At 45.5% G+C, this 115,343-nt stretch carries 70 protein-coding genes, 4 tRNA genes and 6 pseudogenes (2 of these 80 running past the window's edge); 53 read left to right on the top strand and 27 right to left on the bottom strand.

Features of this window, described 5'->3' with window-relative positions; all coding sequences use genetic code 11:
• From flgC to flgL, 10 genes are all read left to right on the top strand, one after another.
• Window positions 1-183, top strand: partial view of a flagellar basal body rod protein FlgC gene (gene flgC / locus BDE27_RS08500; RefSeq protein ID WP_047770689.1) — the 3' portion only. Its footprint begins 222 nt before the window's first position; the window shows 183 of its 405 coding nt (coding positions 223-405); its start codon lies off the left edge, out of view; it ends in the stop codon at window positions 181-183.
• 13 nt (window positions 184-196) lie between these two features.
• The gene (locus BDE27_RS08495) at window positions 197-916 is read left to right on the top strand and encodes a flagellar hook assembly protein FlgD (protein WP_099131231.1); all 720 of its coding nucleotides are present in this window, start codon (window positions 197-199) and stop codon (window positions 914-916) included.
• Window positions 917-931: 15 nt separating this feature from the next.
• A complete protein-coding gene (gene flgE, locus BDE27_RS08490) occupies window positions 932-2,128 on the top strand; it encodes a flagellar hook protein FlgE (protein WP_099131230.1) in 1,197 nt (398 codons plus the stop codon).
• A 21-nt stretch (window positions 2,129-2,149) separates the two neighbouring features.
• Complete coding sequence (locus BDE27_RS08485; protein WP_099131229.1) at window positions 2,150-2,905, top strand: flagellar basal body rod protein FlgF; 756 nt, start codon at window positions 2,150-2,152, stop codon at window positions 2,903-2,905.
• 22 nt (window positions 2,906-2,927) lie between these two features.
• Window positions 2,928-3,710, top strand: a complete 783-nt coding sequence (gene flgG / locus BDE27_RS08480) for a flagellar basal-body rod protein FlgG (RefSeq protein WP_074024366.1) — start codon at window positions 2,928-2,930, stop codon at window positions 3,708-3,710.
• Window positions 3,711-3,778: 68 nt separating this feature from the next.
• A complete protein-coding gene (locus BDE27_RS08475; protein WP_099131228.1) occupies window positions 3,779-4,558 on the top strand; it encodes a flagellar basal body L-ring protein FlgH in 780 nt (259 codons plus the stop codon).
• A gap of 15 nt (window positions 4,559-4,573) precedes the next feature.
• Window positions 4,574-5,692, top strand: coding sequence for a flagellar basal body P-ring protein FlgI (locus BDE27_RS08470; protein WP_099131227.1), 1,119 nt, complete (start codon window positions 4,574-4,576; stop codon window positions 5,690-5,692).
• Window positions 5,692-6,687 (top strand): flagellar assembly peptidoglycan hydrolase FlgJ, encoded by a 996-nt coding sequence (gene flgJ, locus BDE27_RS08465; protein WP_099131226.1) that lies wholly within the window; start codon window positions 5,692-5,694, stop codon window positions 6,685-6,687. The genes BDE27_RS08470 and flgJ overlap by 1 nt, the downstream gene beginning before the upstream one ends.
• Window positions 6,688-6,788: 101 nt before the next feature.
• Window positions 6,789-8,426: a flagellar hook-associated protein FlgK gene (flgK, locus tag BDE27_RS08460; RefSeq protein WP_099131225.1), complete on the top strand. Its 1,638-nt coding sequence runs from the start codon at window positions 6,789-6,791 to the stop codon at window positions 8,424-8,426.
• 36 nt (window positions 8,427-8,462) lie between these two features.
• The gene (gene flgL, locus BDE27_RS08455) at window positions 8,463-9,425 is read left to right on the top strand and encodes a flagellar hook-associated protein FlgL (protein ID WP_099131224.1); all 963 of its coding nucleotides are present in this window, start codon (window positions 8,463-8,465) and stop codon (window positions 9,423-9,425) included.
• 149 nt (window positions 9,426-9,574) lie between these two features.
• Here flgL and BDE27_RS08450 read toward each other — a convergent pair whose 3' ends face one another.
• From BDE27_RS08450 to BDE27_RS08440, 3 genes are all read right to left on the bottom strand, one after another.
• Window positions 9,575-9,712 carry an IS1 family transposase gene (locus BDE27_RS08450; RefSeq protein WP_099131223.1) on the bottom strand — a complete coding sequence of 46 codons (138 nt, stop codon included), beginning with the start codon at window positions 9,710-9,712 and terminating at the stop codon, window positions 9,575-9,577.
• A gap of 24 nt (window positions 9,713-9,736) precedes the next feature.
• On the bottom strand, window positions 9,737-10,594 hold the full coding sequence (gene fghA, locus BDE27_RS08445; RefSeq protein ID WP_099131222.1) for an S-formylglutathione hydrolase: 858 nt from the start codon (window positions 10,592-10,594) through the stop codon (window positions 9,737-9,739).
• 100 nt (window positions 10,595-10,694) lie between these two features.
• The gene (locus BDE27_RS08440) at window positions 10,695-11,804 is read right to left on the bottom strand and encodes an S-(hydroxymethyl)glutathione dehydrogenase/class III alcohol dehydrogenase (protein WP_099131221.1); all 1,110 of its coding nucleotides are present in this window, start codon (window positions 11,802-11,804) and stop codon (window positions 10,695-10,697) included.
• Between the two features lie 598 nt (window positions 11,805-12,402).
• On the opposite strand from BDE27_RS08440, the gene sfnG reads away from it, so the two are divergent.
• Window positions 12,403-13,485: a dimethylsulfone monooxygenase SfnG gene (gene sfnG, locus BDE27_RS08435; RefSeq protein ID WP_099131220.1), complete on the top strand. Its 1,083-nt coding sequence runs from the start codon at window positions 12,403-12,405 to the stop codon at window positions 13,483-13,485.
• Window positions 13,486-13,643: 158 nt separating this feature from the next.
• Here sfnG and panP read toward each other — a convergent pair whose 3' ends face one another.
• From panP to BDE27_RS08400, 7 genes are all read right to left on the bottom strand, one after another.
• A complete protein-coding gene (gene panP, locus BDE27_RS08430) occupies window positions 13,644-15,317 on the bottom strand; it encodes a pyridoxal-dependent aspartate 1-decarboxylase PanP (protein ID WP_099131219.1) in 1,674 nt (557 codons plus the stop codon).
• A gap of 73 nt (window positions 15,318-15,390) precedes the next feature.
• Window positions 15,391-30,018, bottom strand: a complete 14,628-nt coding sequence (locus tag BDE27_RS08425; protein ID WP_120211339.1) for a non-ribosomal peptide synthetase — start codon at window positions 30,016-30,018, stop codon at window positions 15,391-15,393.
• On the bottom strand, window positions 30,015-36,710 hold the full coding sequence (locus tag BDE27_RS08420) for a non-ribosomal peptide synthetase (protein ID WP_244208732.1): 6,696 nt from the start codon (window positions 36,708-36,710) through the stop codon (window positions 30,015-30,017). Before BDE27_RS08420 ends, BDE27_RS08425 begins: the two co-directional genes overlap by 4 nt.
• On the bottom strand, window positions 36,710-59,482 hold the full coding sequence (locus BDE27_RS08415; RefSeq protein WP_120211338.1) for a non-ribosomal peptide synthetase: 22,773 nt from the start codon (window positions 59,480-59,482) through the stop codon (window positions 36,710-36,712). Before BDE27_RS08415 ends, BDE27_RS08420 begins: the two co-directional genes overlap by 1 nt.
• A 605-nt stretch (window positions 59,483-60,087) precedes the next feature.
• Window positions 60,088-60,303: a cold shock protein CspG gene (gene cspG / locus BDE27_RS08410; protein WP_099133603.1), complete on the bottom strand. Its 216-nt coding sequence runs from the start codon at window positions 60,301-60,303 to the stop codon at window positions 60,088-60,090.
• A gap of 281 nt (window positions 60,304-60,584) precedes the next feature.
• On the bottom strand, window positions 60,585-60,980 hold the full coding sequence (locus BDE27_RS08405; protein ID WP_099133601.1) for a structural protein: 396 nt from the start codon (window positions 60,978-60,980) through the stop codon (window positions 60,585-60,587).
• Complete coding sequence (locus tag BDE27_RS08400) at window positions 60,961-61,293, bottom strand: phage holin, lambda family (protein ID WP_099133599.1); 333 nt, start codon at window positions 61,291-61,293, stop codon at window positions 60,961-60,963. Before BDE27_RS08400 ends, BDE27_RS08405 begins: the two co-directional genes overlap by 20 nt.
• A 393-nt stretch (window positions 61,294-61,686) precedes the next feature.
• Between BDE27_RS08400 and adiA the strand changes: the two are divergent.
• The 5 genes and pseudogenes from adiA to BDE27_RS08375 all read left to right on the top strand — a co-directional run bounded on the left by adiA (window position 61,687) and on the right by BDE27_RS08375 (window position 67,382).
• Window positions 61,687-63,961 (top strand): annotated as a pseudogene (gene adiA, locus BDE27_RS08395) (arginine decarboxylase).
• A gap of 17 nt (window positions 63,962-63,978) precedes the next feature.
• Complete coding sequence (gene adiC, locus BDE27_RS08390; RefSeq protein WP_099133595.1) at window positions 63,979-65,322, top strand: arginine/agmatine antiporter; 1,344 nt, start codon at window positions 63,979-63,981, stop codon at window positions 65,320-65,322.
• Between the two features lie 349 nt (window positions 65,323-65,671).
• Window positions 65,672-66,118, top strand: coding sequence for a hypothetical protein (locus BDE27_RS08385; RefSeq protein ID WP_099133593.1), 447 nt, complete (start codon window positions 65,672-65,674; stop codon window positions 66,116-66,118).
• A gap of 305 nt (window positions 66,119-66,423) precedes the next feature.
• Window positions 66,424-66,852: a universal stress protein gene (locus BDE27_RS08380; protein ID WP_099133592.1), complete on the top strand. Its 429-nt coding sequence runs from the start codon at window positions 66,424-66,426 to the stop codon at window positions 66,850-66,852.
• Window positions 66,853-66,944: 92 nt separating this feature from the next.
• Window positions 66,945-67,382 (top strand): universal stress protein, encoded by a 438-nt coding sequence (locus BDE27_RS08375; RefSeq protein WP_099133590.1) that lies wholly within the window; start codon window positions 66,945-66,947, stop codon window positions 67,380-67,382.
• Window positions 67,383-67,481: 99 nt separating this feature from the next.
• On the opposite strand, the gene BDE27_RS08370 is transcribed toward BDE27_RS08375, so the two are convergent.
• A complete protein-coding gene (locus BDE27_RS08370; protein ID WP_099133588.1) occupies window positions 67,482-67,664 on the bottom strand; it encodes a hypothetical protein in 183 nt (60 codons plus the stop codon).
• 279 nt (window positions 67,665-67,943) lie between these two features.
• Here BDE27_RS08370 and BDE27_RS08365 point away from each other — a divergent pair, with 279 nt between their 5' ends.
• Both BDE27_RS08365 and phoH read left to right on the top strand, forming a co-directional pair.
• Entirely contained in the window at window positions 67,944-68,984 is a 1,041-nt protein-coding gene (locus tag BDE27_RS08365; protein WP_099133587.1) for an endonuclease, read from the top strand.
• A gap of 332 nt (window positions 68,985-69,316) precedes the next feature.
• Window positions 69,317-70,096, top strand: a complete 780-nt coding sequence (phoH, locus tag BDE27_RS08360) for a phosphate starvation-inducible protein PhoH (RefSeq protein ID WP_099133585.1) — start codon at window positions 69,317-69,319, stop codon at window positions 70,094-70,096.
• 104 nt (window positions 70,097-70,200) lie between these two features.
• Here the strand turns inward: phoH and BDE27_RS08355 are convergent, their stop codons facing one another.
• From BDE27_RS08355 to BDE27_RS08340, 4 genes and pseudogenes are all read right to left on the bottom strand, one after another.
• Complete coding sequence (locus BDE27_RS08355; protein WP_167450564.1) at window positions 70,201-70,359, bottom strand: DUF2474 domain-containing protein; 159 nt, start codon at window positions 70,357-70,359, stop codon at window positions 70,201-70,203.
• The gene (gene cydB, locus BDE27_RS08350; protein WP_099133582.1) at window positions 70,340-71,347 is read right to left on the bottom strand and encodes a cytochrome d ubiquinol oxidase subunit II; all 1,008 of its coding nucleotides are present in this window, start codon (window positions 71,345-71,347) and stop codon (window positions 70,340-70,342) included. The genes BDE27_RS08355 and cydB overlap by 20 nt, the downstream gene beginning before the upstream one ends.
• Window positions 71,337-72,686 (bottom strand): cytochrome ubiquinol oxidase subunit I, encoded by a 1,350-nt coding sequence (locus tag BDE27_RS08345; RefSeq protein WP_099133580.1) that lies wholly within the window; start codon window positions 72,684-72,686, stop codon window positions 71,337-71,339. The genes cydB and BDE27_RS08345 overlap by 11 nt, the downstream gene beginning before the upstream one ends.
• Before the next feature lie 144 nt (window positions 72,687-72,830).
• A pseudogene (locus BDE27_RS08340) lies at window positions 72,831-73,317 on the bottom strand (transposase); the annotation flags it as partial.
• Between the two features lie 169 nt (window positions 73,318-73,486).
• Between BDE27_RS08340 and BDE27_RS08335 the strand changes: the two are divergent.
• The 5 genes and pseudogenes from BDE27_RS08335 (at window position 73,487) to BDE27_RS08315 (ending at window position 76,864) form a co-directional block, all read left to right on the top strand.
• Window positions 73,487-73,912 carry a hypothetical protein gene (locus BDE27_RS08335; protein ID WP_099133578.1) on the top strand — a complete coding sequence of 142 codons (426 nt, stop codon included), beginning with the start codon at window positions 73,487-73,489 and terminating at the stop codon, window positions 73,910-73,912.
• Between the two features lie 131 nt (window positions 73,913-74,043).
• On the top strand, window positions 74,044-74,868 hold the full coding sequence (locus BDE27_RS08330; protein WP_099133576.1) for a hypothetical protein: 825 nt from the start codon (window positions 74,044-74,046) through the stop codon (window positions 74,866-74,868).
• Window positions 74,869-74,894: 26 nt separating this feature from the next.
• Complete coding sequence (locus BDE27_RS08325) at window positions 74,895-75,290, top strand: hypothetical protein (RefSeq protein WP_099133574.1); 396 nt, start codon at window positions 74,895-74,897, stop codon at window positions 75,288-75,290.
• A 259-nt stretch (window positions 75,291-75,549) separates the two neighbouring features.
• Window positions 75,550-75,654, top strand: a pseudogene (locus BDE27_RS20390) (IS200/IS605 family transposase); the annotation flags it as partial.
• Between the two features lie 368 nt (window positions 75,655-76,022).
• Window positions 76,023-76,864 (top strand): IS5 family transposase gene (locus tag BDE27_RS08315; protein ID WP_099133611.1). Its coding sequence is split into 2 segments (ribosomal slippage): window positions 76,023-76,365 and window positions 76,365-76,864, totalling 843 coding nucleotides; the frame shifts between segments, so codons are not numbered across the junction.
• A gap of 30 nt (window positions 76,865-76,894) precedes the next feature.
• On the opposite strand, the pseudogene BDE27_RS08310 reads toward BDE27_RS08315, so the two are convergent.
• The 4 genes and pseudogenes from BDE27_RS08310 to BDE27_RS08295 all read right to left on the bottom strand — a co-directional run bounded on the left by BDE27_RS08310 (window position 76,895) and on the right by BDE27_RS08295 (window position 79,574).
• A pseudogene (locus tag BDE27_RS08310) lies at window positions 76,895-78,033 on the bottom strand (ISAs1 family transposase).
• A 591-nt stretch (window positions 78,034-78,624) separates the two neighbouring features.
• Window positions 78,625-78,921 carry a NadS family protein gene (gene nadS / locus BDE27_RS08305; protein ID WP_099133572.1) on the bottom strand — a complete coding sequence of 99 codons (297 nt, stop codon included), beginning with the start codon at window positions 78,919-78,921 and terminating at the stop codon, window positions 78,625-78,627.
• 46 nt (window positions 78,922-78,967) lie between these two features.
• Window positions 78,968-79,321, bottom strand: a complete 354-nt coding sequence (locus tag BDE27_RS08300) for a type II toxin-antitoxin system RelE/ParE family toxin (RefSeq protein ID WP_187652033.1) — start codon at window positions 79,319-79,321, stop codon at window positions 78,968-78,970.
• Between the two features lie 177 nt (window positions 79,322-79,498).
• Window positions 79,499-79,574, bottom strand: a tRNA-Lys gene (locus BDE27_RS08295).
• A 233-nt stretch (window positions 79,575-79,807) separates the two neighbouring features.
• On the opposite strand from BDE27_RS08295, the gene cycA reads away from it, so the two are divergent.
• A complete protein-coding gene (cycA, locus tag BDE27_RS08290; protein ID WP_099133568.1) occupies window positions 79,808-81,214 on the top strand; it encodes a D-serine/D-alanine/glycine transporter in 1,407 nt (468 codons plus the stop codon).
• 56 nt (window positions 81,215-81,270) lie between these two features.
• Here cycA and BDE27_RS08285 read toward each other — a convergent pair whose 3' ends face one another.
• Window positions 81,271-81,654: a nuclear transport factor 2 family protein gene (locus tag BDE27_RS08285; RefSeq protein WP_099133566.1), complete on the bottom strand. Its 384-nt coding sequence runs from the start codon at window positions 81,652-81,654 to the stop codon at window positions 81,271-81,273.
• A gap of 141 nt (window positions 81,655-81,795) precedes the next feature.
• On the opposite strand from BDE27_RS08285, the gene BDE27_RS08280 reads away from it, so the two are divergent.
• A complete protein-coding gene (locus tag BDE27_RS08280) occupies window positions 81,796-82,299 on the top strand; it encodes a GNAT family N-acetyltransferase (protein ID WP_099133564.1) in 504 nt (167 codons plus the stop codon).
• 549 nt (window positions 82,300-82,848) lie between these two features.
• Here the strand turns inward: BDE27_RS08280 and BDE27_RS08275 are convergent.
• Window positions 82,849-83,841 carry a CgnE/CgnB domain-containing protein gene (locus BDE27_RS08275; RefSeq protein ID WP_099133562.1) on the bottom strand — a complete coding sequence of 331 codons (993 nt, stop codon included), beginning with the start codon at window positions 83,839-83,841 and terminating at the stop codon, window positions 82,849-82,851.
• Window positions 83,842-84,608: 767 nt separating this feature from the next.
• Window positions 84,609-85,520, bottom strand: coding sequence for a LysR family transcriptional regulator (locus BDE27_RS08270; protein ID WP_099133609.1), 912 nt, complete (start codon window positions 85,518-85,520; stop codon window positions 84,609-84,611).
• 119 nt (window positions 85,521-85,639) lie between these two features.
• Here BDE27_RS08270 and BDE27_RS08265 point away from each other — a divergent pair, with 119 nt between their 5' ends.
• From BDE27_RS08265 to BDE27_RS08215, 11 genes are all read left to right on the top strand, one after another.
• Window positions 85,640-86,563 (top strand): DMT family transporter, encoded by a 924-nt coding sequence (locus tag BDE27_RS08265; protein ID WP_244208729.1) that lies wholly within the window; start codon window positions 85,640-85,642, stop codon window positions 86,561-86,563.
• A 43-nt stretch (window positions 86,564-86,606) separates the two neighbouring features.
• Entirely contained in the window at window positions 86,607-86,978 is a 372-nt protein-coding gene (locus tag BDE27_RS08260) for a hypothetical protein (RefSeq protein ID WP_099133559.1), read from the top strand.
• 176 nt (window positions 86,979-87,154) lie between these two features.
• On the top strand, window positions 87,155-87,559 hold the full coding sequence (locus tag BDE27_RS08255) for a GFA family protein (RefSeq protein WP_338066714.1): 405 nt from the start codon (window positions 87,155-87,157) through the stop codon (window positions 87,557-87,559).
• Between the two features lie 341 nt (window positions 87,560-87,900).
• Window positions 87,901-88,560 (top strand): UvrY/SirA/GacA family response regulator transcription factor, encoded by a 660-nt coding sequence (gene uvrY, locus BDE27_RS08250; protein ID WP_099133557.1) that lies wholly within the window; start codon window positions 87,901-87,903, stop codon window positions 88,558-88,560.
• 23 nt (window positions 88,561-88,583) lie between these two features.
• Complete coding sequence (gene uvrC / locus BDE27_RS08245; RefSeq protein ID WP_099133555.1) at window positions 88,584-90,416, top strand: excinuclease ABC subunit UvrC; 1,833 nt, start codon at window positions 88,584-88,586, stop codon at window positions 90,414-90,416.
• A gap of 56 nt (window positions 90,417-90,472) precedes the next feature.
• Window positions 90,473-91,021, top strand: a complete 549-nt coding sequence (gene pgsA, locus BDE27_RS08240; RefSeq protein WP_099133554.1) for a CDP-diacylglycerol--glycerol-3-phosphate 3-phosphatidyltransferase — start codon at window positions 90,473-90,475, stop codon at window positions 91,019-91,021.
• A gap of 144 nt (window positions 91,022-91,165) precedes the next feature.
• Window positions 91,166-91,241, top strand: a tRNA-Gly gene (locus BDE27_RS08235).
• A 3-nt stretch (window positions 91,242-91,244) separates the two neighbouring features.
• A tRNA-Cys gene (locus tag BDE27_RS08230) sits at window positions 91,245-91,318 on the top strand.
• A 6-nt stretch (window positions 91,319-91,324) separates the two neighbouring features.
• Window positions 91,325-91,411: transfer RNA gene (locus tag BDE27_RS08225), tRNA-Leu, on the top strand.
• 165 nt (window positions 91,412-91,576) lie between these two features.
• Window positions 91,577-92,875 carry a tyrosine-type recombinase/integrase gene (locus BDE27_RS08220; RefSeq protein ID WP_120211337.1) on the top strand — a complete coding sequence of 433 codons (1,299 nt, stop codon included), beginning with the start codon at window positions 91,577-91,579 and terminating at the stop codon, window positions 92,873-92,875.
• A 546-nt stretch (window positions 92,876-93,421) separates the two neighbouring features.
• Complete coding sequence (locus tag BDE27_RS08215; RefSeq protein ID WP_099133550.1) at window positions 93,422-93,628, top strand: helix-turn-helix transcriptional regulator; 207 nt, start codon at window positions 93,422-93,424, stop codon at window positions 93,626-93,628.
• A 144-nt stretch (window positions 93,629-93,772) separates the two neighbouring features.
• On the opposite strand, the gene BDE27_RS19415 is transcribed toward BDE27_RS08215, so the two are convergent.
• Complete coding sequence (locus BDE27_RS19415; RefSeq protein ID WP_167366726.1) at window positions 93,773-93,946, bottom strand: hypothetical protein; 174 nt, start codon at window positions 93,944-93,946, stop codon at window positions 93,773-93,775.
• 133 nt (window positions 93,947-94,079) lie between these two features.
• On the opposite strand from BDE27_RS19415, the gene BDE27_RS08210 reads away from it, so the two are divergent.
• The 11 genes from BDE27_RS08210 to BDE27_RS08160 all read left to right on the top strand — a co-directional run bounded on the left by BDE27_RS08210 (window position 94,080) and on the right by BDE27_RS08160 (window position 110,386).
• Window positions 94,080-96,518, top strand: a complete 2,439-nt coding sequence (locus tag BDE27_RS08210) for a toprim domain-containing protein (protein WP_099133548.1) — start codon at window positions 94,080-94,082, stop codon at window positions 96,516-96,518.
• 689 nt (window positions 96,519-97,207) lie between these two features.
• A complete protein-coding gene (locus BDE27_RS08205) occupies window positions 97,208-97,822 on the top strand; it encodes a hypothetical protein (RefSeq protein WP_099133547.1) in 615 nt (204 codons plus the stop codon).
• 14 nt (window positions 97,823-97,836) lie between these two features.
• Window positions 97,837-98,673, top strand: coding sequence for a hypothetical protein (locus BDE27_RS08200; RefSeq protein ID WP_099133545.1), 837 nt, complete (start codon window positions 97,837-97,839; stop codon window positions 98,671-98,673).
• 143 nt (window positions 98,674-98,816) lie between these two features.
• Window positions 98,817-100,829 carry a type VI secretion system Vgr family protein gene (locus tag BDE27_RS08195; protein WP_244208728.1) on the top strand — a complete coding sequence of 671 codons (2,013 nt, stop codon included), beginning with the start codon at window positions 98,817-98,819 and terminating at the stop codon, window positions 100,827-100,829.
• On the top strand, window positions 100,826-101,635 hold the full coding sequence (locus tag BDE27_RS08190; protein ID WP_099133543.1) for a DUF4123 domain-containing protein: 810 nt from the start codon (window positions 100,826-100,828) through the stop codon (window positions 101,633-101,635). The genes BDE27_RS08195 and BDE27_RS08190 overlap by 4 nt, the downstream gene beginning before the upstream one ends.
• A 74-nt stretch (window positions 101,636-101,709) precedes the next feature.
• Window positions 101,710-101,979 (top strand): PAAR domain-containing protein, encoded by a 270-nt coding sequence (locus tag BDE27_RS08185; protein WP_099133542.1) that lies wholly within the window; start codon window positions 101,710-101,712, stop codon window positions 101,977-101,979.
• A gap of 833 nt (window positions 101,980-102,812) precedes the next feature.
• Window positions 102,813-103,688, top strand: a complete 876-nt coding sequence (locus tag BDE27_RS08180; protein ID WP_038216604.1) for an integrase domain-containing protein — start codon at window positions 102,813-102,815, stop codon at window positions 103,686-103,688.
• Window positions 103,689-103,937: 249 nt separating this feature from the next.
• Window positions 103,938-104,207, top strand: coding sequence for a helix-turn-helix domain-containing protein (locus tag BDE27_RS08175; RefSeq protein ID WP_038216601.1), 270 nt, complete (start codon window positions 103,938-103,940; stop codon window positions 104,205-104,207).
• A gap of 723 nt (window positions 104,208-104,930) precedes the next feature.
• On the top strand, window positions 104,931-105,851 hold the full coding sequence (locus BDE27_RS19900) for a hypothetical protein (RefSeq protein ID WP_244208727.1): 921 nt from the start codon (window positions 104,931-104,933) through the stop codon (window positions 105,849-105,851).
• Complete coding sequence (locus BDE27_RS08165; RefSeq protein WP_244208726.1) at window positions 105,784-108,579, top strand: AAA domain-containing protein; 2,796 nt, start codon at window positions 105,784-105,786, stop codon at window positions 108,577-108,579. The genes BDE27_RS19900 and BDE27_RS08165 overlap by 68 nt, the downstream gene beginning before the upstream one ends.
• Window positions 108,569-110,386, top strand: coding sequence for a phospholipase D-like domain-containing protein (locus BDE27_RS08160; protein WP_099133536.1), 1,818 nt, complete (start codon window positions 108,569-108,571; stop codon window positions 110,384-110,386). Before BDE27_RS08165 ends, BDE27_RS08160 begins: the two co-directional genes overlap by 11 nt.
• Window positions 110,387-110,820: 434 nt before the next feature.
• Here the strand turns inward: BDE27_RS08160 and BDE27_RS08155 are convergent, their stop codons facing one another.
• The 4 genes and pseudogenes from BDE27_RS08155 to BDE27_RS08140 all read right to left on the bottom strand — a co-directional run bounded on the left by BDE27_RS08155 (window position 110,821) and on the right by BDE27_RS08140 (window position 113,371).
• Window positions 110,821-111,015: a helix-turn-helix domain-containing protein gene (locus BDE27_RS08155; protein WP_051870618.1), complete on the bottom strand. Its 195-nt coding sequence runs from the start codon at window positions 111,013-111,015 to the stop codon at window positions 110,821-110,823.
• 86 nt (window positions 111,016-111,101) lie between these two features.
• Window positions 111,102-111,257: pseudogene (locus tag BDE27_RS19410) on the bottom strand (ISNCY family transposase); the annotation flags it as partial.
• Between the two features lie 476 nt (window positions 111,258-111,733).
• A pseudogene (locus tag BDE27_RS08145) lies at window positions 111,734-112,519 on the bottom strand (tyrosine-type recombinase/integrase); the annotation flags it as partial.
• Window positions 112,520-112,529: 10 nt separating this feature from the next.
• Window positions 112,530-113,371 (bottom strand): IS5 family transposase gene (locus BDE27_RS08140; protein WP_120211323.1). Its coding sequence is split into 2 segments (ribosomal slippage): window positions 112,530-113,029 and window positions 113,029-113,371, totalling 843 coding nucleotides; the frame shifts between segments, so codons are not numbered across the junction.
• Between the two features lie 101 nt (window positions 113,372-113,472).
• Between BDE27_RS08140 and BDE27_RS19405 the strand changes: the two genes are divergently transcribed.
• The 6 genes from BDE27_RS19405 to BDE27_RS08115 form a co-directional block, all read left to right on the top strand.
• Window positions 113,473-113,622: a hypothetical protein gene (locus tag BDE27_RS19405; protein WP_167450558.1), complete on the top strand. Its 150-nt coding sequence runs from the start codon at window positions 113,473-113,475 to the stop codon at window positions 113,620-113,622.
• A gap of 70 nt (window positions 113,623-113,692) precedes the next feature.
• Entirely contained in the window at window positions 113,693-113,971 is a 279-nt protein-coding gene (locus BDE27_RS08135) for a type II toxin-antitoxin system RelE/ParE family toxin (RefSeq protein ID WP_099134133.1), read from the top strand.
• The gene (locus BDE27_RS08130; protein WP_099134134.1) at window positions 113,971-114,258 is read left to right on the top strand and encodes a HigA family addiction module antitoxin; all 288 of its coding nucleotides are present in this window, start codon (window positions 113,971-113,973) and stop codon (window positions 114,256-114,258) included. The genes BDE27_RS08135 and BDE27_RS08130 overlap by 1 nt, the downstream gene beginning before the upstream one ends.
• 89 nt (window positions 114,259-114,347) lie before the next feature.
• Window positions 114,348-114,941 (top strand): DUF1367 family protein, encoded by a 594-nt coding sequence (locus BDE27_RS08125; protein WP_120211336.1) that lies wholly within the window; start codon window positions 114,348-114,350, stop codon window positions 114,939-114,941.
• Window positions 114,942-114,957: 16 nt separating this feature from the next.
• A complete protein-coding gene (locus BDE27_RS08120) occupies window positions 114,958-115,257 on the top strand; it encodes a Ref family recombination enhancement nuclease (RefSeq protein WP_099134138.1) in 300 nt (99 codons plus the stop codon).
• Window positions 115,245-115,343: the 5' portion of an antiterminator Q family protein gene (locus tag BDE27_RS08115; RefSeq protein WP_099134136.1), read on the top strand. The gene runs 417 nt beyond the window's last position; the window shows 99 of its 516 coding nt (coding positions 1-99); its start codon is at window positions 115,245-115,247; its stop codon lies off the right edge, out of view. Before BDE27_RS08120 ends, BDE27_RS08115 begins: the two co-directional genes overlap by 13 nt.

Here is a 115,343-nt window from a genome sequence, read left to right as displayed (position 1 = left end):
CGCCTCGAATACCAGCCGGGCCATCCGCTGGCCGATGAAAAAGGTTATGTACGTATGCCGAATGTGGATGTGGTCGGGGAAATGGTCAATACCATCTCGGCTTCCCGCAGCTATCAGGCGAACGTTGAAGTGCTTAATACCACCAAATCCATCATGTTGAAAACGCTGACACTGGGCCAGTAACAGGAATGTCGTTATGGGAATTACCACCTCAATTAATGAATCATTGGATAATTCAACAGTCGGTGAACTGGCTAAGTTGACCAATCAAAAACCACAAAATAGTGGTGATATCAAAGATAGCTTTTTGAATATATTGGTTGCTCAGCTTAAAAACCAAGATCCAACCAACCCAATGCAAAACAGTGAAGTGACTTCACAGATTGCGCAGATCAGTACTGTGGAAGGTATTGAGAAGCTCAATAAGACGCTGGGTTCCATTGTCGGGCAAATGGACAGTAACCACGCGATGCAAACGGTAGCACTGATTGGTCGAAGTGTTATGGTTCCTGGCAATGAGATTTTGGTTGGTTTCAACGGAGAAAAAAATATTGACGCAGCACCGTTGGGCTATGAACTGAACCGACCTGCCGATATCGTTAAAGTGACCATCAAAGATAAAAGTGGCGCAGTTGTTCGGGAGATGGAATTCAAGAAATTAGATCCCAACTCATCCGAATATTTGAGTGCTGGCGTACACAGCTTCTTATGGGATGGTAAAGACGCAGAAGGCAATATGCTGGAAGGAAAAGCTTATAACTTCACCGTTTCCGCAAGCCAACAGGATCAAGCGTTGATGATACATCCTCTGAGAGAGGCTAAGGTTAACGGCGTTGTGCGGCAAGAGAATAGCACTAAATTAGATTTAGGGCTGGCGGGAACGGTAAACATGGATCAAGTTCGTCAGATTCTTTAATTAAACGGAGGACATATGTCTTTTTCACAAGCGGTCAGTGGCTTGAATGCCGCAGCGAGTAACCTGGACGTTATTGGTAATAACATTGCAAACTCAGCGACATTTGGCTTTAAATCCAGCTCCGCTTCCTTTGCGGACGTTTTCAGCGGCTCAGAAGTGGGCTTGGGTGTTAAGGTTTCTGGCATGGTTCAGAACTTTAAAGACGGCTCAACCACTACAACTAACCGCCAATTGGATATGGCAATCACACAAGGCGGTTTTTTCCGTATGGAAGATTCCAACGGTAATATTTTCTATTCCCGTAACGGTCAGTTCAACCTGGATTCAGACCGTAACCTGATCAATATGCAGGGTATGAAACTGACGGGTTATCCGGCGGTGAACGGAGTCATTCAACAAGGTGGCGCAGTAGGACCGATTTCGATCCCAACGGCAATGATGGATGCGAAAGCAACGAGCAAAATTTCGTTGTCAGCTAACCTGAGCGCAACGGAGAAAGCCATTACAGAAAAATTAAATCCGGGCGAGAAAGATACGTTTAATTTCAGTACGCCCATGCAAATTTTCGATAGCTTGGGTAGCCAGCACGATCTTAATGTGTTTTTTGTTAAAACAGAAAATAATAAATGGAAAGTTTATGCCCAGGATACTTCTGTAACAGGTTCTGAAGCTCAAGAATTGGGTGAGTTGTCATTCAATACAAGTGGACAAATGGCCGCGATTGATCCATTCACATTTACAATGCCAGCACTGAATGGTTCCGCTCTCGCGGAAATCACCATCGATTTAAATGGAAGTAAGCAGCAGAGCCTTGCACAAAGTTCCAGCAACAATCCAAAGCAAGATGGTTATGCCGCAGGTTATTTCACCAAGTACCGTGTAGATAATGACGGTAAAATCTACGGCACTTATTCCAACGATCAAAATCAGGTATTGGGTCAGGTGGTACTGGCAAACTTTGCCAACCCTGAAGGTCTGGCTGCACAGGGCGATAATATTTGGGCAGAATCCGGAGCATCAGGTAGCCCGGTTGTGGGACTTGCAGGTTCAGGTAACTTCGGTAAGTTGATCAGCGGTGCGCTGGAAGCTTCTAACGTAGATATGAGCCAAGAGCTGGTCAATATGATCGTCGCCCAGCGTAACTATCAATCCAACGCTCAGACCATCAAAACGCAGGACCAAATTCTGCAAACACTGGTCAGCATGCGTTAATAAGCTCAGGCGGATAGCTTTATGGATCACGTCATTTATACCGCTATGGGAGCTGCGCGCCAAACGCTGGAGCACCAAGCTGTCACAGCCAACAATCTGGCCAATGCGTCAACGCCGGGCTTTAAAGCCCAACTTGCTGCACTGCGTGCTGTACCCATTGAAGGTGAAACCTTGCCGACACGCTCGCTGGTTGTTGCTTCTACCCCTGGCATGGATAGCCGTCAGGGACCCATGAATTATACCTCCCGTCCGTTAGATGTGGCGGTCGGACAAGGTGGCTATTTAGCTGTTCAGCTTGAAGATGGGACGGAAGCCTATACCCGCAACGGTAATATCCAAATTTCGCCTGAAGGGCAACTGATGGTACAGGGGCGCATGTTGATGGGCGAAAACGGGCCGATTGATGTTCCGCCGCAAGCTGAATTGACCATTGCGACAGATGGTGCCATTTCTGCCTTAATTGCCAGCGATCCGCCCACGTTGTTGGGCCAGATTGGCAAGCTGAAAATCGTTAAACCGGAAGCTAATCAAGTGGTACGTGGCGATGATGGTTTGTTCCATTTAACGTCACAGGCGCGGGAACAGCAGGGCAATGAATTGGCGGCCAGTACAGAAGTGAAACTTATGCCAGGTGTCTTGGAAGGCAGCAATGTTAATCCAGTGGAAAGCATGGTGAACATGATCGCCAACGCGCGTCGTTTTGAGATGCAAATGAAAGTCATACACAGTTCCGATGAAAATGCACAGCGGGCTAACCAAATTCTCGCTATGAGCTAAATCGGATACAGGGGATAAATTCATGATCCGATCTTTATGGATTGCCAAGACTGGGCTGGATGCTCAGCAAACCAATATGGATGTTATTTCTAACAACTTGGCAAATGTCAGCACCAACGGTTTCAAACGCCAGCGTGCGGTGTTTGAAGATTTGCTCTATCAAACCGAACGTCAGCCAGGTGCGATGTCGTCTGAACAGACTACCCTGCCATCAGGTTTGCAGATTGGTACGGGCGCACGACCGGTAGCCACTGAGCGGCTGCACAGCCAGGGTAACCTGGCGAAAACCAATAGCAGCCAGGATGTGGCAATTAAAGGACAGGGCTTTTTCCAAGTCCAGATGCCTGATGGCACCATTGGCTATACCCGTGATGGTTCATTTCAGAAAGATCAGAATGGTCAGCTGGTTACTGTGGGTGGTTTTCAGATAGTACCTGCCATCATCATTCCAGATAATGCCACTAAGCTCAACATTGCCAGTGATGGTACTGTTAGTGTAAACGTGCAAGGGCAAAATGCGCCTCAGCAGATTGGGCAACTGACATTGACCACGTTTATCAATGAAAGTGGACTGGAAAGCATCGGTGAGAATTTGTATCTGGAAACCAACAGTTCTGGCGTACCAGTAGAGAATGCACCGGGCATCAATGGCGCTGGCGTGCTCTATCAAGGCTTTGTCGAAACGTCTAACGTCAATGTGGCGGAAGAGTTGGTCACTATGATTCAGGTGCAGCGAGCCTATGAAATCAACAGCAAGGCAGTATCGACTTCTGATCAAATGCTGCAAAAGCTGACACAGTTATAACCTAATCATTAAATGGTGGGGGAATACGTTCTTCCACTATTTCTACGATAAACTTAAGAGCATAGAAGATGGATACAATGCCCGTTGCCGAAAGCCATGCTAAAAACCATGTAGCTTATGGCTCCACTGGTTTACGGAGAAACCAGAGAAATAAGTGGCGTATCAGCATATCTGTGGCGGTACTCGCATTGTCGGCACTGACATTAGGGGGCTGTGCTTATATGCCGCACAAGCCACTGGTGGAAGGGCAAACAACCGCAAAACCCGCCGAAACGCCTGCTCCAACGCCAAATGGTTCTATTTTTCAAACTGTCCAACCGGTCTATTACGGCTATCAGCCACTGTTTGAAGACCGCCGTCCACGCAATATTGGTGATACGCTAACGATTATTTTGCAGGAGAACGTCAGTGCGAGCAAAAACTCTTCAGCCAATGCGAGTCGCAATGGAAAAACCAGTTTTGCGGCGGCTTTGACGCCTCGTTTTTTACAGGGATTGATGGGGGGTGGAAAAACCGATCTGGGCATGGAAGGCAATAATGAATTTGGTGGCAAAGGTGGTGCGAATGCCAACAATACCTTCAGGGGCACCATTACTGTGACTGTGGATAAACTGCTGGCCAATGGCAACCTACATGTAGTGGGGGAAAAACAGATCGCTATTAATCAGGGTACGGAGTTTATTCGTTTCTCTGGTGTTGTTAACCCGCGCACGATCACGGGCAATAATACGGTGAGTTCCAATCAAGTTGCTGATGCCCGTATTGAGTATGTTGGTGATGGTTATATCAACGAAGCGCAGCATATGGGTTGGTTACAACGTTTCTTTATAAATATCTCGCCGTTTTAAAAGAGGATGGTTAGGATGAAAAAATTAGTCGCCAGCCTTTTTACGTTTTTGTTGGTGCTGTCCGGTACGTTCACTTCTGCCAGTGTTTTTGCCGAACGTATTCGTGATTTGACGACGATTGAAGGAGTCAGGGATAACGCGCTGATTGGTTATGGTTTGGTCGTTGGGCTGGATGGAACGGGTGACCAAACCATGCAGACGCCTTTTACTACCCAAAGCCTGAGCAATATGTTGTCACAGCTAGGGATCACCGTACCCGCCGGTACAAATATGCAGCTTAAAAATGTCGCTGCCGTGATGGTGACAGCAAAACTGCCCCCGTTTGCGCGTACAGGGCAGAACATTGATGTTGTCGTTTCCTCGCTGGGTAATGCCAAGAGTTTGCGTGGCGGTACATTGCTGATGACGCCGTTAAAAGGGGTGGATAACCAGGTCTATGCTTTGGCTCAGGGCAATATTCTTGTGGGTGGTGCCGGTGCGAGTGCCGGTGGTAACAGTATCAAAGTCAACCAACTTGCCGGTGGCCGGATTTCCAATGGTGCGGTGATTGAACGTGAGTTGCCAACACAGTTCGGCCAGAAAGGCACGCTGAATCTGCAACTGAATGATGATGATTTTGGGCTGGCTCAGAAAATCAGTGATGCGATCAACCGATTGAAAGGAACGGGAACGGCGACACCGTTGGATTCCCGCACGGTGCAGTTGCGTTTACCGATTGAGAACAGCGAACAGGTGAAGTTTCTGGCTCAGGTACAGAATTTGCCTATCCGCGTGGATGCCGGTGATGCCAAAGTGATTTTCAACTCCCGAACAGGTTCCGTGGTGATGAACCGTAATGTTACCTTGGACAGTTGTGCGATTGCTCATGGTAGTTTGTCTGTGACCGTTGAACGTCAGATCGTGGTCAATCAGCCCAATACGCCATTGGCGGGAGGCAGTACCGTCGTGACCCGTAATACGGGGGTTGGCATTCAGGAGCAGGGGGGCGCATTGCAGCAACTTAGTGCCAGTGCAAATCTGACACAAGTTGTGCGTGCGTTGAATGCGTTGGGTGCAACGCCAACCGATTTAATGTCGATCTTGCAGGCAATGGAGAGCGCAGGTTGTCTGCGGGCGAAATTGGAGATTATCTGATGAATGATTTTCTGACGATGTCCAATGCAGCTTACGATGTTAACTCATTGCATTCACTGAAAGCTAAATTGTCACAGGAACCACAACAAGGGCTACGGCAAGTAGCCCAACAATTAGAAGGCGTCTTCGTTCAGATGATGCTGAAAAGTATGCGTTCCTCGTTGCCGCAGGATGGCATTTTAAGCAGTGAGCAGACGCATTTTTATACTTCGCTGTACGATCAGCAAATTGCCCAGGATCTTTCCCAAAAGGGGTTAGGATTTGCGGACATGATCGTTAAGCAATTCTCTAATGCGAATAATAATGTACCTGATGAATTAGCCAACACTGTGCCGATGCCGCTGGATAATGAAATCCTGCAAACATTACCGAAGCAGGCATTGGAACAATTTATGCGTCGGGCTATACCGGCTCCTGACTATCTGTCTAAAAACCCATCTTCGGCGAATGGTTCACCTCAATACAGTTCAGCCCCACCAAAATCATTGCCGATGCACAGCGCCAGCTTTGTTTCCATGCTTTCCTTACCAGCTCAGTTGGCAAGCCAGCAAAGTGGTATTCCTCATTTATTGATTATTGCTCAGGCAGCGCTGGAATCCGGCTGGGGGCAGCGAGAAATTCTGACAGCGGAAGGTAAGCCAAGTCATAATTTGTTTGGTATCAAAGCGGGAAAATACTGGAAAGGGCCCGTCACCAATATTATGACGACGGAATACATTGATGGTGAGCCGAAGAAAATGCAGGACAGCTTCCGCGTCTATAGCTCTTATACGGAAGCGATAACGGATTACGTCAATTTACTGACAGAAAACCCCCGTTACACCAAGGTTGCACAATCAACAACGGCAGAGCAGGGAGCGTATTCCTTACAAGAGGCCGGATATGCCACCGATCCAGGTTATGCACAAAAATTAGTGTCATTGATCCAGCAGTTAAAAAATACCGGCAATCAAATGGCAAAAGCCTATGCCTATGATTTTGATAACTTGTTTTAAGGGAATCAATTCGCTCAAGAATCAGGGTATTTTGCCGATAACTGTAGCAGTGAATTACCTCCCACGATGGAGGCATAACGAAAACGTAAAAGGATCTACACATGTCCAATAGTCTTATCAATACTGCCATGAGTGGTATTAATGCTGCGCAAGTGGCAATGAGTGTGGTGAGTAATAACATTACTAACTCTAAAGTCGAGGGATATCACCGACAGATCACGGTAATGTCGCAGAATAATGGCAACATGTCACCAGTTGGCTTTATTGGCAATGGTGTGAATGTCAATTCCATTGATCGACAATATAATGAGTTTGTCAACGAGCAATATAATGCTGCAAAAACCAAATATGCTGAATTAATTACATACAATAATCAGGCTTCTCAAGTTGAGAATCTGCTGGCAGATAATACAACCAGCCTTTCCAGTTCTATGGAAGACTTTTTTAAGAGCCTGAGCACGCTTGAAAATAACGCGGAAGACCATGCGGCAAGAACCACAGTACGAGGTAAAGCTGAAGGTTTGGTTAACCGGTTTAAAGAAACGGATCAACATCTCCGTAAGATGGACAGCGGTATCAATACCCAAATTGAGAAGAATGTCAAAGAAATTAATAAGTACGCGGAAGAAATTGCCTTTCTGAATAATGAAATTTCTCGTATGCGTGGCGTAGGAACAGGTGAACCTCTGGCTTTACTGGATAAACGCGATGATACGCTTAATAAATTAAATCAACTTATTGAAGTAGATATGGTTCAGCAAGACGGTGGTGTTTACAACGTCTCATTTGGCGGTGGCCCCTCATTGGTATTGGGCAGCAAATCCTATCGGCTGGAAGCGATTCCATCCAGTGCAGATAGCGGCCGTATTACCCTAGGCTATAACAATGGTATAAGTACGAAAGAAATTGATGAGCGTTTTATCTCACAAGGGACGTTGGGTGGTGCATTGCGTGTGCGTAGTGAAGTGATAGACCCAACCCGCAATCAATTAAACCAATTGGGATTAGTGATGGCGGATCAATTCAATCAAGTCCAGCGTGGTGGTTTCGATCTGGACGGTAAACCAGGTATCGATTTCTTCAACCTTGCGCAGCCAGAAACCATTGCTAACAGCAATAACAAAGGTTCGGCTGAAATTAAAGTGGAATACGCCGATACCACTAAAGTAAAAGACAGTGACTATACGATTAAGTACCAAGGCGGGGATTGGAAAGTACAGCGTGTTACCGACAAGGAAATGATCTCTGTAACTAAAAATGGTAAGACGCTGGAATTTGACGGTTTGAAAGTCGCAATCAATGCGACTAATCCACAGGATAATGATCGGTACACACTGAAAACAGTCGGTAGCGTAATAGCTACACTTGAAGTCAATATTAAAACCCCCTCCCAGCTGGCAACGGCAGGTGCTAAAGGTTCTGGTCAAAGTGATAACAACAATGCGAAGAAATTCACTCTCCTACAAGAACAAAAGCTGGTTGATGGTAAAAATACCTTGACTGATGCTTATGCTTCACTGGTCAGTACCGTGGGTAGTAAAGCTAATAGTTCTCAACGTAGTTTCGAAGCCCAGAAGATCCAAGTAGAGGTGCTTTACAGCCGCCGCGAGTCTATTTCTGGCGTCAACCTAGATGAAGAATACGGTGAACTGCAACGTTTGCAACAATACTATTTGTCAAATGCTCGTGTTATCCAGACCGCTTCGACGCTGTTTAATGCCATTTTGGATATTCGTTAATCACTAAGTGGCGAAAGAAAAAAAGGAACTGATATTGTGCGCGTAAGTACGAATCTTTTATACAGCCAAAAAATGAATGGAGTTTTTGGCTCCCAGGCTAAATGGATGCAATATGGTGAACAGTTATCCAGCGGGAAACGTGTTATCAAACCATCTGATGATCCGTTGGCTGCTTCACAGAGTATTATGGTTGCTCAATCTGAGGCGAAGAATCAGCAATTTGTGGCAGCTCGTATCTTTGCCAAGAACACGATGTCAACCCAATTGAGCACTATCGATGGTGTTGTATCGGTGACACATAATGTTTTGGAAACATTAGTCGCGGCGGCGAGTGCAGAGAGCGATCATGATCGTGAGTCTTATGCCCAACAATTAGACGGGCTTAAACAGCAATTGCTGAACCTTGGGAATAAAACCGATGGCAATGGCCGCTATATTTTTGCTGGTTATAAGACAGACGTTCCACCTTTTGAAGCGGATGGCAGTGGAAAAGTTCACTACAAAGGTGGATATGAGGCTATAAGCCAAAGGGTGGATGACAATCGTTCCATGGTTATCGCCCATACAGGGGAAAAAGTCTTTTTATCGGCAACGTCCAACCCGATTAAAGAACCTGATGGCAGTGCCAGTGAATCAGATATTTTTGCTTCTATTGATTTTGCGATCGAGGCGCTTAAAAGGCCATTCACGGATGCCAGCGAAACAGAAAGAGAGGAATCACTGGAGTTAATTAACAAGGCTAACCGAGGGGTACGTAATAGCTTGAACAACTTATCCTCGGCGCAAGCCGTGCTAGGGTTACAGCTTCAGGAAATGGACCAACTGGATGCGTTAGCCAGTGAACGCAGCATAGCCAATAAAGTTCGTATGGGGGAATTAGTCGATGCGGATTTGATCTCCACCATTTCCAGCTATTATCAGGAACATGCTGCATTACAGGCTTCCTATAAAGCTTTTTCTGATTTAAAAGGTATGTCTTTGTTTGAGATGTATCGTTAATTAAGGTTGGTATATTTCCAACCTTTCAGGTTGCAGTTTTATTTTCTTATCCCAGTAACATAGCCCTTGCCTTTTCCATTAAATTAGGAAAAACAAGGGTTTATTTAGGTTGTACTTCCAAATAGTTAGATCCCTATAAAACATGATACTCAGAGATGCGGTTCCCGTTGCCAAGAATGACGGCAGGACTGGCAAAGATAACGTTGATGACCAGAGCGAGAGCGCCCATTACGGTGGATCCCTTTAACTGCACAACAAGATGGACAGGTCACATCAATCTTTGCCATCTGAATGTTCTCCAAATAGACAGACTATACATGAGTCAATAAATTGATGTCATGACCTTGCATTGCTTTGGCATGATAAGTGATATGATCTTCAATAAAGCTGGCAATAAAGTAATAGCTGTGATCATATTCAGGCCGAAGATTGATAGTCACTGGATAACCGGCTTCATCGCAAATATCTTGCAATAAATGAGGGCGTAACTGTTCATCCAAAAAGTCATCATTGAGACCCTGGTCAATCAAAATAGGAAGCTGTTCTTTCGCATTCCTGATCAGTTCTACAGTGTCATATTGTTTCCAATCTGATGTATCTTCGCCAAGGTAGGCTGAAAATGCTTTTATTCCCCACGGAACCTGGCTAGGAGCCACAATAGGTGAGAATGCCGAAACACTGCAATAACGTTCTGGATTCTTCAATGCAACAATCATTGCACCATGGCCTCCCATTGAGTGTCCACTGATTGCTCGTATATTAGTGACCGCAAAGTGTGTTTCAATCAAATTGGGGAGTTCTGAAACAACATAATCATACATACGATAGTGTGAAGCCCAAGGGTGTTTTGATGCATTGAGATAAAAGCCAGCACCTTTTCCAAGATCGTAGGCGGGATCGTCAGCGACATCATCACCCCGTGGGCTGGTATCTGGAGCCACAATAACGATACCCTGTTCAGCCGCATAACGTTGAGCGCCTGATTTTGTGATGAAATTTTGCTCAGTGCAGGTCAAGCCAGAGAGCCAGTAAAGGACGGGTAATCTTCTTGCTTTAATTTGAGGAGGCAAGAAAATGGCAAAACGCATCTGGCAACCCAAAGCCTTTGATTCATGTTGATAGATATCCTGCCATCCACCAAAACAGGCGTGATGTTCGATTCTTTCCATTACTTCCTCTCTAAAGTCATTTGTTGCAGTGATTATTTTATTACTTGTCAGATACCGTGTTGGCTTGCAACACGGTTTTCTGTCTACGATCCAAACTTAATCAGTAGTAAATAACTGTTCGGATCGATTTACCGTCATGCATCAGATCGAAAGCCTCATTAATGGATTCCAGAGGCATCGTATGGCTAACGAAAGGTGCAAGTTCGATTTCACCTTTCATGGCTTTTTCCACCATTCCCGGCAACTGGCTGCGTCCTTTTACACCACCGAAAGCTGTGCCTTTCCATGTACGCCCGGTAATAAGTTGGAATGGCCGGGTGGAAATCTCTTGTCCAGCGCCAGCTACACCAATGATGACTGATTGCCCCCATCCCCGGTGCGCGCTTTCCAGAGCGGCACGCATGACATTGACATTACCGATACATTCGAAAGTATGATCAACACCCCACTTGGTTATCTCCAGAATGACCTGTTGGATAGGTTTGTCGTAGTCATTGGGATTGAGGCAATCAGTGGCACCAAATTGTCTGGCAAGTTCAAATTTAGTTGGATTGGTATCAATGGCAATAATGCGCCCGGCCTTTGCCTGACGAGCACCCTGGACAACGGCCAGACCAATCCCACCCAATCCGAAAACGGCAACAGAATCTCCCGGCTGCACTTTGGCTGTATTGTGTACGGCACCGATACCAGTAGTGACACCACAGCCCAATAGGCAAACTTGTTCATGGTTTGCGGTTGGATTTATTTTTGCCACTGATACTTCAGCAACAACAGTGTATTCACTGAATGTGGAACACCCCATGTAATGATAGATAGGTTGTCCATTGTAAGAAAAGCGTGTTGTGCCATCTGGCATGAGGCCCTTACCTTGCGTTTCACGGACTGCGATACAAAGGTTAGTTTTTCCAGACTGACAGAACTCACATTTGCCACATTCCGCCGCATATAATGGAATAACATGGTCACCTGGTTTTACACTTGTGACACCGTCACCTACTTCGACAACGACACCGGCTCCTTCATGCCCCAGAATAACAGGAAATATTCCTTCAGGATCGCTACCTGAAAGGGTAAAGGCATCCGTATGGCAGACACCTGTATGGCTGATTTTTATCATTACTTCACCTCTTTTTGGTGGAGCAACGTCAATTTCGATAATTTCGAGTGGTTTGTTTGGCCCAAAGGCAACGGCAGCACGTGATTTCATATAATCCCTCTTTGATTTTTGCACAGAATATTTTAATACTTCTATTTGTCTGGATATTATCCTTATAGTTTGATTTTATTTTTGAATTATGACCAATCAATCAATAAAAAATATTTATACGCATCAATATCACCATCATTATGCAATATTGCCGGATCCTAGAATTAATTCAATCTTAATAAGATTAGATAATCTGTGTATTTTTTCACAAATAAAATCGAAGTTATCATATGGATTTTTATCAAATATTTTTTGTTCTTGGTATTTGGTTAAGTGAATATATGTTAAGTGAACAATTTTCATTTTTTACTCCCTTTGGTGAAAAATGAACAGTAAGGATATTTTTCTAATCTTATTTTTTATATTTATAGAAAATTTATAAAAGACCCTATAAGAGTTGTCAATTGACTTTAAACTGAGAAATGGTGTCTTTTGTAAATTATTTAAAATAAAATAATAAATAATGGATTTTATTGAGACCTGTCAATAATATGTCTCATCGATTAACTAATTTTATATTGTGCTATAAAAATCATTGAAGATGATAAACGTCCTTACCGGGTAGCTATATATTCTGATTTCAAATCATGGAGGTTTAATGGCTGAATTCAATTCTCAACCCATTAAATTTGCTTATTGGGTGCCAAATGTTTCAGGTGGATTGGTTATAAGTAAAATCCAGCAACGTACCAATTGGGATCATACTTATAATCGCAGTCTGGCTCAAATCGCCGAAAATGTAGGTTTTGACTATGCATTGACCCAAATTAGATTTACTGCTGGATATGGTGCTGAAAACCAACATGAATCGATGACCTTTTCGCAAGATCTGCTTTCCGTAACAAATAAATTGAAAATCATTGCAGCCCTTTTACCTGGGCCTTGGAAACCGGTGTTGGCTGCTAAGCAGATAGCAACAATCAGTCAGCTTTATGGTGCCCGTATTGCGGTTAATATTGTTAGTGGTTGGTTTCGCGGTGAATTTAAAGCGATTGGTGAACCGTGGTTGGATCATGAAGAACGTTATTTACGTTCTGAAGAATTTATCCATTGTTTGAAAGGGATCTGGTCGCAACCCGCTTTCAGTTTTTCTGGTGATTTTTATCGTTTTCATGATTATGTTTTAAACCCCAAGCCACAGACACCATTACCGGAAATTTTTCAAGGAGGGAGTTCCAGAGCTGCCAGAGACATGGCCGCCCGCGTTTCTGATTGGTATTTTACTAATGGCGGCAGTGTGGAATATATTCACAAACAAATCGAAGATATCAGAGCTAAAGCGTTATTGAATCATCATCAGGTAAAAATAGGCGTTAATGGTTTTGCTATTGCCCGTGATGATGAGAAAGAGGCTCGCGCAGTATTACAGGATATTTTAGATAATAGTGATTTTGAAGCGGTGAAAAGTTTCCATCATGAAGTCCAAAATGCGGGAAATGCATCACCGGAAAAAGAAGGGAACTGGGCAAAATCAACTTTCGAAGATCTTGTACAGTATAATGACGGCTTTAAAACCAACCTTATTGGTACACCATTACAAATAGCCCAACGAATTATTGAATATAAAAAGGTCGGTGTAAACCTGATGTTGCTTGGATTTTTGCATATGCAGGAAGAGCTAGAGTATTTTGGTAGAAACGTGATCCCACTGGTTAGAGAATTGGAACAACAAGCTGATTGAATAACTATTTATTGATTTTAAACGATGTGTTATTTACGTTTTGTATTTGTAAAAAAAGAACCCAATAGATTTCAAACAGCGGCTATGCTGCCACTTGAAATCTATTGGGTAGATAAGTTAATCAAACGAATACTGCGATGTGATATCAGACCATATACTCAATTGATTAAATTGTGTAGCGTTTGCCAGAGCGGACTTTGTTGTGCTAGTTGACGCTGCTCCTCAAGCATATTTTCGAGTATTGCCAACGTGGTCAGAGGATTTGCCAGCACGACGCGTAAAACTATTGTTGGTTGTCTAGCCCATTGCGCGGGTTTGAGACAGGTATGTGAGACAAAAGATTTTCCCGCAGTCCACTGCATCGCTTGGATATTCTGGTTCAGTGTATTAATTAATTCATGCAGTTGTTGTTTAACCTGTTCTGAACCTTCCCGTAATGCCGGTAACACCTTTGGTGGCACATAGCGATAAGTCAACAGGCAAAGCTGTGGCTCACTGATTAACTCGAAATCTTCTTGCTGGCGGATCAGATCGGCAAATTGTTGCGCTTTCTCAATGCTTGCATCTATCAGGCCAGCCAATCTTTGGCGGCCAAGCAGATGGAAGTTACTGTGTAACATCAGCGACATTGCACTGCGTGAACCTTCCAAAGTATGACGGCCCAGATCCTTCGACCCTTTGCGCACAATATAATTAGCATGCTGGGCAATGGCGCTGGTCAGAGTAGGTTGACGGAATAACACCATACCAGCCCCCATGGGGACATACATTTGCTTATGAGCGTCGATCGTCACGGTATCAGCACGTTCGATACCCGCAAATAAATGCCGGTAGCGTTCGGACAGCAAACTCGCTCCGCCCCAGGCGGCATCAACATGGAAATGGCACTGTTCCTGTTCAGCGATATCCGCCAGAATATCCAGTGGATCAATGGAACCGGTTTCTGTGGTGCCAGCTATCCCGACAATAGCCATAGGTTTGATATTGCGTTGGCGCAGTTTCTGTAGTTGTGTGAGGAGGGCATTGATGCAGATCTTGCCATCTTTGTCGGTATCAACTTTTATCAAGGCATCTTGTCCTAATCCAAGGATATCTACCGTTTTTTTCAGCGAATAGTGTCCCAATTCCGATACCAGAATGGCTAAGCCCCTATAGCCATAATGCATCAGCCCCCTGGCTAATCCCTCACGTGCAAGACCAGCAAAATCCCCGTCAGCCGGCATAAGCTGGTTTCGGCACGCCCACATGGCGGTTAAATTAGCCACAGTTCCACCAGAACAGAAGGTCGCCAGAGCATGATCACTGCTGTGAAGCCATTGTTTATAGAAAGTTTCATCACAGTGGTATACCAACTTGTGCACCATACCCAGAACCTGGCGTTCCAGCGCAGTTAAAATATGCGATGTTTCCAGTTTGACCAGGTTTTGATTCAGGGCTGTCACTATTTTGCCAAGTGCAGGCAAATGTCTGGGGAGAGCCGATGTCATGTGACCAACAAAGGTAGGTGATGATACAGGCACAACCTGATTGAGGATATTTTCGCTCAGATGTTGGGCATATGCCCCAGCATCAACCGGTGATTCAGGGATAATCACGGAAGAGAACTGACTTTCAAGCTCCGTCAGTTCGCGTATGGGGTTATTTAACTCGCGGAGACAATAAGTGACTGGGTCACTAGCAATTGCCGTTTCCAGTCCGGCCAGATCTTCCTCACCGGCACAGGAAATAAACTGGTCGAGCAGTGCTTGCCATTCTTGTTCATCCAGACAGTGAGTGTTAAGCGCTTTTTTATCCGCTTCGTCGTGATTCAGGCTGTCAGGAAAATACAGCATAGTTTGCCTCTTTAGGGTCACTAATAATATCAGTCATATTTTTCTCTCACATATGGTTCAGTAGCTTTATTTATCAATAATGAACCCGCAACTTTTGCCATAGGCTGGTTACCCATTGCCCGACATGAGGTGCAGACAACAGGGTCATATGATTGCCGGGCACAACCATCGTATTGAGTTCGGTCGTATGAAGACGCCACTGGGTTTCGCGAGTTCTTCTTTCATCCTTATTGCCTTCTTCTGCGTTAATCAGATGTACAGATCCCTCATAACGGGTACGAGGTATATAACCCGTGTTCAGATTAGCCTGCATAACGCGGACAATCCCTTGTAACAGTGATATTGGTGTTTTTGCGGGAAAGAGACCGACCTTAACCAGAGCACTGTGCAGATGCTGAATTTGTTCATCCGCGGCCAGATCATTAAAATCTTGTCTGGCGAGCGGAAGGGGCTGGTTTAATATCATATTATAGATATCAATCAACTCCATGATTGTCTCAATACGGTTGACTGACTTGAGGGCATTTTCTTGCTGGTCAGGTTCATCGGTATCGATAAGCATAAGCTCGGATACCTGTTCTCCTTCAGTTTGCAATTGCAAGGCGATTTCAAAGGCAATCCAGCCGCCAAAAGAGTGGCCTAGCAGGTGATAAGGGCCATGAGGTTGGACTTGCCGGATTTTCTGGATATAGGCACGGGCCGCCCCTTCGACACTGCTGTAAGGAAAATGATGCTCAGTCGTGAACCCACGTGCTTGTAAAGCGTATACCGGAAGTTGCGATGGGAACGATAGGGCCAGTTCAAGCAAACTGGACGGGCTGGCGCCGGCACCAGGCAGGCAAAATAGCGGCGGCACGGATGGCGAGCCCTTCTGAATAATAACCAGTGGGTCGAAGGAAGGCACATCCGGTAAGTTTTCAGTGATTGAGTCCACGATTTGGTTTAGCAGAGGAGGGTGCATAATGGAGAAATGCGTCCCGCCGATAGGGTGGAGCACCGAATTGTGGCCGACAATGTCATGCCATCCGTGCCAACTATCGTTGTTGACTGACTCCTCCGCAGTATAGAGATGGATAGGTAAGGCGGATTTTTGCGCGATGTACGCCTGACCACGTTGTGTAATCATCTCGGCGGTATAAAAACGCAGGAGAATATCTTCACGAGTGATACCCGCCGACAGCCATTGGTGTTCGATACAGCGATCAAGTACCTGTTCCACGTTACTGAGATTGTGCAGTTCTGCCAACGCTTTTTCATCGTCAATAATCTTTTGGGTACGCAGTGCGTTAATGATTAATTCTATTCGCTTTGCTTCCTCGTTTACAGATGGGTCAGCAGTGGTTAAGGGGTCATGACTATCTTTATGGGCATGATAATAGGAGTCGATCATACCGAGAAACTCGACTGTTTCACCGTTACTTGTTAATTGTTGGGCTATTTCGTAGGCAATCACCCCCCCAATCGACCAGCCCATCAGACGATAAGGCCCTTGTGGCTGGATGCGGCGTATGGCCTGAATATGGCAGGCGGCCAGTGCTTTAATCGACACCGGAGGGTGCGCCAGTGTATGGATGCTAAGTGCCTGCAAGGCATAGACGGGAAGGTCAGGTGGTAGTAAGGCAGCCAGGGGAGAATAAACCAGGGGATCGCCGGAAGTTTCATGCACCAAGAATAAAGGTAGCAAGGAACCTGCTGGGCTTAGTGGTACAGGATTTGCATCAAATGGGGATACTGGCATGACAAAGTGCTCCTTAGTAGCTAGGGCTAGATCACATAAGGTTGGATGGGCGAACAGAGTGGTCAATGAAACCTGCATATTTTGTTCACGCATATGATTCAACAACTGTACAGCGAGCAGCGAGTGCCCGCCAAGCTCAAAGAAATGATCATGACGACTGATCTTTTCCAGCCCTAACAAGTCCTGCCAGATCTGGGCCAGCGCGGTTTCTGTTTTGCCGATGGGAGATTCATAGCCACGCACCACGAAAGCGGACGGATCGGGGGCAGGTAACGCCCGACGGTCGAGTTTGCCGTTAGGGGTTAACGGGAAAATCGCTAACGTGACAAAAGCACTGGGTAGCATATAGTCGGCAAGATATTGGGCGAGTTGCATGCGCAGTTTGGTTGGCAGCAATTCAATCCCTTCTAGCGGTCGTAAATAGGCCACTAGCCGTTTTTGACCAGGTGTATCTTCACGGATCAGCACCACCGCTTCGCGTACCCCGTCACACTGGGTGAGTCTGGCCTCGATTTCCCCTGGTTCAATGCGGAAGCCACGCAGCTTGACCTGAAAATCAGTGCGGCCGAGGTATTCAATTTTGCCATCGGGCAGCCAACGCCCCAGATCGCCGGTTTTGTACATGCGGGCGTCTGACTCCGAAGAGAACGGATTGGTGAGGAAACATTCGGCCGTCAGTTCAGGGCGATTCAAATAACCGCGGGCCACGCCAGCGCCCGCGATATGGATTTCACCAGCAACACCGACGGGAACGGGCTGACTATGTGTATCCAAAATATAAATTTGGGTATTGGCAATCGGGCGACCGATAGGAATAGAACGAGTCGCATCAATAAGAGAAGTCATTTCGTAGGTTGCAGCAAACGTCGTGGTTTCCGTTGGGCCATATCCATTAATCAGATGTGCGGGTTGGGACTTAGCCAATTGCACCTGTTGTATCCTCCTTGGATCGAGAACATCGCCGCCAATAAGCAGGTAGCGCAATTGCCCAAACAGGGGTTTGAGGTTATCAAGATATTCATTAAATAAGCCCGCTGTCAGCCAGAGAGCGGTGACGTGTCCCCTGATCAGTGCATCACAGAAACGTGCCGGATCGAGTAGTACAGATTGTGGAACGATGTACAGACGCCCACCATTGAGCAGGGCCGACCAAATTTCCCAGGTCGAGGCGTCAAAAGCAATATTGGCGCAATGAGCGACACAGTCATGCGCACCGATATCTGCGTAAGCATTATTGATAACCAGCCGATTGATACTGCGGTGCTCGACCATTACACCTTTCGGCTGCCCTGTTGAGCCAGAGGTGTAGATCACATAGGCCAGATGGCGTGACGTTAGTCCCAGTGTATGTGCTTGCGGATTGTGAGCCGGCTGTGTTGCCAAACATGGATCTTGTGCATCAAGCAATACCTTGGGTATGGGGTTGTCCAGTCGGTTAACTTGTGCTGTTTGAGTTAGCAAGGCCACGGGCTTTGCATCCTCCAACATATAGACCAGCCGTTCAGTCGGATAGTTGGGATCGATAGGTACGTAAGCCCCGCCGGCCTTAAGGATACCAAGTAAGCCCACGATCATGTCTAAACTGCGTTCAACACAAATTGCTACCCGATCATCCGGACGCACGCCCAATGTAATCAGGTGATGAGCCAGGCGATTGGCTCGCTGGTTAAGTTCACTATAGCTCAGTATCTGGTCTTCACAGACGACAGCAATAGTATCAGGATGATGTTCCGCATGGGTTTCAAATAGTTGGTGGATCAGGGCATCTTGCGGAAAATCCGTTTGAGTGGCGTTGAAGTTTATTAATAGTTGTTGCTTTTCCGATTCAGTCAACATTGGCAGGGCAGCAATGAGCTGTGTTTCATCCGCAGTCATTGCCATTAATATATTGGTTAAATAGTTGACCATACGTTCAATCGTTGCAGCATCAAACAGCGCGGTGGTATAGGACAAGGCACCGGCTAAACCTGCTTCAGTTTCTGCCAGGGATAATGTCAAATCAAAATGAGTCTTGTGATATGTCTGTTCAAATGGCGTGAGCTGTAGTTCAGGTAAGATGAGTGTTTGGGCTGGCGTGTTATTTAAGGCCAGCATCACCTGGAAGAGCGGACTGTGGCTTAGGCAACGTTCAGGTTGGAGTACTTCTACCACCTGCTCGAAGGGCAGATCCTGATGGGCATAGGCGGCAAGTGCCCGTTCCCGAATTTGTGCAAGCAGATCAGTCACACGAAGATTGTCATTGAATTTAACGCGCAAGGCCAGCGTATTGACGAAGAAACCTATCAATCTTTCAAGTTCATGGTGCGGGCGGTTGGCGACAGGGGTGCCGATGACAATATCATCCTGACCACTAAGCCTGGCGAGTACAATACTCCAGCCAGCCAGTAGGGTCATAAATAAGGTGCTGTTATGGCGTTGTCCAAGTTCCCTCAGTGATGTTAATAACGTGGCATCAAGCTGGAAAGCGATTTGGTCACCGATATAGGTCTGTATTGCTGGGCGTGGTCGATCCGTGGGCAGCGTCAGTAAGGCTGGCGCACCTTCAAGCTGAGCACCCCAGAAATCACGTTGTGCAGCGAGGGTTGCTTCTTTTAACTGCTCATGTTGCCAGACCGCATAATCAGCATACTGAATGGGCAGTGGTGGTAAAGGAGCTTCATTGCCATCAAGTGCCGCACGGTACAAAATCCCCAGTTCGCGTACCAGCACGCCAATAGACCAGCCGTCGGTAATAATATGATGTTGCGTGAGCAGCAGCACGTGTTCCTTATCGGCCAGTTGCAGCAGTTGGCCACGGATAAGCGGTCCCTGAGCGAAATCGAAAGGGGTTTGGGCTGCAAGGTTGGCAAGTTCGGTAATACGGTCGATATGCAGAGCAGGATCGAGCTGACGCAAGTCTTGACAGGACAGGGAAAAACCGATATCCGCAGGGTCGATTTGCTGGCTGGGTTGGCCTTCAACCAGCACAAAACGTGTCCGCAGACTTTCATGTCGAGCCACCAGACGATCAAGTGCCATTATCAGGGCATGGCGATTGAGTGAACCAGCTAAGCGCAGTACCGCAGGGAGATGGTAGGCCTGACTCGCCGCCGGATCGAGCTGACTGAGGAACCATAATCGTTGTTGAGCAAAGGACAAAGGCAAGGGCTGGCTGCGATCAGCAAGGGGGATGACTGTTTGCGTGATAGTGGCCGCTCCTGTCAGCGTCTGGGCCAGCCCCATCAGGATCGGTTGAGCAAACAGGGTTTGTAACGGTAATTCCCGCGCCAATACCTGACGAATACGGGCGACAAGCTGGACAGCAAGCAGGGAATGCCCGCCCAGCTCAAAGAAATGATCATGACGACCCACTCGCGCCAGTCCCAATAAGCCTTGCCAGATTTGTGCCAACGCCGTTTCTATGTCACCGACGGGCGCTTCATAGCTGCGCGTCACTACGGCAGAATCATCCGGCGCAGGGAGTGCCTGACGGTTAAGTTTACCATTGGGCGTGAGTGGGAAGGTTTCCAGCATCACAAATGCAGTGGGCAGCATATAGTCGGCAAGGTGTCGGGCGAGTTGCTGACGCAGTTCAGCGGGCACCAGTTTAGCGCCCGCCCGCGGCCGTAGATAGGCCACCAGCCGTTTCTGACCGGGTTCATCTTCGCGGGCAATCACCACGGCTTCGCGCACCCCGTGACACTGCATAAGCTGTGTTTCGATTTCCCCCAATTCAATGCGAAAACCCCGCAGTTTGACCTGAAAATCATTACGGCCGAGGTAGTCGATATTGCCATCGGGTCGCCAGCGGCCAAGGTCACCGGTTTTGTACATACGGTCATCGGGATTTGGGGAAAACGGGTCAACCAGGAAGCGCTCAGCCGTCAGTTCAGGCCGGTTGAGATACCCACGGGCTATGCCAGCGCCGGCGATATAGATTTCCCCGGTCACGCCCACAGGCACAGGCTGACCGTTCCCATCAAGAAGATAAATGCGGTTGTTGGCTATCGGGCGACCGATGGGCGGCAATGTTGGCCATTGTGCCATTTCCTTACCCAGTTGGTATGCCGTAGCGACATGGCTTTCTGTCGGGCCATAGTGATTATGTAACCGGCAGTTGTTGGTCCGTTGCAGGAAACGCTGAATGGCTGGCGTAATACGCAATTGCTCGCCGGCGGTGATAATATGCGCCAGACAGGAAAAATCCTCTCCACTGTAATTAGCGGCTTCAGCCAGATGCTGGAGCGCAATATAGGGCAGGAAAATTCGGTCAATCTGTTGTTGCTGAATCAGCCGGAGAAGCTGTTGAGGCGCCTGTCGCAGGGTTTCATTAATCAGAACCAGACAGCCGCCTTCACACAGGGTGGTGAATATTTCCTGAAAGGCGACATCGAAGCCCAGCGCAGCAAATTGCAGGGTTTTGCCGGTGCCGGCGGGCGGTGCAGGGAGGTGTCGGTGCCATTGTAGTAGGTTTGACAAGGCCGCCAGCGGCATTTCCACCCCCTTGGGTAATCCGGTGGAGCCTGACGTGTAGATGACATAGGCCAAATGGTGTGGTGTCAGCCCCTGCGCCTGTGTATCTGGGTTGTGAGTCGGTTGTTCAGCGAGAGAAGCTGTCTGAGCATCAAGCAGTATTGTGAGATAGTCGGTCTCAGCCGTGGAGTCCGTATTGTTCAGGGCGTCGGCGAGGGTCGTCTGGGTAAGTAAGGCCACGGGAGCGGCATCTCGGAGCATATACGTCAGCCGTTCGGTTGGGTAGGCCGGATCGAGCGGGACATAGGCCCCACCGGCTTTAAGAATAGCCAGTAATCCGACCACCATTTCCAGACTGCGTTCGACACAAATCGCCACGCGTTTGTCCGGACGGACGCCCAGCGCCATCAGGTAATGGGCCAGCTGATTAGCACGGCGGTTCAGTTCGCCATAACGAATAGTTTGCTCTTCAAATATCACGGCGGGGGCATTGGGTTGTTGTTCTGCCAGTGCTTCAAACTGAGGGTGGATTAAGGTGTTTGGCGGGAAACCCACCTGTGTGGCATTGAAATCCACCAGTAATTGCTGTTCCGATTCTGGCATTATCGGCAGAGTGACAATGCGTTGCGTTTCATCAGTGACCATGGCTACCAGTATATTTTTTAAGTAGCTAACCATACGCTCAATAGTGGCTAAATCGAACAAATCAGCAGCGTAGGTTATAGCACCAACTAAACCAGATTCGGTTTCAGTGAGTGATAATGTGATGTCAAAATAGGCACCATGATATGCCTGTTCAATTGATGAGAGCTGTAAATCAGGTAATACCAAGTTCTGAGCGGGTGTGTTGTTCAAGGCCAGCATTACCTGAAAGATGGGACTGTAGCTTAAGTTACGTTCAGGCTGGAGTGCTTCCACGACCTGTTCGAAAGGCAGATCCTGATGAGCATAGGCGGCAAGTGCTCGTTTCCGAACTTGTGCGAGCAGATCTGCTATCTTGAGGTCATCATTGAATTTAACACGTAAGGCCAGCGTATTGACAAAGAATCCAATCACTCCTTCAAGCTCATGGTGTGGGCGGTTGGCGATTGGGGTGCCGATGACAATATCATCCTGACCACTAAGCCTGGCGAGTACAATACTCCAGCCAGCCAGTAGGGTCATAAATAAGGTGCTATTATGGCGCTGTCCAAGTTCTTTAAGTGACGCCAACAACGCGGCATCAAGCTGGAAAGAGGCTTGGCCGCCAACATAGGTTTGTATGGCTGGGCGTGGCCGATCCGTGGGGAGCGTCAGTAAAGTCGGCACACCTTCAAGCTGAGCACACCAGAAATCACGTTGTGTCGCGAGGGTCGTTTCTTGTAGTTGCACATGTTGCCAAACGGCATAATCAGCATACTGGATGGGCAGTGGTGGTAAAGGATCTTCATTGCCATCAAGCGCCGCACGGTAGAAAATTCCCAATTCTCGCACTAGTACACTAAGAGACCAACCATCGGTGATAATGTGATGCAGGGTCAACAGCAAGACGTGCTCTTTGTCTGCCAGTTGCAGCAGTTGGCCGCGAATAAGTGGTCCTTGCGCGAAATCGAAGAGAGTTTGAGATTCGAGTTGGATAAGCTCGTCAACCCGATGGGTATGCAAGGCTGGATCAAGCTGGCACAGGTTGTGGCAGGACAAGGTAAAACCGATGTCAGCGGGTTCAATGTATTGGTAAGGTTGCCCCTCAATCAATATAAAGCGAGTGCGCAGGCTTTCATGGCGGGCAACCAGACGATCAAGGGCAACAGCCAAGGCATGATGATTAAGTGAACCGGTCAGGCGTAGTGCCGCAGGCAAATGGTAGGCCTGACTCGCTGCCGGATCGAGTTGACTGAGGAACCATAAACGTTGTTGGGCAAAGGACAGAGGTAATGGCTGGTTGCGGTCAGCAATGGGAATAACAGGCGGAGTCGTTGTAGCCGTTCTAGCCAGCGTATGAGCGAGTGTCATTAGAATGGGTTGGTCAAAGAGGGTCTGTAACGGCAACTCCCGTGCCAACATCTGGCGAATACGAGCAACAAGCTGGACGGCAAGTAGAGAATGTCCACCCAGCTCAAAGAAATGATCGTGACGGCCAACACGTTCCAGTCCTAGCAAGTCTTGCCAGATTTGTGCCAACGCCGTTTCTATTTCACTGACAGGCGCTTCGCCGCTGCGCGTCACTACGGCAGCAGCATCCGGCACAGGGAGCGCCTGTCGGTTGAGTTTACCGTTAGGCGTTAACGGGAAAGTGGTTAACGTGACAAAAGCGCTGGGCAGCATATAATCGGCAAGGTACTGACTGAGTTGCTGACGCAATTCAGCGGGCACCAGTTCAGCACCATCCTGTGGCCGCAGATAGGCAACCAACTGTTTTTGCCCTGGTTCATCTTCGCGGGCGATCACTACTGCTTCACGCACCCCATCACACAGCATCAGTTGTGCCTCTATTTCTCCCAATTCGATGCGGAAGCCGCGCAGCTTGACCTGAAAATCATTGCGGCCAAGGTATTCGATGTTGCCATCGGGCAACCAGCGGCCGAGGTCACCGGTTTTATACATACGTGCGCCTGATTCTGAAGAAAACGGATTGGCAAGGAAGCGTTCAGTGGTCAGTTCAGGTTGGTTTAGATAACCGCGAGCCAGACCAACGCCGGCGATATAAATTTCCCCCGTGACACCAAAGGGAGTGAGTTGCCCTTGGGAATCGAGAATGTAGCTTTGGGTATTGGCGATGGGGCGGCCAATCACTGAAACTGGCGGTACACCTGATTGAGCAGAATATTCATACCAAGTGGCATCACCATTGATCTCGGACGAACCATAGAAATTAAGGAGACGGAGCCAGGGATACTCAGTGACTACTTGTTGTGCTAACTCAGGTGCAAGCCGTTCTCCGCTGCAAATCAACATTTTAATTGATTTCAGATAATGACCTTTATCGCCTTGTTTATCACTACCTTGTATCAATATTTTCAAGAGGGAAGGTACGACGACCAAGTAGTTAACATCAAAACGCTGCAAGCCTTCACTGAAACGGACAGGATCTTTGACTTCGTGGTTATCAAAAACTACCAGTTTGCCCCCTGCCAGCAGCACGCCCAGGGTTTCAGTGACTGAATCGACAAAGCTGATACTGGTTTTCAGCGCTCCAACTAATGGCGGGGTTGCGATATCTCGGACGAACCACAGTAGCCGATTGCATAAGGCTTGGTGACTACTCATTACCCCTTTGGGCAGACCGGTGGAGCCAGAGGTATAAACAACATAGGCTAGATGATGGGCAGTCAGACCTGATACCTCTGGATTGTGATCTGGCTGTGCTTCCATGACGGAATCTTGGACATCAAGTGTGATGATAGGAATAGCATCAGTTGATTCAGTACTTGTAAAAATATCAAGCCATGCTCTTTGGGTCAGTACCACCGCTGGTGCCGAGTCTTCAAGCATATAGGCCAGTCGTTCGGCAGGATAAGCCGGATCAAGTGGCACATAAGCCCCACCAGCCTTGAGGATACCAAGCAAACCAACCACCATTTCCAGACTGCGTTCGACACTCATCGCGACACGATCGTCTGGGCGTACACCCAACGTCATTAAATGATGCGCTAAACGATTGGCATGGCGATTGAGTTCACCATAGCTAAGTGACTGTTCACCGGACACCACGGCGATAGCGTCGGGATGCTGTATCGCTTCTATTTCAAACAGTTGGTGAATCAGGGCATCCTGCGGAAAATCGGTTTGTGTGGCATTGAAGCCTGCCAGCAGTTGTTGTTCCAGGGCAGGCAGGATCGGCACGTGCAGAATGGGTTGCTGTGGGTTATGAGTGAGTGCATCAATAAGACCGCTGATGGCAGTGATCAGATAATGGGTTATGCGTGCAGGATCAATATTCGTCACAGTTTGGGCAGTTAAGTGGAAACCAACCCCCATATCATCCACTGATAGCGTGATTGGATAGTTGGTTCGTTCTTCTGCCGCCAAAATGCGTATCCCGGTCCAGGCCGAGTCGACCGTTTCTACTTCACCAGATTGACTGTGACGATAATTCAATAAGGCACTGAACAACGGTATCGGTTGGGTCACGCCACTGCATCGTTGTGCCAGCGATAATGGGGCCTGTTCATGTTCTAATAACAGGGTCAGATTGCGGTAGGTGGCCTGTACTACTTCTTGCACGCTGAGTCCGGTCAGAGTAATCCGTATCGGCAGCGTGTTAATAAACATACCCAATATTTTGTTGGCTCCTGCGATCCCCTGCAAACGCCCCAATAATACCGAGCCAAAGACCACATCGTAATGACCGCTGGTTTGAGCCAACACTTGCGCCCACGCGACATGAAACAGGACGCCGGGACTGATGCCTAAACGGCGAGCCTGAGAACGAATCGCCTTTGCCAAAGTGGGATCAAGCGGCAGACTGTGTTCGTTGATAGCCCGATTATCGTTGGGTACGTTGAGTATCCCGTAGGGAGCGGTTGGCTCCTCAATATCAGCCAGTTGGTCACGGAAATAGGCTTCATGCTCTGCTACTGGCCCACTTAATGTCCGGGCAATAAAGTTGCGATAAGGTAAGGCAGTGGGCAGCATGGCGGCATTTCCCTGCAACACGTGGGCAATCTCAGCGAAAATCAGCTCCAGTGTCATATGGTCACTGACCAGATGATGAAAACGCAAAGATAACAACCACTCATTGTGTACAGGATCATGGGCGATATCTGCGGCGAACAGCGGCGCGCGGCTCAGATCGAGGCGATGTTGACGCGGATCTGTGCCAGCACGTAGTTGCGATAAAACATCGCTTTCCGTGGTCGGGGTGAAGACATTGATATACAGCGATGCCTGACGCCAAACCACCTGAACTGGCTGGGCCAGATCTTGCCAATAGGCGGCAGTTCGCAGAATGTCATGGCGATCGATAATGTGTTGCAGTGCAGCTAAAAAGGCATCAAGACGTTCGCGGGTATCGAACGCGAGCAGGCTTTGCAGCAGATAATCATCACCTTGTGTCTGTAGCAAGTGCTGGAAGAGAATGCCTGTCTGTAACGGTGCCAGTGGATAGATATCCTGCACATTGGCGGCTCCTCCCGGTACAGCCGCGACGATGGCATCAATCTCGTTTTGGGGCAACGAAACCAGTGGCAGCATATCCGGGGTAATGGAAGTACAGCCTGCGGGAATAAGCTGGGGTGGCACGTCGAAAGTGCAGGTATTGTCTTGATATGCCAGGATGGTTTGCGCCAGCTCACTGAGGATCGGGGTCGCGAACACACTGCGCACGTCAAGCCGCCAACCCAGGTTATGCAGTTGTTCAATAAGGTTGATGATCATCAATGAGTGCCCGCCGAGTTCAAAGAAATGGTCATGACGACCGACTCGTTCCAGTCCCAGCAAATCTTGCCAGATCCGGGCTAAAGACGTTTCTATCTCTCCGACCGGCGTTTCATAGCCGCGAGCTATCACCGCAGATGTATCGGGGACAGGCAGGGCCTGACGGTCAAGTTTGCCATTAGAATTCAGCGGGAAAGTTTCCAATGTCACAAAGGCGCTGGGTAACATATAATCGGCCAGGTGTTGGGCGAGTTGCTGCCGCAATTCGGCCGGCACCAGCTCGGCACCATCCAGAGGCCGCAGATAGGCGACTAGCCGTTTCTGCCCCGGCTCATCTTCACGGGCAATCACCACGGCTTCGCGCACCCCGTCACATTGCAGGAGTTGGGCCTCGATTTCCCCCAGTTCGATACGGAAACCGCGTAGTTTGACCTGAAAATCATTGCGACCCAGATATTCGAGATTGCCATCAGGCCGCCAACGACCCAGATCGCCGGTTTTATACATACGCGCGTTCGGTTCTGAAGAGAAGGGATCGTTTAGGAAGCGTTCGGCCGTCAGTTCAGGCTGATTCAGATAACCACGGGCCACGCCAGCACCGGCGATATAAATTTCACCGCTAACCCCAAGAGGAACGGGCTGACCGGTAGCGTCAAGGATATAGATCTGGGTATTGGCGATGGGGCGGCCAATATGAGAAACAACATTTGTTGTCCGATGCATGCGTGTCCAGGTTGAATACGTTGTCGTCTCCGAAGGGCCATAGAGATTGCAGATATCTTCTACCTCTGAATGGGCAAACAGATGTTCAACGATATGGGGTTTCAACGCTTCACCCGCCAAATTAATGGTTTTAACGGTGGGAGGAATGGCGTTTGTCTCGCTCAAATGTGCGATGGCCGACGGCACCGTATTAATCAGGCTGATCGCCTGTTCTGTCGAAGAGGACTTAGTCGTGATTAACGACAGGGCATCAGGAACAATATGAACTGTGCCACCAGAAATCAGTGGCGCAAAACATTCGTACACGGACAAATCAAAATTAAATGAAGTCGCGAACAGGGTATGAGCCAAGGCTTCGGGGCGAAAAGCTCGTTGAGCCCAGGTCAGGAAATTCACGGTATTGCGATGGGCAATCGCAACCCCTTTGGGTGCTCCGGTGGAGCCTGACGTGTAGATCACGTAAGCCAGATGCTTTGACGTTAAGCCCAGTGATTGCGCATCGGGATTGCCTATTGATTGACTTAAGGGTTCGTGATTGTCATTGTCGAGTAAATTATCGATGAATACCGTAGGTACAGAGTGAGCCAGTCTGTCGGATAGTTTTTTCTGCGTGATGACCACGACGGGAGCTGCATCCTCAAGCATATAGGCTAATCGATTTGTTGGATAAGCGGGATCGAGCGGGACATAAGCGCCACCTGCCTTGAGAATAGCCAGCAATCCTACCACCATTTCTAAACTGCGTTCGACACAGAGAGCGATTCGATCGTCTGGATGTACCCCCAGAGTAATCAAATGATGAGCCAGATGATTGGCATAACGGTTCAATTCCCCATAGCGGAGAGACTGTTCTCCACACACTACCGCAGTCGCATTCGGCGTTTGTGCAGTTTGCGCTTCGACCAGTTGATGGATCAGGGCTTCCTGTGGGAAATCAGTTTGAGTGGCGTTGAATTCCACCAACAATTGGTGCCGCTCCGATGCTGACAATATAGGCAGGCTGGCAATAGTCTGTTCGGCATCTCTTGTCATTGCCACAAGTACCCGTTTCAAATAGCCGGCCATACGCTCTATCGTTGAGGGATCAAACAGATCAACAGCATATTCCAGTTCGCCGAACAGACCCGATTCGGTTTCGGTCAGCGACAAGGTTATATCGAAGTGGGTATTGTGGCGTGCTTGTTCAATTTGAGTGAGTTGGAGGCCCGGTAACGTCAGGGTTCTGGCGGGCGTATTGTTTAAAGCCAACATCACTTGGAAGATCGGGCTGTAGCTTAGGCTGCGTTCAGGCTGGAGCGCTTCCACCACCTGTTCAAAAGGCAGATCCTGATGGGCATAGGCGGCAAGCGCCCGTTCCCGAATCTGGGCAAGCAAATCCGCCACATTGAGATTACCCTTGAAGGTGACACGCAAGGCCAGCGTATTGACAAAGAAACCGACCAGCCCCTCAAGCTCACGGTGCGGGCGGTTGGCGACTGGCGTGCCGATGACAATGTCATTCTGTCCACTAAGTCGGGCGAGTACAATACTCCAGGCTGCCAGTACAGTCATAAACAGAGTCGTGTGATGCCGTTGTCCAAATGATTTAAGTGATGCCAGTAAGGCCGCATCAAACTGAACAAGCACCTGTTTACCTGCATAAGTCTGTACGGAGGGGCGTAGCCGATCCGTGGGCAGTGTCAGCAAGGCTGGGGCGCCCTTAAGTTGCGTACACCAAAAATCGCGTTGTTTGGCAAGGACGGTGCCTTGTAACCACTCGCGCTGCCAGACGGCATAGTCAACATACTGAAGGGGCAGTGACGGAAGCGGATCATCATGGTTGTCGAGAGCCGCACGATAGAGCGCACCCAGTTCGTGCACCAGCACCCCGATAGACCAGCCGTCAGAAATGATGTGATGCTGGGTGAGCAATAACACATGTTCTTCATCCGTTAGTTGTAACAGTTGGCCGCGGATCAATGGGCCTTGGGTCAGGTCGAAAGGTGTCTGTGCTTCAAGGGCGGTCAGTTCGGCGAGACGGTGAGTGCGCGTTTCGGTGTCTAACGGACGCAGATCATGGCAGGACAGGGTAAAGCCCATATCAGAAGAATCAATGTATTGGCAGGGCTGGCCCTCAATCAGCATAAAGCGGGTACGCAGGCTTTCGTGACGCGCAATCAGGCGTTCGAACGTGTTAGTCAGGGCATCACGGTTAAGTTGGCCCGTCAGGCGCAGCGCTATTGAAAGATGATAGGCCAAACTGGCGACAGGATCGAGTTGGTTAAGGAACCACAGCCGCTGCTGGGCGAAGGACAATGGCAGAGGAAGATCACGGGCTGCCTGCTTGATGGGTGGCCGCTTCTGATGATGCTTGTTATGTCGTAATTGCTCTTTAATTTTCTTTTGTAAAACAGCACGTTTCAGGTTATCGCGGTTCATGTTATTCCTTATCATTTGTTGCTGTCTCCGCTTAAAATTGCCATTAATTCTTCGGTTGACATTAAATCCAGTTCGTTCTCGAGTGATTCAATATTGCTGTTCCCTATAGCATCCAGTTGGGTGGTAAGGATGATGCCGGCCTGTTCCGCCAATTGAGGAGAAAGAAACAACGAGGAGATAGGGATATCGACCAGAAATTCATCTTGTATGCGTGTTGCTAATTGCGCGATCATCAATGAGTGGCCGCCAAGTTCAAAAAAGTTATCGTGGCGACCGATTCGCTCCAATCCCAGCAAGTCTTGCCAGATTCGAGCCAGAATAATTTCTTCCTCACTGATCGGTGCTTCATAGTGGCGTACAACCACAGCGGACGCATCAGGTTCAGGGAGTGCCTGACGGTCAAGTTTGCCATTGGGCGTCAGTGGGAAAGTGTCCAAAATGACAAACGCACTGGGCAGCATATAGTCAGCGAGATGCTGAGCAAGTTGCTGACGCAGTTCTGCCGGCACCAGTTCAACATCGGTTTGGGGGATCAGGTAGGCGACCAGACGTCTCTGGTTTTCCGTGTTGTCAAGATGAGTACCTTCACGCATAAAAACGATAGCCTCATGCACCCCATCACATTGCATTAACGTGGCTTCAATCTCGCCGGGTTCAATGCGGAAGCCACGCAACTTGACTTGGAAATCATTGCGACCAAGGTATTCGATATTGCCATCGGGCCGCCAACGACCCAGATCGCCGGTTTTGTACATGCGGGCATCTGGGTTCTGGGAGAACGGATCGGTAAGGAAACGTTCGGCAGTCAGTTCAGGACGATTTAGGTAACCGCGAGCAACACCGACACCAGCGATATGAATTTCTCCGGTAACACCAAGAGGAACAGGCTGACCACGTGCATCCAGAATATAAACTTGGGTATTGGCAATCGGGCGGCCAATAGGAATGGAACGGGTTACATCCACGGGGGAAGTAATCTCGTAGGTGGTGGCAAACGTGGTGGTTTCCGTTGGACCATATCCGTTAATCAGGTGTACGGGTTGTGACGCAGCCAATTGCACCTGTTGTATTTTCCTCCGATCGAGCACATCGCCGCCGACAAGCAAGTAACGCAATTGCCCAAACAGGGAATTGAGGCTATCGAGATATTCGTTGAACAAGCCCACCGTCAACCAGAGAGCGGTGACGCGTCCCTTGATCAATGAATCGCAGAAACGTACTGGATCGAGCAACTCAGATTGCGGAACGACATGCAGGCGCGCCCCATTGAGCAGGGCAGACCAGATTTCCCAGGTCGAGGCATCAAAAGCAATATTGGCACAATGGGCAACGCAGTCGTGGGCTACGATATCGGCATAAGCACTATTGATAACCAGCCGATTAACACTGCGGTGTTCGACCATCACGCCTTTGGGTTGCCCGGTAGAGCCAGAGGTATAGATCACATAGGCCAAATTTTGTGATGTCAGGTGCCGTGCCTGTAAATTAGGGTTATGAGTCGGTTGTTCCTCTAGTAACGTTTTCTGGGCATCAAGCACGACTATAGGCACAGTTGCAGGTACGCTGCTGTGCAGCCGGTCCAGCTGTGCTGTCTGGGTCAGTAATACCACCGGGGTGGCATCTTCGAGCATATAGGCCAGTCGTTCAGTTGGATAAGCGGGATCGAGCGGGACATAAGCTCCGCCAGCCTTAAGGATGCCGAGTAATCCTACAATGGTGTCCAGACTGCGTTCGGCACAAATTGCCACCCGATCATCCGGCCGCACTCCCAGTGCAATCAAGTGGTGTGCCAGACGATTGACACGTTGGTTCAGTTTTCCATAGCTCAGTGTCTGGTTTTCGTAGACGACAGCGATGGTATCAGCATGCTGTTCAGCCTGTGCTTCAAATAGTTGGTGGATTAGCGCACCTTGTGGGAAATCGGTTTGGTTGTCGTTAAAACCTGCCAGCACTTGTTGCCGCTCTGCCGTCGGTAAGATTGGCACGGCCAAAATCATTTGTTGCGGATTATGTACCAAAGCATCGATCAGGCCACTAATGGCTGTCAGCAGATAATGGGTTACACGAACTGGATCGATATCGGCCACAGTGTGGGTGGTCAGGTGAAAACCAACACCTAAGTCGTCTACCGATAGCGTAATGGGATAGTTGGTTCGTTCCTGTGTTGCGATGACGCGCATGTCTGACCAGATATTAACCGCATTCGCTTCATTGGGCTGGGAGTGACGGTAATTAAGCAAGGAGCTGAACAGCGGTATGGGTGGCGCGATACCACTACAACTTTGTGCCAGCGCCAGTGGTGCCTGTTCATGTTCCAGTAGTGACATCAAGTTATCGTAGGTGGCTTGCACCACTGTTTGCACATTGCGATCAGCCAGGGAGACACGCACTGGCAGGGTATTGATAAACATGCCCAGTGTTTGGCCGGCACCCGCACCGCTTTGCAGACGGCCCAATAGTACGGAACCAAAAACGACATCGTCACGACCACTGGTATGAGCCAATACCTGCGCCCAGGCCACATGAAACAGGACACTTGGGCTGATCCCTAAGCGCCGAGCCTGGCTGCGAATGGCTTCCGCCAGCTCAGGGGCAAGAGGAAGGCGGGCTTCGGTGATGGCGTTACTCTCGCGTAATGTTTGGTTATCCGGTATCGACAGCACACCGAATGGTGCCGTCGGTGTATCAATATCGGCGAGTTGAGCACGAAAATAGGCTTCATATTTTGCGGCTGGTACGTTCAGGGTTTGGGCGATAAAGTTGCGATAGGGCAGTACCGTAGGCAGTATTTGCTGTCCTTGCAATATTAGTGCTATTTCAGCAAAAATCAGATCCAGTGTCATATGGTCGCTGACCAGATGATGGAAACGCAAGGCCAGCAGCCATTCATCCTGTAGCGGATCATGGGCAATATCAGTGGCAAAGAGGGGGGCACGGTTCAAATTGATACGGTGCTGGCGCGGATCAGTGTAAGCCTGTAACTGTGCTGAAATGTCGTCTTCCACATCATTTGGCGTAGACGTTGGGGTAAAAACCTTGATATCCAGTTGTGCCTGGCGCCAAACTACCTGAACCGGCTGTTCCAGTCCTTGCCAATAAACCGCCGTACGCAGGATATCATGGCGGTTGATAACCTGTTGCAAGGCAGCCAGAAAGCTATCGAGACGATCACGAGAATTGAACGCAAACAAGCTCTGTAACAGATAGGTATCACCTTGTGCCTGCATTCGGTAATGAAACAGAATGCCTTCCTGCAACGGGGCCAGTGGATAGATATCCTGTATATTACTTGTTCCGCCGGAAACGGTATCAACGATGGCATCAATCTCAGATTGGGAAAGCGAAACCAGTGGCAACATATCGGGGGTGATGGCCGTGCAGCCTTCGGGAATAAGATTGGGTGGTACGACAAAGGTACTGTCCCCATACTGGATAGCCTGAGCCATATCGGCGAGGACAGGTGAGGCGAACACACTGCGAACTTCGAGTTTCCAGCCGATACTACGCAGCTCTTCGATCAGACTGACAATCATCAGTGAATGGCCGCCGAGTTCAAAGAAATGGTCATGGCGGCTGATTTGTTTCAACCCCAGGAGTTTTTGCCAAATTTGTACCAGAGCGATTTCTCTCTCACCGACGGGCGCTGCATAGCTGCGGGTCACAACCGCCGATAAATCCGGGGCAGGCAGGGCCTGACGATCGAGTTTACCGTTAGGGGTAAGCGGGAAAGCGTCTAATATCACAAAGGCACTGGGCAACATATATTCAGTGAGATATTGGCTAAGCTGATGACGCAGGTCAGAGGGCACCAATTCGATACCCGTTTGGGGCAACAAATAGGCCACCAGACGCTTCTGGCCTGGCTCATCTTCGCGGGCCAATACCACGGCTTCGCGCACACCGTGACATTGTCTGAGCTGGATTTCTATTTCCCCCAGTTCAATGCGGAAACCCCGCAACTTGACCTGAAAGTCATTGCGGCCAAGGTATTCAATATTGCCATCGGGCAGCCAGCGGGCAAGGTCACCGGTCTTGTACATACGGGCGTCCGGTTCCAACGCAAACGGATCAGCAAGAAAGCGCTCGGTGGTCAGTTCAGGGCGATTCAGATAACCACGGGCGACACCAATACCGCCGATATAAATTTCCCCCGCCACACCGACGGGAACAGGCTGACCCTGTGCATCCAGAATATAAATTCGGGTATTGGCAATCGGACAGCCGACAGGAATAGAACGGGTTACATCAATGGGAGACGTAATCTCGTAGGTGGTAGCAAATGTCGTGGTTTCCGTTGGACCATACCCATTTATCAGGTGGGCGGGTTGGGACTCAGTCAATTTTACCTGTTGTATCTTCCTCGGATCGAGCACATCGCCACCGGTAAGCAGGTAGCGTAATTGTCCAAACAGGGGCCTGAGGCTATCGAGATATTCGTTGAACAAGCCCACCGTTAACCAGAGGGCGGTGACGCCTCCCTTAATCAGAGTGTTGCAGAAATGTGTCGGATTGAGCAGCACGGATTGCGGAACGACATGCAGGCGTGCCCCATTGAGCAGGGCAGACCAGATTTCCCAGGTCGAGGCATCAAAAGCGATATTGGCACAATGGGCAACACAGTCGTGGGTACCGATATCTGCATAAGCACTGTTGATAACCAACCGGTTGACACTGCGGTGCTCGACCATCACACCTTTGGGTTGACTTGTTGAACCAGAGGTATAAATCACATAAGCCAGATGGCGTGATGTTAGCCCCAATGAATGGGCTCGCGGATTGTGAGTCGGTTGTATTTCCAGTAACGTTTTCTGGGCATCAAGCACGATGACAGGCACCGTTGCAGGGACGCTGTCGTACAGTCTGTCGAATTGTGCTGTCTGGGTCAGTAATATCACTGGGGTGGCATCTTCCAGCATATAGGCCAGCCGCTCGGCGGGGTAGGCCGGATCGAGCGGGACATAGGCCCCACCGGCCTTAAGAATACCGAGTAAACCCACGATGGTGTCCAGACTGCGTTCAGCACAAATCGCTACCCGATCATCCTGATGTACGCCTAAAGTAATCAGATAGTGGGCCAGCTGATTAGCGCGCTGGTTTAACTCACCGTAGCTCAGGAGTTGATCTTCATAGACGACAGCAAGGGTATCGGGATGCTGTGCTGCCTGCGCTTCAAATAGTTGGTGGATCAACGCGTCTTGCGGGAAATCTGCCTGAGTGGCATTGAAGTCCACCAGCAGTTGTTGCCGTTCTGATGCGGGCAACATGGGCAAAGTGGTAATCCGCTGGGTTTCATCCGTCACCATGGCGGTCAGCACATGGGTTAAATAGCCCACCATCCGTTCAACGGTGGCGGTGTCGAATAAATCGGTGGCGTATTCCAATTCACCGATCAGGTCAGTCTCGGTTTCACTCAGTGATAAGGTTAAGTCAAAATGAGCATTACGATGATCCTGAGCAATCGTCATCAGTTGCAAACCCGGTAGCGCCAACGCTTGGGTTGGGGTGTTGTTTAAAGCCAGCATCACCTGAAAGAGGGGATTGTAGCTTAAACTGCGTTCGGGCTGGAGTGCTTCCACTACCTGCTCGAAGGGCAGATCCTGATGGGCATAGGCGGCCAGTGCCCGCTCCCGAACCTGAGCAAGCAGATCGGCCACATTGAATCCATCATGGAAGGTAACGCGCAAAGCCAGCGTATTAACAAAGAAACCTATCAGCCCTTCCAGTTCATGCTGTGGGCGGTTAGCGACAGGGATGCCGATAACGATCTCGTCCTGTCCACTGAGCCGGGCCAATACCAGACTCCAGGCACTGAGCACGGTCATAAACAACGTGGTGTTGTGACGTTGTCCAAGCACTTTAAGTGAAGCCAATAAATCCGCATCAACGTGCACAGGCACGCGGTTACCCGCATAGGTTTGTACCGCTGGGCGAGGCCGGTCGGTAGGCAGGGTGAGTAAGGCGGGCGCGTCAGCCAGCTGAGCACACCAGAAATCACGTTGAGCAGTGAAGGCCGTGCCTTGTAGTTGCTCCTGTTGCCAGACCGCATAATCAGCATATTGAATTGGCAGGGGGGGCAAAGGATCACCATGATGACCGTCAAGGGCCGTGCGGTAAAAGGTGCCCAGTTCTTGCACCAGCACACCGACGGACCAGCCGTCAGTGATAATGTGATGCAGGGTCAGCAACAGCACATGCTCGTCGTCTGCCAGTTGCAGCAATTGACCACGGATTAACGGTCCCTGGGCAAAATCAAAGGCCGCCTGCGCCTCGATATCAGCGAGTTCGGCAACACGCTGGGTACGCAAGGCGGGATCGAGCGGGCGCAGGTCGTGGCAGGACAGAGCAAAACCGATATCAGCCGGATCGATATGCTGGCAGGGTTGGCCTTCTATCAGGACAAAACGAGTACGCAGACTTTCATGGCGGGCAATCAGGCGGTCAAGTGATGTTTTCAGCGCCTGGCAGTCGAGTTGACCAGTGAGGCGTAATGTCACTGGCAAATGATAAGCCTGGCTGGCCGCCGGATCGAGCTGGCTGATAAACCACAACCGCTGCTGGGCAAAAGAAAGAGGCAGAGGCTGATGTCTGTCCGCAGGTTTGATGAATGCCGGTTGCTGCTGATCCCCGCGGGTTTTCAGTTGTTCTTCAAGTCTTTTCTCCAGCACCGCACGTTTTAAGTCATTAATATTCATATTGAACTTTGTCATTATTTACTGTCCCTGCCTAAAATTGCCATCAATTCTTCTGCCGACAATGAGTCAAGATCGTTTTGAATTGACTCAAGCTCGTTTTCCGCTACCGCATTCATTTGAGCTGAGAGAATGACAGTGGCCTGCTCTATCAATGTGGGCGAAGTGAATAACGAGGTCAGAGGAATATTGACCAGGAATTTGTTTTTTATGCGGGTTATCAGTCTGACGACCATTAGCGAGTGACCGCCGAGTTCAAAAAAGTGGTCATGGCGGCTGATACGTTCCAGTCCTAATACGTCTTGCCAGATTTGCGCCACCGCGGTTTCTATTCTGCCCTGTGGCGGTTCATAACTCTGGGTTACTACGGCAGCTAGATCTGGCGCAGGCAGAGCTTGACGGTCAAGTTTGCCATTGGGGGTCAGGGGGAAGGATGCCAGCGTGACAAAGGCACTGGGTAGCATGTAGTCAGCGAGGTGTTGGGCCAGTTGCTGGCGCAGCTCCACAGGCATCAATTCAACGCCTTCCTGCGGTAATAGGTAGGCGACCAGCCGTTTCTGGCCGGGTTCGTCTTCGCGCGCCAGCACCACCGCTTCGCGTACCCCGCCACATTGACTGAGCCGGGTTTCGATTTCCCCCGGTTCGATACGAAAGCCGCGCAGTTTGACCTGAAAATCATTGCGGCCGAGGTATTCGATATTGCCATCGGGTAGCCAACGACCAAGGTCGCCGGTTTTGTACATGCGTTCCTTTGGATCTGGGGAGAATGGATTGATGAGGAAGCGTTCGGCAGTGAGTTCAGAACGGTTAAGGTAACCGCGAGCCACCCCGGCACCAGCAATATAAATTTCCCCCGCTACACCATAAGGAACGGGCTGACCCTGCATATCCAGAATATAAATCTGGGTATTGGCAATCGGGCGACCAATAGGAATAGAGCGGGTCACATCAACAGGTGAAGTAATCGTATAAGTTGCTGCAAACGTGGTGGCTTCCGTTGGGCCATATCCATTAATCAGGTGTGCTGGCTGGAACCCGGCCAATTGCACTTGCTGTATCTTCCTCGGATCAAGCACATCACCGCCGACAAGCAGGTAGCGTAATTGTCCAAACAGGGGCTTAAGGCTATCGAGATATTCGTTGAACAAGCCGGCCGTCAACCAAAGGGCACTGATTTCCCCCTTAATCAGTGAATCGCAGAAATGCACCGGATGAAGCAGAACAGATTGTGAAACCACATGCAGGCGTGCGCCATTAAGTAAGGCCGACCAGATTTCCCAGGTTGATGCGTCAAAAGCAATATTGGCACAATGAGCGATACAGTCGTTGGGACCAATGTCAGTAAAGCCATTATTGATAATCAGGCGAAGAACATTGCGGTGCTCAACCATCACGCCTTTAGGCAGTCCGGTAGAACCGGAGGTATAAAGCACGTATGCCAGATGGTGTGACATCAATCCCAGAACCTGCATGTCTGGGTTATGGGTTGGTTGCTCCGCCAGAAGTGATTCTTGAGCGTCGAGTATCACTGTCGACATGGACATAGGTACAGAATTGGACAGCCTGTCGGCTTGTGTTGTCTGAGCCAGCAAGGCCACGGGTTCTGAATCTTCAAGTATATAAGCCAGCCGTTCGGTCGGATAGGTGGGATCGAGCGGTACATAAGCCCCGCCGGCTTTGAGGATAGCGAGCAGGCCTACGATGAGATCCAGACTACGTTCGATACAGATTGCGACCCGATCATCCGGGTGCACTCCCAATGAAATCAAATGGTGAGCCAACTGATTGGCACGGCAGTTGAGTTCACCATAACTGAGTGTTTGCCCTTCAAATACGACAGCGATGGTATCGGGATGGTGCACCACTTGAGTTTCGAACAATTGATGAATCAGCTTGTCTTGCGGAAAATCTGTTTGTGTAGCGTTGACATCTACCAGTAGTTGCTGGCGCTCTGTGGCGGGCAGGATTGATATGTCTTGAACTAACCGTTGTGGATCATCAACCAAAGCATCAATCAAACCGCTGATGGCGGTGACCAGATAGTGGGTTATTCGGGTTGGGTCGATATCGGCTGCTGTTTGAGCGATCAACTGGAAACTGGCACCTAAATCATCCACTGACAGGGTGATGGGATAGTTAGTACGTTCTTCTGCGGCTAAAGTACGTATACCTGACCAAATGGTATCAACCGCCTCGGTTTCACTAGATTGACCATGACGATAATTCAATAAAGTACTAAATAACGGTATCGACTGTGGCATACCACTGCAACGTTGTGCCAGCGCCAATGGAGCCTGTTCGTGTTCCAGTAACATCATCAAACCGTGGTGGGTGTTTCGTACGACTTCCTGAACAGTGTAATTAGTCAGGGAAACTCGCATTGGTAACGTATTGATGAACATACCCAATACTCGCTCGGCCCCCGCGCCACCTTGCAGGCGACCCAATAGCACGGAGCCAAACACCACATCATCACGGCCGCTGGTTTGTGCCAGTACCTGGGCCCAGGCGACATGGAACAGGACACCCGGACTGACCCCGAAACGACGCGCCTGAGTACGGATGGCTTTGGCCAGATCGGGGGCGATAGGGAGGCGTGCCTCAGTCACGCGGTCGTTGTCAGGGTGAACCTTGAGTACACCAAAGGGCGCCGTGGGTTCATCAATATCCGCCAGTTGGGTACGGAAATAAGCCTCATGATCAGCGGTCGGGGTAGCCAGGATTTGGGCGATAAAGTTGCGGTAAGGCAATACCGCTGGCAGCCTCTCCGTTTTGCCCTGCAAGATAAGCGCGATTTCTGCAAAAATCAGCGCCAGTGTCAGATGGTCACTGACCAGATGATGGAAGCGTAGCGCCAGCAACCACTCATCTTGGGCTGGATCATGGGCAATATCGGCGGTAAACAGCGGGGCGCGATTCAGGTCAATACGGTGCCTGCGTGGATCGGTATGACTCCTGAGTTGAGCAACCACGTTGTCGTCAACCGTGATGGGATTGAAAACATTAACTGTCAGCGGTGCCTGACGCCAAACTACCTGTACCGGTTGAGCCAGCTCTTGCCAGTAGACGGCGGTACGCAGAATATCATGGCGGTCAATGACCTGTTGCAGTGCGGTTAAAAAGGCATTGAGGCGATCACGGGTATCGAACGCGAGCAAGCTTTGCAGCAGATAATTATCCCCCTGTGTCTGTAACAGATGATGGAACAGAATGCCTTCCTGTAACGGCGCGAGCGGATAGATATCCTGCACCTGACTAGCGCCGCCTGGGATTTTCTCAACGAGGGTATCAATTTCAGCCTGGGAGAGAGAAACCAGAGGCAGCATATCGGGGATGATAGCCATACAATCTTTGGGGATACGGTTGGGGGGCACAACAAAGGGGCTGACCTCACGCTGGATAGCCTGGGCCATCGCAACCAGGATCGGCGCGACAAACACGCTGCGCACGTCGAGCTGCCAGCCCAGATTGCGCAACTCTTCGATCAGACTGACAATCATCAGCGAATGGCCGCCGAGTTCAAAGAAGTGGTCATGGCGACTGACCTGTTTCAACCCTAAAAGTTTTTGCCAGATTTGGGCTAAGGCGATTTCTGTTTCACCGACGGGGGGGACGTAGCTGCGCGTGGCCACTGCGGATAAATCCGGGGCTGGCAGGGCCTGACGGTTAAGTTTGCCATTGGGCGTCAGCGGGAAAGTGTCCAGGGTGACAAAGGCGCTGGGCAGCATATAGTCAGCCAGATGCTGGGCAAGCTGCTGGCGTAGTTCAGCGGGCACCAGTTCAATCCCCGCCTGCGGTAGTAAGTAGGCGATCAGTCGTTTCTGGCCTGGCTCATCTTCGCGGGCCAGCACCACCGCTTCCCGTACCCCGTCACACTGGGTGAGCTGGGCTTCGATTTCCCCCAGTTCGATACGAAAGCCGCGCAGTTTGACCTGAAAATCATTGCGGCCGAGGTATTCGATATTGCCATCGGGCAGCCAACGGCCGAGGTCACCGGTCTTGTACAGGCGGGCAGCCGAGTCCGGGTAGAATGGATCGGTCAGGAAGCGCTCGGCCGTCAGTTCAGCGCGGTTCAGGTAGCCCCGGGCGACTCCGGCCCCAGCGATATAGATTTCGCCCGCCACGCCAAGCGGTACGGGGTGGCCGTAGGCGTCGAGAATATAGATCCGCAGATCTGCCAGCGGCTGACCAATCAAACTGCCCTGCCTTGAGTGGATATCAGCTTCGGTTAGCTCCCGGTAGGTGGCATGAACGGTAATTTCGGTGATGCCATACATATTGACCAGACGGGTTTGTGCCGTCGGGTTGCGCTCCACCCACGGAGCCAGGGTATATAATTCCAGGGCTTCGCCGCCAAAAATAATGCACCGCAGCGTATGTGCAGTCGTATCTTGGGCGGAAATTAATTGACGAAAAGCACTGGGGGTCTGGTTCAATATTGTGACGTGTTCACGGCACAATAGCGAATAGAATAGCTGCGGTGAACGGGCACATTCTGCTGAGATAATGACCAGCCGGCCACCGTAAGCCAACGCCCCCCACAATTCCCAGACGGAGAAATCGAAAGCAAACGAGTGGAACAGCGTCCAGACATCCTGGTCATCAAACTGAAAACGGGCTTGTGTGGCGGCTAACAGGCGGGTGACATTGGCGTGCTCAACCATGACACCTTTCGGTGTTCCGGTCGATCCCGACGTGTAAATCACATAGGCCAGATGACGGGATGTCAGGCCCAGCGCCTGAACGTTTGGATTGTCAGTCGGTTGTGTTGCCCGGCCTGGTTCAGGGTTGTCCAGCAAAACCACAGGCAAGGGGCTGTTCAGTTTGTCGCATAATGTGGTTTGGGTCAGTAAAGCCACCGGAGCGGCATCTTCCAGTATATAGGCCAGGCGTTCGGCGGGGTAGACCGGATCGAGCGGCACATAGGCACCACCTGCCTTGAGAATTGCCAGTAAGCCGATCACCATTTCCAGACTGCGTTCGACACAAATCGCGATCCGATCGTCCGGACGTACTCCCAACGTGATCAGATAATGCGCTAACTGATTGGCACGGCGGTTTAACTCACCATAGCTGATCGTTTGCTCCCCAAATACGGCAGCGATAGCTTCAGGGTGCTGTGTGGCCTGCACTTCAAACAGTGAGTGGATCAGTGCCGCTTGTGGGAAATCCGTCCGGGCGGCATTGAAGCCGGTCAGCAGTTGTTGTCGCTCCGATGCCGACAGCATGGGCAGAGTGACAATCCGCTGGGTTTCATCCGTCACCATTGCGGTCAGTACATTTGTCAGATAACCGACCATCCGCTCAATGGTGGTGGCATCGAATAAATCAGTGGCATAGGCCAGTTCGCCGACCAGGCCGGCTTCGGTTTCGGTCAGGGATAAGGTTAAATCAAAGTGTGCACTATGGTGTGCCTGCTCAACGAGAGAGAGCTGGAGATCAGGTAACGCTGGCTCCTGGAGTGATAAGTGTTGTGGCGTGTTGTTTAAGGCCAGCATCACCTGGAAGATTGGGCTGTAACTCAGGCTGCGTTGGGGCTGGAGGGCTTCCACCACTTGTTCAAAGGGTAGATCCTGATGGGCATAGGCCGAGAAAGCGTGTTCCCGCACCTGGGCGAGTAAATCAGCGACACAGGTAGAATTATCCAGCGTGATACGCAAAGCCAGCGTATTGACGAAGAACCCGATTAGTCCTTCCAGTTCATGATGCGGGCGGTTAGCCACCGGCGTACCGATGACAATATCCTCCTGCCCACTGAGCCGGGTGAGGACGATGCTCCAGGCACTGAGTACCGTCATAAACAGGGTGGTGTTATGGCGCTGTCCCAGTTCTTTAAGCGAAGCGAGTAATGCTGCATCAATGTGGACTGGTATTCGGCTGCCCACATAGGACTGCACTGCGGGGCGAGGTCGGTCGGTGGGCAGCGTTAGTAAGGCCGGTGCGCCGGCCAGCCGGGCACACCAGAAATCACGTTGGGCCGTGAGAGTGGCTTCTTGCAGCCTGCCACGCTGCCAGACCGCATAGTCGGCATACTGAATCGGCAGCGGCGGTAAGGGAGCGTCTTGACCATCAAGGATGGCGCGGTAAAGGATACTGAGTTCATGAAGCAATACGCCGATGGACCAGCCATCAGAGATAATATGATGCTGGGTGAGCAGCAGGTGCTGTTCATCATCGGTCAATTGCAGCAGGTGACCCCTGAGCAGCGGGCCTTGAATAAAATCAAACGGCGTCTGTGCTTCGTGATCCGTTAATTCCGCAATACGGTTGCTACGGGCGTCCGGCGTTAATGGGCGCAGATCTTGGTAAGACAGGGCAAAGCCGATATCAGCCGGATCGATATGCTGACAGGGCTGCCCGGAAACCAGCACAAAGCGGGTACGCAGGCTTTCATGGCGGGCGACCAGATGGTCAAGGGCGCGGGTCAGGGCTGGGCGATGAAGCTGACCGGTCAGGCGCAACGCCATGGGAATATGGTAAGCCAGACTGGCCGCCGGATCGAGCTGAGCGAGGAACCATAAACGCTGCTGGGCAAAGGACAGAGGCAACGGCTGGCTGCGGTCAGCCACGGGGATGTGTACCTGAGAGATGATTGCCGTATCAGTCAGTGCGAGGGCCAGATCGATCAAAAGCGGTTGGTCAAAGAGTTGCTGTAATGGCAACTCGCGGGCCAGTTGTTGACGAATGCGGGCCGCCAGCTGAACGGCCAGCAGGGAATGGCCACCGAGTTCGAAGAAGTGATCGTAACGACCGACGTGTTCCAGGCCGAGCAGGTCTTGCCAAATTTCGGCCAGGGTAATTTCTGTTTCGCCCACGGGAGGGGCATAATCCCGGACCACCACGGCCGCTAAATCCGGCGCAGGGAGGGCCAGACGATCCAGTTTGCCGTTAGGTGTGAGCGGGAAGGCGTTCAGTGTGATAAAGGCGCCGGGCAGCATATAGTCAGCCAAGTGCAGGGAGAGTTGCTGGCGCAATTCAGCTGGCACCAGCTCAGCCCCCTCCTGCGGCAGCAGGTAAGCGACCAGCCGTTTCTGCCCCGGCGCATCTTCGCGGGCCAGCACCACTGCTTCACGTACCCCGTCACATTGGCTGAGTTTGGCTTCAATTTCCCCCAGCTCGATACGAAAGCCGCGTAGTTTGACCTGAAAATCATTGCGGCCGAGGTAGTCGATATTGCCATCGGACCGCCAGCGGCCGAGGTCACCGGTCTTGTACAGGCGGGCATGGGGTTCCGAAGAGAACGGATCGGCAAGGAAGCGTTCAGCGGTCAGTTCAGGCCGGTTCAGGTAGCCGCGAGCCACCCCGTCACCGGCGATATGGATTTCCCCCGCCACGCCGACGGGAACCGGTTGCCCCTGGGTATCCAGAATATAAATCTGGGTATTAGCGATTGGGTGGCCGACAGGGATCTTACCGTCAACGTGCTGGTCTGCCATGGCCGGGATTTCATAGGCGGTAGCAAACGTGGTGGTCTCCGTTGGCCCATAGACATGCAGTAAGTGTTTGGGGGGATATGCGGTTCTGAGGTGAATGGCCGGACGGGTATCCGCCAGCTCCCCACCAAAAAGAACATACCGTAAGCCGGATAAGGCTGGCCCAATCAGGTTTGCATATTGGTTAAACAGGGCCGTGGTCAGGAAGAGGGCACTGACCCCTTCCGATGACAGGCACTGACCAAAAAGGGTGGGTTGTAACAGGGTTTTTTCCGGGATGAGCAGAATACGCGCCCCATGAATCAGGCCAGCCCACACTTCCCAGGTGGCGGCGTCAAATGAGACATTGGCGCAATGGGCGATACAGTCGTCAGGCCCGATATCGGCAAAGCCATTATTGATGATCAGGCTAACGACATTGCGATGCTCGACCATCACCCCTTTGGGTTGGCCGGTTGAACCCGACGTGTAAATCACATAGGCCAGATGACGGGATGTCAGTCCCTGTGCTTGTACGTCGGGATTATCCGCTGGCTGGGTGGCCCATATCGGCTGCTGGCGGTCAAATAAAGGATCAAGTAAGACTGTCGGCACGGTATCGGGCAGCGTGTTTAGTTGTGTTGTCCGGGTCAATAACACCACTGGCGCCGCATCCTGGAGCATATAGGCCAGTCGTTCAGTTGGGTAGGCTGGATTGAGCGGGACATAAGCCCCGCCGGCTTTCAGGATAGCCAGTAAGCCGACCACCATCTCCAGACTGCGTTCGATACAGATGGCGATCCGATCATCCGGGCGTACTCCTAGGGCAATCAAATGATGAGCCAGACGATTGGCATACTGGTTCAATGCTTCATAGCTCAATGTTTGCCCTTCGTAGATCACGGCTGTGGCATGGGGGCGTTGTAATGCCTGGACTTCAACGAGTTGATGGATCAATGCGTCTTGCGGGAAATCCGCCTGAGTGGCATTGAAGTCCACCAGCAATTGTTGCCGCTCTGCCGCCGGTAAGATGGGGATATCCCGGATTTCTTGTTGTGGATGATGAACTAAGGCATCGATTAAACCGCTGATGGCTGTCGTCAGATAGGTATTGATGCGTTCTGGCGCAATGTCGGTGACGGTCAGGGCCGTCAGCTGGAAATTATCTCCTAAATCATCGACTGACAGGGTAATGGGATAGTTGGTCTGTTCCTCAGCCGCGACCAGGCGCATTTCTGTCCATATGGTGTCAATGGTATCGTCCCTGTCAGCCTGACTATGACGATAATTGAGCAGGGTGGTGAACAGCGGCATGGGGTGGGCCACACCACTGTACCGTTGTGCCAGTGCCAGCGGGGCCTGCTCATGTTCCAGCAAAGCGGTTAGATGCTGATAGGTTTCCTGCACGCTTTCCTCTACCGTGCGTCCGCCCAGAGAAATACGCAGGGGGAGAGTATTGATAAACATCCCCAGTATGCGGTCAGCTCCCGCCCCGCCTTGCAGCCGGCCCAGTAACACGGAGCCAAACACCACGTCATTGCGGCCGCTGGTGTGGGCCAATACTTGCGCCCAGGCCACATGGAACAGGACACCGGGACTGACCCCCAAACGACGGGATTGAACACGAATGGCTTCAGCCAGTTCAGGAGCGAGTAAAAGTCTGGACTTGGCGACAGATACAGATTTGGCATCGTTTGGCGTGTTTTTGGGAATAGTGAGTACACCGAACGGCGCTGTTGGCTCATCAATATCGGCGAGCTGTTCGCGAAAGTAATCCTCATGCACTGAATTCGGTACATTGAGGATCTGAGCGATAAAGTTGCGATAGGGTAGCGTGGTGGGTAGAGCTTCCGCATTTCCTCGTAATATTTGGGTAATCTCAGCGAAAATCAGATCCAGTGTCATATGGTCGCTGACCAGATGGTGGAAACGCAGTGCCAGCAACCACTCATTTTTTGCCGGATCAAGGGCAATATCAGCCGTAAATAAGGGGGCTTGAGTCAGGTCAATACGGTGCTGGAGCGGATCAGTGTGAGCCAGTAACTGTGCCGGAATGTCGTCCGTCGAGGCAGGAGTAAAGACATTGACAGTCAGCGGTGCCTGACGCCAAACCACTTGCACCGACTGTGCCAGATCTTGCCAATAAACCGCCGTGCGCAGGATGTCATGACGATCAATAACTTGCTGTAAGGCACCCAGGAAAGCATCAAGACGTTTGCGGGTATCGAAGGCAAGTATGATTTGTAATAAATAGGTGTCACCTTGTACCTGCAACAGATGATGGAACAGAATGCCTTCCTGCAAGGGAGACAATGGATAGATATCCTGCACATTACGCATTCCGCCAGAAACGGTATCAACGATGGCATCAATCTCAGCCTGGGAGAGGGAAACCAGTGGCAGCATATCGGGGGTGATGGCTGTGCAGCCCTCTGGAATAAGGTTGGGTGGCACGATAAAGGTATTGGCGCCACGCTGGAGAGCCTGGGCCATGTCGGTCAGAATAGGGGCGGCGAATACACTACGAACGTCAAGTTGCCAACCCAGCTTGCGCAGTTCTTCGATCAGGCTGACTATCATCAACGAATGGCCGCCGAGTTCAAAGAAATGGTCGTGACGGCTGACCTGCTGCAATCCCAATAGCTCTTGCCAGATCTGGGCCAGGGCGTTTTCTGCTTCGCCAGTCGGAGATTCATGGCTGCGCATCACGATAGAAGATGAATCTGGTTCAGGCAGCGCCTGATGGTCAAGCTTTCCGTTTGGCGTTAACGGAAAAGTTGTTAACGTGACAAAAGCACTCGGCAGCATATAGTCGGCGAGATGCTGGGCAAGTTGCTGGCGCAGTTCGGCTGGCACCAATTTAATGTTCGCCTGAGGCAGCAGATAAGCCACCAGACGTTTCTGATTTGTTTCATCTTTACGAGCCAGCACCACCGCTTCACGCACGCCATGGCACTGTCGGAGTCGGGTTTCGATTTCCCCCAATTCAATGCGGAAACCACGGAGCTTGATTTGGAAATCATTACGGCCAAGGTATTCAATATTACCATTGGAGAGCCAGCGTCCGAGATCTCCCGTTTTGTACATCCGCGCATTGGGGTTGGAAGAGAATGGATCAACGAGGAAACGCTCGGTGGTAAGTTCGGCACGATTAAGATAGCCACGGGCGACTCCCGTACCAGCAATATAGATCTCCCCCATGACACCAAGCGGGACAGGCTGATAATGGGGATCAAGGATATAGATTTGGGTATTGGCTATGGGGCGGCCAATCGGTGGCGGATTATCTGCTGAGTTATCCTCTGCGCAGGAACAGGAATAGAGCGTAGCACAGACCGTGATTTCCGTCGGCCCATAGGCATTGAGCATTTGTCGTCCTGGTGACCAGCGTTTGACTAAGGTTGACGGACAGGCTTCGCCACCCACCAGCAAGGTTTGTAAGGTATCGGGCAGGGCATCCATCGCGGCGAGTGCAGTGGGCGACAGGAGAACATGGCTGATGGAATGGTCTGCTAAATAGCCGGACAATACTGCACCGGGCAGCAGATTGGCCCGTTTGGCCAGGTAGAGGCGAGCACCCGTTACGAGAGCCATACAACATTCCCAGATACTGGCATCGAAACTGTTTGAGGCGAACTGTAAAACGTGACTATCTGGGGTCAGTGCCAGTGCATGTTGCTGAGTGATGATCAAATTGCACAGACTATGATGTTCGATCATGACTCCTTTCGGTTGACCGGTCGAACCGGAAGTATAAATGACATAGGCCAGATGGTGTGACGCCAACCCCAGTACCTGTGCATCTGGATTATCAGAGGGTTGTGTTGCCAGGCATGATTCGTGGCTATCCAGTAAGATGGTGGGCAAAGTGTTAAACTGAGCGAGCCACTCTGACCGGGCCAGTACAGTTTGGGTCAGTAAAGCCACCGGGGCGGCATCTTCAACCATGTAAACCAGCCGTTCGGTCGGATAAATGGGATCGAGCGGCACATATGCTCCACCAGCCTTGAGGATAGCCAGCAAGCCGATCACCATCTCCAGACTGCGCTCGGCATAAAGGGCGACCCGATCGTCCGGACGTACTCCCAGAGTAATCAGATCATGGGCCAATCGATTAGCGCGGCGGTTTAATTCACCGTAGCTCAGAGTCTGATCTTCACAGATAGCCGCAAGGGTATCGGGATGTTGTGCGGCCTGCGCCTCAAACAGTTGGTGGATCAACGCGTTTTGCGGGAAATCCGCCTGAGTGGCATTGAAGTCCACCAGCAGTTGTTGCCGTTCTGATGCGGACAGCATGGGTAAAGTAGTAATGTGTTGTGTTTCATCTGCCGCCATGGCGGTCAGTACATTGGTTAAGTAACCGACCATCCGCTCAATGGTAGTGGCGTCGAACAGATCGGCTGCATAGGCCAGATCACCGACCAGACCGGCTCCGGTTTCAGTGAGTGATAAGGTCAAATCAAAGTGAGCGCTGGGGTGCGTCTGTTCAATGGGTATACATTGGATATCGGGAAATGCCAGCGCCTGGGCGGGGGTATTATTTAAGGCCAGCATGACCTGGAAAATCGGGCTATAGCTGAGATTGCGTTCAGGCTGGAGCGCTTCCACCACCTGCTCAAAGGGCAGATCCTGATGGGCATAGGCGGCCAGTGCACGCTCGCGAACCTGGCTGAGCAGCTCAGTGACCGTGGCGGAATCATTCAGGGTGACGCGCAAGGCCAGTGTATTAACGAAGAAACCGATTAATCCCTCAAGTTCATGATGCGGGCGGTTGGCGACAGGTGTACCGATAACGATATCATCCAGCCCACTAAGCCGGGACAATACGATGCCCCATGCGCTCAGCACAGTCATAAATAAGGTGGTGTTATGGCGCTGCCCAAGCCTTTTCAGTGAGGCTAATAAGCCAGCATCAACGTGCACAGGGACTCGACCACCGACGAAAGTTTGTATAGTTGGACGCGGTCGGTCAGTCGGGAGAGTCAGTAAGACCGGCGCGTCTTCAAGCTGAGTGCGCCAGAAATCACGTTGTGCCGTGAGCGCCGCTTCTTGCAGCCAGTGACGCTGCCAGACAGCATAATCGGCGTACTGGATCGGCAATGGCGGCAAGGCGATATCTTGGCTGTCGAGAATAATGCGATAAAGAATGCTGAGTTCATGCATCAATACACCGATGGACCAGCCATCAGAGATAATATGGTGCTGGGTGAACAGCAAGACATGCTCTTCGTTTGCGAGTTGCAGCAGGTGACCGCGGATCAGGGGGCCTTGGGTAAAGTCAAAAGGCGTCTGTGCTTCGAGGGCGGTCAAATCAGCAATATGGTCGGAGTGCGTTTCCGGTGCTAGCGAGCGTAAGTCTTGGTAAGACAGGGCAAAGTTAATGCCAGTCGGTTCGATATGCTGATAAGGTTGGCCGGAAACCAGCACAAAGCGGGTACGCAGGCTTTCATGTCGGGCGATCAATTGGTCAAATGCACGGGTTAAGGCAGGGCGATTAAGCTGACCGATTAGGCGCAATGCCAGAGGAATATGATAGGCCAGACTGGCTGCTTGATCGATCTGACTCAGAAACCACAGTCTTTGCTGAGCAAAGGACAGAGATAACGGCTGGTTGCGATCAGTAACAGGGATCATCATCTGGGTCGTTGCTGAAACGCCAGTGAGTGTTTGAGCCAGATCCATCAAAATAGGCTGGTCAAAGAGTTGCTGGAGTGACAAATCCCGTGCCAAATCTTGGCGTACGTGTGCGATGAGTTGGACGGCAAGCAAGGAATGACCACCTAGCTCAAAGAAATGATCGTAGCGACCTACTTGTTCCAGTCCGAGCAAATCTTGCCAAATCTGAGCCAGGAGGATTTCTATCTCACCGATGGGGGCTTCATCGCCGCGAGCTACCACTGCGGATAAATGAGGTGCAGGCAGGGCCTGACGGTTGAGTTTGCCATTGGGCGTCAGCGGGAAGGACTCCAGCGTGACAAAAGCACTGGGCAACATATATTCAGCGAGATGCTGAGCGAGTTGCTGGCGCAGTGCAGCAGGCTCCAGTTCAATTCCCTCTTGCGGTAACAGATAGGCCACCAGCCGTCTTTGCCCGGATTCATCTTCGCGGGCAATCACTACCGCTTCACGTACGCCGTCACATTGGGTAAGTCTGGCTTCGATTTCCCCCAACTCAATGCGGAAGCCCCGTAACTTAACCTGAAAATCATTGCGCCCGAGGTATTCGATATTGCCATCGGGCAGCCAGCGGCCAAGGTCACCGGTTTTGTACATGCGGGCGTTTGACGCTGAAGTGAAGGATTCGGTCAGGAAACGTTCGGCAGTCAGTTCAGGGCGATTGAGGTAACCGCGGGCTACGCCGGCACCGGCAATATAAATTTCCCCCATCACACCGTGAGGAACGGGTTGGCCGTGTGGGTCCAGGATATAAATCAGGGTATTAGCAATAGGGCGGCCGATAGGAATGGAACGCGTCACGTCAATGGGAGAAATCATCGCATAGGTAGTAGCAAATGTTGTGGTTTCCGTTGGACCATAGCAATTTATCAGGTGGACGGGTTGAGATTCAGCCAATTGCACCTGTTGTATCTTCTTCGGATCGAGAACATCACCGCCGATAAGCAGATAGCGCAATTGTCCAAACAGGGGTTTGAGGCTATCGAGATATTCGTTGAACAAGCCCACCGTTAACCAGAGGGCGGTGACGCGTCCCTTGATCAGTGAATCGCAGAAATGTGCCGGATCGAGCAGTACCGATTGTCGCACCACATGCAGGCTGGCTCCATTGAGCAGGGCGGACCAGATTTCCCAGGTCGAGGCATCAAAAGCGATATTGGCACAATGGGCGACACAGTCATTCGGATCAATATCAGCAAAGCCACTATTAGCGATGAGACGAAGGACATTGCGATGCTCGACCATCACGCCTTTAGGTTGCCCGGTAGAGCCAGAGGTATAGATTACGTAGGCCAAATTCTGTGATGTCAGACCCCGTGTTTGTGTATTGGGGTTGTGAGTCGGTTGTGCCGCCCAAAACGGTTCTTGTGTATCAAGCAATACCGTAGGTATCAGGTTGTTTAACCTGCTAACTTGTGCTGTCTGGGTCAGCAGAACCACAGGCTCTGCATCCTCAAGCATATAAACCAGTCGCTCAGTCGGGTAGCCTGGATCAAGCGGCACGTAGGCCCCGCCAGCCTTGAGAATAGCCAGCAAACCAACCACGGTTTCCAGACTGCGTTCGGCACAGATGGCAATTCGATCGTCTGGACACACACCCAGCGCAATCAGGTAATGGGCCAGTTGGTTGGCACGGCGGTTAAGTTCGTCATAGCTCAGGGATTGTTCTGCAAATACGACGGCTGTTGCATCGGGATGATGTTTCACCTGGGTTTCGAACAGTTGGTGGATCAAGGCGTTTTGTGGAAAATCCACTTGCGTGGCATTAAAGTCCACCAACAGTTGTTGCTGTTCTGTCGCTGGCAAAATTGATAGATCTTGAATTAATCGTTGTGGTTTGTGAGCCAAAGCATCGACCAATCCACTGATAGCAGTCGCCAGATAAGTAATTATACGTGTCGGATCAATACTTGCCACCGTTTGTGCGGTCAGGCGGAAACCGATACCCATATCATCTACCGATAAGGTAATCGGATAGTTAGTCCGTTCCTCAATGGCAACGATACGCATATCTATTTGAGGTATTTCAATTACATTAGCTTCGTCGCCCTCAGTGATTTGGCTGTGACGGTAATTGAGTATGGTACTGAACAGCGGTATTGACTGCGCCACACCGCTACAACGTTGAGCCAGTGCCAATGGTGCTTGTTCGTGTTCCAGTAGTGCCGTTAAATTGTGATAGGTAAGCTGCACCACTTCTTGCACATGATGATCGGCAAGGGGAATTCGTATCGGCAGGGTATTGATAAACATCCCTAATATTCGGGAAGCACCTGCTCCTCCCTGTAATCGGCCTGATAGGACGGAGCCAAAGACCACATCATCGCGGCCACTGGTTTGTGCCAGCACTTGTGCCCAGGCAACATGGAACAAGACACCTGAACTGACTCCCAAACGGCGGGCTTGAGTACGTATAGCCTCCGCCAGAGTCGGATCGAGCGAGAGATGGGCTTCGACGATCGGTTCATTATCATCCTGCATTGAGAGTACACCGAAGGGTGTCGTCGGTGTGTCGATATCAGCCAATTGAGAACGGAAATAATCTTCGTGCTCAGTACCCGGCACGCTTAAGGTTCGGGCGATAAAGTTGCGGTAAGGCAACGTTGCCGGCAGGGTATCCGCATGGCCCTGTTGTATTTGGGCAATTTCGGCAAAAATCAGCTCGAGTGTCATATGGTCACTGACCAGATGATGGAAACGCAAAGATAGCAACCATTCATCCCGTGTCGGATCATGGGCGATATCAGCAGCGAATAGCGGAGCACGGCTCAAATCGAGACGATGCCGACGCGGGTTTGTATGTTCCCTTAGTTGAGACAGGACGTTATCCGTTGTACCAGGAGTAAAGACATTGATACATAACGGTGCCTGGCGCCAGACTACCTGGACTGGCCTTATCAATCCTTGCCAGCAGGCCGCGGTACGCAGGATATCGTGGCGGTCAATGATTTGTTGGAAAGCGGACAGGAAAGTGTCAAGACGCTCACGAGTTTCGAAAGCAATCAGGGTCTGTAACAGATAAGTGTCGCCTTGGGATTGGCGCAAATGGTGGAACAGGATACCTTCTTGTAACGGTGCCAATGGATAAATATCCTGTATATTGCTGACCCCACCAGGAGTTGCTTCAACGATGGCATCAATCTCGGTTTGGGTCAATGAAACCAGTGGCAGCATATCAGGCGTAATGGTTGTGCAATCGGTAGGAATACAGTTAGGCGGCACCACGAAAGCGTCGATATCACCCTTAATTGCCGGTGCCATCTCAGTCAAGACAGGTGCAGAGAACACACTGCGAACATCAAGTTGCCAGCCGAGGCTGTACAGCCGTTCGATCAGGCTGACAATCATCAATGAATGACCGCCCAGTTCAAAGAAATGGTCATGACGGCCGACTTGTTCCAATCCCAATAGATCCTGCCAGATCTGCGCCAGAACGATTTCCACCTCTCCGTGTGGGGCTTCATAGCCACGTGCTATCACTGAAAACGCATCAGGGGCTGGGAGAGCTTGACGGTCAAGTTTACCGTTGGCAGTCAGTGGGAAAGTGTCGAGTACCACAAAGGCACTGGGCAGCATGTATTCAGCGAGGTGTTGGGCAAGCTGTTGGCGTAGTTCTGCGGGAACCAGCCCAATGCCGTTCTGAGGTCGCAAATAGGCGACTAGTCGTTTCTGTTCTCCCATGTTTCCATCAGGAGTGTCAATATTTTCGCGGGCAATCACTACCGCTTCTTGCACGCCATAGCATTGCATTAATTGGGCTTCGATTTCTCCCAGTTCAATGCGGAAGCCCCGCAGTTTAACCTGAAAATCATTTCGGCCAAGGTAGTCAATCGTACCATCGGGTAGCCAGCGGCCGAGGTCGCCGGTTTTGTACATGCGGGCATTGGGATCTGAGGAAAACGGATCAGAGAGGAAACGTTCTGCGGTCAGTTCAGGACGATTCAGGTAACCACGGGCAACCCCCGCACCGGCAATATGTATTTCCCCGACAACACCAAGTGGTACGGGCTGTCCATGTGGATCTAGAATATAAATCTGGGTATTGGCAATCGGGCGCCCGATATGGCTATTAAATCCCGTTGTCCGGTTCATTCGAGTCCAGGTCGAATAAGTCGTTGTCTCTGAAGGGCCATACAGATTGCACACATTCTGTACGCCTGAGTGAGCAAATAAATGTTCAACAATGTGCGGCCTTACTCTTTCCCCCGCTAAATTGATCGTCCGAATGTTCGCGGGTAGTGCATTGGTCTCCATCAGGTGTGAGATGGCCGATGGCACGGTATTGATAAGGCTGACTAATGGTTTTGGGTTGGCTGAACTTGTATGAATCAGTGACAGTATGTCAGTAATAAGGTGAACCGTACCGCCAAGGAGCAGAGGAGCAAAGCATTCGTATACCGACAAATCAAAATTCAGGGAAGTAGCAAAAAGTGTGTGTGCCAACTCCTCCTGACTAAACGTATGTTGTGCCCAGGTCAGGAAATTCACCGTATTGCGGTGCTCGATTGCCACGCCTTTAGGCAAACCGGTAGAGCCTGATGTGTAGATCACATAGGCCAGATGGCGTGAGGTTAACCCCAGTGCTTGTGCGTCGGGATTATGAGCTGGCAGAAATGGTTTTTGGGTGCTGAGGACGTTATCGAGTAAAACAGTGGGTATAGTGCCAGCCAGCTTGTCGGCAAGTTTTGTTTGGGTCAGTATCACTATCGGCGCTGAATCTGCAAGCATATGCATCAGCCGTTCGGTTGGATAGGCAGGATCGAACGGCACATAGGCACCCCCCGCCTTGAGAATACCAAGTAAACCCACCATCATGCCCGGGCTGCGCTCAACACAAATTGCTACCCGATCATCCGGACGTACCCCTAAGGCAATAAGATGATGGGCCAGTCGATTGGCCTGGCGGTTCAGTTCATCATAACTGAGTGTCTGATCTCCACACACTACCGCGGTAGCGGTAGGGCTATTGATCACCTGTTCTTCAAACAGTTGGTGGATCAGTGCGTCTTGCGGAAAATCTGCTTGGGTGGCGTTAAAATCCACCAACAGTTGTTGTTGCTCTGAAGCTGACAACATCGGCAAATTCGCAATGACTTGGGTTGCATCGGTTACCATTGCTGCCAGTACTCGTTGCAAATAGCCGACCATACGTTCAACAGTCTCGGCATCGAACAGATCAGAGGCATATTCCAGTCCGCCAACCAAACCAGTGTCGGTTTCAGTTAACAACAACATTAAATCGAAGTGGGCACTATGGGTCGCCAGTTCAATTCGGGAGATCTGCAAACTGGACAACGTTTGGCTCTGAACTGGTGTGTTGTCTAAAGCCAGCATGACCTGAAAGATTGGGCTATGGCTCAAGTTTCGTTCAGGTTGTAATGCTTCCACCACCTGCTCAAAGGGTAGATCCTGATGGGCATAGGTGGCTAACGCCTGCTCCCGAACCTGAGTAAGCAGATCAGCCACACTGAGTTCATCATTGAATTTAACGCGCAGAGCCAATGTATTGACGAAGAAGCCCATCAACGCTTCAAGCTCACGATTTGGGCGGTTGGCGACAGGGGTGCCGATGACAATATCATCCTGACCACTAAGCCTGGCGAGTACAATACTCCAGCCAGCCAGTAGGGTCATAAATAAGGTGCTGTTATGGCGTTGTCCAAGTTCCTTAAGTGAATTCAGTACTGAGGTATCAAGGTGGAAAGGTACTTGTCTGCCGACATAAGTCTGTACTGCTGGGCGAGGATGATCGGTCGGGAGTGATAATAACGCGGGCGCATTTTCAAGTTGATTGAGCCAGAAGTTTCGCTGTGCAGTAAACATCTCTGCTTGCAACCAATCACGCTGCCAAACGGCATAATCGGCGTACTGAATGGGCAGTGGTGGCAAAGGATCATTATGGTCGTAGAGAACCGCATGATAGAAAACATCCAGTTCGCGTACCAGCACGCCAATAGACCAGCCGTCGGTAATAATATGATGTTGCGTGAGCAGCAGCACGTGTTCCTTATCGGCCAGTTGCAGCAGTTGGCCGCGGATAAGTGGTCCCTGAGCAAAATCGAAAGGGGTTTGGGCTTCAAGAGTCGCGAATTCAGTAATACGGTCGATATGCAGAGCAGGATCGAGCTGACGCAAGTCTTGACAGGACAGGGAAAAACCGATATCCGCAGGGTCGATTTGCTGGCTGGGTTGGCCTTCAACCAGCACAAAACGTGTCCGCAGACTTTCATGTCGAGCCACCAGACGATCAAGTGCCATTATCAGGGCATGGCGATTGAGTGAACCAGCTAAGCGCAGTACCGCAGGGAGATGATAGGCCTGACTCGCCGCCGGATCGAGCTGACCGAGGAACCATAATCGTTGTTGAGCAAAGGACAAAGGCAAGGGCTGGCTGCGATCCGCAAGGGGGATGACTGTTTGCGTGATAGTGGCCGCTCCTGTCAGCGTCTGGGCCAGCCCCATCAGGATCGGTTGAGCAAACAGGGTTTGTAACGGTAATTCCCGCGCCAATACCTGACGAATACGGGCGACAAGCTGGACGGCAAGCAGGGAATGCCCACCCAGCTCAAAGAAATGATCATGACGGCCCACTCGCGCCAGTCCCAATAAGCCTTGCCAGATTTGTGCCAACGCCGTTTCTATGTCACCGACGGGCGCTTCATAGCTGCGCGTCACTACGGCAGAATCATCCGGCGCAGGGAGTGCCTGACGGTTAAGTTTACCATTGGGCGTGAGTGGGAAGGTTTCCAGCATCACAAATGCAGTGGGCAGCATATAGTCGGCAAGGTGTCGGGCGAGTTGCTGACGCAGTTCAGCGGGCACCAGTTTAGCGCCCGCCCGCGGCCGTAGATAGGCCACCAGCCGTTTCTGACCGGGTTCATCTTCGCGGGCAATCACCACGGCTTCGCGCACCCCGTGACACTGCATAAGCTGTGTTTCGATTTCCCCCAATTCAATGCGAAAACCCCGCAGTTTGACCTGAAAATCATTACGGCCGAGGTAGTCAATATTGCCATCGGGTCGCCAGCGGCCAAGGTCACCGGTTTTGTACATACGGTCATCGGGATTTGGGGAAAACGGGTCAACCAGGAAGCGCTCAGCCGTCAGTTCAGGCCGGTTGAGATACCCACGGGCTATGCCAGCGCCGGCGATATAGATTTCCCCGGTCACGCCCACAGGCACAGGCTGACCGTTCCCATCAAGAAGATAAATGCGGTTGTTGGCTATCGGGCGACCGATGGGCGGCAATGTTGGCCATTGTGCCATTTCCTTACCCAGTTGGTATGCCGTAGCGACATGGCTTTCTGTCGGGCCATAGTGATTATGTAACCGGCAGTTGTTGGTCCGTTGCAGGAAACGCTGAATGGCTGGCGTAATACGCAATTGCTCGCCGGCGGTGATAATATGCGCCAGACAGGAAAAATCCTCTCCACTGTAATTAGCGGCTTCAGCCAGATGCTGGAGCGCAATATAGGGCAGGAAAATTCGGTCAATCTGTTGTTGCTGAATCAGCCGGAGAAGCTGTTGAGGCGCCTGTCGCAGGGTTTCATTAATCAGAACCAGACAGCCGCCTTCACACAGGGTGGTGAATATTTCCTGAAAGGCGACATCGAAGCCCAGCGCAGCAAATTGCAGGGTTTTGCCGGTGCCGGCGGGCGGTGCAGGGAGGTGTCGGTGCCATTGTAGTAGGTTTGACAAGGCCGCCAGCGGCATTTCCACCCCCTTGGGTAATCCGGTGGAGCCTGACGTGTAGATGACATAGGCCAAATGGTGTGGTGTCAGCCCCTGCGCCTGTGTATCTGGGTTGTGAGTCGGTTGTTCAGCGAGAGAAGCTGTCTGAGCATCAAGCAGTATTGTGAGATAGTCGGTCTCAGCCGTGGAGTCCGTATTGTTCAGGGCGTCGGCGAGGGTCGTCTGGGTAAGTAAGGCCACGGGAGCGGCATCTCGGAGCATATACGTCAGCCGTTCGGTTGGGTAGGCCGGATCGAGCGGGACATAGGCCCCACCGGCTTTAAGAATAGCCAGTAATCCGACCACCATTTCCAGACTGCGTTCGACACAAATCGCCACGCGTTTGTCCGGACGGACGCCCAGCGCCATCAGGTAATGGGCCAGCTGATTAGCACGGCGGTTCAGTTCGCCATAACGAATAGTTTGCTCTTCAAATATCACGGCGGGGGCATTGGGTTGTTGCTCTGCCAGTGCTTCAAACTGGGAATGGACTAAGGTATCGGGCGGGAAATCCATTTGTGTGGCATTGAAATCTACTAACAGTTGCTGCTGCTCTGCTAGTGGTAGTAGGGGTAAGTTTCGGATCTGGGTTTTCGGAGACGTCAGGGCGGCTTCTATCAACATCATGAGGCGAGATTGGAGTGCTACCACTTCAGCACGACTCAGGTAATTGGGTGAAAAATTAAACTCAAACGTGATAGGCTTATAGGCATCCTCACTGTTAGCGAATGCATATTGATGGACAGCAATGACAAGCGGGAACGGTGCGCCACGTTGTATTTGGCAGTATTTGAGTGTAGCGTCGGGTATATCGGCGTTCACGTCTATCCGCTCAAATGACAGCATGATATCGAATAACTGAGCACGCCCAGTCTTCTGCTGGATTTGTATGAGTCGATTGATTTCTGCGATTGGTAAGCGCTGACGTTTATAGCAACGGCGCAATTCTGCTGCGGTTTTGCCCATCACATCAAGGAAAGTATCATGGGGCGAAACGGTTATACCGACCGGAATCACCGATGAAAACATCCCCACCGTGTGTCTTTGTTTACTGTTTTTACGGTTATGCACGGGAATACCAATAACAATATCTTCATCTTCGGTACGGTTTGTCAGCGAGTAAGCAGTACGTGAGAAATAGCAAGCCAGCGCGGCATACATAAAATGCAGGACGGACAATCCATGTGCAGCGACAGTGTCTTCGATTCGCTGGAAGAGCGTGTTATCCAGTGACCAAATTAAAGGTTCGGCATGTTCGTTATCTGTTGTTTGCTCTAAAGTTGATGGCTGAATTAAGGCTGGCGGTAAGTTTTTATAGCGCTCTGACCAGAATTGTTGGTCTTGTAGATAGCGCTGTGAGTTTAAATAGGTGCGATCTTCATTAATAAAGTCGAGATAAGAAGGGGCCGTTTCGGTAAATTTTTCTCCTCTGATTAACCGAGTATACGTGTTAGCTATCTCTTCAGGAATAAGCCCTAAAGTAATCCCATCCCCGATGAGATGATGACAGCAGAAATGCCAGTACCAACGATTATCACTCACCCGTATCAGTTCAAAACGCCATAGTTCATTGTACAAATCAAACGGACGCATGAAGGCAGTACGGATATATTGTTCAGCCTGTTCTTCTGCGTTGTCATGATCTGAGAAATCGTGGATTGTCACGGATACAGGCAAAGTGTCGGTGAGTGTTTGCAGCGGTAATTCCTGAGTTTTAACGAGTCGTAAACGCAATGCATCATGACGATAAACAACGGCCTCAACAGCGCGTACTAGCAGCGCTTTATCCAACTTTCCTTCAACCAGAATCACTGAACCTAAGTTATAGCAGATACTATGAGGACGGAAGAACTGGTCGAGCCAGACAACTTGCTGGGGAGAACTGAGTGGGACTTTGTAAGAGGGAGATGCAGAAGCATTCTCTAATGAAAGTGGGTTTTCGTTGTTAATATTATTGCATGATATAGACATTGCTTAACTCCTGCTCGTGAGACTGGTTAACCGGGTTAATAATGAATTAAATTTGATTTATGTGGCATTACTGCACACTGGAGATATTGAAGAACTAACTCTTTATGAGCAGGTACTTTATTTTTAAAATTTCCGCTATAAAAGGGATTTAGACTATTTATTTTTGATAGGGGTTTTTAAAAATTCTGATGGTGTGCCTATGTGGCGAGTTTTGGGGAGGCTTAACAGAACATTCATGGCGCTCTATGGGGCTATCATATACTGGCTCTTAATGATTCAGTTCTTCAAAATCCCTATATAATGTTTTGTTCTTACATAATCTTCTTTGCGGTGTATTGAAGGCATCTGGCATAAATATCCCCTCGCTAGAAAAAGGATTAACTAGCACGGGAACACGGTGGGAGCAGAAGATTTGAGAGATTCAGGAAGTTAAGCTTTCAACGGATAGAACGCTTCTATTGATAATGAAGCCAAAGAGGAAGGGGCAGAAACCGGTCCAGTTTTATCCATACCGGCAACTGAAAATATTTTGACATCCCGTCACTCTGTCCACTCAAGCCAGAGGCTGTCTTCGTTATCGCAGAGGAAGGGACTCAGGGAAGATTTTACGCTGTAGGCACAACGTTTACTGCTGCCGGGCCTTTAGCACCCTTCTCGATAGAGAACTCGACCTTCTGGCCTTCGAACAGAGTGCGGTAGTCGTTACTCTGAATAGCGGAGAAGTGTACGAAGACGTCTTTGCTTCCATCAGTAGGGGAGATAAAACCAAAACCTTTATCCGCATTAAACCATTTTACTAAACCAGTCATTTTATTAGACATGTGATATTTCCTTTAATTGAGCCTTTTTAGGCGAATATGGCTTGTTTTACAGAAACTACTTAGCGCTTAATGGAGAAACTCAAAAAGAAGGGGATATCTGGGATAACGCCTGAGGATGAGAATTGCTTTAATAAACTGCTTTGTATGAGGTCTGTCTTTCAAACCGACCCAGCTATTAACGCATGATTGCGAATATTAAGCAAGTTATATTTTTAGTTATCTGGCAGGGAAGCGGGATACGATACTGTTGAAAATCACCGCCAGTAGGCGGTGATTAGAACTTATAACAATTCAAATGCTCGCTTAATGATCTCATCGGAATAAGGCTGTTGGCCGTTTTCCATTTGAATGATAGCTTTAACCAGTCGGCTCATTGTGGCGACATTTTCTACATCCACCACGGCACTGCTAGCTATGCCAACTGATTTACATACATAAACGATATAACTCTCGGTATTATTTTCATTCGGTGGTGCCCAGCGGGAAATAAACTGGCGAATAGTATTGTCCCCGTATTTGCGTTCGTAGTTGCGCAGAATTTTTAGCATCGCCCGTATGCCATATTCCGGCGCCCCAAATTGACAAAATGATTTGTCTGTCTGGATATCACGCAAACCCTGCCATTTATCACCGTGGCGGATATTGCCCGGGTTGTGGTTACGAATCCCTCTTGTCATTGTTATCTCCTAAACGTTTATTGATGGCACGAATGGCAAACTCTCGTATTTTCTCTACGCCAATAAAACCAACGGCACCGCCGAGGGCAGGTGAAATACTGTTTGGAATACCAAATAGTTCCAGTCCACTGGAAAATCCCCACGACAGCGCTCCACATAGTAGCGGCTCGACCCAGCGATTTTTCCGCTCCACACCGTCATAAATAAGTCGGCCGTAACAGATCATGATGGCCAAAATAGAACCAGAAATTTGCGGCCAAGCGTTTCTTAGACCGTTTAATAAATCGGCCCATAAATCAGGATGTTCTTTCATATTGTTCCCATAATTTAGTGATGGGCATCATCAGCACTTACTTAATGACGTCCCGTACCCTTCATAGTAACGCTGGTAAAGAAAATCCACATGGTTACGCTATTGTGCTCTGGCTCTTACTAAACCCATAAACGCCAAATTTTAGAGATAGACAAAAAAACAAATGGATTGCACAAATTCAAATAGACACTATATTAATCAATGTGATTTTTAATCTTAAAATTATATATTAACAAATAGTTAACTTAGATAATTATATTATTGATAGCTTTTACTGTGTCTCATTTAGCATCGTTAAATTTTCCTGATCGTATCAACTATTCGATGGTCATTGCCAAGTAACTCTGAATTTATCCTGTCAGTTCAAGTAGAGATAGAGTAAGGAATAATGTCATGAAAGTATTGATAGCAGAAAACGAAGTGGGTACACGATATCATAGTCACTATGTGGAAAATGCTGTGCATAGGTTGGCTGATAAATTAATCGAAAAAGACGTGGATGTTATTATTGCTGAGTCTTTTGATGATAGTTATACAATAATTTCAGCCAATGAATCGTTCGATTGTTTAATGATAAGCTGTGCACTCATCGATGATGATTTATATCGTCAAATACAGAAACTTCTCAATAAATTATTTGAACGACAGGAAAATGTTCCGGTCTTTTTGTTAAGTGATCGGGAAAAAGCGGTATTTTTGCTAAATCATGAATTACTGGAACAGCTAACTGAATTTGCCTGGATATTGGAAGATTCTGCGGATTTTATTGCGGGTCGTGCCATTGCAGCCATGCAGCGTTATCGTCAACAATTATTTCCTCCTTTAATGTCGGCATTGATGAAATACAGCCGAACCTATGAATATTCCTGGGCGGCGCCAGGGCATCAAGGGGGCGTCGGATTTAATAAAACACCAGTTGGTCGCTTTTATCATGACTATTATGGGGAAAATCTTTTTCGTACCGATATGGGAATTGAGCGAGCTTCATTGGGTTCGCTATTAGATCATTCCGGTGCATTTGGTGAAAGTGAAAGAAACGCCGCCAGAGTATTTGGTGCAGACCATTCTTATTCTGTCGTGGTCGGAACGTCAGGCTCTAACCGCACGATTATGCAGGCTTGTATGACCGAAGATGACGTGGTCATCATTGACCGAAATTGTCATAAGTCCATTGAACAGGGGCTGATACTGACAGGCGCCAAACCGGTTTATATGCTGCCGAGCCGTAACCGCTATGGCATCATCGGGCCTATCTATCCACAAGAAATGCAGGCTAAAACATTACAGAAGAAACTGAAACAAAATCCACTGTTCCAAGGCATGGCTAATCAGAAACCTGTTTATAGCGTAGTGACAAACTGTACCTATGATGGTGTCTGTTATAACGCTAAGCATGTACAGGAGTTATTAGATAAAAGTGTCGATAGAATACATTTTGATGAAGCATGGTATGGCTATGCGCGGTTTAACCCAATTTATCATGATCATTTTGCCATGCGTGGAGATCCGAAAAATCACTCTGGGCCGACAGTTTTTGCTACCCATTCATCTCACAAGTTGTTGAATGCACTATCTCAAGCCTCCTTTATCCATGTACGGGACGGACGCAAACCTGTAGAATTTTCGAGGTTTAATCAGGCCTACATGATGCATGCAACAACTTCTCCTCTGTATGCGATTTGCGCTTCAAATGATATCGCGGTTTCAATGATGGATGGCAATAGTGGCTACTCATTGACTCAGGAAGTTATTGAAGAAGCTGTTGATTTCCGTCAGGCATTAGCGCGTTTGAATCGAGATTTCAGTAAGAAAGGGGATTGGTTCTTTAAGCCCTGGAATCAGGAAAAAGTGACAGATCCTGTGACTGGTAAAAAAATGGCTTTTGAGGATACACCCAAGGAACTACTGACGAAAGAACAAAGTTGTTGGGTAATGCGTCCGGGAGACAGTTGGCACGGATTTGAAGATTTACCGGATAACTGGAGTATGCTTGATCCGATTAAAGTCAGCATATTGGCTCCGGGCATGGGGGATAATGGTAAGTTGAAAAAAACAGGGCGTGCCGGCAGCATTAGTCACCGCATGGTTAAGTCAGCACGGTATCGTACCAACCCGTACCACGGACTTCCAAATTATGTTCCTATTTTCAATGGGGATCACCAAAGGAAAATGGGGAACATTGCTTAACACCTTGCTGTCTTTCAAACACCATTATGATGCTAATACGCCTTTGAATAAAGTTTTACCAGATTTGGTAGAGCAGCACCCAGAGGTGTATGAGCATTTAGGATTGAAAGAGTTAGGCGATAAAATGTTCGATTATTTACGGCAGAATAATCCGGGTGAAAAACTGAATCGGGCATATGCTGGTTTACCCAAAATGGAAATGACGCCGCGAACCGCTTACCAGGCCATTGTGACCCATAATGTGGAAATGGTGGCACTGGACGATTTACCTCATCGCATTGCTGCGAACTCTATCATCCCATATCCGCCCGGTATTCCCATGCTGCTTTCAGGCGAGAACTTTGGTGATAAAACCAGTCCCCAAATTGGATATTTACACGCATTACAAAAGTGGGATCACGAATTTCCTGGTTTTGAGCATGAAACGGAAGGTACAGAGATTATCAATGGCATTTATCACGTCATGTGTATAAAAAAGTGAAAACGGGAAGATAAATTATGGCTATTGTTTCAAAGGCAAATGTTTCAGAGGCAAAAAAAGTCGGATTGATCCCCGTTACTCTGATGGTTGCGGGTAACATCATGGGATCGGGCGTTTTTCTCCTGCCTGCCAGTCTGGCCTCAACAGGAGGTATTGCGATCCTTGGATGGCTGGTAACTATCATTGGTGCCGTGGGGTTATCGATTGTCTATGCGAAAATCTCCTCACTGGATGACAGTCCAGGCGGTTCTTATGCCTATGCACGACGAGCCTTTGGCCCTTTTTTAGGCTATCAGACTAACATTTTATATTGGCTGGCGTGTTGGATCGGTAATATCGCAATGGTTGTGATTGGCGTTGGTTACCTGAGTTATTTTTTCCCTATCCTGAAAGATCCCATTATTTTAACCATCACTTGTACAGTCATACTGTGGATATTTGTCATTTTGAACATTATCGGGCCACATGTTATTACCAGAGTGCAAGCGGTAGCGACAACCTTAGCATTGATTCCGATTGTAGCAACCGCTGTATTGGGTTGGTTCTGGTTCAACGGTAAGACCTATATGGATGCGTGGAACGTCAGTGGATTGAATACCTTTGGCGCGATTCAGAGTATTTTAAACGTAACATTATGGTCTTTTATTGGCGTTGAAAGCGCTTCTGTTGCGGCTGGTGTGGTTAAAAATCCTAAGCGTAATGTGCCTATTGCGACTATTGGCGGTGTGCTGATTGCGGCCGTCTGTTATGTTCTGTCCAGCAGTGTAATTATGGGTATGATCCCCAACGCGGCGTTGAAAATCTCATCTTCACCTTTTGGTGATGCTGCCCGATTGGCATTGGGAGATACCGCTGGAGCAGTCGTTGCCTTTTGTGCCGCGGCAGGCTGTTTGGGATCATTGGGCGGCTGGACATTGCTTGCAGGGCAAACAGCCAAAGCTGCCGCAGATGATGGACTGTTTCCTTCAATCTTTGCCAAAGTGAACAAAGCAGGAACTCCGGTTGCGGGTTTGTTGATCCTGGGGGTTCTAATGACGATTTTCCAACTCAGTAGTATTTCGCCAAATGCAGCGAAAGAATTTGGCTTGGTCTCTTCCGTCTCTGTGATTTTTACCTTGATACCTTACTTATATACCTGTGCAGCTTTGCTGTTAATTGGTCATGGTCATCTTGGGCAAGAGAAAACGCGATATATCATTATTACGTTTATCGCCTTTATCTATTGTATCTGGGCAGTTTTTGGAACTGGAGCAAAAGAAGTGGTATGGACGCTCGTTGTTATGATGGTCATAACGGCAATGTATACCTTTAATTACAATACGAAACATCCTGTCCCTTTTCCGTTAGATAAAAAAGCTTAACTGCGATTTTTCGGTGTCACTATTTTGGTGCTGTCATTACAGCACCTTTTTTTGATCAAAAAACATTCGTAATTTGTGATCTTGCCCTAATATTCACGCTTCTGCGCGTAGTATTTAAATAACAAAGGAAATGATTTCATACTGGGTTCAGATGGTAAGGCTTTACCTGGCAGATTGTTATCTTTCTTTGTGGAGAAATAAGATTATGAAAAAATATATATTACTCATACCGATAATGGTGGCTTAGGGTTGTTCGGCTTGCGCAAACGATACGAAAATAACAAAGGCAACACATTCTTTAAAACCTGACAATATTGTTCATAAGCCACTGGTTTTCAGAACCGGCGACATGAAGGAATGTGGGTATGGTTATGTGGTTGGGGTATGGTCAAATGGCGATAGATGGTATGAATGTTATCAGCGTCTGATTGATACTTTTGGGCATCAGGCAGAATATGTGGCACTTGGCGGTATTAGTCTCGAACAAGTTTATGGAGTGCAGGAGTATGTGTATGATGAGGGGGAAGAAGATTATGTTGAAAGGGGGGCTTATATACCTAATACATTGTACCGAGATGTTCAAACAGGACTCAATACCGGCCCTTATATACAGCACTCCCAACCACAAAATGAAATAATCACATCTGTATCTTATTGTGCTCTTAATCTGTCTCTCCCGCGTTATTCTGCTCGTCTTACAGCCAGTATTCACGATAAATACCCATTCTTAAAAAAATTAAAAATATGTCATGACAGCTTATCGATAATCGCTTTTTTAAACGCCACTATTTTGTAATAGTATTCAATTTAATTTCACTCCACCGGTTCTAAGGTGGAGTGATTAGTTCTGGATTAATAAGACGATTTTTGAGCAGAAGTAGTAACATTTTCTGCTTATTATCTTAATCAATAAGGTTTGTGAAATAAATTATCATTTGATGTAATAGACAATTATGAGTTTGTCAGGCTAATCTCTATCCATGAATCTGAATAGGAGCTAACTTGTTTTAGGTGTTAGATAACTCACAGTAAGTTTTCCGCATTTCAATATACTAAAAGAAATCAGGATAACTTGGTATTTCGATAAGTAGGAGCGTGCATATGTACAAAACTATTTTAGTACCAGTAGATATTTCAGAAGAAGATCTAACCAACAAGGCTGTTGACTGCGCTCTTAAAATTGCCAGGGAAACAGGGGCCAAATTACATTTTTTACATGTATTACCCATTTCATCGGCGATTATTAATGCTTATGCATTAGGCTATATGGAAATTAAGGACAAGGCGACTATCAAGGCAGAACGGGACTTGAAAAAGTTGGTTGATTCCATTGAATTACCAAATCGTCAGCTCTCTTATTCGATTGCATTTGGTTCACCAAGAGACGAAATTACTGCTACAGCAGATGAAATTGGCGCTGATTTGATTGTTATCGGTTCAAGACGACCTAATATCACGACGCATTTGTTGGGTTCCAACTCTGCTGGAGTTGTCAGATATGCAAAAACATCTGTATTAGTAGTGCGATAATTATTGGTGGTAAGAATGATAATTTGTTGATTTTACTGCTTTTAACTGATGCTCAATAGCTAGCGGTTATATCCGATTACAGGGGAGTATGTATGTATAACACGATCTTAGTTCCAATTGATATTGCGGAAGATATATTAACTGATAATGCAATCAAGCATGCTGAATATTTAGCAAAAATATCTAATGCAAAGGTTCATCTTTTTCACTCTGTGCCAGATATTTCCCGATTTTCCGTGAATTATAGTTACCACTATGATTTATTGAGTGCTTTTGCCAAAAAAGCAATAGCGAATTCTGAAGAGGAACTGAAAAAAGTCGTAGAACGAATGGATTTACCTAAAGATAGGGTATCATTCTCTGTTGCCTTCGGCTCTCCACGGGATAAGGTGTTGTCTACAGCGCGTGAGATTAATGCAGATTTGATTATTGTCGGATCTCGTCGGCCAGATATCTCAACTCACTTGCTGGGTTCAAATGCGTCGGGCATTGTAGGATATGCTAATATCTCTGTTTTAGTTGTGAGATAACTGACTGCATCCGGATAAAGTTGATTTTTATCTATAAAAACCGTGCTCGAACATAGCACGGTTTATTTGGGTTATGGAAAACTACAGAGAAAATTTCGGTTAATCAGAAAACGAATTCAGTGTAATATCTAACTGATTCTTACCGGCGATAATAATCTGAATCTGTAAATTGTTTTCTGAACTGTTAGTGGTAATAACGGTCACCTCTTCATTCCCTGAATATTTTTTTACAACTTCCAGTAATTCTTGCTCAAGTTGTTCAGTTTTAGTGCTAATGGCCATTTATCCTACTAAATTCAATTAAATATTTTAGGAGTGTCTTAATATTACCCAAATAAACAGAGTTCAATAGTTTAATAAGATTAATGTTTTTCCGCTTAATATGCCAATAAAATATGTTAATCGGTGGATTAAATTATATTATTATCAATTACATCAAATAATGTATTGACGTTTTCCTAATCGTTAAAGAGAAATCGACGAATAATATTTGTCATTTTAGAGGGGGATCAGGCAGGATAATAGATGGATGTTATGCACAATAAGTAAATAGGTATTATTTTGAATAGTAAAATAGGCCAGTTGGCACGTTATCTTTTGGTTTTTGGATTAACCCTCTCTTTTCATGCATGGAGTGCACCGACCAGCTTCGAACAAGCTAAAGTTGAATCAAGAAAAAATGTTTATAACGGACAAACAAAATCAGGCATAGGCACACTATATTGTGGATGTGATTGGCAATGGGTTGGCAAAAGTGGTGGGCGTGTTGATCTGGCTTCTTGCGGTTATCACGTTAGATCACAGCAAACAAGGGCTGCACGTATTGAATGGGAACATATGGTGCCAGCTTGGGTATTCGGGCATCAGCGTCAATGTTGGCGGAATGGTGGGCGGAAAAACTGCGTTGAAACCGATCCTGTATTTCGCATGATCGAATCAGACATGCATAACCTGGCTCCATCGATCGGTGAAGTTAACGGTGATCGCAGTAATTTTGGTTACGGAATGCTCGCCAGAAACACACCTAATATGTATGGTTCATGTAGCAGTAAGGTGGATTTTAAATCACATTTGTTTGAACCACGCGATAGAGTAAAAGGTATGGTTGCCAGAGTCTATTTCTATATACATGACCGCTATAATCTGACTATGTCACGCCAGCAGCAACAATTGATGATGGCATGGGATCGCCAGTATCCAGTGGATGCCTGGGAGCGTGAAAGAGATAACCGAATCGCCAAGATTATGGGGCACCATAACCCATTTGTGACTGGCAGCAAAAAGTGGGAATTGGGACATAAAAATTCAGGTCAAGGTTTAATATCGCAGCAAGGATTGATGGCGCAAAAAGGGGGAGAGGTACAGAGCCGTGCGCCAAAGCAAAGTAATTTGTATGCAGGGAATAGCCAGATATCAACCCAAAGGATGACATCAAAAACGGCGCAAGATGAGATAATTAAGGGGAATAAAAATAGCCAGATTTATCATTTTGCACACTGTGCTAGCTATAAAACGGTGGCAGATAAAAACGCAATTTACTTTCGCTCAGAAGCCGAAGCCAAAAAAGCGGGATATCACTTGGCTGGTAATTGTAAAAAGTAGTTGTTAATGCATTGCTAATAAAAATTAAACAATGTTTCAGTAAAATTTAACCTTTGAGCTTGTCATAAATAAAAAACTGTCATTATACTGACATCATAGTCCGTTAGATTACACCAAAGAAAACGGAAAGAGGCGAGGAATGCTAATGACAGATGCTAAAACTGCATTCTCGGTTAGGAGCCGGCGCGTAAGATCATGTCACTGATAAAAAGTGACGATCTTAGCGTCGGTTTTTTTATGGGCCTTTGATGAGCTTAAAAGGGAGCTCCTATCTATAAATAACATCGATGTTAAGACACCGCAAAGTGAGGCTAACGATAAGGTGTGCGACTATGGGTAGACAGAAAGCAGTGATTAAATCTCGTCGTGAAGTTAGAAGAATGTTAAAAAGGGACTCACGTTATCGGGATAACGATAATGTCACTTCACTGGTACAGCTTGGAGGTGTGGAAGCTATCGGAATGGCGCGTGAAAGCAGGGATATTTCAGAAATTATGCCGCGCAGCGAAGCACAGTATCGCTATATGCGGGCGATCAATAACAAGCAATTGATTATTGCTAATGGTGAAGCGGGTTGCGGAAAAACCTACGTTAGTGCCGTGATGGCGGCCGATGCCTTAATCAATAAAGAGGTTGATAAAATTATTGTGACGCGTCCGGTATTACAGGCAGAAGAAGATCTTGGTTTTCTGCCGGGAGATATGGCGGAGAAATTTGCACCTTATTTCCGTCCGGTTTATGACGTGTTATTAAAACGCATGGGAGCTTCATTTTTGCAATATTGCTTGCGTCCTGAAATTGGCAAAGTAGAAATTGCTCCTTTTGCCTATATGCGAGGAAGAACATTTGAGAATGCATTTGTGATCCTTGACGAAGCGCAAAATGTTACCGTTAATCAAATGAAAATGTTTTTAACGCGGTTGGGAGAAAATGTAACAGTGATTGTAAATGGTGATGTTAGCCAGTGTGATTTGCCGATAAAAATTACATCAGGGTTGGTAGATGCATTGGAGCGGTTTTCCGATGACGAAGCTATCAGTGTGATCCATTTCTCCCAACAAGATTGTATTCGTTCTAAATTATGCCAGAAAGCATTGATAGCTTACAGATAATAGATTTTAAATTGCATAGACACGTAGTATAGGAATAAATCCCCCAGTTAACTTTGTGGCTGGGGGATATAAGATATCGTCTCAGTAATTAGAAAAGTTAGTTATCACTTGATCTTCATTCCCGCCATTGTCATTAGAGTACGAAATAACGTGGATACAGCGTATAAGGCCATTACACTGCAAAACCAAATTGCCACCATCCAACCCAAGCGCTTCCAGAGTGAAGGGCGTTGTGATGCTGTTTTAATGGTAGCCTTGTTCATGGGTGATTTTTCCTCGGAAGACATAATAACTCCAAAAGGTATAAGTCAAAATTATCGGGATAATGAACAGAGCACCAACCAGCATAAAACCCAATGATTGAGGAGGGGAGGCCGCCTCTTCATAGCTAATAGAGGGCGGGATAATGTTCGGCCAAATGCTGATCCCTAATCCAGTAAAGCCCATGAAAATTAACAACAGTGCTGCCAAAAACGGGGTGTAATGGCTTGAGTTCTGGTTAGATTTCAATAGCAGCCAGCTTGACCATAATACCAATAATGGTACGGGCATGAAGAAAAATAGATTCGGTAAGCTGAACCAGCGTTCGGCAATCGTTGAGTGGGCAAGTGGTGTCCAAATACTGATAATGGCAATAATTGCTAGCATCAGCAATGTCAAGGGATGCAGAACACGATACATCTGTTGTTGCAAGTGGCCTTCTGTTTTCATCACTAGCCAACCACACCCCAATAAGGCATAAGCGATGACAAGTCCAATCCCACAAAATAGAGGAAAAGGAGCCAGCCAATCAAAATGGCTGCCGATATAAACACGATTTTCGACAGGAAAACCTGCAATAACTGTCCCAACAACGATACCTTGCATAAAGGTGGCGAGAATCGAACCGGCCATAAATGCCTTATCCCAGAAGTGTTGGTGCTTTGGTGTGGCCTTGAAACGAAATTCAAAAGCAACACCACGAAATATCAGGCCCAATAACATAATGGTCAATGGGATTGCCAATGCATCTAAAACTACCGCATAAGCCAGTGGGAACGCGCCAAATAACCCAGCGCCTCCCAGCACTAACCAAGTTTCATTACCATCCCAGACAGGAGCAACAGAATTCATCATCAGATCACGATCGGATTGCTCTTTAATCGCTGGATATAAGATGCCGATTCCAAGATCAAAACCATCCATCACGATATACATCATGGTGCTAAATATGATGATCAGGAACCAAATGAGAGGAAGATCAATGCCCATTTACTGACTCCTTATTTGGGACTGGTGGAAGACCTTTACGGATAAGTTTCATCATATAGGCGTAACCAACACCGAAGACGGCGGCATAGACGACAAAGAAAATAAGTAGGCTGATGCTCATGTGGATTTCACCGTGTGCAGATACCGCATCTTTGGTGCGCATTAAGCCGTAGACGACCCACGGTTGGCGGCCAATTTCTGTTGTGAACCAGCCTGCCAGAATTGCAATAAGGCCGGAAGGTGCCATCAAAAGCATAAAGCGGAGGAAGAGCGGGTTTTCATACAGGCGTTTTTTATAACGCAACCATAGTCCCCAGGCGCCGGCAAAAATCATCAAAATCCCCAATCCCACCATGATGCGAAATGACCAAAACACCATAAAAGCATTTGGGCGATCTTCCGGGGCAAATTCTTTCAGTGCCGGAACTTGTTTATCCAGACTGTGTGTCAGAATCAGGCTGGCAAGATAGGGGATTTTGACTGCATAACGTGTCTCTTCTGCTTCCTGATTGGGAATGCCAAATAGAATCAGTGGGGTGGCTTCACCAGGATGATTTTCCCAATGACCTTCCATCGCAGCGATTTTAGCCGGTTGATGTTTTAACGTATTCAATCCGTGCATATCGCCAATCACGGCTTGTAATGGGGCAATAATCAGGATCATCCACATCGCCATTGACAACATTTTCCGCATGGCGGATGAATCATTGCCTTTCAGCAAATGCCAGGCAGCAGAAGCAGCAATGAAAAATGCTGAGGCCAGGAATGCCGCGGTCCCCATATGCAGCAGGCGATAGGGGAAAGATGGATTGAAAATCACCGCGAACCAATCAACAGGAACAACTAGATTATCTATAATTTCATGGCCTTGTGGTGTTTGCATCCAGCTATTAGAGGCCAATATCCAGAATGTAGAAATAATTGTGCCGAGTGCCACCATACAAGTTGAGAAAAAATGTAGCTTTTCTCCGACCCGATGCCAGCCAAACAGCATGACACCAAGGAATCCAGCCTCAAGAAAAAATGCGGTCAGCACCTCATATACCAACAACGGGCCTGTAATGGTACCGGCAAAATCAGAAAAGAAACTCCAGTTGGTGCCGAACTGATAAGCCATCACCAAGCCAGAAACAACTCCCATACCGAAATTAACCGCAAAAATTTTTGACCAGAAATGATATAACGTTTTGTAGTCCGTATTACGTGTTTTAAGCCATAAGCCTTCCAATACCGCCAGAAAGCTTGCCAAGCCTATGGTAATGGCAGGAAAGATAATGTGAAAAGAAACAGTAAAGGCGAATTGTATCCTTGCGAGTTCAAGGGCAGTTAACCCTAACATAGTGACCTCTTATTGCAATCTTTGGGTATATGGGTAAACGAAGTTAGAAGGTGCAGACAAGTAGAACACAGGGAAATGGGGTATAATAGTGACAATTTTTTATATATTGACTATAACAGTTTGAGTGAAAGCCAGTTATATGATGTGTTGTGAGCAATGGATAAAATTTTTCAATGACGGCTTGATCGTTTCGATGATAAATCGTTTTGATAACATCATATTATGCTACTCAGCAAATCGGCGGGCTTTTATATTGCGGTGTTTTTTAGTGATAAGCGTGATCTCGCTTTTTGCTAAATCGCCCGTGAGTTCCTGGCTGAGATAGCCTTTATTGCCGTAAAGAGAACCTGTTAAAAAACGGAAGGGGAGATACTAATAAAACGGGTATAACTGAGCAAGGTGGAAAAATCGTTGTGGTGATATTTCCAAATATGCACCAGATAAAAATGTTTAAAATCACGGTAATATGACAGATGAAAGAGGATCAAAATGGTCATGATTTCACTGGAACACATGCGATTTCGTCGGTGGCGTAGACGGTATCCGTTATCAAGACAAAACTGCGTCCAGTGGGGATGAAAAAACGACAAAAATTGTCGACATCGCAGAAAATTTCAACTAAGTTATTCATAGCCTGTTCCTCCCGGAGCGGTTTTCGGCGTTCACCAAAGTTTTGCTTCCGGAACAGACTTCTCGTCAATTTCTTATCCAGAATTCGGATTAAATATCATATCATGAAAATTAATTATTAAATAAAAGGTCAACATGAAAAAAATATTTTAAAACTAGCTATTAGCTTATTGGCTTTTAGTATTGTAAATATCGCTCATGCAGAAACTGACAAAACCCAATTGAATTCTATTACAAAAAAAGAATCTGCTCGACTTAAATATGAACTAATCGATTTTTCAAATGGTAAAAAAAGTTGTACCGATCAGGTTAACTATTTGGGCTATGTTAGCTCGGTTGGTATTTGGTATGTAGGCAGAAGTACGACTGGTAATACCAAAAATTGGATAAATATTGCAGTCATGGATAAAAACAGGAAAAATCGTGAAGAGTATTGGACGCAATATGATGCAAACACAGATGCAGGTAAAGTGATCAATACTGTAGCAATGTATACCGCTGCCAGTGGAGAAAAAGTCTCTGCTCAATGCACTGTAGGAAGTGATGGAAATAATTATAACATAAAATCTTTATGGGTTGGACCAGACGCTTGGTAATGTAGGGATGCATATCATGAGTTTAGCAAAGTTTGCGCTGAGAAATAATGGCGGCGGAAGATGAATGTTTATAATCCCAAGGTAAACCGCCACAAACATTATATTTAAAAAAATCAAAGGAAATTAAATGTATGAAATTTTTTTTGAAACGATTACAGACGATATTTTTTCTAAGTTTTACACTGTCTGTTTCAGCGGTACAAAGCTATGCCGCATTTAATGAAAATGATCCAGTCAACAACCGTTATTCAGCTTCATATAATCACGGGGAAAAGATAAATTGTGGGCGTGGACATTCTCCTCCATTATCGCATACAAAGAAAAGTTTGGGGGATTCACAATGCATTGATTTTTTTGTTGTTTACCCCCTGGCAAAAAGTTTAATTCCCATTACCAATATATTGCTAACTCACTCTGAGCCTAAGCCTAAGCCCAAGCCCAAGCCTAAAACTAAAACATGCGGAGTAGAGCTAACCACAACAAAGACTTGGGCTTTCAGTTCATGGTATAGTACCTTTACTCGTCAGGGTGGTTGTCAGATTAAGCTTAGGTTAATTTGTGATGGAAGTGAAAGTGCATGCTCCCCTTCTGTTGGAGACTATTCATCATCCAATAAATTTCAAGTGATAATATTTGATGATAAAACAAACTATAAAAAAGAAACTCTTGATCGCACTCAAAACACAGAAAAAGCTAACGTAACTCACCATTCGACCATCGTAGAATCAACCGATAATATGATGGTTGAAAATAAAGGAAGTGGAACAGCAAACATTTCATATATTACTTCTAGTTGTTATAATGACATAGGCCCTAGTTCATTTCATGTTAATTCAGGTTCAGTTTATTCTTTTACTGTAAAAACGAGCAATGCCTATAATCTAGTCCAGTGGTGGAGTTGTTGGGACAAAGTTAAAACAATCAGTTGGAAAATTGAATATACTACATATGAATAAGTACGTTAAAAAAGAGGTTAAATAAGATGAAAACATTTTCTATACTTGCTTTATTTTTGAGTATAATTAGCAATGTAGCGGCTGCTACACCTAAAGATACTACAAATAATACACAACCTAAATTAAATATAGTTGGCTCAATAATTAAGACGAATCCTGCAAAAGACTGCACTCTCAATGCGGGTTATCTTATTTCTCTATCTGTAGGATATGGTGGTAATAAAAACTGGACAACTTATACCATTAAAAATAAAGAAGGTGCCCAGGCTTGGTATTGGGGGGCTTATCAAGTTGATACCCCTGCAGGGAACGCCATGCTTGCAACGGCAATTTATGCTGCATCTAGCGGACAAAAAGTTATGATTCAATGTGACACCAATAATTATATTAGTTCTTTGATGGTAGGGCCTGATGCTTACTAATTCATTTAGTTGTATTATTATGTAGAAAACAGATGTTGATATTCAACAAATGCTAACTTTGCTACGAGCCTTGCCACCACCACGGCACATATAATTACCGAAATATTTAAGATGCTAATGATTAAAGCAGATTTCATAATTTTACTTTTATTTAAAAGTGTATAAATATTTATTTATTTATTTTTTCCATATGAAAGGTTAAAACCGATTTTAGTCAGTCAGCTTTAGCTGTGATACTGTGTTGCACGAGAGGTGCAATATGGATTACAGATATGGCAGCCACACGGTATTTAGGATTGAATATTATTTTGTGTGGGTAACGAAATACAGGTACAAAGTGCTGACAGGAGAAGTTGTGCTACGGTAAGTTAGGTCAGTTAACGGAAGAGATGATAAAGGCTTATCTGGCGCATCATTTTGAATCGAACTCGGATGATAACTTTAGGATGGACAATTGACGCATCGTTCAGCCGATGTGTATCGGGGCTTTCAGTCCGTTAATCACTCACCCACCGACTTGAGTCGGTGGGTGTTGGATTATTTATTTATGTTTGTATCAAAATTAAAAACTTTTCACACTCTTAGGCTTGGGAACTTACCGGAAGCGGACGTACGTTTGCTTCGCCAGATATAATCGCCTGTCAGATTGATATGTTCCCAGTCTAGGCTGTGTCCCTTAATGTAAATTGATAGTATTCTCATCTAAACTGTTTTCAATATGGGAAAAAGATGATGGCACGCTACGACATTCCTGATGACGCATGGATAGTGATAGAACCTTGTTTGCCCCCGGTCCATTCAGAGCGAGCAGGACGTCCACATGTTGAACACCGCCGTGTGATGAATGGGATGTTCTGGGTCTTGTGCTCCGGGGCACCGTGGCGTGATTTACCGGAACGCTATGGTCCCTGGAAAACGGTTTATAACCGATTTAATCGCTGGTCAAAATCAGGCATTATCAACAAAATATTTAACCGGTTACTGTCCATTCTGGATGAAAAAGGCTTGATTGACTGGGCTGAAATTTGTCTGGATGGCAGTAATATTCGCGCCAGTAAAGATGCCGCAGGGGCGAAAAAAAACATCCCGATATCGCTGACGATCATGCGCTGGGTCGCTCACGCGGTGGTTATGGCACCAAAATCCACCTGGCAACCGACAGACGGGGTTTTCCCCTCAACCTACTTTTGACGGCGGGGCAAGCCCATGAAAGTCGATCCGCCATCCCTTTGCTCGACGGCATTGGCATACAGCGCAAAAATGGTTTCATGAAACGGCGCGGAAAAGCCGTGCTGGCAGATAAAGGCTATTCGGGCGGAAAACTCCGCGGTTATCTGCGTAAATTGAGGATCAAGAGCGTTATTCCGTATAAAATCAATGAAAAAGGCCGTGCTGATGGTCGTACGCAATTTGATGAACAGGCGTATCGTGACCGCAATGTTGTCGAACGCTGTTTCGGTTTTCTGAAAGGAAATCGGCGTATTGCAACCCGTTACGAAAAAACCGCCCGAAACTATTTGTCCATGGTGAAATTAGGCTGTATTCGACTCTTTTACAGGCGGTTATCTAATTAAGGGACGCAGCCTAGGGCAAACGGGTCTAAATTATACTGATGGAAAACCCATCGTAAGGACTTTCAGCATATAGCTATTATCCCAACCTGCTTTATGTCGCTTGGTTTTAATACTGACTTTAACCGTTTTCTCGTTTTTTAGCAGGTTTAACGCGATTTTATTCATTAAGGCTATATTTTCTGCACCGTAACCACTTCTCAGGCGGTTTTTGTCTTCATGGAAACTCACATCCAACTGCCAGTGTAATTTCGATTCAATGTGCCAATGACTGCGTATTGCATACGCGATAAATTGGGCGGTCTTAGCCTGATGGCTGGTGATGTAGTAACGTCGTTCATACGTCTCCGCTTTCCCTTTGATTTCCCGATGAGATTCAACCACGGCAACTCCGCCCAACGTTTTCCATTGCGGATGCCGTTCTTTCAGCCCGTTAACATCACTGACCAGCCATACTTGCCGCTGTTCTATACGCCCATGATCCCCGTCGACACATCGGTTTCGGTCATGTGCTATCCCGGTAAAGTGAGTGGCCAGATGAGTATCTAAAAACAGCTTGATATCCTCATAAAATTCGCCTTGGTTGCCTTTTAACGCCAAGATATAATCAGCCTGACCTGTCACAATTTGCTCCGCTATCTGAGACTGACAACCCATCGCATCAATCATGATTGTTGCTTCTTCAATATCCAGTAAAGCCAGCAGTTTGGGGATCGCAGTGATCTCATTGGATTTGTCCGACACTTTCACTTGACCAAAACACAGCTGATTGGCGACGGACCAAGCACTCACCAGATGGATAGCCGGGACACCCCTGGCTTTATCCAGCGTGCCTCGCATCGTTTACCGTCTACCGCAATAATCTCTTCGGACAGGTTAGCCAGACTTTTCACCCACGCGGTAAAGGCATGGCTAAACTCGTGTGGATTGAGTCGGTTGAGAACATCATTGAAGGTATCATGACTGGGTATTCCGTTCGGTAACGCCAGAAATTGCCTGAACCAGTCTTCTTTGGTCTTGCCATATTCTTCAATATCATTGAAATTTTCATAGCCGCAGATGATGGCACAAATTGAGATAGTGAGAATATCGATAAGCGAGTGACGCTGAGTCCGGTTGACACGCGGATCGCTGAGATGCCCGAAGGCGTGACTGATAGAGGTGGTTTTCATCGTGGGGGTTCAGGGTGATGTGGACGGAAATATAGATGATAAACCACAATGCGTTATTAATGACACATTGAATGGGCAAAAGTATCTTAAAAAATTAATTGGTCAATTTAGACCCGTTTGCCCTGGTCTTTGTATGCCAGTACTCGCTTTCGAAAATCTAAGCTGTAGCCCATCTCATTTTCTGCCTTGTCATCTTAGGTTTAGATATTATGTCATATTAGTATGATTTAGCTATAACACCAAATCAGGCGAGCATGTTTCACCTGCCTGCACGTTTTGGATCAAAAAGTTTTTTCAGTTTTAAAATCCTGCAAACCGAATCGCCAGAGCGCGCCAGTACTGGCGGCGTGGGAAAAATCCCGAACTGAAAGACGTGAAAAGATTTTCAGGCAATTCCAGCTTTTGGATCGCAAACGGATCGCGGGGCAAATATCAATATGATGATATTAAAGGAAAAATTCTATTTTACGTGGGATGAATGGATCACAAAATAAAGCCGCATATCATCATAGAAATCAGATGGAATGCGGCCTTGCAAGATATGCGGAACTGAAATTACTTTCTCTCCTTACATCAGGGCAAGGAAGAAAATTAAAGTGCGCTTAATTCACTAATCAGCGCAGGATTACGCTCAAGCATCTTAAGCAGCTTAAGTGATGAACCAGAAGGAATACGGCGGTGTTGCTCCCAACTTTGAATTAGGGAAGCAGAAACGCCAACAGCTTCGGCAAATTCACTTTGTTTTAACCCAAAGGTTTCGCGTAGGTTTTTTACATCAGGCAGACGGTGGCGATGAATATTTTCAACAGGAACGGAAAGCTTTCCTTTTTCAATCGCTACCATCTGATTCATGCTTTCAACCAGATCATCAAAAAGTTTTTTGTCCATAGTTTCTCCGTTGTATGAACATTGCCGCGTATCTACGCGGCGTTGATTATTGCAATTTGTTACTGATGGCTTTAAGTACTTCTTTCTCTTTTGGGGTTAAATCATCTTTTTTATTCTTAGGGTAAATCAAAAGAAGATAAAGCCTTCCTGTTTTCGTGATGGTGTAGTAGATGATTCTTACTCCGCCACTTTTTCCCATTCCTTCTCGCTGCCAGCGAATTTTCTTACATCCTCCAGTAGCGCTAATGGTACTACCTTGTTCATGATTCTTTAGTAAGTGCTCCTGTAGTTTTCTGAATTCATCATCGGTTAATAAATCAGCTCGATCTCTACTAAATACAGGGGTTTCGATAAAAAGTAGGTATTCCTTAAAAACACATCCTTGCCGTTTATGGAAAATAGTTTATTCGTACCTTGTACGAATGCCAATATAAAATCGTACATGGTACGAAAACTAAAAGAGCATGGGAAAATATAGCCCAAAAATCCCTATCGCCACTTTGTCGCCACTGGTTATAAAATGCAAAAAAGCCACTTGCGAAAAGTGGCTTAATACTATGATTTAATTATTAAAATTTGGTGGGTCGTGGGAGGCTCGAACTCCCGACCAATTGATTAAGAGTCAACGGCTCTACCGACTGAGCTAACGACCCAACACGATTAATTATTCTCCAACGTCAACTGGGCGTCAATGGCCTATATCCATTTTTTTACTAATTGAATAAAATACGCACAGAAAACCCTTAACTAATTGGTCGAATTGTAATCACTCTGTTTTTCATGTGAAATCCTTCTGTTAATAGCGCGGTTGTCTATGTCAAAATGTTCTATTAAACACAGCTTGAGGGTATTAAGGCCATGCTGTGAGAATAAATTGGATACAACTATGGAAGAAAAAATACAACCCACTCACACTACTGAAACTGGAAGCTCGCACTTGCAGCGAAGTCTCACCAACCGACATATACAGCTAATCGCAATTGGTGGTGCCATCGGTACTGGCCTGTTTATGGGATCAGGCAAAACCATCTCTCTTGCGGGGCCATCGATCATTTTTGTTTATATGATCATAGGCTTTATGCTGTTTTTTGTTATGCGGGCAATGGGAGAGTTATTGCTTTCTAATTTGCACTATAAGTCGTTTAGCGATTTCTCCGCGGATTTACTAGGGTCATGGGCCGGTTTTTTTGTAGGCTGGACTTATTGGTTCTGCTGGGTAATTACTGGTATAGCAGATATTGTTGCCATCACTGCTTATGTTGGGTATTGGGTATCCGGCTTTCCAGAATGGGGAACTTCGCTTTTGTGTGTTCTGATATTGTTAACTCTGAATCTCGCGACAGTTAAGCTGTTTGGTGAACTGGAGTTTTGGTTTGCCATGATCAAAATTATTGCCATTATTGCCTTGATTGTGACAGGAGGCATTTTGATTGGCATCAACTTTAAATCACCAGCAGGACATGTTGCAGCACTTTCTAATGTCTGGAATGATGGTGGTATGTTCCCCATGGGGTTAAGTGGTTTTTTTGCCGGGTTCCAGATCGCGATATTTGCTTTTGTTGGTATTGAGTTGGTGGGAACTGCCGCAGCGGAAACTAAAAATCCGATGAAATCTTTACCAAAAGCGATTAATGCTATTCCAATCCGCATTATCACGTTTTATGTGTTAGCTCTGATTGTCATTATGTCAGTCACACCGTGGCGAGCCGTCAGTGCGGATAAAAGTCCTTTCGTGGAATTGTTTATCTTGATCGGATTGCCAGCCGCCGCCAGCGTTGTTAACTTTGTGGTTTTGACTTCTGCGGCATCTTCGGCAAATAGTGGGGTTTTCTCTACTAGCAGGATGTTATTCGGGCTGGCGAAAGAAGGAGATGCACCAAAGCAGTTTAGCCTTCTTTCCCGTCGTTCGGTTCCTGCATCAGGGTTGATTTTTACTTGTCTGTGCCTCTCTTTGGGGGTCATTTTGATCTATTTTATCCCCGATGTGATGAGAGTTTTTACTCTAGTGACAACCGTTTCTGCGATCCTGTTTATGTTTATTTGGAGCATGATCTTATGTTCCTACCTGGTTTATAGAAAGCGTCGCCCAGAACTACACCAGGCTTCGGTGTATAAAATGCCATTTGGTATTGTAATGTCTTGGGTATGCTTGGTTTTCTTTGCTTTTGTTTTGGTATTGCTTTCCTTGCAGCCAGATACTCGCCAAGCGTTAGTGGCCACACCAATTTGGTTTATTATTCTAATGATCGGGTTTCAGATTGTGAAAAAGCGTAAAACCCGCCTTACTCATTAAGTAAAAGGATCCTGCTGATTAATTCTGATGGCCCAAATATTGGGCCATTTTTTATCTTAAACAGGTATGATCGTACCTTGATGAAATCTAAGCTGCCATTTACCGGTTGAAGATAATTGCCAAATTGATGAACGAAATGCTTGATTGAATAGGGTGCCAGTTCGATCCAATTCGTAAGACTGATAAGTTAATAATATAATATTTTCATCAAGACAACTCATAGAAAAATCTTTTGAGAAAAGTTGAAAAGTAGTTTTTATTTCCGTAGTTAATGCATCGAGCACCTCTTTTTTAGTATAAACATAACCTGATTTACTAATTTCTAGAAAGTCATCGTGTAATATCATATTCAGCCAATCGGCATTATTTCTTTTTTTACCGTGAAGACTCACTTCAAGGCTTTTGAGTAATTCAAAAATAGCTACATTTTCCTGAACCATATGAACTCCAAAAAAATAAATGGGTATGAAATAATTTCAGTGGAAAGCTGAATTATTACTTTAAATAGATATTTAACACACTATTTACATTTGTTTCTTTATCAGGTAATTATAAAGAGGGCAAGTTAAAAAGAGGTGTGTATGGAAATTATAATAAGGGCAACTGAGCCAGAGGATGCTGAGCATTATCAACGAATTTTTAGCCACCCTGATGTTTACTTCAATACGTTACAACGACCATGTCCTTCGCATGAAATGTGGCGTGAACGTTTAAAATTAAAGAAAACACAAGGGCATATTGATTTTGTGGCCGAAGTAAATGGCAAGGTCGTGGGTACAATAGCATTATTTACCTATGCTAATCCGAGACTTAGACATGTCGTGGGGCTTGGTATCGGTGTTGATGCGGCTTATTTTGGTAAGGGTGTTGGTTCAAAGTTGATGGCTTTTACCATTGACTATGCATTCAATTGGTTAGGCTGCATCAGAATTGAACTGGAAGTTTTTACTGATAATGAAAAAGCGATTGCCTTGTATAAAAAATTTGGTTTTGAAGCTGAAGGCATACGGCGTATGCAGTCGTTTAGAAATGGTCAATATTGTGATGTGATGGGGATGGCATTAATTAATAGTCGATTTGTATGATGCTTTTAGAGGTTATAGTAGTAAATAATAAACTGGCTCTTGGCAAAAGGAATTTTGCAGAAAACTTGAAATATGAAGACGGAGAAGAATTTCTCCGTCTTATATAATCATTAATATACTAATGTGAAGAATATATATTCTTTTAAATAGGCCACATGGCTGTTCCAACGGGAACAACGGCTTTTTCTTGCATAATTTCAACAGCCTCTTCAAAAGTTTCTTCTTCAAACCATTCGCTTAATTCGATAGTGATATCTTCCATATTAACCTCAACTTTAATAAGTTTATGATGATTAGACTATATGACGAATAATTTATCTATGATATGTTGCAGGTAACAATGCTATATGATAATGAAGAAAAATGGATTGTAAATAAATATGTTGTGCAAAAAATAAAAAATGCTTTTATCTGGTGTAATGGTACGATTCTATTAATTATGTATAAATATTTTACTGTTTAGTTGGTTTTTTAGACTTTGAAGTAATTATAATATTGTTTTTATTGGTTGCCATATATGAAATTGAATTTTATGAAGTTATTTTTAATCTAAATATTAAATAATTTTTTATGAAAAAATTTCTTCTTATCAAAGAATAGGTTTCCTCCTTGAAAAATAAGATCTAAATGGTGGCTACCCATTGCACCGCCACCTAATCCAAGATGCAGGCCAGGATGTCGTTCTTCAAAACCAGCGTTTAAACCGTACAGCCTTTTAACACCATAATTTGTCCCAATACCAAATTCTTCAATCACACTATTGCTTGGATTTGCGGATAAATATTTGTCAAAATCTTGGGAGAAAATAGGATCACGGCATGTAAAGTCAATGATTTGGCTATTTTTTACTTTTATTCTGAAAAAATCTTTTACGACACCATATTTAATAGCAAAAGGGATAGTGCTGAGAAAAGTACCACTAAAAGTGATACATCCTTCTAGATTGTGCAGTTTTGTTGCTATTTCACCAGGAGTGATATCATAACTATCTTTACCATCAATTGATGTCCATGATTGGTTTTTGCTAATCGTTGCGGTAAGAATGCAATCATTCCCTTGTTCAAAGATAATTTGTTTACTTGCCATGGCAAGATTTATGAGTGATTGGTTTCTATTACTTATTATTTCTATTTGCTCAGAGAAAGCTTCATAAAAATGTTCACCATAATCCTTAAAGATAATTGATTTTCGCCAATTTTCTTGCATGACTTGCCTTATGGGAGATAAAAACTGAGGCCCAGATGATGTAAAAGGTTTTAATGTTGATGAAAGATAAAAAAACATGAAAACATCACATTTTTCAATTTGTTCAATTAAAATTGATGAAGGAGTAGAATCGAGAGGCAGTAAATAAATTTTCAGCAAAGGGAATTCTGTCGTGGCACTTGAAATATTTTCAATAATATTCTTATGTCGCTCATCCCATCCAATTAATAAGTTAATGATCTCTCCATTTTCTTTCTTTTTATTGACTGAAGGATGATGAAACAAGTTAGAAAACATGTTTCTTATGCTTTTGTTTTTTTCATCAATGATTAACATAATAACCTCATGATTAAAAATGAGTAAGCATTTTCCCGTTTTTTCTATATATGAATATAGCGGCATATTAATGATAATTAAGAACATATACCAATTTTAGAGAAATTACTTGGCTGCCCCGATAGTAGAAGTAGCAGTCTTACTGCATTATGTTTCAATAGATTGTTAAAAAATTTCTTTTTTAAGAAATTGCTTTAATGAGACAATAATACCTCTCATATTAATATCGAATTTACCTAATGCTATGACTATTAGGTTATGTTATAAGTCACAATATCACAACTAGATCATAACGTGAACAAATATATTGTAAATAATATGTATGTGAAATCGGATAGGAAATTATTTTTATCCGATTTTATCTGTGTTTTCAATTTATTAAAGATATTAAATTGTTTGGTTTATTTTTAGAGTTTTTTATTTGGGTGTTTTTACTTCTATTTCAATTAATTAATTTATTATCAGGATATTTGTTAACTTGTTTTAACAGGTAATCTCATAGAGACGGATATAATCGGATGGAAAATATTTATTCATCTTTAACATCTTAATCTAAGCTTAAACGGGAGCCTGGCCGATAGCAATTGATTAGGCAGGAGTCCGGATTGAAATTAGTATATCCAGCATGGCTAGCTGCTTGTTGAGCGATTTGTTGAAAAAAAATTTTTTGGCTAGGCCAGACCTGGAAGCGGATCAACCATTGTATAACGATACTCTTATTTATCGCTTATCCAACCAAGCGTGCCACAGTTGGTCATGCTGAATGATTATAGTATGCCCGTTTGGTGTGACCGTCCTGACAGTTTATCCTGATTTTGAAAAACCACATCTGCTAAAAAATCTGCTACTTTCCGTATCCTGGGGGAATGGGCTAAATCAGATTGAATAACAAGCCAGATGGGTTTATCTATGCCTAACTCAGGCGAAATACAAGTAAGCCCTGCGTTATTGGCTGCAATATGAGGTAGCACGGCTAATCCCAGGTTCGCAGTTGCTGCTGCAATTTGAGAACAAATCGAAGTTGTTGCGACTGAAAGAGAGCGCCCTTGTAAGACTTGTTTAAGCCAGTTAACGGAAGGAAATTGCGAGTATTCACTTGTCCAGCCAATAAAATGGGCGTCGTTGTATTCACCTCTAAATATACCGGAAGTGCAGGTGGCTAAATAGGCTTCGCTTCCATAAAGGCCAAACCCCAGCGTTCCTAGTTGTCGGACATTAACATGGCCTTGCTCCGGTCTGATGATACGAAGTGCTAAATCAGCATCGCGGCGGTGAAGGTTTACCGGGTAGTTATCCGTTGTGATTTCTAATGTCAGGTTTGGGTGATTTTTTTGTAAGGTCAGCAAGTTTGGCATAATTAAATAATTGGATAATGTTTCGAGTGTTGCAAGGCGTACACTGCCTGCAATCGTTGCCCGTAGATCGGCTTCAAACAGAAATGAACTTGCTGCCATCTCCATGGTTTTGGCTTTTTCCAATAGTTCTGCGCCATCTTCTGTTAGTTGATAACCTGTTTGATGCCGCAAAAATAATGGCATTCCGAAGGTATTTTCCAGACGTTCAATTTTTCTCGATACCGTTGCCACACCAATACCAAGAAGCTCAGCTGCTTTACTGATAGTACCTGCTCGTTCGATTGCCAGGAATATTCGGATATCATCCCAAATAAGTGATTGCATGATTTGTTTTCCATTTCTGAAAATTTGATTACCAATTTTGCCTAAATATTTCAATTTTAAAAGATGCCACAATGATTTTGCCAAGGATCACTTTGTTTAAGATAAATTAAGATAGGGTAATGAATATGAAAACAACTCCACAGTTAGCGATTGTACTGACGTTAATTGCAACATTCTTTTGGGGATCAAATTTTCAGGTAACAAAATTTGCACTTACGAGTTTGCCTCCGTGGACAGCTTCTGTTGAGCGTTTTTTTTATGCAGTTATCTGTATTTTTATTTTTTTTGTATGGAAAGAGGGGATTCACAGTAATGTTTTGAAACAAAATTGGTTGGCTTTTATTGTTCTTGGAGCAATTGGTGTGGCGGGATTTAATGGGGCATTTTTTGTTGGTCTTCAAAGTTCCAACCCCGTTACGGCTGCTCTGATTGTGGCAACGACGCCTATCTCTGCCAATATTCTGGAAGCTATTATAAATCGTAGGTTACCTGGATTGATGCGAGTTATTGGTATGGCGATCAGTTTGTTGGGGGTTGCTTTGGTTATTACCAACGGTAAATTGATTTTGGGCGATGTAGTAATCGGAGATATAATCATTTTTATGGGAAGTCTTGGTTGGTCAATTTACACAGTGGGAACACGGGTATTTGTCAAAGATGCGACGCCATTGGCGACTACGAGCTGGACGATGCTTTTTGGTGCGATCATATTAGTGTTTATTGCGATTTTTGTGGAATCGCCAATAACTGCATTATCTTCCGGAACATTTGAAAGCCATTTGGCCTGTCTCTATATAGGTATTGGTGGTTCTACTGTTGCCTATCTTTTTTGGAATATGGGGGTTGCTATTCGTGGAGCAGGAAAAACGGCGGTATTTTTTAACTTTGTTCCCATGTTTTCACTCATTATACAGCTAATGATGGGAAATATACCCAGCTTGCCACAAATGATTGGTGTTGTTATCACTATTGTGGGTGTGCTCTTGGGGCAGGGAATATTGAGTGATGTCCGGTTCATGAACATTGATAAAAATAAAAACTAACATACAATCACCATGGTAACTAATTTATTAGTGGAGATCTGGTATGGAAAAATTTACTGATAAATTAATTAGCTTTGACCGATTTCTTTTACGGATACTGCGCTTTATTTTGCATGCATTCATTATCTTTCTGATCGGTATTATTCCTGGTGTACTGGGTTTTTTCTTGATCGAAAGCCATGCTATTCCTGATGCAATACTAAATTCAGTTTCAATGATTGGGACACAAAACTTGCATATTGAACCAGTCAGTACTCTGGGAAAATATTTTGCTGCCGTTTATGGACTATTCCTTCAGGCTATCTTTTTTATCGCAGTAGGTATGGTGGTGACGCCTTTTGTCCACCGAATATTGCATAGCTGGCACATAGATGATGATGAAGAGGAGGAGGATAACGAAGACGTGGAAAAATAAATAACTTATTTTCCTGTTATCAAGCCATAACTTGAAGTTTCTAGAACGTATTTGTATGGCTAAAAATTAGAGGGGCATTGTAGTGAATATGGTATTTTGATGAAATATAGTGGTAGATTTATTCAATCTCAGATATAAAATTTTTCCCTTTAAATTTATTATAGATAGAGAGTTAAATGATGAATAAAGGTCATTGTTTATGTGGTGTGGTGAGTGTGAAAACCAATCAACGCATTGAAGATATTCACGTATGCCATTGTGAAACGTGTCAAAAATGGAATGGGGGGCCATTTTTATCTGTAGACTGTAAGGATGATCTAAAAATAGAGGGAGCTGAAAATATTTCAACATATCCGTCATCCGAATGGGCAGAGCGCGCTTTCTGTAACAGATGCGGCACACATCTTTTTTACCACCTGCATCAACCAAGCGCTTATTATGTCCCAGTTGCTTTGTTTGAGAATAGTAATTCAGGTAAATTATCTCGCCAAATTTATGTGGACAGTAAGCCAGCGTATTATAACTTTGTTGAAAAAACCCCTATGCTGACTAAAGCAGATCTCCTTAATTTATTTAAATAATCGCTGCAATATGGGGGAAGTAACACCCTCATATTGTTCTGGGTTAAAATGGATTGCTATAAATAATATAGAGATATGTTATTAACAAAATATTAAATGAAATTAATTGGCTATATGTTTATTTCATTTCATTGATATGTAACAATTTTCTTTCTGTTTTGCACTAATGTTAGTATAATCTGTTATCTCATCCAAAAGGTTTTGATCTCATTCGAGAGAGAATGTTATCTTTTGTCAATTTATCTTATGCAAATCATAAAGATAAACTCAGCGTGTCCGTTTTGTTTTGGAGTTTATTAATTTTATCATTATTGTGGATATTACGTTAGTGGAGATGTTGTTTGATTAATGTTTTATTAGTTGATGACCATGAACTGGTGCGCATTGGTGTGAAAGGCGTCCTTGATGATATAAAAGGGATAAAAGTCGTAGGAGAAGCCAGTAGTGGCGAAGATGCGGTCAGATGGTGTAGATCAAACAGCACGGATATTGTCATGATGGATATGGGAATGCCCGGTATAGGAGGGTTGGAGGCGGCTAAAAAAATCATCCGTTATTCACCTGATACACGAGTGATTATGCTAACTATCCATACTGAAAGTTCTTTGCCCACAAAAGTAATGCAAGCAGGGATTAGGGGATATTTGAGCAAGGCTGCAGCGCCTCAGGATATGATCAATGCAATTCGGGCTGTTTATGCAGGCCAGCGTTACATTTCACCGGACATAGCCCAGCAGATGGCACTCAACCAGTTATCACCCCCAAAAGAAAACCCGTTGGATGAACTTTCGGAGCGGGAATTGCAGATCATGACAATGATAACTCAGGGGCGTAAAGTTAATGAGATTTCTGAGTTGCTTAATCTGAGTCCAAAAACAGTGAATAGTTACCGCTATAGGATGTTCAGTAAACTAAATATCAAAGGTGATGTAGAATTGACCCATATGGCAATACGCTGTGGATTGCTTGATGCGCAGAATATGGTAACTCACGGTGGGTAATAAGATTTGATGGGTGATCAGTCATGACGGAACTATTTAATTCAAATGCATTTTTAAAAACAGTTACCAGTCAGCCGGGCGTCTACCGCATGTATGATATCACTGGCACAGTGATCTATGTTGGTAAAGCTAAGGATCTAAAAAAACGGTTATCTAGCTATTTTAGGGCACAAGTTAGTAGTCGCAAAACAGAATCATTAGTGAAAAATATCGTCCAGATAGACGTCACCGTTACCCATACAGAGACAGAGGCGCTCCTGCTCGAACATAACTACATCAAGCTGTATCAGCCTCGCTACAATGTATTACTGAGAGATGATAAATCTTATCCTTATATTTTCTTGAGTAGTAATATCCATCCCCGTTTATCCTTATATCGTGGAGCCAGGCATGCGAAAGGAGAATACTTCGGCCCATTCCCCAATTCTCATGCAATACGTGACACTTTGGCTTTATTGCAGAAACTATTTCCTATTCGCCAATGTGAAGACAATGTGTATCGCAATCGTTCAAGACCTTGTTTGCAATATCAGATTGGGCGTTGCCTGGCCCCTTGTGTTAAGGGGTTTGTAACAGATGAAGAATATCAGCAGCAAGTTGAATACGTCCGCTTGTTTTTGGCGGGGAAAGATCAGCAAGTATTGGATGAGCTGGTTGCAAAAATGGAAAAAGCGAGTCAACAGCTTAAATTTGAAGAGGCTGCCCGTTATCGCGATCAGATCCAAGCAGTACGGCAAGTTACGGAACGACAATTTGTTTCCGGAGAAGGTGATGATCTTGATGTTATTAGCGTCGCTTTTGAGGCGGGAATGGCTTGTGTGCATGTCTTATTTATCCGTCAGGGCAAGATATTGGGCAGCCGAAGTTATTATCCTAAAATTCCGGCTGATACGAAATTAGATGAAGTAGTGCAAACTTTCCTTGGTCAATTCTATCTCCAAGGAAGTCAAAACAGGACGTTGCCAACAGAAATTTTATTGGATTTTGCATTACCTGAAAAAGAACTATTGGAAAAATCACTTGCTGAAATATCGGGCAGAAAAATTTATATCCAGGCACGGCCAAGAGGCGACAGAGCGCGTTACTTAAAATTAGCACGTACTAATGCCGCTACAGCTTTGATTACCAAACTTTCCCAACAATCGACAATTCATCAGCGATTAGAATCACTGACCACATTTGTCGGCCTTGAAAAAATCCAACGTATGGAATGTTTCGACATCAGTCACACGATGGGAGAACAAACTGTTGCATCATGTGTTGTTTTTGATGCTAATGGCCCGGTTCGTGCAGAATACCGACGCTATAATATTACAGGTATCACTCCAGGAGATGATTATGCTGCGATGAATCAAGTCTTGCGTCGTCGATATAGCAAAGCTATCGATCAGACAAAAATCCCGGACATTATTTTTATTGACGGTGGAAAAGGGCAGCTTGCACGTGCGATTGAAGTTTTCGATTCTTTGGAGGTTGAATGGAATAAAAAGTATCCTAAGCTGATTGGCGTTGCGAAAGGTAGTGATCGTAAGGTTGGGTTAGAAACTCTATTTTTTGAAGCGGAAGGAGAAGGGACGGCACTTCCTCCTGATTCACCTGCGTTACACGTTATTCAACATATTCGTGATGAATCTCACAACCATGCCATTACAGGGCATCGTCAACGTCGGGAAAAAGTGAAAAAGACCAGTACATTGGAATCAATTGATGGTATTGGGCCAAAACGTAGACAAATGTTACTTAAATATATGGGTGGATTACAACCTTTACGCAACGCAAGTGTAGAAGAGATCGCAAAAGTGCCTTCTATCTCTTATGCATTGGCAGAAAAAATCTATAATGCGTTGAAACACTAGAAGTATTGATGCACCATACTGATAAACTTAACTTGGGCAGATAGTTACTAAGCATTATGCAATTAAATATTCCAACATGGCTTACCCTATTTCGTATTGCCTTAATTCCATTCTTTGTTTTGGCATTTTACTTGCCATTTCAATGGGCACCGATGTTATGTGCCATTATCTTTATTATTGCTGCTGCAACAGATTGGTTTGATGGTTTTCTTGCCCGTTTGTGGAAACAGACGACGCGTTTTGGCGCATTTCTTGATCCGGTGGCGGATAAAGTTATGGTGGCTACTGCGCTGGTACTGATTGCAGAACATTACCATACGTGGTGGATCACTCTGCCTGCTGCGACGATGATTGCTCGTGAGATCATCATATCTTCTCTGCGTGAGTGGATGGCGGAATTGGGAAAACGCAGTAGTGTCGCTGTTTCTTGGATGGGAAAAATAAAAACTACAGCACAAATGGCGGCATTGGTTGCCTTATTATGGCGTCCTTGCATTGAACTTGAAGTGGGAGGATTCATCCTATTATACGCTGCTGCGGTCTTGACATTCTGGTCAATGTTTCAATATTTGAGCGCTGCATGGGATGATTTGCGTGAAAGTTGATCCGAGTGACGCAAAAATCATCGAACGAACGAGTTTTATAAATAATTGTATTGACTCATTTCGTGAAGTAAGTAGAATGCAACGCATCGAACGGCACATGAGGTTTACGAAACAAGTTAAGTAAATCAAGAGGTTCGAAGAAAGGCGGGAATAGCTCAGTTGGTAGAGCACGACCTTGCCAAGGTCGGGGTCGCGAGTTCGAGTCTCGTTTCCCGCTCCAAAAGGCGCGTTGGCAGAGTGGCCATGCAGCGGATTGCAAATCCGTCCACCTCGGTTCGACTCCGGGACGCGCCTCCAAATTCAGCCCAGGTGGTGAAATCGGTAGACACAAGGGATTTAAAATCCCTCGGCTGTAAGGCTGTGCGGGTTCAAGTCCCGCTCTGGGCACCAAACATAAGTTTACTAACGTCTACTCTAGTAAACTCATTCTTAGAAAGACCTGATAAATCAATCAGGTCTTTTCTTTTTGGGTCTACTCTAGTCTGTTGCAATCAACGTGCACGGCGGGGCATAATCAGGGGCACCTACACTTCTATTTTAAATGTGCCCCTTATAATGAAACTAAACGCACGACTCATCGAAACAGCAAAACCCAAAGAAAAAACCTATAAACTTGCTGATGGTGGCGGTCTCTATTTGGAGATCACTACTCGCGGCTCTAAGTACTGGCGCATGAAGTACTATCGCCCCACTGATAAAAAAGAAGACCGATTAGCTTTTGGTGTCTACCCTACCGTCTCTCTAGCCGATGCTCGTGCCAGACGAGACGAAGCTAAAAAGCTGATTGCTCAGGGCATTGATCCCAAAGCTGAGAAAAAAGGCGCATATGCTGGGGTAAAAGGAAAACATACCTTTGAAAAAGTCGCCCGTGACTGGCACGCCAGCAATAAACGTTGGAGTGAAGATCACGGCAACCGTATCATGCGCAGCCTCGAACATTATATTTTCCCGCATATTGGCAGGCTGGATATTTCCACTTTACGGACAAGCCAGCTTTTAGCGCCAATCAAAACCGTTGATGCCGAGGGCAAACATGATATTGCCCAGCGAGTACAACAACGTGTCACTTCCATCATGCGTTATGCCGTCCAGAACGATATTCTTGATTCCAACCCGGCTAATGACATGGCTGGCGCACTTTCCACTGTTAAATCTAAACATCATCCCGCCCTGCCTCACGAACGTTTACCTGAATTTTTGAGCCGGCTTTCTCGCTATCATGGGCGTTTAATCACCCGCATTGCAGTAGAACTGACGTTATTAACGTTTGTTCGTTCCAGTGAACTGCGATTTGCGCGTTGGGAAGAACTCGACCTTGAAAATGCAGTCTGGAAAATCCCTGCCACAAGAAAAGCCATTGAAGGGGTTAAATTCTCTGAACGGGGCATGAAAATGAAAACGGAGCATATTGTACCGTTGAGTCATCAGGCTGTCATTCTGTTCAAATCATTACGCAAGCTGAGCGGAGATTGTGAAGTCATGTTTCCCAACGATCACGATCCACAAAAGGTCATGAGTGAAAGCACGGTTAACAATGCCCTTCGTGGCATGGGATACGACACCAAAACCGATGTTTGCGGGCATGGATTCCGAACAATGGCTCGTGGTGCAATGGGAGAGTCGGGCTTGTGGAATGATGATGCCATCGAACGCCAGTTAAGCCATGTGGAAAGAAAGAGCGTCAGAGCCGCCTATATTCACACCTCTAAACATCTGGACGAACGGCGGTTGATGGTGCAATGGTGGGCGGATTATCTGGATGCAAACCGGGAAAAACATATCACACCGTATGATTTTGCAAAAAAAACGCCGGAAATAATCTTGAATAATACCTATAACGTGCTGAGTATATGATGTTTTTTTAGACTTTGTTGGCACTGCCAGCAGAGTCTGTTTTTTGCACGATTTATAGTACAACAACCATCATAGGGTGATTTTTTATCCTTTGCTGGCAGTGCCAGCATAGCCTGTTTTTCAGACAATATATTAACAGGTAAAATCACACATTCTGATCTTGTCAATTCTTTATTTTGTCCTTCGTACAGTTAATCTTGTTATCGCAACCATTAAATATGGTGTTTTTTTAAACTTTGTTGCCTGGGGCAACTAAGGTTGTTTTTTTACACAATAAAGGAGTATTATAAAATATTAATTAAATTCAATGCGTTATATATATTGAATTTAACTCATCTTGATATTATAGCCACAGTATTGATGATTCTTTATGCTTGTGTGCCCGTGGCACACAAGTCTATTTTTCATACATTCAATAACCCGTATTTAATTTTACGAATTGCATAAAGAGTTTACGCTTTCAATTAAACAGAATTTTTAAATAATCCTCTGTCATCAAATAACGTTTACCAAGGCATTTCAAGGACTCGATAACAGGGGGTATACATGCCAACAATGACAACATCTAAAGAAAGTCTCATTCGCCTGCCAGAAGTTCAGCGCAGAACGGGCTACAGCAAGGCATGGATCTACAGGCTCATTAAAGAAGATAAATTTCCGAAGCAAGTCAAAATTGGCCCTCGTTCGGTTGCATTTATTGAATCAGAAATTGATGGCTGGGTGGATCAGCGGATTGCTGAGTCTCGTGCCTGATTGAGTACTGGCCTGAATTTTGGTGCATTCGTTCACAATGCAGATCATTCTTTCATTAAGAGATATGCAAGTCTTGCAATTATTATTTAAACAGCAAAAGGATAGCGGCATGGGAGCTATCCTCCTGACTAATTGTCGGCTGGTTCAACCCTTGGGTTCAATACCACGTGATTGGAGTTCTTTACGAAGTACGCGCTTGATCCATGTAGCAAGGGAAGCATCACCATCGGTTTTTGCCTGTTCTTCAAGTTGTTGCCTGAATTCTTCCGTCAATCTCATTTGGTATTGGGGAGAACGCTTTTCTTTTTGTGTTGACATGGTAATTACCCAAGGATATTTTAAATTACATGGTAATGACCATTTTAATTTTAGTAACCAAATAAAACAACGCCCCATAGTGCTCGCAACACATACAGGGCGTCTGACCAATAACCGTTGAGAGATAACGATAATGGCTGATACACAGCATAACCAAACTCGCCCTAAATTTACATCTTCAGATAAAACAGATGGACAAAAATCGCTCGATCTGATTCAGACCGTGAAAAGATCCGCTATGTACCATTGGGAAAATCTGCTGCCTGCATGCGGCATCGACATTCCTGCAAAGGGGAAACATGGCGCTTGCCCTGTCTGCGGTGGTACTGACCGTTTTCACTTTATTGACGACCATCATCATGGCAACTGGCATTGTCGCCAATGTGACGCCCCAAACTATGGTGATGGGCTGGATTTAGTGGCAAAAACCAAAGGGATCTCGATTCTTGAAGCAGCAAAAGTTATTGCGGATACGCTGGCATTACCTTTGCCAGAACCCAAGCCAAATAGGGAAAGCATTCAAACAACACAGTCGATTGCTGAAAGAGTGACGGCACTGATGGCGCAAACTGTCGCCGGGCAATCTCCCTATCTGACCGCAAAAGGGCTGCATTGCCCTGGTCAGCGGCTGCTGTCCGATAATTCGATAGTGTTGACACTGACAACATTGGATAAAAAAGTAACAGGCGCACAGATCATTAAGCCCAATGGCGAGAAAAAATTACTCTTTGGTAGCCAGAAGAAAGGTGCATTTATTGCTGTATCAGAGCTGGAAGAGCACTCCGACACAGTAATCATTACCGAAGGTTATGCCACGGCGTTCACAGTTAATCAACTTTATAAAGGTACTGTTCTGGCGGCACTGGATGCAGGTAATTTGCTATCTGTCGCTCAAGCAGTTCGGGAGCGCTGGTTGGATACAAAAATTATTTTCGCCGCCGATAATGACTGGCACAGTCCCGACGAACTGGATAAGAACGGCAAACCCAAAGTCAATATCGGTAAGATCTCAGCAGAAAAAGCAGCCCTTGCAGTGAACGGTTGGGTTACCTTGCCACCAACGGAATACAAAGCTGATTGGGATGATTATCGTCAGCAGCATGGCATTGATGCAGCAAAGCAGGCCTTTTCTCAAGAGCTCTATCAACCCGTACCCGTCAAGAAAAAATCAGCCACTCAGTCTAATGATACCAAGCCTTCGAAACTGACATTATGCCAGATGGGAGCCAGTCAGCGCGGGGAAGTGTTACTGGCACGTTATGACAGCAATTTGGCTCTGGATGGCGCTTCGGAAAGCGTTCATCATTATGATGGTATCGTCTGGCGTCCGGTCAGTGATCGTGATTTAAAACGGGAAATGGTGGCTGCCTTTATGGAAGAAAAGCTACCATACTCACCGCATGGTATTAGTTCTGCCGTGGATGCCCTGAAATTACAACTTCCCATGATACAACCGCCAAAACGCCATTTAATCGGATTCAATAATGGTGTGTTTGACCTGAAAACCTGCCAGTTTCGGTCGCATCGTAAAAGTGACTGGCTGCTACTTGCTAATGACGTTGAATTCAATTCCCCCATTTCAGGGGAAACCCTGAAAAACCATGCGCCACAGTTCTGGCACTGGCTGAATCGGACAACAGCCCATTGTGAAAACAAATTTAATCGAGTACTGGCAGCCCTGTTTATGGTGCTGGCGAATCGCTACGATTGGCAGCTTTTTCTGGAAGTCACTGGTGCCGGAGGCAGTGGCAAAAGCATCTTTGCTGAAATCTGCTCGATGCTGGCAGGTAAAGGCAACACTGTTTCCGCCAGCATGGCCGCACTGGAAAACCCACGGGAACGGGCGTTGATTGTTGGCTATTCGTTGATTATCCTACCAGACCAAACTCGCTATGTCGGTGATGGCTCCGGTATCAAGGCCATTACAGGTGGCGATGAAGTTGCCATTGACCCGAAGCACAAACAACCCTATTCCACCCGTATTCCTGCTGTGGTGCTGGCAGTGAACAATAACGCCATGAGTTTCAGTGATCGCAGTGGTGGTGTGTCGCGGCGTCGGGTAATCTTCAACTTTTCCGAAGTCGTGCCAGAAAACGAACGCGACCCATTCCTGCGGGATAAAATCGCGACCGAATTACCCGTGATTATTCGGCACCTGCTGCTTAGGTTCGCTGAACCACAAGCTGCAAGACGTTTACTGGCAGAGCAACAGAAATCAGAAGAAGCACTGGATATCAAACGTGGTACAGATCCACTAGTCGATTTCTGTGGTTATCTGATTGCATCTGATGAAGCCGATGGCCTGTTAATCGGCAATGCGGAGATTGTGCCGTTCAATCCCCGCAAGTACCTTTATCACGCTTACCTTGCCTATATGAAAGGCAACAACCTGAATAAACCCATTTCCGTAACCCGCTTTGGCATGGATATGCCGGGCGCACTGGCAGAATATGGACAGCATTACCTGCGCAAAAAAAGTAAATACGGTATTCGTAGCAATATGAACCTGAATATCGACACGGCCAGTGAATGGATGCCAAAACTGACAAGGAATGACCCGCCAGAAGAATAATTTTTTCTTATACAGACATTTTTCAAAGAAATATAAAAAAGTGTTCACCACTATTCACTCTATAATTTAAATCAGATATTTCAGAGCATTGTAGGGTTAATAGTTGTTTTTAAACTGTTCATGAGTATTCAACCCTATTCACCCTTTTTCTGATTTAGGGTGATGGGTTGGATGAAGACTAATGATGAGTTTGGTTTCAAGTTATCATCATTTAATTAATTGAATTTAAACAAAAATATTTACAGGTGAACAGGGTGAACAGTTTTATCTTTAATTCTTTAATAGGGTAGGATTGTGAAAAATAGTTTTTCTGGCAGGAATAATATTTTTCAGATTCTATGGATTATCTGGTTAATACATTAGCCAGATAACCCATAGAAGACAAGCGTAGCGCGTCAGTGTAATTTGAATCTATTGTGTTACATGAAATTTAAATGATGTAATTAACTGATTTTATTTAAGGAGAGAAGTTAATCACAATTTTCTTTATGTGTCTCTATTTACACTTGAATAGATAAATTATTCTGTTATATCTTGTTCTGTATATATACCTAGGATAAATAGTTGTCATTGATAGGACAACAGATTTTAGTCGGTTCCACTTCTCAAAGGTAATGAGATCGTAGCTATTAATTTAACTGTGGCACGGAATCCTAAATTTTCTTTGCTTCTGGATGGAAAGAACAAATATGGTGAAAAAAACGATGTTATTGACTTTAGCTGCTTTTTTGGGGGCAGGTATCGTAATGCTAATCCAGTGGATGCGTCCCCCCACAGAAGATCCTTACTTTTTTTTAAATCCTAAACCCACTACAATTGGCGATTACCACTCAATTGAAATTCCTATTAAACTATATGAAAAAGGGGAAAAAGTAGAAATGGTGTTTTGGAATGTCCCCCAACCGACACCTAAACTTCTCTATCTTTTTCCCGCCAACACTCCATCACCTCAAATAATGTTGAATATCAAAAAACGAAAAGAATCTGATCTTGGTTTCTATATAAGTGATATTTTCAAAGTAAAAGGATCTATCTCCGAAAATAAAAATAACCCTATTTTTAATATAAAAATATATAAAATTAATGATAATTTAACAGAAGATTTAATATATGAAAAAAATCACTCAAATATAACTCTATATTCTGGCGGGTGGGGTGATAATTTATTTAATTTAGTAGATTTTTATCATGACTATAAATATGGCCAGTACCGTTTGCAAGTTGAAGTTTTAGCTAACTTACCAGAATTCAAAATAGATGAGTTAGATTATTTTATTTATATTAGGCAATATGCAATAAAATAAAAGGATTTATAAATATGATACCAGTAAATTCAACCGAAAAATCATTAGTAAATATCATTAAAGATAACAGCCGTTCAGTAGAAAATAAAAGGAAATTAATTAATGGAATTGCTTATCCAAATCAAAACATAAATTATGCAGCAGGTAAGCCATGTGCCGAGTGCCCACCTCCACAAGCAAGGCCTGAATTTGTAAAAAATTTGGTTAGTTCTTTAGAAAAAAAATATACTGTTACCATTTATGCTGCACATCCAGGAACCCCTCTTAATAAAAATGATGGAACTCCTCATTTTGATAAAGGTAAAAGAGTAACCTCAGCTGCTGGGCATATGTGGTATGAAATTTCAGATGGGAAAGTTAATGACGCCTACGGATTTGCACCTATTAAATCAGGCATTACAGGCCCTGGAGTAGTAACTAAAAAAGACACAATACATTATGAAAACCCACGTTTTAGCCGTACGATAGAAATCACAGAGGATCATTATAATAAATTAAGTAAATATGGTGAATTAGCCAAAGATAAAGAAAATCCTGATTTTGACCTTAATTATAATGGAGCTTGGAATAGCTGCATTGATTTTACATGGAAGGCCCTAGGCAGTGCTGGATTGAAACCCAAAGCAACATGGAATGATTTGAGTGAAATTAATGCGATGAGTAAAGCAACGGGAACATTCGAAGGTGATATGAAAGTCGATAATAATATTCCTCATATAAAATCAATTCCAGCACCATTTCCTAACAGCGAGTTAAATAAGGAGCATTACAATGCGCGCCCTAAAAAAACAATAACCCAAAAAATCCTTACAAAATCAGATAATAAAGATACAGGTACTGGAGTAGCTTAAAAATATACAGATGAAATAATTTAAAATGAAAAAATGAAATTTTAAAAATAATAGGACCTAATGATTATTTGAATTTTTAAAATTACAATTATCATTCAGCGTTAACTAACAAATTGATATATAAAAGATTATGGAGATAATATATGAGTGAAATAATGGATAAAATGACCCAACTAGTTGATCGCTCAGGTTTGGTATTTACACTCATTACAGAACAATTACCTGAACAAACCTTTGCCGTTGTCGATTTTACCCTGCATGAAGCGTTATCAACCCCTTTTCGGTTGGAAGCAGCTTTAACCTGTAAAAGCCCAGAGATTGACTTTGCCGATGTTCTCGACAAAAATGCAGCTTTTGCCGTGCATCGCAATGGAAAAGTTGAACGACAACTCACTGGCATGGTGACACAATTTTCGCAACTTTCTACCGGACGTCACACCAGCCACTACCGTATCACCATTCATCCCCCTTTATGGCGTGCCTCATTACGGGTGAATAGCCGTATATTTCAGAACCAATCCGTTGTGGATATCGTCGAAACCCTGCTCAAAGAAAATGGCGTCCGAAACATTTCCTTTGCGCTCGGTTACAAACATCCACCGCGGGAATTTTGCGTTCAGTATGATGAAAGTGATTTGGCTTTTATTCAGCGTTTACTGGCTGATGAAGGCATTTTTTATTACTTCACTTTCGATCAGGAACAACATGAACAGCACATCATGTTTCACGATTCCTGTCTGTCTCTCAATCAGGTTATCAGTGTGGCCTATCGTCCAGAAACTGATGTGACGGGCACGACGACCTGTATCCAGCAGTTAAATTGGTCAGAACAGGTTGGCGTTACCAATGTCACTGCCAAAGACCGGACTTTCAAAAATCCACGTTGGAACCGAGAATTCTGGTATGAAGGGCGTAACCTTGCCAACCAACGAATACTGAAAAGCTACAACTATTACGATTTTCCCAGCCGCTATAAAGATGACGAATTAGGGCAACGGGCAAGCCAGTATCGTCTGGAATATTTACGCCGAGATACTCAACTTGGTAACGGTAATGGTGACTGTTTTGCCATGTGGCCGGGGCAATTAGTTGACCTGACAGACCATCCCAAAGAAACCTTTAATGATCAATGGCAATTAATTCAGATAACTCATTCAGGGCAACAACCACAAGCCGATGAAACCCAGTCCGGCGGCAGCGGCACTTGGCTTTCCAATCAGTTTACTTTCACCAGCCGTAAAAATTCTTATCGTCCTTCGCCCTATCCGAAACCCAAAATGGAAGGCCCTCATATTGCCACGGTTGTTGGACCGGAGGGCGAGGAAATTTTTTGTGATGAACACGGACGTGTTCGGGTTCAGTTTGACTGGGATAGATACGGTAAATTCAATGATCAAAGCTCCTGCTGGGTACGCGTCAGTCAAGCGTGGGCAGGTCAATTAATGGGGATGATTGCCATTCCCCGCATTGGTCACGAAGTGTTAGTGGATTTTATACACGGTGATCCCGACCAGCCGATTATTGTCGGGCGGGCATATCATGCCAATAATATTCCGCCAAACCGCCTGCCGATGGCAAAAACTCAGATGTCAATCCGCTCGAAGACGCATAAAGGCCAGGGGTTTAACGAACTGCGTTTTGAGGATGAGAAAGATCGTGAAGAGATCTTTATTCATGCGCAAAAAAATCTCGCCATTAAGGTGCTCAATTCACGCGACGAACGCATTAACTATGACCGTACAACCAGCATCGGGCATGACGATGAATTGGTTATCGCCAACAATCGTAAAATCACAGTCGAAGGTCAACAAGATCATAAAACCACAGGAAACTATCTTGAGCAGATTGACGGTGACCGCTCGTTGCAAATTAAAGGCGATCTGGCAGAAAAGATTCAGGGTATTGTCAGTATTGATGCGCAAGGGGATCTGACACTACAAAGTGGCAGTAAACTTACCCTACGTGTTGGCGGGAGTTTTGTTGTGCTTCATGCAGGCGGTATTGATATCAAAGGCCCGTCTATTAATCTGAACTCCGGCGGTAGTCCCGGTGATTTACTGGCACCCGCTAACCCTGCCATTTTACTTGCAGCAGCAAGTGAAGGCTCAATGTTCGTTGCCCACTGCCCAATGAAAGATAAGGAGAATCAGGAATGAGTCAGGAAACCCTTTATGCTATTATCGACGGCGCAGCAGAGCCTGACCTATTTTTGATGCTCGAACATTATGATCCCCCCTCCACCTGCCTCTATGGTGAACCACTCCAGCCAGAATTAGTTAAAATTGCGCCTTATCTGGTTCAAGTTGATGAAAAAGTTAAAATTTGGCTGGAGTGCCGTAGAACCCCGTGGGGGATTTTCGTTCACAGTGAAGCGAACATGAAAACCGTTCGACAACATTTACGTAAATACCTGCAAGCATTACTTCCTCAGCAGGATAAACCTGTATTTTTCCGTTTTTACGATCCGCGTAATATCTGGGATTTTCTTAGTGTCCTCAGTGACTGGGAAATACATTGCTTTTTAGGGCCGATCCAAAAAGTTGCAACAGATTATCAAGATGAACATAAAGAAGATAATTTCCTGAAAATTAGAGAAAAATATCCTGATAATGCCAAGGGAAGATATAAAATTTTCAGAATTAACGAAGAACAGTATGAACTGATAGAAATAAAGCAAAAAGAGAAGTATTTACAAAAACTTGATTCTATTTTGCTATCTAAATTAGCAGAACTAAGAAAAAGTATCAGCATTAATAACTCATTATCATTTTTAGCTTTTTTCTATGATTACCTGCTTTTCGAAAAAATTACTGATACAGGGTCTATAGAGGGAATTCTTAATAAAGTGATCAGAGAAGATAATTTTGATATTGATAACTTTGATAAATCAATTTTATCGAACCTTGTTGATGATGGAACTCCCGGCTGGTATAGAGCTAATAAATTTATTAGTAATATTTAACCAAGTGTTACCTCTCTAGATAATTACTGTAATAAATATATTTCCATTTCCTTACAATCATGGAGAAAAATAGTATGGGAAATGCAGTCAAAATCGGTGATATCGGTACAGAACATGGTGATTGTCCGGCAACGCCAGTCATTACTGGTGCTAACAGCGTCAAAGTGGATGGTGCTTATCTCGCCCGGCAAGGAGATGCTCTACAATCACATTCATCCCACCCTCGGGCGATAGCAAGTGGCTCAAATTCTGTTTTTATTGAGGGAAAATCAGCTGCCAGAACGGGTGATACAGTTGATTGTGGTGGTGTGGTTATCGGTGGTGGTAGCGTAAATATTGGTTGAGAATATTTAATAAATCAGTTAGCCTGAACGAACTTCCTGACCATCATAGATGGTCACATAGCTGTAATGGCAAAAAACCTCCCGTAGCCTGAAAGGGAGAGCAAGATTGCGGTACATCTGCCCACCTTTGGAAGCAGATATTGTCAGACATAAACCCCTTGTCTGGTGATGAAGGTTTCTTAAACTGAAAAATACACCCAATAGGTGTTTTTATATTGTTACCGAAGTGTGTTGGATGTTGGTTCATGCACTGACTTTTCATATCAGTACCAGATCACATTTTTATTTATCTTCAATAAACAACCGGATGTCTTTCATGCATCCCGTTCATACTTCTGACTATCCCTGTTTGAAATATTCAGTAGACTACTTTCTACACCTAAACGATTAACTCATTGCTACCGTTTGACACTGAACCTTGCGACGTTTTGCGATGCTTACTGGCATTTCAACGATTGCACGACTTTTGCTGACTGTTTGTGGAACTTAAGGCGTCACTTTTTGCCGGTTTATCGCTGAAAGTGACGCCGCAGCCAAAGAAAAATCAAACCATGACAGGCTCAGGCCTACTTAACCGCGCAGTGAATCTGACACTGCATTTTATAGATTGGAAAAGGATAACTTGACAATATCGAGGCTGGCTTTTAGCCAGTGGGGATGACCTGTTAATACAGGCGGCAGTACAGTGTACTCAACCGATACCCCGCAATACCTCAACCTGCGTTCACTCTGGCGCACAGATATCAGTCAAGGGTAAGACAGGCATTTTCTGTTTTGCCACACTTTCGCGCGCCAGAGATCGCATGTTATCAGGTATCAATAAGGGGAAGCCGATGAGCCGACTGATTAAGGAATTAAAATTTTTTGCTCGGCAGGGTGGCGGCAGTCATAAGACCTGCCATGACCGCATTCGGATCGCAGATCGTTTGGGTGCGTTGTTATTGAGCCTGAATATTCAGGTGAAAAGCCTCAGCCATTTGAAAGCCAAGCATGTGGAACAATATGTTGATGCCCGTTTGTCTCAGGGGATTGCTAAACGAACGGTGCAAAATGAAATGGCTGCGCTTCGTAATATCTTTCGCATGGCAGGCCGAGAAAAACTGGAGACCTCGCCGCGTTTGAGTAATCAGACATTGGGATTAAGCGGAACCAGCCGCGCCGGAACAAAACAAGCGATCCCTGATGCCACGTTTCAAGTTGTTTATCAGAAAGCACTAGAACGTGATGTCGGACTTGCCGTTACACTGAAACTCGCCCGATTGCTGGGGTTACGTTCTCAGGAAGCGGTACAATGCAGTGCATCATTGAAAAGCTGGCGCAAACAGTTAGCGCAACCAGAGCCGAAACTGCATGTTGTTTTCGGTACAAAAGGCGGTAGGCCAAGACAAATTCGTGTATTGAATGTTGCAGCAGTGAAAGAGGCTGTAGAACAGGCCATTACTATTGCAGAACAACGAGACGGCAGGCTGATTGATAAATCAGATCTCAAGCAGGCCATGAACTACTGGCGGACACACACAACACGGATTGGTTTAACAGGCCGCCATTCGCCCCATAGTTTGCGCTATGCATGGGCGCAGGAGGCGCTGAATTTTTACCAACAGAATGGCTTTAGTCATTTGGAAGCAAGGGCACTGGTTTCAATGGATTTGGGGCATGGTGATGGTCGTGGGCGTTATGTGGAGCGGGTTTATAGTCGTTCAACTTAGCAGTCCAGTTATTGAGTTAGATAAAACAATCAGTTAAAGTAACTCCGCCATTAGCAAAATCTAGTGGTAAGGTTTCGCAGCCTTAAAGACACTCCACTGGTAGGATGTTTCTACAAGTGTGCCTGTTATCGCCTTTTCAATGGTGGTTCAGGTGGGGGAGACTTCGGTCTCGCCGGACGAGTGTCCCGGTACTGCGAACCCCGTCTGAATCACCACCATCAATATTAATTAATGGAAGGGGTAACAGGAATGAATAACAATATTAGAAATGACTGGCATCAAGCCGATATTATTGCTGCATTGCGTAAACGCGGTACAACCTTAGCAGCTGTTTCTCGTGAAGCGGGACTCAGTTCATCAACACTGGCAAATGCTTTCAGCAGACCGTGGCCTAAAGGTGAATGGATAATTGCTGATTATCTCGGTGTCCACCCTTCAGAAATCTGGCCTAGTCGGTATTTTGATTCTTATACTGGAGAATTATTAGAAAGGAAAGTCCGCTCTAAGCCACAGGAATAACCGACTTTAATTTGTGATCGACTTCGTGAAAATGATAATTTTTAATATGAAGCCCTGAGTGTGGAATGGCATCCCAATTTGACCATTTTTATCCCTCACGGCTTTTTTGTTTGAGGGTAAAAAGAATACAGAGAAAGATAAGTAAAGTCAGCTATCTACTCTTCCGAAAAGAATTGTTGTACAAAGGTGCCATAGAACACCAGATAAGCCATAGAAATGGAACAATGTTTACACTACCTGAGCATCAAGGAATTAACAAGAAAGCCTTGGCTGGCTTGAAAAAGTAAAGCTACGATAGTTTTCTCCGCAATTGATAAAAATGCTCGGTCCGAGCTTCATATCCATGAACCTACAGTAATTTCGTTGGTGGTCTCAAAAAATAAGCTTATGTTGCAATTGTAGGCTAACTTCCTTGAGTCTGTAGATCAGAGCCTATTACTCTGTTGGAGTTCACAAATCAACTTGAAAACAGTAAATATCCAAAAAATCAATTAGTTAATCAACATTCAAACATAATCATCGAAAATGGAGAAATAATATTTTTTGATCCAAGTAAGACAACATTCACTAACTAATTGTAAAAGTTACATATTTATGATAGCAATGAATTCAATATACAGCATACTTGCATATGTTGGGGCGGTAGCATAAAAGAGTTAGTATATGAAAACTACAGCTCTCACCAGTAAAATTTCCACATGCATATTGGAGTAAGGTTGAAATATGACTGATAATCATATCTTAGATAATTATGAGATCGTCGAAGATAATATTTTAAAAACAGAAGAAGACAAAAACATTCCAAATTTGATACTCTCCCAAAAAGATGGTGAGAATTTCATTATAAAATACTGGCCAAGAAATATTACAAGTGACGAGCAAGTCCTTGAAAGTATTTGGCAACATGAATTACGACAGTTACAAAGATTAAAAGGGTATCCCGGTGTTGGGGATTATATAGTCTACCCTGTTGAATCAAAAAAAACGAATGAAGGCTTCTATCTTGTTCTGAACTCTGACGGGAGAGTTCCGGCATCTTATTTGCTCAATAGAAAAACATTATCCCTTCCAAGAAATAGCCATTGGTTGACTCGATTAAAAGATCCCACGGTTAGAATAAGATTCTGGAAAAACATATGCAGAATTACAAATGCTATTGGTTTACTTCACGCACAAGGATTATTGCATCGCCATTTAGATGAAAACTCCATTCTTACATATGAATATGAAGATGATGATTATAATGATTTTCAGCTAACAGGTTTTGAATGGTCAATACGGATGCCAACTCTCACCACTGCGAAAATAAAACCAATAGGTGAGCAAGGAAAAATATCAACTTTCGCTACAGACTGGATCGACTTGGGAATATTGATATCAAAATTTCTAAAAATAGAATTAAGTCAGATCAAGAATCTTAGTTTCTCTGCAGAACACTTCATATCCAATCACGATTTAACAATAAGTGAAGTAACAATAATTCGAAGTCTTTTGGGTATCCAACCTATACAGCAAAATGCTATTAAAGAACTTCTTAGTGAAAAAGAAATTCTACACTCTATTAATCGTATAATTAATGAGCTTACCGAATTTTATAAAAAAAACAAAAAACATACATGGGGTAGCAATAAATACAAAATATGAGCAACCAAATAATAACAAAGAAAAGAAAGATTTGTTTCACTGCATACAAAAGAAATTCTATAATAAAAATCACTTCACAATTTCAAGAGATGACTCTGAAATAATAAAGAAATTTGTGTGTGATGATCTATCTGATTCACCTGTGTTATTTGTAAACACTTTAGAAACAAACCACCACGAAGTAATATTGAGGGGGAAAGAACTCTGTTATGTTCTCACTCCATTTCAACCAGACCACCGAACTAACGATAAAACATGGGAGTTAGGATATTCTCAATATGCATATTTAGAACTACCAGCTAAATTTTTCAATAAAGAAAATTATATTGAAATCAATAGCAATAACATTTCTTGCTTTACTCACTATGAAGCTAAGAAATTCTTAAGTAATAACGATGACTCACTAAATTTAATGCCGTGGAATCTTGTATTCGCAGAAACAGGTAAAGACAAGAACAAAAGGAATGAAGCTCATCTAAAATTATTAGAAGGATTAACAGCCGTACATATTGCTAATATCGCATATGCCAAGGCAGAGATTTTCCCTGTGGAAAACATTAGTGAAGACAGTGAACCAGATAATGTTAGCTCATGGATTTTTAAATTTGTGCCAAGGCACGATGAAGCAACTGAGGAATTATCAAAATCACTTGGTATAGAATCGCCTTCAGTAAGGCTTGAGAAAATTATAAACAGTAGTGACAATAATGACAAACTATCCTGGAGTCTTGTGAATAACAAAGATTTCAGTAAAGTCGATGATGAAATTCTTTTAGAGCTTTATGGCTATGAAAATGACTCTAACAAACAAGATATTTACAGTTTTATATCAAAAAAACCACTTCCGGAATGGAAAGAGTTTTTCATTGTCCCTGACTCCCTTGAAGGAACATTACGACAAATCACAAGACATGCTAATACTTTGGACATGCTCGAAAATCATGTTGAATTAATGAATGTAATTACTTCCCCGCAATCGCACCTTTTAGTGAATAATGAAGAAATTATTGCAAAAGATATAATGGCTTCATTAGATGAATCAAAACAAAAAGTTTTTTCCAAAGTATTATCAACATTACCAATGAATCTTGTACAAGGACCTCCTGGGGTTGGTAAAACTCACTTAGTAAAAGCACTTTCTCAATTTATATTCAAGGAAGAACCAAACAGTAGAATACTTTTTACTGCTCAGAACCATGCAACCGTACAACATCTTTATCACGAAGTCGTCAAAGATTTTACAAATCAAGAAGAACATATCAACTCCCCCATTATTGTTAGATGCAACAAGGTTTCGGGGGAAGACAATGCCGTATTAAATAGTGCAGATGAAACAGGTTTAGAATATTTAAGGAGGTTTGTCGAAAGTGATTTATTTAGAGATTCATCCAATCATAAATTAAAGAATGATATTGCCAACTTACTTAAAGCACCTCCTGCAAAAAGATATCCTCTGATTAATCAACTGATAAAATCAGCAAGTTTAATATTTGCTACAACAAATTCTGATTATGTAGAACGGATGATAAAAGAGAGAGCACAGTTTGATTGGTCAATCATGGAGGAAAGTGGAAAGGTCACGGGTATAGAACTGATTAGTCCTCTTTTGTTATCTTACCGTAGATTAATGATAGGCGATCATCATCAATTACCACCATATAGATCAATCGAACTAAAAAATATATTAGTTAACAATCAAAAGCTAACAAACACTTTCGAAGAAGTGGATAGCATAAACAATTTTAGATTAAAGAATGAACTGATTCGTAATGGACACTTTTCTTCTATTAATGGCAGCCAAGCAAAAGAAATAGGACTACGAGCAACAAGATTTGTAAACCTATTTGAATCACTTATTTTGGCTGATGAACAAGAGGATATAAGATACGAACAATTATTTGGTAAAGATAAAATACGCAAAAATAAACTATCGTCTATGCTATCAGTCCAGCATCGTATGCATCCATATATAGCAGAAGTAATTTCTAATGTTTTTTACAAAGACAAGTTAGTTACAGATAAGGATATGGAAAGAAAATATCTTGACGAAGATTTTGATGCAGTAATAAATTTAAAAGAGGAATCTGCACTCAAAAACACACCGCCAATTATCTGGATTAACCAGCCTGATATACAGAAAGTTAAAGGTAGTCGTGCAGGAGAACATAAACCAATATGGTCAAATGAAAATGAATGCAAGGAAGTAATTTCGCTACTAAAAGATCTCGATAAGAATGCAGCACCTACTAAAAAAATGAAATTGGCTGTACTCTCACCCTACTCCAACCAAGTAAAACTTATATCTAAATCTATAGAGATAGAGAAAAAAAAGAATGGCTTTAAAACGTTGTTAAATAATTTCATTCCTCCAGATGACAATTATGGCTATTGCCTGACAGTAGATTCATTCCAAGGAGGTGAAGCAGATATAATTATAATTTCGTTAGTAAGAAATAATGGTAAAAGTACTATTAAAAGTGCTTTGGGATTTTTATCAGATCAACGTCGCATAAATGTTCTATTCAGTAGAGCCAAACATAAATTAATTATAATAGGCTCATATGATTTTCTTAAATCTTGGTCTAACAGGATCGCCAAGGAAAATCTAGAAGAATATGATTTCATAACAAAACTAACAAAAAAACTGGATTTATCATTATCTGAAAGCAAACTTTCTTCAATTGAATTAGAACTAATTGAAAATAAAGGCAAAAAAAATGGAAAATAAAAATATCTATGTTAAAGTTCCTTTTCATTTTGGTATTCATAAATTTAAAATATTCAAAGGGCATAGATGGGGAGCTTTAGACCATTTTTTACTCCTTGAAATTAACCATAAATCATACCCTATCGAGGAATTATCTTCAAAATCTAACCTTCCACAAAGATTAATAATTGAAATAATAATTCCTTTTATGAAGTTGGGGTGGGTTGAATTAGTAGAGTTAGATTCCAAATATCATTTCAGAATTACTGAAAATGGGAGAAATGTTGCAAACCTTGAAGAACTCCCCTACGAAAGAGAGCCTATCGAGTCTACAAGGAAATTTTTAATAGACCCTAAAACAGCTAAATGTTATAGGGTAAGTACAAGAAATCAAAACTATCAAACATATAAAAAATATAAAGCAAACGAGTTGCTTAAGAACAAAGGTTCTATTGCAACAGAACTTAATATTAAAAATCAGAAACATATACCATTTTTGTCAGACGTTCTTAATTGTGTAGAAGATACTGATGAAGAAGTTATTGGGTATGAAGAAAGAGTAAATGATAGACCGTACTATCAAAATACAACTTTTGCGATAGCACAGGTTGATGAAGCGGATAATATAACCGGAGTGCCATCCGATATATCAAAAGAATTAGCTGCTGATATTATCGCTGCTGCTAATTTAAAACGAATTGAAAATAAAGAAAAAAATGACTCTCACAATAATAGCTCAAAGTTGAGTAAATATAATACCGAATCCCATGAGAATCGATTTGAAGAGCATTTCATTGATGAAAGTGAATTTAGTATAATATCTGGAGCAGAAAACCATCGTGATCATTTGATGGATATGATCGATAATGCTATAAGCAGAATTATCATACACTCGACCTTTATACAGTTAAAGAACTTTCAAGTGATTTTTCAAAAATTAGTTTGTTCTGCTCAAAGAGGTGTACAAATTGATATATTATGGGGACAAGAAGAACCTGACGATGAGAGAAATATAGGAAGTTATAATCAATTTCTTAGTGGGCTTGCTGTTTATAGAGAAGAAATAGTAAAGCTTGGTTTAACTTCACTTTTCACTATACATTCAGATCCAACTGGCTCACATGCAAAAGTTATAGTATGCGACACGTTGGAATACGGGTATTGTGCTACTATAGGTTCATGTAATTGGTTAGCAAGTGGATTTAATCGGTATGAATGCTCTGTTTTTGTAACAAATAATTCCCTTACCACCGAAATATTAGATATAATGAGCATAATGTCAAGAGGGAAATCAAGAGTATCAAACTATTTGAGCAAATCCATTTCAGCCATCTCATACGAATTGAAAAAAACGTTTCATAATTCAACCCCAGAACTCTCTCAAAATAAAAATGTTAAAATAAAAATTGTCACTAAAAACGAACATCATGACTATGTATTAGATGCAAGAGACAATGCACAACATTCAATATTCATTGCAAGCCATAGAATAAGCAACAATGCAGAAAGACCAATTTTAACACCATTAATAAGTTCTATGACAGATAATAATAACTTGAATATAAACATGTACTATTCATCTCTTAGTGGAGGCATAAATACTCAGCAACTTGAAGAAATAAGCGATTCGCTAAGAGAAAATGGAATTGTTTTAGAAAAAAAGAAAAACCCTATTTCTCATGCAAAGATATTATCTTGGGATAATGATCATATTTTAATTACAAGTCTTAACTGGTTATCAGCATCAGCTTATGGAAATCCATATGATGAATTGGGTTTCTACATTGAGAAAAAAGGTATCTTCTCTGTAATATCGAACAACTTTTAGATAATTTTCTGTTGAACCTTTACCAAGGATCTACAGCTGTAACTATCATTCTATATATTGAACTTCATGAGGATTATTAGGTGTCAGTACATATTACCACGATAGAGATCATCTGATAACATTGATGGAGATAAGTTCATATCACTTTCACAGAGCCATTTTTAATTTAACTTTGCTTGTAGTAGTGTGATTACCGAGGGAGACTGACGGATTAATTATCGAGGGACTTTGTCGTTTCAGTATACCTGCTCCCAGCTTAATGACTCAATCGAAGATCATCACAATACGTTAGCAAGTGATGATCTTGCTTTCTCAACTCGCAGCACACTGGTATTCATTTGTTCCCGTAGCCAGATGGGGATTTTCCAGTGAAAAAGCAATGACCTGTTCTTCTATATTCACGGGCAGTCCGATTTTTATGATATAATGCCGGATTAACGGTGAGTGTGTTTGAGTGCTTCCGGTTCTTTTTCTCTGAAAAATTTACGGTAACGATAGAACATGTCGTGGGAACAGCCACTCTGTCGGGTGGCTTCAGCGATATTGTCCAGTGTGCCTGCTAATGCCAGCGCATCCAACTTTCTCTGAATTTTCAGATCATACAACGAAGGTTTTGTCGGCTCAATCACTTCAGAGACACATAATTGTCGGCCTGCAAAGTAGGCCGTAAAACGTCCCTCACAGTACTTTCAGATCTCGATTTTCTGGTTGGCTATCGAATACCCACTTGTTGATATTGTTGAAGATAATGTTCTACCGTCCGGCGGGATTTACTGAGCAGCTTTGACGCATTAATAATGCTGATTTTTCCTTGTGCCACCTTGGCAATTACATCCACGGTGAGCTGGGCTTTAGAGTCCATCATAACCATTCTCTATCACCGCATTCATCAAGGAAAAACGAGTCGTGGCCGCACACCAATAGAGACATTATTGGAAGGAAAAACAATTTGGGCTGAAAAAAATCTGACCCGAATTTAATCTGACAGGCCCTGAATCAAAGTGGATGACTGTCAGAACAAGTATGAACTACTACACTTTATATCTATAATCTCTTTATGTGCTCTTTACCTCTTAGGGAAAAACCAACATTAATGATAAAAATCAATAAAATAGAAAGATAAAGAAACTAAACATTTCAGGGGCACAAAAAGGGGCATAAAATCAATATATAAAAATAAATTAAATATATTCAAGTAATTAAATGCAATTACTAGTCCCGCCCTGGCACCATATAAAAACTTGCTGTTAAACAGTAAGTTAGCGTTAAAGAAAGCCACCTCTTTAGGTGGCTTTTTTCATGACGCAAATCACATTCCTAATAAATTCCTAATATCTTTTCCTAATATCATTCTGCGTGTTGACCGCCAACAACCGGAACTACTTCAATTTTTCTGTTGTATCTTGCTGTCTGGGTAATATTTTTATGACCGGAAATCACTTGCTTCTCAGCCAGCGTCCCGTCCAGATCTGAAATCCCTTTTGCCTTTAGATCATGAAATGTGAAGTTAAAATCCAGCTCTGGAAATGTTTCTTTCGCGATATTTTTCGCTTTTTTCCAGCGGCTGTTAAAACCGTCACGGGTATATTTATGGCCCGTGGCCTGACAAATGACATACAGGCTGACAATACCTGGGTCAGTAATTAATGTATCACTGAGCTTTACTGCATCCTCTAAGCGTTTCGTCCAGGCCTTAATTTGTTTTTTTCCGGTTTTACCCTGGCGAATAAAGATCCCGTTTTCCATGAGCTGTGCGTGGGTGAGTGACAAAACATCAGCTTGTCGCGCACAGCATAAATACGCCAGTTCCATCGCCATTTTAACGATAGTCGGAGCGATGGAATAAAGGGCATGATATTCAGCATCGGTAATATACCGTTCCCGTGCTTTCTCCTTGTATTGCTGAACGCCTTTACACGGATTGCTTTTGACCATCCCACGCTCATATCCCCACTTATAGACACGGGACAAGAAAGTTTTTTCACGGTTGGCCTGTGTTCTGCTTGTCAGGCCGCGTTTGTCCATATATTTTCTGATGTGTTCAGGTTTCACTCTGTCCGGTGCCATTTTCCCGAAGACCGGGATCAGCTTGTTGGCATATTTCCGATAGTCTTTTTTGGTGTCTGTGGCTAGGCTGCGTCCCTTAATTAGATAACCGCCTGTAAAAGAGTCGAATACAGCCTAATTTCACCATGGACAAATAGTTTCGTGCGGTTTTTTCGTAACGGGTTGCAATACGCCGATTTCCTTTCAGAAAACCGAAACAGCGTTCGACAACATTGCGGTCACGATAAGCCTGTTCATCAAATTGCGTACGACCATCAGCACTGCCTTTTTCATTGATTTTATAAGGAATAACGCTTTTGATCCTCAATTTACGCAGATAACCGCGGAGCTTTCTACTCGAATACCCTTTGTCTGCCAGCACGGCTTTGCCACGTCGTTTCATGAAACCATTTTTGCGTTGTATACCAATGCCGTCGAGCAAAGGGATGGCGGATTGACTTTCATGAGCTTGCCCAGCGGTCAACATCAGGTTGAGGGGAAAACCCTTTCCGTCGGTTGCCAGGTGGATTTTGGTGCCATAACCACCGCGTGAGCGACCCAGCGCATGATCGTCAGTGATATCGGGATGTTTTTTTTCGCGCCTGCGGCATCTTTACTCGCGCGAATATTGCTGCCATCCAGGCAAATTTCAGCCCAGTCAATCAAGCCTTTTTCATCCAGAATGGACAGTAACCGATTAAATATCTTGTTGATAATGCCCGATTTTGACCAGCGATTAAATCGGTTATAGACCGTTTTCCAAGGGCCATAGCGTTCAGGTAAATCACGCCACGGTGCCCCGGAGCACAAGACCCAGAACATCCCATTCATCACACGGCGGTGTTCAACATGTGGACGTCCTGCTCGCTCTGAATGGACCGGGGGCAAACAAGGTTCTATCACTATCCATGCGTCATCAGGAATGTCGTAGCGTGCCATCATCTTTTTCCCATATTGAAAACAGTTTAGATGAGAATACTATCAATTTACATTAAGGGACACAGCCTAGATCCTGAAACGTGGCTGAAGCCAGGAATTGTTTGATTAATTCTGACACAGTGTTTGCCAAACTACAGCATCAATGTTGTGAAAAGTGCGGTGAATCGCTACCCGTGACGGAATGCTGTTTTTCAGGTGAAGCGGCCTGCTGGAATACATGGGGCTGGCATGAACTGAAATTAACGTTATAAAGCAGTGTTGCGTATTACGCGGCATATTATATAATGCGTAGTGCGCAACACCCTAAAGGCATAAGATGACATGATAAAAAGTTTTAAGCATAAAGGGTTAAAGAAATTCTTTGAGACTGGCTCTACGGCAGGTATTGATGCTAAACAGGTAAAGAAGATCAGTTTGCGTTTAAGTGTTCTCGACTTAGCAAAAGAAGTAAAAGATATCGATGTCCCCGGTTTCTTTTTACATCCATTGACCGGGGATAAAAAAGGGCTGTGGTCAATCACGGTAACCGGGAACTGGCGCATCACCTTTGAATTCATTGAGGGTGATGTGTATGTCGTCAACTATGAGGATTATCACTGATGAGCACAATGTACAATCCGCCCCATCCGGGCGAGCTGATAAAGGAAACGATGGAAACCTTGAATCTCAGCGCCAGAGCGTTGGCGAAAGCACTGGATGTTGCGCCGTCTACGGTACAACGGCTAATTAGCTGTCAGTCCGATGTTTCTCCTGAAATGGCAGTACGCCTTTCAATGGTGATCGGCAGTGCGCCGCATGTGTGGCTGGGCATGCAGAATGCCTATGATATCTGGCATATCAAGCAAAGTCTGGATACTTCCCGCTTACAGAAATTGTCGGTAGCATAACGGATTATAACCCGCTAAAATCATCTCCATCGGTCTGAACATCTGAACCTAAACATATGCTGCTGTGCCATTACCTTAAGGGATCAAGAATGGCGCAGCATAGTTTTATCAAAATTTCCGACGACACTCTGAGACCGGCTACTCCGGCCGCCAGAGAATACCTGCATTCGAAAATCAAATGCGGCGATGTGCTGCAGGCTGATTTTAAGAAAGCCCGTAACCCCCGTTTCCACCGCAAATACTTTGCCCTGCTGAATCTCGGTTTTGAATACTGGGAACCCACCGGCGGCACGATTTCCCCCGAAGAAAAAGCCATTGTACGCGGTTACGTACAATTTCTGGCTCACTTCGCTGGCAGTGAAGGTGCCTTACAATCTGCGGCTGATGAATACCTTGCTGGCTTATCCAAAAATCGTGCTCACAATATTACGGCCACTAAATCCTTTGATGCTTTCAGACGCTGGGTGACGGTGGAATCTGGTCATTATGATACCTATGAAATGCCAGATGGCTGCGTGTACCGAGAACCCCGCTCGGTCAGTTTTGCCAAAATGGACGAGCTGGAATTTCAGGCTCTCTATCAATCCACCCTGAACGTGCTGTGGAATTTCATCTTGTACCGCAATTTCCCGACCAGAGATGCTGCTGAAAATGCGGCGGCTCAGTTGTTTGATTTTGCGTAAGGGAGAGGCAAGACCAATGACCAACAGTGAAAAACAGTGGCTGTCAGATGTGGCCTCGCTCGGTTGTATTGCCTGCCGAAATCTGGGACTGGGTTCCTCTCCGGCTGAAATTCATCATGTGCGAACCGGGCAGGGCATGGCACAACGTGCCGATCACTTCTCCGTTCTGCCGTTATGTCCTCGCCATCATCGGGCGTGTTATCTGAGTGGATTCCATGCTGCACCGAAAACATGGCAGGCGTTCCACGGAACAGAAATTGAGTTATTAGCCCAGGTTAAAAGGGAAGTAGAAGAGGTACGGTTATGTCGGAGTTGAGATTTTTGACGGATGGGCTGGAATTGACCACATCACAGGCGATCTGGTTACAGGAATGGTTAGCAAAATTTGGTGCGTGGATTTAC

The sequence above is a fragment of the Xenorhabdus ehlersii genome (assembly GCF_003610465.1).
GTDB lineage: Bacteria > Pseudomonadota > Gammaproteobacteria > Enterobacterales > Enterobacteriaceae > Xenorhabdus > Xenorhabdus ehlersii.
Note: the sequence above shows the minus strand (reverse complement) of the source record. Positions and strands in the feature narration are given on the sequence as shown.

Coding starts and splice junctions, on each gene's coding strand:
- BDE27_RS08495 (WP_099131231.1), top strand. CDS start 197: ATGGGAATTACCACCTCAATTAATGAATCATTGGATAATTCAACAGTC.
- flgE (WP_099131230.1), top strand. CDS start 932: ATGTCTTTTTCACAAGCGGTCAGTGGCTTGAATGCCGCAGCGAGTAAC.
- BDE27_RS08485 (WP_099131229.1), top strand. CDS start 2,150: ATGGATCACGTCATTTATACCGCTATGGGAGCTGCGCGCCAAACGCTG.
- flgG (WP_074024366.1), top strand. CDS start 2,928: ATGATCCGATCTTTATGGATTGCCAAGACTGGGCTGGATGCTCAGCAA.
- BDE27_RS08475 (WP_099131228.1), top strand. CDS start 3,779: ATGGATACAATGCCCGTTGCCGAAAGCCATGCTAAAAACCATGTAGCT.
- BDE27_RS08470 (WP_099131227.1), top strand. CDS start 4,574: ATGAAAAAATTAGTCGCCAGCCTTTTTACGTTTTTGTTGGTGCTGTCC.
- flgJ (WP_099131226.1), top strand. CDS start 5,692: ATGAATGATTTTCTGACGATGTCCAATGCAGCTTACGATGTTAACTCA.
- flgK (WP_099131225.1), top strand. CDS start 6,789: ATGTCCAATAGTCTTATCAATACTGCCATGAGTGGTATTAATGCTGCG.
- BDE27_RS08450 (WP_099131223.1), bottom strand. CDS start 9,712: ATGGCAAAGATTGATGTGACCTGTCCATCTTGTTGTGCAGTTAAAGGG.
- fghA (WP_099131222.1), bottom strand. CDS start 10,594: ATGGAAAGAATCGAACATCACGCCTGTTTTGGTGGATGGCAGGATATC.
- BDE27_RS08440 (WP_099131221.1), bottom strand. CDS start 11,804: ATGAAATCACGTGCTGCCGTTGCCTTTGGGCCAAACAAACCACTCGAA.
- sfnG (WP_099131220.1), top strand. CDS start 12,403: ATGGCTGAATTCAATTCTCAACCCATTAAATTTGCTTATTGGGTGCCA.
- panP (WP_099131219.1), bottom strand. CDS start 15,317: ATGCTGTATTTTCCTGACAGCCTGAATCACGACGAAGCGGATAAAAAA.
- BDE27_RS08425 (WP_120211339.1), bottom strand. CDS start 30,018: ATGATAAGGAATAACATGAACCGCGATAACCTGAAACGTGCTGTTTTA.
- BDE27_RS08420 (WP_244208732.1), bottom strand. CDS start 36,710: ATGACAAAGTTCAATATGAATATTAATGACTTAAAACGTGCGGTGCTG.
- BDE27_RS08415 (WP_120211338.1), bottom strand. CDS start 59,482: ATGTCTATATCATGCAATAATATTAACAACGAAAACCCACTTTCATTA.
- cspG (WP_099133603.1), bottom strand. CDS start 60,303: ATGTCTAATAAAATGACTGGTTTAGTAAAATGGTTTAATGCGGATAAA.
- BDE27_RS08405 (WP_099133601.1), bottom strand. CDS start 60,980: ATGACAAGAGGGATTCGTAACCACAACCCGGGCAATATCCGCCACGGT.
- BDE27_RS08400 (WP_099133599.1), bottom strand. CDS start 61,293: ATGAAAGAACATCCTGATTTATGGGCCGATTTATTAAACGGTCTAAGA.
- adiC (WP_099133595.1), top strand. CDS start 63,979: ATGGCTATTGTTTCAAAGGCAAATGTTTCAGAGGCAAAAAAAGTCGGA.
- BDE27_RS08385 (WP_099133593.1), top strand. CDS start 65,672: ATGAAGGAATGTGGGTATGGTTATGTGGTTGGGGTATGGTCAAATGGC.
- BDE27_RS08380 (WP_099133592.1), top strand. CDS start 66,424: ATGTACAAAACTATTTTAGTACCAGTAGATATTTCAGAAGAAGATCTA.
- BDE27_RS08375 (WP_099133590.1), top strand. CDS start 66,945: ATGTATAACACGATCTTAGTTCCAATTGATATTGCGGAAGATATATTA.
- BDE27_RS08370 (WP_099133588.1), bottom strand. CDS start 67,664: ATGGCCATTAGCACTAAAACTGAACAACTTGAGCAAGAATTACTGGAA.
- phoH (WP_099133585.1), top strand. CDS start 69,317: ATGGGTAGACAGAAAGCAGTGATTAAATCTCGTCGTGAAGTTAGAAGA.
- BDE27_RS08355 (WP_167450564.1), bottom strand. CDS start 70,359: ATGAACAAGGCTACCATTAAAACAGCATCACAACGCCCTTCACTCTGG.
- cydB (WP_099133582.1), bottom strand. CDS start 71,347: ATGGGCATTGATCTTCCTCTCATTTGGTTCCTGATCATCATATTTAGC.
- BDE27_RS08345 (WP_099133580.1), bottom strand. CDS start 72,686: ATGTTAGGGTTAACTGCCCTTGAACTCGCAAGGATACAATTCGCCTTT.
- BDE27_RS08330 (WP_099133576.1), top strand. CDS start 74,044: ATGAAATTTTTTTTGAAACGATTACAGACGATATTTTTTCTAAGTTTT.
- BDE27_RS08325 (WP_099133574.1), top strand. CDS start 74,895: ATGAAAACATTTTCTATACTTGCTTTATTTTTGAGTATAATTAGCAAT.
- nadS (WP_099133572.1), bottom strand. CDS start 78,921: ATGGACAAAAAACTTTTTGATGATCTGGTTGAAAGCATGAATCAGATG.
- cycA (WP_099133568.1), top strand. CDS start 79,808: ATGGAAGAAAAAATACAACCCACTCACACTACTGAAACTGGAAGCTCG.
- BDE27_RS08285 (WP_099133566.1), bottom strand. CDS start 81,654: ATGGTTCAGGAAAATGTAGCTATTTTTGAATTACTCAAAAGCCTTGAA.
- BDE27_RS08280 (WP_099133564.1), top strand. CDS start 81,796: ATGGAAATTATAATAAGGGCAACTGAGCCAGAGGATGCTGAGCATTAT.
- BDE27_RS08275 (WP_099133562.1), bottom strand. CDS start 83,841: ATGTTAATCATTGATGAAAAAAACAAAAGCATAAGAAACATGTTTTCT.
- BDE27_RS08270 (WP_099133609.1), bottom strand. CDS start 85,520: ATGCAATCACTTATTTGGGATGATATCCGAATATTCCTGGCAATCGAA.
- BDE27_RS08265 (WP_244208729.1), top strand. CDS start 85,640: ATGAATATGAAAACAACTCCACAGTTAGCGATTGTACTGACGTTAATT.
- BDE27_RS08260 (WP_099133559.1), top strand. CDS start 86,607: ATGGAAAAATTTACTGATAAATTAATTAGCTTTGACCGATTTCTTTTA.
- BDE27_RS08255 (WP_338066714.1), top strand. CDS start 87,155: ATGATGAATAAAGGTCATTGTTTATGTGGTGTGGTGAGTGTGAAAACC.
- uvrC (WP_099133555.1), top strand. CDS start 88,584: ATGACGGAACTATTTAATTCAAATGCATTTTTAAAAACAGTTACCAGT.
- pgsA (WP_099133554.1), top strand. CDS start 90,473: ATGCAATTAAATATTCCAACATGGCTTACCCTATTTCGTATTGCCTTA.
- BDE27_RS08220 (WP_120211337.1), top strand. CDS start 91,577: ATGAAACTAAACGCACGACTCATCGAAACAGCAAAACCCAAAGAAAAA.
- BDE27_RS08215 (WP_099133550.1), top strand. CDS start 93,422: ATGCCAACAATGACAACATCTAAAGAAAGTCTCATTCGCCTGCCAGAA.
- BDE27_RS19415 (WP_167366726.1), bottom strand. CDS start 93,946: ATGTCAACACAAAAAGAAAAGCGTTCTCCCCAATACCAAATGAGATTG.
- BDE27_RS08210 (WP_099133548.1), top strand. CDS start 94,080: ATGGCTGATACACAGCATAACCAAACTCGCCCTAAATTTACATCTTCA.
- BDE27_RS08205 (WP_099133547.1), top strand. CDS start 97,208: ATGGTGAAAAAAACGATGTTATTGACTTTAGCTGCTTTTTTGGGGGCA.
- BDE27_RS08200 (WP_099133545.1), top strand. CDS start 97,837: ATGATACCAGTAAATTCAACCGAAAAATCATTAGTAAATATCATTAAA.
- BDE27_RS08195 (WP_244208728.1), top strand. CDS start 98,817: ATGAGTGAAATAATGGATAAAATGACCCAACTAGTTGATCGCTCAGGT.
- BDE27_RS08190 (WP_099133543.1), top strand. CDS start 100,826: ATGAGTCAGGAAACCCTTTATGCTATTATCGACGGCGCAGCAGAGCCT.
- BDE27_RS08185 (WP_099133542.1), top strand. CDS start 101,710: ATGGGAAATGCAGTCAAAATCGGTGATATCGGTACAGAACATGGTGAT.
- BDE27_RS08180 (WP_038216604.1), top strand. CDS start 102,813: ATGAGCCGACTGATTAAGGAATTAAAATTTTTTGCTCGGCAGGGTGGC.
- BDE27_RS08175 (WP_038216601.1), top strand. CDS start 103,938: ATGAATAACAATATTAGAAATGACTGGCATCAAGCCGATATTATTGCT.
- BDE27_RS19900 (WP_244208727.1), top strand. CDS start 104,931: ATGACTGATAATCATATCTTAGATAATTATGAGATCGTCGAAGATAAT.
- BDE27_RS08165 (WP_244208726.1), top strand. CDS start 105,784: ATGAGCTTACCGAATTTTATAAAAAAAACAAAAAACATACATGGGGTA.
- BDE27_RS08160 (WP_099133536.1), top strand. CDS start 108,569: ATGGAAAATAAAAATATCTATGTTAAAGTTCCTTTTCATTTTGGTATT.
- BDE27_RS08135 (WP_099134133.1), top strand. CDS start 113,693: ATGATAAAAAGTTTTAAGCATAAAGGGTTAAAGAAATTCTTTGAGACT.
- BDE27_RS08130 (WP_099134134.1), top strand. CDS start 113,971: ATGAGCACAATGTACAATCCGCCCCATCCGGGCGAGCTGATAAAGGAA.
- BDE27_RS08125 (WP_120211336.1), top strand. CDS start 114,348: ATGGCGCAGCATAGTTTTATCAAAATTTCCGACGACACTCTGAGACCG.
- BDE27_RS08120 (WP_099134138.1), top strand. CDS start 114,958: ATGACCAACAGTGAAAAACAGTGGCTGTCAGATGTGGCCTCGCTCGGT.